Below are 115,343 nucleotides of genomic sequence, written 5' to 3' on the forward strand. Positions count from 1 at the left end.
ATCGACTCGCCGGCGCGCATGGCGACCGGCATCCGCCACGGCTTCCGGCCGTATGGCCCGCCCACGATGGTCACCCGCGCCGAGGGCACGGTCCTCGCCGAGCTCGAGTACGAGGGCGCCTTCTCGGTCTACCAGCGCACCGCGCGGGCGAGGGGGCATCAGGTGAACATCGACGGCTTCGCCACGTTCGCCATGACCCACCCGCTCGGCATCCCGCAGGCCGACGGCGAGCACGTCATCCGCGATCCGCTGCGCGTCGTCTCGCCGGGGGGGCTCTACTGCGTCGGCGAGGTCCCGGACGGGTGCCTCGTCCGCGTCATGGAGGGCGATCCCATCGGCCTCGTCGGCGCCGCGCGCGAGGCCGCGAGCACGGCGCGCGAGGCGGTGGCCGGGCCCATCGCCGGCGCGTTCGTGTTCGACTGCATCTCGCGGTGCATGATGCTCGGCGACACGGTGCGCGACGAGCTGACCACCTTCGAGAGCGAGCTCGGCGAGAGCGTCCCGGTGATGGGATGTCTGACCTTTGGAGAAGTCGGTACGCTGGGCCGAGGAGTACCGCAGTTTCACAACAAGACCGCTGTCGTGCTCGCCCTGGGGGCCTGAGCGCGGGAGCGGTTGGAGCCCTGTCATGGCGAGCGGCGAAGAGCACGAGATCCAGGAGGAACGGCTGGCGCTCCTCAGCGTCCTCCAGGAGCTCACGGTCGCGGCGCTCGACCTCTTCGATCCGCACCAGTCGATGGCGGTCTTCCTGGAGCGGCTCGCCGAGCGCCTGAGCTGCATCGCGGTGCTCGTGCTCGTCGAGCCCGCCCCGCGGGCCCCGCGGCTCCTCGACGCCGCCGGCCTGTCGGCGAGCTCGCGCGCGCTGCCCATCCCGCCGGGCTCGCCCGCCTCGACGGGCGAGCCCAACGGCGGGGGCGCGGGCCTCTCCTTGCCATACCCCGAGTTGCCGTACCCCGAGCTCGCGCGGCCCGGGCTCGTGACGTGGCACTTCTCGCTGGAGGGGCAGGGCGACAGCGGCGCGTCCAGCCTCCTCCTCTGCTTCGAGAGCGAGCCCCCGTTCGCGCCGAGGTACCGGGGCATGATGCGCCGGCTCACGGCGACCTTCCGCACGGCGCTCGTGCACCGCCTGCTCTACGCCCGCATGATCGAGAACGAGCGCGAGCGCGCGCGGAACCTCGCCGCCGCGGAGGCGGGGCGCGCGGCGGCGGAGGCGGCGCAGCGGCGCGCGGCCTTCCTCTCGGAGGCGAGCCGGCTGCTCTCGAGCTCGCTCAATTACGAGGCGACGCTGGTGCGCGTCGCGCGCCTGCCGGTCCCGTTCGTCGCGGACTGGTGCATGGTCGACATCATCGAGCGCGAGGCGATGCTCCGGCGCGCGGTCGTCGTCCACGCCGATCCGCAGAAGAGCGAGCTCGCGCGCCTCCTGCAGGGCCAGACGCCGATGGACTCGGTCCTCCCGTCCGGCGTCGCCCGCGTGCTGGAGACGGGCGAGGCGGCGCTCTGCGAGGTCGCGGGCGCGCACCTCGCCCCGGTGAGCGAGCGCGGATCGTACGACAGCGAGCCGCCGGTGTCGGCCAGCGAGGCGCTCCTCATGGAGCTCGGCCTCCGGCGTTACATCTCCGTGCCGCTCGTCACGCGCGGCACGATGCTCGGCGTGCTCACCATCGCCTCCGGCCGCGACGATCTGCTGTACGGCGTGGAGGACCGGGCGCTCGCCGAGGATCTCGGGCGCAGGGCCGCGCTGGCGATCGACAACGCGCGCCTGTACGAGAGCGCGCAGCGGGCGATCCGGGCCCGGGAGGAGCTCGTCGCGGTGGTGTCGCACGATCTCAAGAGCCCGCTCGCCACCATCGTCATGAACACGAGCCTCCTGCGCCGGAAGCTGCCGGGCGCGGACGAGGCGGTCGAGGTGCGGCGCCCTGTCGAGCGCATCCAGAAGGCGGCTGATCGCATGAACCGCCTCATCCGCGATCTGCTCGACCTGGCCAAGCTCGACGGCGGCCACATCTCGATCCAGCCGGTGCCCCACGACGTCGCTGGCCTGCTCGGCGACGCCATCGAGCTCCTGCGGGAGGAGGCGGCGGAGAAGTCGCTGCGCCTCGAGCAGAGCGTCGAGCTCGGCGTCGATCGGGCGCTCTGCGATCGCGAGCGGATCCTGCAGGTGATCGCCAACCTCGTCGGCAATGCGATCAAGTTCACGTCGGCCGGCGGCGAGGTCGCGATCCGGGCCGAGCCGTGGGGCCGGGAGGTGCGCCTCTCGGTGCGGGACACCGGCCCGGGCATCCCGGAGGACCAGCGGGCGCGGATCTTCGAGCGCTACTGGCAGGCGAAGGAGACGGCCCACAAGGGCACCGGGCTCGGCCTCTCGATCGCGAAGGCGCTCGTCGAGGTGCACGGCGGCCGGATCTGGGTCGAGAGCAAGGTGGGCGAGGGCAGCACGTTCTTCTTCACGCTGCCGATGGTGGAGGCCACGAGCGCGACCTCGGGAGTCGCCGCAGGCACGCGCCTCGGGGCCTGACAGCGGCATTCGGGGTTTGCCGTACAGCGGTGTAATCACATCACCGAGGCATGAGGGGCTCTTCGCCTTGCGCGTTGGCGGTCCGATCCGTTCATCGCTATACCTTGCCACGATGAAGGACGTCGGGAATGACAGGGGCGATGCGGCGCCGGCCGAGGCTCGATGGAGCGATGAAGAGCGGGGGCTCGTCGAGGCCGCGCTCGGGCTGCTGGGCATCCGCAACCTCGTGCTCGCGATCCACGATCCGAGCTTTCCCTCGGACGACGCCGAGGACATCGGGCGCGGCTCCCCGAACACCGAGGGGGGGCGCCGATTCCTCCGGTTCGCGCGGGATCTCGGCTTCAACGGCGTCCAGCTGGGGCCGCAGGGGGAGACCTCTGCCGACAATGCGTCTCCGTATGACGGCACCATCTTCTCGCGGAGCACGCTCTCGATCGCGCTCGCCCGGCTGGTCGAGGACGGCCCCTCCGGCGCGCTCCTCCGCCCCGAGTCGCTCCGGGAGATCGTCGCCGGGCGGCCTCCTGGCAGCGAGGCTCGCGCGCAGCACGGCCATGCCCACCGCGCGCAGCGCGCCGCGCTCCGGGAGGCGTACGCGTCGTTCGAGGGCCGGCGGAGGTGCGGCGATGCCGGCGATCTCGAGCGCCGCCTCGACGCCTTTACACGGCGGAACGCCGTGTGGCTCGAGAGGGACGGGCTCTACGGCCCGCTCTGCGCCGAGCACCGGAGCGGCTGGTTTCACGGCTGGTCTGGCGAGCCCGATCTCGACCGGCGCCTCTACGCGCCTGGCCCTGGCGAGGTGGTCGCGTGCGGGGAGCGCAGGAGAGCGCTCCTCGACAGGTACCGCGACGAGCTCCGCTTCCACGCGTTCTGCCAGCTCCTCGCGCACGAGCAGCACGCGGCGCTCCGGACGGTGACGGCCGATCTCGGGCTCAAGCTCTACGGCGATCTGCAGATAGGCTACTCGCCTCAGGATGCCTGGGCCTATCAATCGGTCTTCCTCAGGGGGTATCTCATGGGCGCGCCGCCGAGCCGGACCAACCCGGAGGGCCAGGTGTGGAGCTACCCTGTCCTGGATCCCGCGCAGTACGCGGATGCGTCGTCCGGCGGGCTCGCGCTCGTCCGGGCGCGGATGGACAAGATGTTCGACGAGTTCGACGGGGTGCGCCTCGATCACCCGCACGGGCTCGTCTGCCCCTGGGTCTATGCGGCCGACGCCCCTGATCCGCTCCGCGCCGTCCAGGGCGGGGCGCGGCTCTTCTCGTCGCCCGACCTGCCGGAGCACCCGTTGCTCGCGCGGTACGCCATCGTCTCTCCCGGGCAGCTGAACCGCGCCGTGCCCCGGTATGCCGACGACTGGGTCACCTCGCTGTCTCCGGAGCAGGTCGGGCGCTACAGCGTCATTTTCGACACGATCGCGCGCTGCGCGGAGGCCCGTGGCCGCGCCATCTCCGACGTCGTGTGCGAGGTCCTGAGCACGCTCCCGTTCCCGCTCGGGGCCGTCCTCGATCGGCACGGGCTGGGGCGCTTCCGGGTCACGCAGAAGGCCGATCTCGACAACCCGAAGGACGTCTATCGCAGCGAGAACGCCGCGCCCGCCGACTGGATCATGGTGGGGACCCACGACACGCCGCCGCTCTGGAGGCTCCTCGACACCTGGGAGCGCGCCTCCGCGCTGGGGCGGCAGGCGGCGTACCTGGCGACGCGCCTCGCGCCCTCGCCGGCCGAGGAGGGCGCGATGGCGCGCGCGCTCGCGTCCGACCCTCGCGCGCTGGCGCAGGCCAAGCTCGCCGACCTCTTCGCCAGCCCGGCGTCGAACGTGATGGTCTTCTTCGCCGATCTGCTCGGGATGAAGGAGATCTACAACACGCCCGGGACGGTGGGCGACCACAACTGGTCGTTGAGGGTCCCTCGCGATTACGAGCGGTCCTATCTGGAGATGCGCGCGCGCGGCGCGGCCCTCGACCTCCCGCGCGCGCTCGCGCTCGCGCTGCGCGCGCGGGGGGGCGCGGAGTCGGTGGAGCGCGGGAACCTCGCCCGGCGGCTCGAGCGCTGCCCGCGCTAGAGCGGCGGTCACCCGCTTCGGATACGGGCCCATCTCGACGTTTTCGGTGCTCAGCGCACAGGAGTGCGCTTCCGCGCCGAAAACGCCGATCTGGACCCGTCTCCTGTGCGGGTGACCGCCGCTCTGCGACGCTCGTACTTCAGTTCGGGCTCCACACGGCCCACTTCCCCGAGGTGGCCCATGTGTCGCTCGCATCCTTGAACGCCCCGATGAACGCGGCGCTCGCGTCGAAGAACCCGTCCGGCGGCACGAGCGCGTCCTTGGTCAGGGACGTCGCGGGACCGAAGACCGGCGCGGAGGGGTCGAAGCAGCCCTGGATACCCGGGTCCTCCGCACGATTCTTCCGATCGGGCTCGCTCAGGAACGCGATCTCATCGAAGCCGCCGTCGTCGTCCTGGAGGATGCCTGTCCCGTCGCTCGTCTCGGCGTAGGCGAGGTCATTCACCAGATTGAAGAAGATCGAGCTCGCTATGTTCTGCTCGGGATCCGGGTCGCGCACGTCGAGGCCCGACTCGAAGCCCGTGACGATCGTGTTGGCGATGTTCACCTTCGTCGACCGGCGGAGCAGGATGCCGTATTGCTCCTTGTCCACGTCCACGCCCTTCCCGCAGAGCGTCGCGTTGTAGATCGTCGGCTCGCTCCGAGGCTCGAGCGCAGGCGTGAGCGCGAGCGGGTCGTTGTCCCCCTCGAACCCGTTCGTCTCCTCCGCGACGTTCGGGTCCTGCTGCGCCACGAGGAACTGGAGCTTTCCGCGATAACCCTGGTCCCAGTCGAAGGCGTCGTCGCCGCTGTACTGGCAGGCGAGGTGCTTTGCGTTCACCGTGCCCCCGAAGAACTCGAAGCAGTCGTCGGACACGTGCCTCACCTGGACGAAATCGATGATCGTGCCCCTGCCGACCCCGCCGAGGGTGAGCCCGTTGATCTCGTTGTTCGGCGCGAGTTTCACGCCGGAGTACTCGATGCGCACGTATTTGAGCGTGCCGCTCGAGTCGTTCTCGTCGATGCCCCCGTATCGCCCGTTGTTCGTCAACCCCTCGATCTGGCCCGGGGTGCGTGCGCCGTTCGCGTCCACGTGGTTGGTCGGCGCGTTGCCGAGGAGGATGACGCCGCCCCAATCGCCGGCCATGCGATCCTCCTGGGCCTTGCTGCTCGTGAACACGATGGGCTCATCCCGGGTGCCCACGGCGATGAGCTTGGATCCTGGGTGCACGACGAGCGTCGCGGGGACCTGCGGGTTCGTCTCGCCGAGCACGGTCGTGCCCTTCTCGATGGTCAGCGTCGCCCCGGCCGAGACGTTCACCTGCCCCTTGAGGATGTAGTTCTTGTCACATCTGAGCGTGAAATCCTCCGTGATATCCCCGGTGATCTCGACGGTCGGCTTGTCGGCCGCCGCGCACCCGATTGGCGTGCTGCCTCCCTCGCCGCCGGCTGAGCCGCTCGACGAGGGGACGCAGATGCTCGCCGCGCGATTGCAGACGGCGCCGTCGAACTGCGCGCAGTCCGCGTCGGAGGTGCATTGCACGTCCCGCTGCTCGATGATGAGCGAGCACGCGAGGGCGCTCGTGGCGAGCGCGCCCATGGCCAGCGCGAGGGCGGCGGCAGGTGGTGAATCGACGGGGCTGCGCTTGTGGTTCATTGCAATCACCCGATGGCAGGAGGATCGTTTCTGTCAAGCAGGACCGCGCTGTCCGGCCGACCGGGACGTGGCGAAACCGTCGCTGACAGGCCATCGCATTCGCGAGAACGTCACATGACGGCCGCTTCGAGGTAACAGGTCGAGGGCATTCTCCGGGCCGGGCTGGCCTCCCTCTGGGGATCGATCCGGCACAGGTCGAATGAGCGTTCCCAGCGATCCCAATGGTTGGCGGAAATATCGCCCGATTGCCGAGATCGGCAGGGGAGGTATGGCCGACGTCTGCCTCGCGGTCGCGCAGGGCCCCGTGGGATTCAACAAGCTCGTCGTGCTGAAGCGGGTGCGGCCCGAGCTCGTCGAGGACGCCGACATCCTGGCCATGTTCCTCGACGAGGCGCGGCTCGCGGCCCGATTGAATCATCCGAACGTCGTTCAGACGTACGAGGTCGGCGACGAGGGAGCGCGCTTCTTCATCGCCATGGAGTACCTCGACGGCCAGCCGCTCGGCAGCATTCGCTCCCGCATGGGGCACGACAAGGTGCCGCTCCCGCTCCAGGTTCGCGTCCTGTGCGACGCGCTGGCCGGGCTCCATTACGCGCACAACCTGCGCGATTTCGACGGAACACCCATCCACGTCGTCCACCGCGACGTGAGCCCGCAGAACATCTTCGTCACCTATGACGGCGTGATCAAGGTTGTCGACTTCGGTATCGCCAAGGCGGCCGACTCGCTGACGGAGACGCGCACCGGAACGCTCAAGGGCAAGGTCTCGTACATGTCGCCGGAGCAAGCGCGCGGAGAGCGCGTCGACCGGCGCTCCGACGTCTTCTCGGTGGGGGTGATCCTCTGGGAGGCGATCGCCCGGAGGCGCATGTGGAAGGGCTTCAACGACCTCGCGATCCTCGGGCGGCTCGCCATCGGAGAGGTCCCGAGGCTCGCGGAAGAGGCGTCCAGGGTCGAGCTCGACCCCGAGATCGAGCGGATCTGCCAGAAGGCGCTCGCGCCCGCGCTCGAGGACCGTCATGCCTCCGCGGCCGAGCTGCAGGCGGATCTCGAGCGCTGGCTCGGCGAGCGCCACCGGGGCATGTCCGCGCGGGAGGCCGGCGAGATCGTGGCCGGCCAGTTCGCCGACGACCGGGCGCGGATCAAGCAAGTCGTGGAGGAGCAGCTGCGCGGCGTGCGCTGGACCGGGAGCTATCCGAGGGTCACGCTGGCGCCCGACCTGCCGAAGCTGAGCGCCGGCCCGATGTCGATGACGCCGACCTTGACCGCGCCTGCGGCGGTCAGCGCCTCCTCGGACGGGAGCTCGATGCTGCCCTCGGTCAGCATGACCGGCGCGAAGGAGCGCCCCGCGCGCCCGAACCGCGCGATACTCATGATCGCGGCCACCTTCGTCGCCATCGGCGGAAGCGTGAGCGTCGGGGTCTTGCGCGCGCAGCCATGGAGGATCGCCGCGAGCGATCACCACGAGGCGCAGGTCGCCCAGCCTGCGGCGGAGCCCTCTCCGAAGCAGGAAGAGGCCATCCGCCTCGTCGTCCGCGTCTCGCCGGTCGACGCGAAGGTCTCCATCGACGGCTCGCCGATGTCGACCGGCGCCTACGAGGGCCGCCTCGCCAGGGATGGCCGCGTGCACGTCATCCGCGCGGAGGCGCCGGGTTTCCTCGCGCAGGAAGAGAAGGTCACGGCGAGCAACGATCTCTTCTTGAGCCTCGCGTTGAAGAGCGCACCGGAAGCGCAGCCGGGGAGGCTCGCCCCCATCGGCCGGAGCGCCCCAACGAGCATCGCCGCGGCGCCGCCTGCGCCCGCCGCGCCGCCGTCGAGCGCGCCCGCGCCGCCGCCTGCCGAGCAGAAGCCGAAGCGGGGGATCGATCTGGAGAGCCCGTACGCCCGATGAAGACCCCGAGAGCGCTCGCCCTCTGCTCCGCGATCGTGCTCAGCGCCCCGCTCGGCGCGTTCGCCCAGCCTGCCGGTAACAAGACCGAGGAGGCCGACGCCCGCTTCCGGCGAGGCGTCGAGCTCTACAACGAGGTGGATTATGGCGCTGCGCTCACCGAGTTTCGCCGCGCCTACGAGCTCGCGCCCGCATATCAGGTGCTCTACAACATCGCGGGTACGTGTTATCAGCTCAAGGACTACGCCTGCGCGCTGCGCGCCTTCGAGAAGTACCTCGCCGACGGTGGCGAGCAGATCCCGGGCGGCCGGCGGGCCGAGGTGGAGCGGGACGTCGCCGTCCTGCGGAGCCGCGTGGCGACGGTGGAGATCTCGACCTCGGCGCCGGATGTCGAGATCTCCGTGGACGGCGTGCCGGCGGGCAAGACGCCGCTCGCTGAGCCCCTTCTGATGAGCGCCGGGCGCCGCCGCATCGTCGCCGAGGCGCCGGGCCGTCCGGCCGTGTTGAGGGTCGTCGACGTGGCCGGCGGCGATCACGTTCAGCTCGAGATCCCCGAAGCGCGCGCCCCGCAGGGCCCTGCCGAGGGCGCGGGCGGCGCGCCGGCTCCGACGCCGGCGGCGCCGGGCGCGCTGCGGATGGACCGCGCGCCTCGCCAGCAGCGGAGCGTGCCCATCTTCCCCTGGCTCGCGACCGGCGCGCTCGCCGTGGGCGCGGCCGCCACGGGCGTCCTCGCGCTCGGCGCTTCCGGGGACCTCGGCGCGGAGCTCGATCGGTATCCCGGCGACGCCCGCGCCGTCGAGCGAGCGCGGGCGAGGAGCGAGGCGCTCGCGCTCACCACCGACCTGCTCGCGGGCGCCGCCGTGCTCGCCGGCGGCATCTCGATCTACCTCACTGTCGCTGGCGCAGGCCCGGAGCGCGGCGATGGAGAGCGCGCGTCATCTCCTCCGGTGAGGCTCACGATCACGCCGGCGTCTCTCGAGCTCGCGGGCTCTTTCTAGGACCGACGCAGAGCGTCGCAGGGTCGCGACGGTCAAAACGCTTGCATCCAGCGCGCTGGAGCTGCATTGATCCGGGCGATCGCCGCGGTCATGGGGGTCTCTCCCGTGCGACGCCGCGGCGACGGTGCGACAAGGTGGTCAATCGCCCGCGCTGCCCGCGAGTCGAGAACAAGATCGGAGACACCAGGTGAGCACGACCAAAGCGTCTCTTGGGACCCTGTTCCTCATGCTCTCCCTGGCCGCGCCTGCGCTCGCGCAAGAGGCGGCGCCGCGGCAGCCCGTCACCGACAAGACGAAGGAGCGTTGGGCGAAGAGCCAGGGAGGCCGGTTCGGCTTCGAGATCGACGTCCTCAGCTCGTCTTATCAGCGGGAGATCGCGGCGGCTGCCGGCGAAGAGGCCTCCGTCGAGGAGTCGTCGCGGCTCGGCGTCGCCATCACCGCCGCCACCCAGTACAAGCTCTTCGCGGGGCTCCACCTCGACGCGGAGATCCCGTTCGCCTACGGCGACGTCTCGGGCCCCCAGTCGACAGACCTGTTCGGCAAGCGGTTCACGAGCGGCGCAGGATACAGCCAGTTCTTCATCGGCAATCCCACGTTCGGCCTCCACTACGCTGCCAACGCCCTGCCCATCCTCGCGCTCTTCGGCGGCATGAGCTTGACGATCCCGCTCCACCCGCACCCGGGGACGGAGCTCCAGGTCGCGTCGGTGGCGAACTTCCCCGCGCGGGCTTACTTCGATGCGCAGCGCGTGCTGCTCGCGCACTGGGCCTTCCGGGCGCGCGTCGGGACCGAGATCAACGTCGGCAAGGTCCTGTTCTTCACCCACGACCTCGCGAGTCAGGTCTTCTTGCCGACCCGGGACGGGGAGGACACGAAGACGGTGATCGAGCAGGGAAACGAGATCGAGTTCCGCCCGTTCGGGAACTTTGGCATCGGCATGCGCCTTCAGGCGGCGTTCCCTCTCTCCTCGAGCAACTCAGCCCAGCTCGCGGCGGAGCCGTTCGTCGGCTGGGAGCCGCTCGTGAAGGGCTCTTTCACCCGCGTCGGCGCGCTGGTCGCGCTCGACGACGACCTCGGCTTCGGCCTCGATCAGGGGAAGGTCGCCACCATCCGCGTCGCCCTGGGCAGCAAATGGTAGGGAGCGAGCGCCGCGGGGGCGAGCTACGCTGAGCGCCCCGTGATGACGACCCCCAGCCCGAGCCGCGACCCCTGGGTCGGCGTGCCGAGGGCGAACCCTGCTGCCCGGCTTCGACTCTTCTGTGCGCCCTATGCGGGCGGCGGCTCGTCGATCTACAGCGCCTGGTGGCGCGAGCTCCCCGCGCACACGGAGCTCTGCGCGCTCAAGCTCCCCGGGCGGGAGGCGCGCATGAGCGAGCCGCCGTTCGAGCGCCTCACGCCGCTCGTCCAGGCCCTCGCCACTGCGCTCGAGCCATGGCTCACGAAGCCGTTCGCGCTGTATGGCCACAGCCTCGGCGCGCTCGTCTGCTTCGAGCTCGCGCGCGAGCTCCGCCGCCGGGGAGCGCCGCTGCCGCGCCACCTCTTCGTGTCGAGCCGGCGCCCGCCTCACGTTCGCGGCTCGGATCCGCTCCACGGCCTGCCCGAGCCCGAGTTTCTGGAGCGGATCCGCCGCATGGGGGGCACGCCCGACGAGGTGCTGCGCGACCCGGAGCTCCTCGCGCTCTTCCTGCCCGTCCTGCGCGCGGATTTCGCGGTCAACGAGGTCGAGCCGTTCGTCCCGGGGGCCCCGCTCGAGTGTCCGATCTCCGCGTTCGGGGGCCTCGACGACGAGCGCGCGGACCGCGCCGATCTCGAAGGCTGGCGCCATCACACGCGCGGGGCCTTCCGGGTCGAGATGTTCCCCGGCGGACACTTCTTCCTGCGGAGCGCCCGGGAGCCGCTCCTGCGGTCGATCTCGGCCGTCCTCGGCGACGTCGAGCGCGCGCTCCCCGCGTGACGGCCGGCGCTGGGTGGGTGTTGAGCCCGGGGCGGGAGCCATGCAAAGAAGAGGGACCCGCAGCCGCTCTGCCCCTCTTCCTCTCATCCTCTCTGCTTCCCCGGAGACCCGAACGATGACCGATTTCCAGTACCAGGACATGCTCCCCCTCGGCCATGACGAGACCCCGTACCGCCTCGTCAGCCGCGACCATGTCTCGACCTTCGAGGCCGCCGGCTCGACGTTCCTCAAGGTCGAGCCGGAGGGGCTCACCCTGCTCGCGCGCGAGGCGATGCGCGACATCGCCCACCTCCTCCGGCCCGGTCACCTCGCGCAGCTCGCGCGGATCCTCGGCGATCCCGAGGCCTCCTCGAACGATCGCTTCGTCGCCCTCGAGCTCCTCAAGAACGCGAGCATCGCCGCGGGGGGCGTGCTCCCGTCGTGCCAGGACACCGGCACGGCCGTCGTCATGGGCAAGAAGGGCCAGCTCGTCTTCACCGGCGGCGGCGACGAGGCGGCGATCGCGCGCGGCGTCTTCGAGACCTACCGCGCCCAGAACCTGCGCTATTCGCAGCTCGCGCCGCTCGACATGTACCGGGAGGTCAACACGAACGACAACCTGCCGGCGCAGATCGAGATCTTCGCGACGGACGGCGACGCCTACAAGCTCCTGTTCATGGCGAAGGGCGGGGGCTCCGCGAACAAGAGCTATCTTTACCAGGAGACCAAGGCGCTCCTGAACCCGGAGAGCCTGCTCTCCTTCGTCGAGGCGAAGATCCGCGCGCTCGGCACCGCGGCGTGTCCGCCATACCACCTCGCCATCGTCGTCGGCGGCACGTCGGCCGAGTACACGCTCAAGGTCGCGAAGCTCGCCTCCGCGCGCTACCTCGACACGCTCCCGGCCGACGGCAACGCGCGCGGGCGCGGCTTCCGCGACCGCGAGCTCGAGCAGAAGGTGCTCGAGCTCGCGCAGCGGACGGGGATCGGGGCGCAGTTCGGGGGCAAGTACTTCTGCCACGACGTCCGGGTCATCCGCTTGCCGCGCCACGGCGCCTCGTGCCCTGTCGGCATCGCCGTCTCGTGCTCTGCGGATCGTCAGGCGCTCGGCAAGATCACGCGCGAGGGCATCTTCCTCGAGCAGCTCGAGGCCGATCCCGCGAAGTACCTGCCCGACACCACGGACGCGGATCTCGAGGGCGAGGTCGTGAAGCTCGACCTCCGCCGTCCCATGAGCGAGATCCGCGCGGAGCTCTCGAAGTACCCCATCCGCACGCGGCTCTCGCTGAGCGGCCCGATGATCGTCGCGCGAGACATCGCGCACGCGAAGATCAAGGAGCGCCTCGATCGCGGCGACGGCATGCCGAGCTACCTTCAGGAGTTCATGGTCTACTACGCCGGGCCCGCGAAGACGCCCGCGGGCTACGCCTCCGGCTCGTTCGGCCCCACCACGGCTGGCCGGATGGACGCGTACGTCGACCTCTTCCAGGCGAACGGCGGCAGCTACGTCATGCTCGCGAAGGGCAACCGCTCGCCCGCCGTCACCGCGGCGTGCAAGAAGCACGGCGGCTTCTACCTGGGCTCGATCGGCGGTCCGGCCGCGCGCCTCGCGAAGGACTGCATCAAGAAGGTCGAGGTGCTCGAGTACCCCGAGCTCGGCATGGAAGCGGTCTGGAAGATCGAGGTCGAGGATTTCCCCGCCTTCATCGTGGTGGACGACAAGGGCAACGACTTCTTCGCCGACATCAACAAGCCGGCTGGGCGGAAGCTAGAAGTCGCCGGCTGACGTCCGGAGCCCGGGAATCGCGGCCGGGAAGCTCTCCTCCGCCTCCAGCGCCGGCGCGGCGGCGCCGGCCACCCTCTCCATCCATGCCAGACCTTCCAGGACTCGCGCAAACTCCGCGTCGGCGGCGGAGCGACAGCGAGGTTGACCGGCGACGATGTCCCCTCCGGATCGGCGTCGAGGACCCGGTTCCATCCGTTCGTGATACGGCTCGACACCAGCTTTCCCTGCTGTCGTCACCCGGATCGACGAGCGTGACCGAGGCAAATGGTCACATTCGAGGCGTCTTGGCGCCTGTTCAGCCCGGTGTCGCCTCGACGAGCGCTGCTGGGGCCGCGGCCCGCGGGGGCACGGTCCGTGCTTTGACCTCGTGCGGAAGGAGCTGAGCATGACAGTTCGACCTGATCGCACGGTGTCTCATGGCCGCGCTGACGCTGGGCACCACCGTTTCGAGGATCGGCACGGTGGTCCCCATGGATCTCGCCATCAGCTGGAGGTGGATCGTTTGGACCGACTGGTGCGCGCAGCGCAGGAGATCGCTGGTCAAGCAGAGCGTCGAGAGCGCGAGCAGCGCAGCGACGCGGCCCAGGAGGCGAGGTCCGGCGACGGCGGCGTCAAGTCGCGTCCGGCGCCGAGGAACCCGAGCATCGCCGACCTCGAACGCGCGGACAACGAGGGGATGCTGCCGCCGGGGGAGACGTGATGAGCGCACGCGCGATGAGCCTCGATGGGCTCGTCGATCGGCTCGTGCCGAGCGCGCTCCGCCCCGCGGAGCGCGCGCCCCTGGCCCCTGCGCTCGACGCGGAGGTGCGGCACGTCGACACGTGGAGCGCGGGGCGCCTCGCCTATTACGTGGACGCCCGCGCTGCGGGGCGCCCCGTGGTGCTCGTGCACGGCGTCGACGCGGCCGCCTCGTCCAGGGAGATGGCGCCCCTGTTCGATGCGCTCCGCGGCGAGCGACCGGTCTACGCGCTCGATCTTCCCGGCTTCGGCCTCTCGGAGCGGGCGGACCGCGTGTACGACCGCGAGCTCTACCGCGCCGCGCTGCGCCGCTTCCTCACGGACGTGGTCCGCGCGCCGGGCGGCGCCGACGTCATCGCGCTCTCCCTCTCCTCGGAGTTCGCCGCCGCCGTCGCCTGCGAGGAGATGAGCATTGTTCACAGCCTCGTGCTCATCTCCCCGACGGGGCTCGGCCGTGAACCTCCCGGCGCGAGCGCCCTCCTCCGGGCTGTCTCGCGTGTCCCCTACGCCGCGGAGGCGCTCTATCGCGTGCTGGCTACGCCGCCCAGCATTCGCTGGTTCCTGCAGAAGAGCTTCGTCGGCGAGCCGGATCCAGGCCTCGTCGACTATGCCGTCCGCGCGTCGAAGGAGCCTTTTGCCCACCGGGCCCCCCTCGCGTTCATCGCCGGTGCCCTGTTCACGGACGACGCCCTCCAGCGCATCTATGCGCGTCTGCCCGTCGCCACGCTGATCGTCCACGACCGTGACCCGTATTCGCGCTTCGACCGCCTCGACGAGCTCACGCAGCAGAACGCCCGCGTGGAGGCCGCCCGTATCGCGCCCACGCTGGGTCTCCCGCACTTCGAGCAGCTCGACGCCACGCTCGATGTCGTGCGCAGGTTCTGGGCGCAGGACCCTTGGTAGCTCTCCTCCACAGAACGAGCAGGACAGCCTGGTAGGGAGCTCCGCGCAGGGCGGACGTCGATTTCCTGCGGAGCCTCCCCCCCCGGCTCCGCAGGGAAGCCGGGGTCGTCCGGTCCGCTCAGGAGCCGTCGCCCTCGACGTCGAACATGTATGCGCCATTACTGGTTGCCCCTTCTCGTGCCAGCGGGCCTGTGCTCCGCTGGTCTCGTGCGACCCCGAGGGGGGTCTCGGGGATCGACCTGCGACACGCATCCAGTTTCACCGCTCCTGAAGCACCTGGTGTACAATGGAGCGGTGGCGGAACACCGGGTGTGCCGACAGGAGCACCCGGTGGGGTGGGGTCACGTGCGTACCGGTCCGATCGGGGCCATTTCGTTAGGACCATGACATCTGCGGCGCGGGAGGGGGTGTCCTTGCGCAGCAATCCGGCGATGGAGCGCTGCGCCAGGACATCACGATGCATGGTCAGGCGATGGAGCAACGCGGCACGCGTCTACAGGGGGCGCGGATTGTTTCCAGGCGTAAAAGTCTTTGCAAACTTCAGGTCAACGGGCTAATTAAGCTCTTATAGCGGGGGATGTCGTGAATTCAGGCGGCCAAACCATCTCTTCGACCCAGCAAGCGAGCAACAGCTTGCTTGGTCGATACCGCCTGATTGCAAAATTGGGTCGTGGTGGGATGGCGGATGTGTTTCTGGCCGTCTCCCGCGGGCCCGGGTCGTTCAACAAGCTCGTTGTTGTGAAGTGTCTCCGCGTCGGGATGGCGGATGACCCGCGCTACGTCCTGATGTTCCTGGACGAGGCCAAGCTCTCGGCCCGGCTCAATCACCCCAACGTCGTTCAGACCTACGAGATCGGGGGCGAGAGCGGCGGGTACTTCATCGTGATGGAGTACCTCGAGGGCCAGCCGCTCAAGGACGTCGTGAGGGCGGTGGTGAGCGGCTGTCCTGGCGCCGCGAGCTTCACGCGGGGGGCGTGGGTCAGGACGATCGTCGAGGCGCTGCGTGGGTTGCACTACGCGCATGAGCTCGCGGACTTCGATGGCGGTCTGCTCGGCGTCGTGCACCGCGACGTCTCGCCGCACAACATCTTCATCACGTACGATGGCGCTGTGAAGATCGTCGATTTCGGCGTCGCGAAGGCAGCCCTCAACGATGCGCACACCGAGAGCGGAACCTTCAAGGGCAAGATGGCCTACGCCGCGCCCGAGCAGGCGATGGCGAGCGCCGACGTCGATCGGCGGGCCGATATCTTCGCCATCGGCATCGTGCTCTGGGAGCTCCTGGCGATGCGGCGGCTGTTCGATGGCGACCACGTCGCCGTGATGCACCAGCTGCTCACGCGGGACATCCCGCGGCTCTCCACCGTCGTGCCGGACATCGACCCGGCGCTCGATGAGATCGTGGCGAGGGCCCTCCAGCGGGATCCCGATCGACGGTTCGCCACCGCGCAGGAGATGGGCGACGCGCTGGAGAGTTACCTGCGGGGCTCGGGCGAGGACGTCCGCACGGAGCAGCTCGGCGCGCACGTGCTCGAGATGTTCGCGGAGAGCCGGGCGCTCGTTCGCCAGCAGGTCACCGCGCAGTTCGAGTACCTGAGCTCGCTGGATGTCGCGGGCGACATCCAGCGCGCCTCGATGGTCGGAGAGTTCCCCCGCGCCTCGATGGTCATGGGGATGAACCGCTCGATGTGGCCCTCCGCGAGCGCGGCCGGTCTACCCCTCCTCAGCGATCAAAGCCACAGCTTCCCCGCCCACCATCATCACGAGCCCCCGGCCGTCGATCCCGGCAGCCTGGGCGCGACGGTGGGGCGCGCCTCGACCTGGCGGCAGCGTGGGTATCTCGCCTCTGTGCTCGGGGTGGTCGCGCTGCTCGCCGCGGGGGCCTTTGTGATGTTCCGCGAGCGCTCGGTGGAGCCCGTCGCGTCGGAGCAGCCTGTCGCCGTGTCCACGGCTGCGACGGCGCTCGAACCGGGCCTGATGAAGGCCAAGGTCACGATCAAGAGCGAGCCCGCGGACGCGAACGTGAGCTGGAACGGGACCATGCTCGGCAAGACGCCCCTCAGCGTCGAGCTGCCTCAAGGCATGCAGGTCGTCGTGGTGTCCAGGGCCGGTTGGGTCGACGTGTCGATCTTCCTGCAGCTCTCCGCCTCGGACGTCGTCGAGCGCACCGTCGCGCTCCGGCGTCAGGACATCAGCACGATACCCTCCAACTAGATCTCCCCGTCTCCCTGTGAATTCTCCCGAGAAATTCGGGGGGATACTTCAGGTGCCGGTCCTGAGGAGCCGCATGGAGGAACCTGCTCTGGCGGCGAGGCGGCGGACTTCTCGACCGAGCCAGTCGAGGAAATCGAGGTTCCACGGAGGCCCGTCGGGCCAGCGCTCGCGGATGCGGTCGGCGAGCTCGAGATCCCAGCTCCCGTAGAGATCCACGAGCGCGTCATGCGCCTTGCGGCCGGCCAGCGCTTCAGGGGCCCCGCGAGGCTCGCCTCCGTGCGCGAAGGCGTCATCGCAAACATAGTAGTTGCACGTCGCCGCGCGCCGCTCGGGGGGGATGGTGCAGCCCTCATGACCGTGGAAAGCGCACCTCTTGGGGAGCGCTCCGCCATCGCTGCCCCGGGGCTCGACCCGCAGGATGAGCAGGCCGCGCTGGCCCGGGCGTAGGTTGCCCGCGGCCATCTGCTCGAGCAGCCAGCCAGCGCCGCCGAGCGAGACGATCCGCCCGAGGTCCGACCACTCGACCCCCGGCGGGCTGGCGCAGCAACCCGTCGGGCCCTGCGGGCACGAGCCGCACAACGTCGAGTGCAACCGCGTATGCATGCCCGCGAGCTCCAGCCGGATCATCGCGCCACCAGCGCTCCTATGCTCTGGGCGTGATCAGACGCTCCAGCCCGCGCAGCGGGATGTCCAGCCAGTCAGGCCGGTTGTTGAGCTCGTAGCCGACCTCGTAAATGCACTTCTCGAGCATGTAGAAGTCGATCAGGAGCACCGTGTCCGCGTCGCCCGCGGGCACGTACGGCGCCGTCTCGTCGGTCCCCGGCTCCGCGGTCGCCTGAGCGCGCGCGACCGTCTCCATGTATCCCGCGAGGTAGCTCGCGGAGATCCACGCCACCCAGGCGTCGGTCCACGGCTTGAGGACGGCGACGTCCTCCGGCCGGAGGCGAGCGTCCCGGAGCGCCGAGGCGCCGGCGTAGTCGAACGAGCGCAGCATCCCGCCCACGTCCCGGAGCGGGCCGCGCTTGTAGCGGCGCTCGTTCAGCGGTCTCGCCGGCTCCCCCTCGAAATCGATCAGGATGAAGTCGTCGCCCGTCGAGAGCACCTGGCCGAGGTGGAAGTCGCCGTGCGTCCGGATGCGGGGGATGTCGAACTTCCTCGACACGATCTGCTGGAGCTTCGCGTTGATCTCGGCCTCCCGCGGCAGCATCGCCGACACCTGCTCCCGCACGTTCTCGGGGAGCGAGCGCTCGCGCTTCCTCAGCAGCGCGAAGGTGCGCGAGAGCATGCCGTGCGCCGACTGGAAGATCGACTGCTGGTGCAGCGTCGAGAACGACTGCTGTCCGAACGCGGGGTCCTTGCTGGGCTTGCCGAGCGTGAGGTGGAGCTGCGCGGTGCGCTCGCCGAGCAGCCGCATCCTCACGACCTCGGTCCCCATGAGCTGGTTCACGAGCGGCGGCGGCGTCGCGCGCGATGCGTCGACCAGCGTGCCGGCCGGCATCGGCGGCGCGCCCCCCTTCGCCGTCTCCTCGTCGGCGAGCACCCGCTCGAAGAAGCGGTTCAGCGCCTCGAGCGTGCTCGTCCACGCGTCGCTCTGGCTCTGCACGTACTCCTGGAGCATCGCCACCGTGGTCGCCTCGCGACCGCGGGCCTGGTACTCGATCGCCCCGGCGAGCCGCGCCGTGGAAGGGAACTGGTGCTCCGTCAGGTACCGGCCGATCTCGAGCTCGGGGTTGATGCCCTCCTCGACCTGCCGGAAGATCTTGAGGAGGAGCTTGTCGCCGTAGATGATGGTCGTGTTGCTCTGCTCGCTCTCGGAGATGCGCGCCGGGAGCTCTCCCTCGGCGCCGAGCGTCTCGAGCGTCGTCCCGAGCGGCAGCGCGTGGAGCTCGCCGGCGGAGCCCGTCGCGACCCCCTGCGCCCGGATCGCGGCGAGGACGAGCGCGGCGAACTCCGGTGTCGTCAGCGCGTCGTAGAGGACGCCCTCCGGCGCCGCCGCGCTCTCCGGCTCGGGATCGCGGATCGTGACGTCCGCGATCACCGCGTGGCGCGCGCGCGTCGCGAGCGTCCGCGCGTGGTCGCCCGTGGCGAAGCCGATCGGCACGACATACGTCTCCGGCGAGCCGTCCGTGTACTCGACGCGCGCGAGCAGGAGGTAGTGCTCCGCCGCGGTCTGCTCGCCGCGCAGGATCGGGATGACGTCCGCGAGGGTCGTGGCGCGCCGCGTGCGCGCCTTGCCGCGGAACCAGCGCCGCGCCGCGATGAACTTGCCGAGCGCCGGCTCGAGCACCTTGCGCCCCTCGGGGGAGAGGAGCGTCCGCCACGAGCCCTTCGTCGCGATCGCGGGCGCCGCCTCGGCGTCGCCCGCGGAGATCGCCGGCGTCGCCGGCTCGAGCGCGAACCAGAAGAAGTCGTGCGGACCGAGCGACAGGGAGTAACCGCGGCTCGTGATCTCCGGGAAGCGGCTCCTGCCGAACAGCTCGACAGGCACCATGCCCTCGAAGCGCGCGAGATCGAGCTCGACGTGCTGCGCGTACCGAGAGAGGTTCGCGACGATCAGCAGCCGCTCGTCCGCGTGCGCGCGGATGAACGCGAGCACCTTGCTGTTGTCCGGGTGCAAAAACTCGATCGTCCCGCGGCCGAGCACCTTGTTCTGCTTGCGCAGGGTGATCAGCCGCTTCATCCACCAGAGGAGCGAAGCCGGGTTCTGCTGCTGCGCCTCGACGTTGATCGCCTCGTAGTGGTACTCGGGGTCGATGATGATCGGCAGATAGAGCTTCTGCGGGTTCGCCCTGGAGAATCCGGCGTTCCGATCGGCGCTCCACTGCATGGGCGTGCGCACCCCGTCGCGATCGCCGAGATAGATGTTGTCGCCCATCCCGATCTCGTCGCCGTAGTAGAGGACGGGGGTCCCCGGCAGCGAGAAGAGCAGCGCGTTCATCAGCTCGATCCTGCGCCGCGTCTTCATGAGCGGGGCGAGCCGCCGGCGGATGCCCAGGTTGATCCGCGCCGTGTGCTCCTGCGCGTAGACGCGGTACATGTAGTCTCGGTCCTCGTCGGTCACCATCTCGAGCGTCAGCTCGTCGTGGTTCCGGAGGAACGTCGCCCACTGACACGTCTCGTGGACCACGGGCGTCTGCTTCAGGATGTTGACGATCGGGAAGCTGTCCTCCAGCTCGACCGCCATGAACATCCTGGGCATGAGCGGGAAGTGGAAGTTCATGTGGCACTCGTCGCCGCTCCCGAAGTACGCCGCGGCGTCGGCGGGCCACTGGTTGGCCTCTGCGAGGAGCATGCGATCGGCGAAATTCGCGTCGATGTGGCGCCGGAGCTTCCGCAAGAACTCGTGCGTCTCCGGCAGGTTCTCGCAGTTCGTCCCTTCGCGCTCGTAGAGGTACGGCACGGCGTCGAGCCGGAGCCCGTCGACGCCCATCTCCAGCCAGAAGTCGACCACCTTGAAGACGGCGGCGTGGACGTCCGGGTTCTCGAAGTTGAGGTCAGGCTGGTGGGAGTAGAAGCGGTGCCAGTAATAGGCGTTGGCGACCGGATCCCAGGCCCAGTTCGATGTCTCGAAGTCCTTGAAGATGATCCGGGCGTCCTTGTAGCGGTGCGGCGTGTCGCTCCACACGTAGAAATCGCGCCAGCGCGAGCCCTTGGGCGAGGTCCGCGCCCGCTGGAACCACTCATGCTCGTTCGAGGTGTGGTTCAGGACGAGCTCGGTGATGACACGGATGTCGCGGCGGTGCGCCTCGCGCAGGAGGCGGGCGAACTCGCGCCGGGTCCCGTAAGACGGGTTGATGTTGGCGTAGTCCGCGATGTCGTATCCGCCGTCGCGCAGCGGCGAGGGGTAGAAGGGCAGGAGCCAGATCGCGGTGACGCCGAGATCTTGGAGGTAATCGAGCTTGTCGACGAGCCCCTCGAAGTCGCCGATGCCGTCCGCGTTCGAGTCGCTGAACGCGCGGACATGGACCTCGTAGATGATAGCGTCCTTGTACCAGAGGGCGCTGCCTTCGGCGGGAGGGGGCTTTTGATCCTGGCTCATGGCTGCTCCGGCGATGCGCGTTGTCCGCGCGACGACGCCGGGCGCACAGGATACAGCGGCTCGGGCCCTGTGCAGCGTGAGCACGCCGCCCGGGCCAGAGGTGGCCAGGAGGCAAGGCACGCTGCGGAGTCCGCCACTGGGCGCGCACTGCCGTCCCCACGCAGATGACGCGGATCACGTGTATAGTTTAACTACTCGGGATTGCAAGACCACGCGTGCCCGACTTCGGTAGCACGCCACGCGCGGGGCGCAAAGCGGCGCGGTTGCGTTCGGCTTGCGTTCGGCTTGCGTTCGGCTTGCGTTCGGCTTGCGTTCGGCTTGCGTTCGGCTTGCGTCCGGTTGCATCCGGTTGCGCTCGTTTGCGCTCGGGTTGCACCCCGCGCACTGTCGAGATCGCTGCTTCGTGAGCTCGGCCCACACGTCGAACCGCAGCCGGTGTAAGAAGCGCTGGCACTCGTTCTGCGATCGGGCGAGCTCATGCCCATCGAAGGAGCATTCTCATGATGCGTGTCTTCCACGTACTCCCGCTCTCCCTCGCCGCGCTCGGAGCGCTCGCGTGCTCGTCGACCCCCGAGCCGACGATCGACCCGAACAACCCGTGCCCTCCGGGCCAGTGGTGCGCCTCGGCCGTGCCGACCACGCCGGCGACGGCGGTGCCCACGCCCACCACCACCGCCGCGCCCGCGGGCTCCGCCGCCACGCCGATCCCGCCGGTCGCCGCGGTGGCCGCGACGCCGATCCTGCAGGGCATGGGCACGACGGAGGCCCCGGGGATGAAGCCGGACGGCGGGCCGTTCGCGGGCCAGTTCCAGGAGGGCCAGGCGCTCGAGCAGCAGATCAACATCTCGCCCGGCAAGTGCTACACGGTCGTCGGCATCGGCCTCGGAGTCCAAGAGCTCGACATCCAGCTCGTCTCGCAGCCCGCGCCCGCGCTGCCGCCCGTCGTGCTCGCGCAGGACAGCACCACCGGCGCCGCGGCGACGCTCGGCGGCAAGGCCTCCGGCTGCTGGAAGAACCCCCTGCCGATCGGCGGTCCGGGCAAGGTGATCCTCAAGGCGACGAAGGGCGCGGGGATCGCGGCCGCGCAGGTCTTCATCAAGTAACGCGAGTATCACTCTCCCGCGCGGGCTGGCCGAGTCCGCCCGCACGCGAAGACGCCCGGCCGTGCGTGTGCCGAGAGGCGCGCGCCTCGCGCGCGACTCTTCTATTCCCGCCGCCTTCCTCCTCCCCTAGAGCAGACCGACGCGGCCGTGGGCCGCGCGCGCGACTCCATGAGCGAGACCATCTTCCTCGGCCCCGACGCCAGCAAGACCTGCGCGAGGCCGCGCTGGGAGTGGCTTTCGCCGCGCCTCCCGCCGGACCTCGAGCAGGAGGCGACGAGGCGCGTCGCGTGGATGGCGCTCTGCACGATCGTGGCGGGCTCCCTCGGCTTCCTCGTGTCGGAGATCTTCCCGGGCCTCGAGCTCGGCCCGTACCCGATCCGCGTCGCGGTCTTCCTGCCGTTCATGCTGGTCTCGGCCGCGCTCTTCGTCATCGCGCGGAAGGGGCTCCTGTCGCCGCCGCGGATCGTCGATCTCTCGTTCGCCTACAAGATCCTGGGCGCCGCGCTGCTCTCGGTCATCTCCAACGCGCAGCCGTGGCCGGCGGGGCCTGTGTTGCCTGGATGGCCGCCGGTGGCCGTCTGGGTGCTCATGTTTCCCATCATCGTGCCCGCCCCGAGCGTGCGCACGCTGTTCACCTCGACGCTGGCGATCCTCACCGATCCGGCCTGCCTCTGGGTGCTCGTCCGCTCGGGCTTCATGGAGCCGCCCTCGCACGAGGCGATGCTCCGCCGCTTCTTCCCGAGCGTCATCGCGCTCGCGCTCTCCGTCCTCGTGTCCCGCGTCGTCTTCGGGCTCGGGCGCAAGCTCGACGCGGCGCGGGAGCTCGGCAGCTACCGGCTCGTCGAGCGGCTCGGCGGCGGCGGCATGGGCGAGGTGTGGCGGGCGAAGCACCGGATGCTCGCCCGCCCCGCGGCCGTGAAGCTGATCCGGCCCGAGGCGTTCCAGGGTGAGCCGTCGAGCAACGGCAACGCGAAGGCGCGGTTCGAGCGCGAGGCGCAGGCGACCGCCGCGCTCCGATCGCCTCACACGATCGGGATCTTCGACTTCGGCGTCGCCCGCGACGGGTCGTTCTACTACGTGATGGAGCTGCTCGACGGCATGGACCTCGAGACCCTCGTCAAGCTGGACGGCCCGCAGCCGCCCGCGCGCGTGGTCCACCTGCTCCGGCAGGCCTGCCACTCGCTCCACGAGGCGCACAAAGCCTTCTTCGTGCACCGCGATATCAAGCCCGCCAACCTCTTCCTGTGCCGCTACGGCGCAGATCTCGACTTCTTGAAGGTGCTCGACTTCGGGCTGGTGGCCCAGCGCAGGAAGGACGCGGATCCCTCCAAGCTGACGGCGGACAACGCGCTCACCGGCACGCCCGCGTTCATGGCCCCGGAGGCGGTGCTGGGCGACCGCCCGATCGACGGCCGGACGGACATCTACGCGCTCGGGTGCGTCGCCTACTGGCTGCTCACGGGCGCCCTCGTGTTCGACGCCGAGACGGCGATGAAGACGATGTTGCTCCACGCGACGGAGGCGCCCGTCGCGCCTTCGAAGCGCGCGGCGCGCGCGATCCCGCCCGCGCTCGACCGCCTCGTGCTCGACTGCCTCGAGAAGGATCCCGCGCGGCGGCCGCAGTCGGCGCGCGAGCTGTCCGAGCGGCTCGCCGCGCTCCGCATGGACGCCGACTGGACCGAGCAGCACGCGGCGGCGTGGTGGGAGGCGGTCGCGCCGCCGTCGCTCTCGGGCCAGGCGGCCAGGGCGGCCGTCGACGCCTTCGGCTGAGCTCCGCGCGCGCCCGGCCCGGGTCCTCAGCGGATGTTGAAGTCGACCGTCATCAGCTGTCCGCCGCGCTCGAGCGCGACGGACAGGCGGTTCGCGGTCCGGAGCCGCGCGTAGGCCTCCAGCGCCTTCTGGGGATCGGTGACGTCGAAGCCGTTGATCGACCTCAGGGTGTCTCCGCTCTCCAGCCCGAGCGTCTCCAGCAGCGAGCCCCGCCTGATCCTGAGCTTCAGCCCGACGACCTGGTCTCCTCGTCGCTCCGGGGTCACCCGGGCGGAGCGCATGAGGAGCGCCTGCTGCTCGAGGATCTGATCGACCGCCGCGCGGTCGACGTTGAACTCCGTGGCGCTCACCCGCCGGATGCGCGCGGCGATCTCCGGCGGGATCGAGTTCAGGTTGTTGTCGCTCCCGACCGGCCTCGCCTGAGGCCGGGGCTGCGGCGCGGGCGCCGCCTCGCGCGCGCTCTTCCCGAGCTTCCCGGCCTTCCCGAGCTGCATCTGACAGCGGGCGCCCCCCGCGGTGATCCAGACGCGGTCCCATGCGATGCGCGTGAGCGTGCCTCCCGCCGCGTCGCCGCCGAGCCGGCGGAGCTGCGTCTGCCCGTCGGGGCCCTCGATGGCCGCGAACGACCACGCGGCGTCCTGCGACGCCGCGATGAGCACCACGCGTCCGGCGTCGCATGCCGGATCGCTCCACGGATCGCCCTGCGCCGCGGGCGCGCGCTCCTCGGGCGCGCCGCCCGGGGGCGGGAGGAGCGACCCCGTCGCCGAGTCGAACGGGTTGCGCTGCAGGATCGCTCCAGCGCTCGTCGCGTGGAGGCCGTCGCGCAGCGCGCGGTGAGACGCCGGGGGCGTGGAAGAGAGCCTCGTGGCTCTGTCCGGGATGATCGTCTTCCCGATCAAGTGAGACACCCCCGACGCCTGAAAGTAGGCGGCGGACGCGATCATCGTGCCCGCGATCCACAGGAAGTGGTGCTTCACCGCCGCATCCAGGTCCACGGGTCCTGCTCTTTCTGGGGCACGACCGCTGCCTGCGATCGAGGCGAGCGCAGCGCGCACGCCGGCGTGGAGGCGACCGTGCACAATGTCGCCACCGACCCTCCCTCTCGGGACGCGCAGCACCGCGCGTGCCGGTCCGTCGCGCCGGAGCGCCCGCGCGAGCGCCTGTCAGAGCGCGCGCCTTGACCCGAACGGATCGGCGCGCGTCCACGAGCCGCGCGAGCGTCCACGAGCCGCGCGAGCGTCCACGAGCCGCGCGCGCGTCCACGAGCCGCGCGCGCGCCGGGGCGGCGCTCATCGAGAGGGGGATCGAGAGGAGGAGAGGGTGGGGCAGCGAGCGCCGGCGGGCGGCTCGCTCAGGGCTTCTTGTCGGTCGCCTTGGCGGCGACCGTCGTCCCGGGCTCACCGCGGCCGCGGCGGTACACCCAGGCGGCGAGGACCTTCCGGTCGTTCGCGGAGAGCTTCTCCTCGAACGCCGGCATGTGGCCTTCCAGGTCCTTCGCCATCGCGGCCGGCGGGTAGGCCTTGCCGCTGCCGGGGTTCGTGATCTGCGCCTCGATCCACGCGACCGAGGCCCAGCCGCGGAGCTCGGGGGCGGCCGACTCCTCGTCGTCGGTCTTGCCATCGAGCCGGTGGCAGCTCGTGCACCGCTGCCGGACCATCTTCTCTCCGGGCGTCCCGGCGCCGGGCTCCCCGCGCGCCTGCCCCTCGAGGAACGCGGCGATCGTCTCCTGGTCGGCCGCGCTCATCGGCGTGAACACCTTCGCCGCCTCGGGATCCGCGGGCGGCTTCACCGCCGACGGCATCATCTCCTTGAACGCCGTCTTGCCGAAGAGGTGGTCGGCGTCGGGATCCCTCAGCACCTCGAGCGCCCAGGCCTTCGTCCCGAACCCGGTGAGGTCCGGCGCCGTCTGCTTGTCCTTGGGCGGGCCGAGATCGTTCAGCCGGTGGCAGCTCGCGCACTCCTTCTTGTAGAGGTCCTCGCCGCGCGTCTCCGGGTCGTTCCGGAGCATCGCGAGCGCTCCCTCGGGCGGGACGCCTTGCTTGAACAGCGCCACCGCGCGCGCGGTCCGCGCGGCGCTCTGCGCCTCCGAGCGCTGGAAGCCCTCGTCCTTCGCGTCCTTCACGAACGACTTCCCCAGCAGGCCGACGGCCCCGAGCCCGATCAAGAACAGCGGCGCGAGCGCCGGCAGCCGCGCCCGGAGCGGGCCGGGCTTCCTGTCGATGAACGGCAGCAGGGCAAGGTACAGCCCGACCACCCCGGGCAGGCCGACGGTCGCGATGAGCTCCAGCGAGCCAGGGAAGTACTTGCGCAGCTCGAAGAGCGGGCGGAAGTACCAGGCGGGGCGGGCGTTGTAGTCGCTGACGGGATCCGCGGGCGCCTCGAGCGGGGCGCCGTGCTCCATGGCCGCGAGATCGAACACGACGACCAGCACGAGCGCCACGGCCAGCAGGATCAGGCCGAGCTGCTTCGGGTAGAACCGATCCGCCTTGCCGAGGTCGGCGCCGTGCGGCGTGCCGAAGCCGTGCCTGCGGAACTGCGCGAAGCTCGCGGCGAGCAGCAAGGCCATGACCGCCGGCAGCACGAAGACGTGCAGGCTGTAGAGCCGCGTCAGCGTCAGGTGGCCGAGCGAGCTCCCGCCGATGACGAGCTGCTGCGTGAACGACCCGACCACCGGGACCGAGCCCATGATGCCCGTCTCGACGCGCGCGCCCCAGTAGCCGTCCTGGTCCCACGGGAGCGGGTTGCCCGTGAAGGTGAAGCCGAGGATCACGCCGAGCAGGCCGAGGGTCAAAAACCAGCCGATCTCGCGCGGCGCGCGGTACGCCCCGTGGAGCGCGATCCGCGCCACGTGGATCGCGACCAGGATGACCAGCGCCTGCGCTCCGAAGTAGTGGAGGCCTCGGATGAGCCACCCGGCGCGCAGGGTGAAGTTGATATGCGCGACGCTCGCCCACGCCGTGGTCGCGCTCGGGGCGTACGCCGACATGAGCAGCGCGCCCGTGACGACCTCGATGATCAGCAGCAGCGCGAGCGCGCCTCCCCACACGTAACCGATGCGCGCGCCGCCGGGGATCGGCGCGTCGAGGAGCCGGCGCAGCGGCTCGCGGTGCCCTATGCGCTCGTTCAGCCAGTCGCCGAGGCTCATCCTGCGATCTCCTGGAGCTCGGCGACCCCGTCACGGTAGCGCCGGAAATCCACCTCGAGCCAGCCGTCGACGACCCGCGTCGCGAGCGGATCCATCGCGCGAGGGGACGGCCCCGTCTCAGGCGCACCCGACAGGCCGAAGCGCGACGCGTGGCACGGGCAGTTGAAGCTCTTCTTGTCGTCGTTGAGCTCGATCCCGCAGCCGAGGTGGGGGCACGTGGCGCTCATCGCGCGGATCTTCTCGCCCTCCCGGATGACCCAGATCGCGCCGAGCATCTGGTCCTTCGCGACCGTGAACGCGTCGCGCTCCTCCCCGATCACCTTGAGCCGCCGCGGCTCGCCCGGCGGGAGGTCCGCGAGGCGCCCGACCCGGACCCAGCGCTCGCGCCCGCCAGCGGCGCCGGCGCTGCCTGCGGCGGGGGCCGCGATGAAGCTCGCCGCCGGTACGGCGATCGCGCCGGCGCAGGCCAGACCGCCGATCGCCACGAGCGCCTTCAGGGCGCCACGCCGCTCCTCGGGGGCCGGGCCCGCGGACGGCGCGCCGGCGCTCGCGGGCACCCCGTGAGGCCCAGGTTCGTGCGGCAATCCATGTCCCAGGTACCCACCGGCACCAGGTTCCTTTTGCGTCGGCTCTGCCATCTCGTAGGCTCTCCCTCGCTCGCGCCGCTCTCCGAAGGCCGCCCAGACTGGAGCGGGCTCGTCGGCGGTCGAAGCGGACGCAGCATATCGAAAATACAGGCGTAACGTTGAATCCTCGCCATCGCGCACATCGGGGCGATTGCGTTTCGGCCGGCACAGCCGAAAGTTCTCTTTCAGTTGTCCAGGTCCCGATGCCTCGTCCCGTCGCCGCAGCGCTCGTGATGTTCGCCGTGCTCGGGGCCTCCGCGTGTGCTGCTTCGCGTCAACCTCCGGCGTGTACGCGTCCCGACCTCAGCGGGTGCGCCATCGAGGACGTCTCGTTCGACGGCGACGACGTGATCAGCGGCGACGAGCTCGCCGCGCGGATCGCGACGGCCGAGAGCTCGCGCCTCCTCGGCGGCGCGTTCGAGCCCGTGCCGATCCTGAGCGTCTGGGACGCGCTCACGGTCGAGTACGAGCGCTTCGACCGGTTCGTCCTCGAGCGTGACCTGGCCCGCATCGAGCGGTACTACCGCGCGCGCGGGTTCTACGGGGCACGGGTGCGGGCGGCGCGGGTGCAGCGCTTCGGCGGCCCCGGCAAGGAGGGGCGCGTGCGGGTGCGCATCGTCGTCTCCGAGGGCGCGCCGGTGAAGATCGCGTCGGTGGATCTCGCGTGGCGCGACTGGACCCTGGAGAAGGGCAGGGACATCGGCCGGCCGGTGACCGAGGCGAAGGACGAGCTCAAGATCGGCGAGCGCCTGGACGAGGCTCGGTACGAGGAGCTCAAGAAGAGCCTGCTCCGCGTCCTCACGGATCGCGGCTTCGCCTACGCGAGCGTGGAGGGGCACGTCGACGTCGATCTCGTGAAGAACGAGGCGCGGATCCGCTACACGATCGAGCTCGGCCCCGAGTGCAGGTTCGGCAAGGTCAAGCTCGAGGGGCTCGGCGAGCTGCCCGAGGGGCCCGTCAGGACGGCGATCGGCATCGAGGAGGGCGAGCGCTTCTCGACCGCGGAGCTGGCGGACGCAGAGCAGGCGCTCGCCGACTTCGGCGTGTTCGGCTCCGTCGCCGTGAAGCCCGAGCTCGCGCCGCCCGGACAGCCCAGGAACCCGGTCGTCCCCGTGACCTTCTCCGTGCAACCGTCCGCGCTCCGCGCCGTGAAGCTCGGCGGAGGCGCCGAGGTCGGCTCGCGCGTCGAGGCGCACCTCGTCGCCGGGTGGGAAGATCGCAACTTCCTCGGGGGGCTGCGCCGCTTCAGCGTCGAGGCCCGGCCGGGGCTCGTCTTTTACCCGGTGGAGTTCTCGAACCTGCTCGGCAAGGAGCTCGGGGACACGTTCCGCCTCCTGCCGGAGATCCAGCTCCGGTCCGAGCTCCGCCAGCCCGGGGCGATCGAGCGGCGCACGGCCGCGGTGCTGCGCGGCTCGTTCAAGCTCTACTGCCCCCAGACAGGTGAGTTTTGCACCAAGCCGGACAAGCAGGGCGCCGGCGAGGGGGAGTCAGGAGCTGCACCAGATGCTGCCCAGGAGGCTCCGGAGCACGCGATCGTCGGCTACCGCGAGTACGTCGGTTCCATCGGAATCGAGCGGCCCTTCCTGAAATCGGACCTGAACGCGGCCCTCCTCTACAACGTCCAGCTGAACAGCCCGTTCACCTACAATTCGGCGCCGCTGCCCTCCGGGTTCGGGACCCTCTTCATCCCGTACCTCCAGGCCCTCGTGTCCTATGACCGCCGGCTGAACGAGGCGGGGAAGCCCGATAGGGTCACCCCCCATCACGGCTATTACATCGCGCTGGACACGCAGCTGGCCGGCTACCTGGCGTTCGACACAGCGATCGCGGAGGCCCTGGTCGGCGAGAAGGCGCGGGACCCGCGGGACAGGCGGTTTCACTCCGCGCACGACATCCGCCTTCAGCCCGAGTTTCGCGCCTACTTCCCTGTTTCAAGGAGATGGACGCTGGGTTTCCGCCTGATGACCGGGTGGCTGTTCACGGGCGACTACGGTGACGCCTCCGTGGATCCTGCCCAGTGCGACGTCCTCGCCGGCGTGGACAGGGACCGTTGCCGGAGAGACGTGGGGGCCGACCTTCAGCTGATGCAGTTCCGCGGGTTCTTCAGCGGAGGCGCGACCAGCAACCGCGGATACGGGTACAACGAGGTCGGCCCGCACGCCCGCGTGCCGAGCCTGACAGCCGGCGACGGCGCCGACGAGGAGGACGCCCCGCTGGTCCCCATCGGAGGCCGTCTGCTGTGGGAGACGAGCCTGGAGCTGCGGATACCGCTCGGCGAGAGCTTCGGTACCGTGATCTTCGCCGACGCCGGCGACGTCACCCGGGAGCACCGGCTGTTCCGCTCGGGAGCGCAGCGCCTGCACCTCTCGGCGGGCTTCGGGCTGCGCTACGTCACGCCGGTCGGACCGCTGCGCTTCGACGTCGGCTACCGCATCCCCTGCATGCAGGTGCTCGGCGTCTGCAACGAGACAAAAGCTGCAGGCTGGCCCGAGGACGAGCGGCCCCCGGGCAAGCTGTTCGATGTGCTGCCCATCGCCGTGAACCTGGCGATCGGCGAGGCGTTCTGATGTGGGGTGATCCTTCCGGCGGGCGCCGGAGGGCGGTGGGGCCCGCGCCTTCGGGGCAGGCCGCGGGCGATCAGCCCTCTTCTTCTTCGACGTTCCAGGCGGACAGCGCGGTCATCCCGATGGCGACCGAGCAGAGGCAGCAGAGGGCAGGCTCCTCGAACCGGAGCTCGTCGCCGCGCGACCACACATAGAGGCCGCGCCCGTGGGGCTCCCCCGTGATGGCCACGTCGCACACGTCGCAGCGGAGCTCGGTTGCGCCTGAGGCTGCTTGACGCGCGCGCAGCGCATGGTCGGCGATCGCGTCGACCGAGACGCAAATCGGATGGGCCAGTATCCCTGTGAGCCGGTAATCCGCACTTGCGGTCCCCTCCGGCGTAGGGCAGGGGTCCAGGTTCGCGGTCCCCTTCAGAGCGCCTTCAATCACATCCACCTCCGGCGGCAGGGCCGAATCTAGCTCAGGCCGAGACGGGACGCACGAGAAGGCTGTGCCTGAACACCATCAGGCCTGCTCCAGGGCGCGCATGTAGGCGAACACGCTGGAGCGGCGCGTCATGGCCTGCATGACATACCGCTCCAGCGTTCAATAGCGGCGGAATTTGACGGATCAGGCGCTGGCGGACGCGGCCGTCTCGGCGGCTTCCTGGGCGGCGGCCGAGCGGCTACCGGCCGAGCGGTCGAGAGCGCAGCTCTCTTCGAGCAGCTCGACAACGTCGAGCTGGCGGATCGACTCCTCCTTGGACTGATCCTTGAGGCCGTCGGTGATCATCGTCTGGCAGAACGGGCAGGCGGTCGCGATGGTCTTCGCCTCCGTCTGGAGGAGCTGCAGAGTCCGCTTGACGTTCACGCGGTCCTTGTTCTGCTCCTCCATCCACATCTGCGCGCCGCCTGCGCCGCAGCAGAGCCCCTTTTGCCGGTTCCACCCCTCGGCCTCGACGAGCTGCAAGCCGGGGATGCGCTTCAGGATGTCGCGCGGCTGCTCGTACACGTCGTTGTAGCGGCCGAGGTAGCAGGAGTCGTGGAAGACGACCTTCCCCTCGACCGGCTTGCTGGGGACGAGCTTCTTCTCGGCGACGAGGCCGAGCAGGAAGTCGGTGTGGTGCACGACCTCGAACTTCGCGCCGAAGTCGGGGTACTCGTTCGCGAGCGTGTTGAAGCAGTGGGGGCAGGTCGTGACGATCTTCCGGACGCCGCCCTGCTCCTTGTAGCCGTTCAGGGTCGCCGCGTTCTGCTCTGCGAGCATCGCGAAGAGGTACTCGTTGCCCGCGCGGCGCGCCGGATCGCCGGTGCAGGTCTCCTCCTGGCCGAGGATGGCGAAATCGACGCCTGCGGCCTTCAGGAGCCTCGCGGTCGCGCGGGCGATCTTCTTCGCGCGGTCGTCGTAGCTCGCCGCGCAGCCGACCCAGTAGAGCACCGGGGCCTGCGGCTTCTCGGCCATGGTCGGGATCTCGAGCCCCTCGGCCCAGTTGCCGCGGTCGATGCGCGCGAGGTTCCAGGGGTTGCCGTTGACCTCCATCGCGTTGAACGGATTCCCGAGCTCCGCCGGGAACTCGCCCTTCACGAGGACCAGGTGGCGGCGCATGGAGACGATCTTGTCGACGTAGCTGATCATCACCGGGCACTGCTCCTCGCAGGCCCGGCACGTCGTGCAGGCCCAGAGCACGTCCGGATGGACGACGTTCGCCACGAGGTCGACCGGCTTGTACGCGACCTCGGGGACCGGCACCGGGTTCTCCGGCGCCGCCTGCTCCGCGCGCTCCTGCGTCTCCGCCGTCTCCGCGGCCTGGCCGTCCTGCGCCGCCGCCCCGTCGGTGGCCTGCCCGTTCGCCTGGGCCGCGTGGCCCTCGCCCCGCGGGCCGCCCGGCCTGTTGATGAACTCCCCCTCTCGGCCGTACAGGTGATCGCGCAGGTCCAGGGTGAGCTGCTTGGGGCTCAGGATCTTGCCCGTCTTGTGGGCCGGGCAGTTGTCGCTGCAGCGGCCGCACTCGGTGCACGTGTAGAAGTCGAGGATCGCCTTCCAGGTGAAGTCCTCGATGCGCGCGACGCCGACCGGGGCGGCCTTCTCGGGCTCCTCGGCCGCCTTCATGACCATCTCGCCGATCGCCTCGGCGCTGCCCGCGACGAGCGGCAGCCGGCCGCGCGCCTCGATGTTGCGCGTGAAGACGTTCGGGATCGACGTGATGATGTGGAAGTGCTTCGAGTGCGGGAGCAGGTTCAGGAACACGAGCACCAGCGTGACGTGCGTCCAGAACCCGATGTGCGCGAGCACCACGAGCGTCCCCGGGCTGGCGCCGCTCAGGAGCACGGCGAACAGCGAGCCCGCCGGGGCCGGGAACAGGTGCCAGCGGAGCGCCGCCGGGTCCGCGGGGACGCCCGCGAACGGGGCCGTCACGGTGGCGACGCGCTCGCAGAGCGCCGGGTCCGTGGGGCCGCACGCCGCCGTGGACCAGCGGTGGTGGAGCACCAGCGCGGCGCCGTCATAGAGCATGTCGCTCACCATCATCGTGACGATGATGCCGAGGATGAGGAGCCCCTCGCCGGACAGGGTCATGCGCCGCTCGCGCTTGATCGCCCGGTAGTAGATGAACACGAGCGCGCCGGTCACGACCAGCGTGGCCATGACGTCCTTCACGAACTCGTAGATTCCGCCGAGCGGCACCGCGCCGACGCCCGGGAGCCGCACCGGCTCGTGCCCCAGGATCCACAGGTCGAACGACGGGTCGATGCCGCGCCCCCACAGCATCAGCGTCCGGAGCAGGAGAACCAGGAATCCGAAGAAGATGAGCTTATGCGCCAGCCCGGCGAGCGGGTAGTAACCCATCTTCCGCTGGCGGAAGGCGTACTCCCAGGTGCCTTTGAGGCGCTCTGCGATCCGGTCGAGCCGGTCTTCCCCGCGCCCGACCTTGAGGAGCTGCCAACGCCGGTTGGCGCTCCACGCAAAGGCGGCGAAGAGGCCGACGAGCAATGTGAGCATCCACGTGGGATTCATTCGCGGGGCGTCTCCAGGTGTAAAATGGCCACATCTTTTAAGGTGGGCGGCTGCCGGACGTCAACCGCGCGGCGGCGAGGAGCGCACGGTGCTCCTTCGCCGGATTTCTATTCTTGCAAGGGCGGATACGTCGGTGCGCGCTGGGGGCTCCTCGCGCGTCGGGGGCACGGGCGGCGCATCAGCGGCGCGGGCGGCGCGCCGCGCGAGCGGCTCAGAGCGTGAACTCGACGCTCTTCTCTTCGGTCGCGGCGGAGGGGGACAGGTCGAGCGCCATGCTGTACGAGCGCTGGCCGACCCGCGCGCTCAGGCGGACGCGGATGGGGGCCGTCGCGTCGTTCAGCTTGTCGAGCCGCACGACGACGCGGTAGCGGCCACGCGCCGGCTCGCCCTCGGTGAGGAAGACGTTCTCCACGTTCTGCTCCTGGCATTCGCCGCTCACGCGCGGGCAGTCGCGGTCCTTCATGAGGCCGCTCGCCGTCGGCTCCCCGACGCGCGCGAGCTCTCCCGCCGGGTCATAGACGTTGAGATCGACGTCGGCCTCGGGCTCCTCCCACGCGATCGTGAACTGGAGGATCCCGGTGTGGAGCCCGCAGCCCTCGTCGATCACGCCGTTGCAGTTGTTGTCGCGGGCGTCGAAGCAGAGCTCGACCCCCGTCGGTGTGCAGGCGATCTCGAGCCCGACGCCCTCGGATGCCTTGATGTCCTTCGGCTGGAGGGGCGGCTTCGGCGGGGGCGGCGGCACCTCGATGCAGCCCGCGAGGAGCAGGGCGAGGGCGGCGGCGCGCGCGACGTCGATCGCTGCGCCGGCGAGGCGCGCGCGGAGGCCGTGAGGCGCCGGCAGGCGCGGCGCGGCGCGACGGGCGCGCGGCTCGCGTCGCGGGGGACCGGGGCTTCGCATGGGGGGCTGCATGTTATCCGCCTTCAGGCTCCGGCGGGGCGCCGGCGCTGCGCGTCTCGAGCGCGGGCGGCGCGGGCGGCTTCCGCGGCTTGGGGCCGCGCGGCTTCGGGGGAGGGGGCGGCGTCCCTCCGAGGGGCAGGGGCAGGTGCATGCCCCGCGCGGCCAGGATCTCCGCCGCGTGGGGGACGGTGAGCACCAGCGCGCGCGCATAGAGCGTGATCTGGTAGGGCTCCGGCAGGTCGCCGGGCCGGCCGTTCGTCGCGTGCTCGAGCAGGATCGCCGCGGTGACGCTCACGTTGAGGCTCTCCGCGAAGCCGCGCATGGGGACGCGCACGGCGCGGGCGCAGGCGGCGGCCAGGTCGGGGCGGATGCCGTCGCGCTCGTTGCCGAGCACCAGCGCGAGGCGGGGGATGCTCGAGAGGTCTCGCGGGGTGAGCTCGCCTTCGGGGTGGGTCGCAACGAGCTCGTGCCCCGAGGCGCGAAGCGCGGCGATCGCGGCCTCGGTGGTCGCGTGCGTGCGCACGTCGACCCAGCGCTCCGAGCCGCGCGAGACCGTGTTCGAGACCAGGAACTGCTCGGCCCGCTCGATGATGTGCAGCCGCTGCAAGCCGAACGCGTCGCAGGAGCGGAGCACGGCGGCCCCGTTGTGCGGATCGTGCGGCGCATCCATGGCCACGGTGACGGCGTCGAGCCGCGCCGCGATGACGCCGCGCAGCCGGGCCCTGCGCTCGTCCGTGACGAACTCCTCGAGGATGCGGGCGACGTCGGCGACGTCGAGGGAGTCGAGCGCGGCGAGCAGCCTTCGCTGCTCCTGCGCGACGAACGAGCAATTGGGGGTCGAGCGGCGCATGGCGGCGGGCGCCTCTATAGCAGGTCGATCGCGACCGCGATCCGCTCGCTCTCTGCGTACTCGACAACGGCGCAGTCGCCGGGAGAGCCGTCCTCCCAGGACAGGCAGACGAAGTCGGCCTCGGCGTCGAGCGCGATCATGGGGTGGTGCCACACGCCGGGGCGATAGGTGATGCCCTGGGCGCCGTGGGCGATGAAGGCGCCGAGCGTCGTGAGCTCGGGCCTGTCGCCGCCGAGGGCCACGACGACGAGGTAGCGCCGCGCGCTCATCGGCACGAACGCCTGGGTCGAGCCGGGGTGCTTCTCGAGCAGGGCGATCGGGAGCGGGAAGCTCGAGCGCGGGGCGCAGCGGAACACCGAGACGTTCAGCGAGGCGTGCCCGGGGCGGAGGTTCTCGATCGCGGCGAGGTGATCGAAGCGCCGCGCCGTCCCCTGGTTGGCAGGCCTGCCGGGCTCGCCGTGCGGCGAGGCCATGAGGATGTCGCCATACGGCGCATAAGCTGCGGGGCTGAGCGAATGGGCTGCGATGCGCGGGCGGTGGCTCATCGTCATGGGCGACTGTGGCGGCGTGCCACGCGTGGGACTTCCCTGAGGCTCTCCTGCGTGGTGCACGGAGCGCGCCGGCCGAGGGCACGACAGGGAAAGGGTATCACGTCGCGTGCGCGCCGCAGCACGCCAGCCCGCCGCGAGCGCCATGGGGCGGGTTTTGCAAGGCGCCTCGCGACGCAACCCCGACGGGTAATGCAAGCGACCCTGGAGCCAGTCATGCGGATTGTTCACAAATCGACATTTCGGAAGCGCCTCGCGGTGGCCGCCCTGTTCCTGGCGGTGCTCGCCGTCATGACGTCCGTCGTCGGCTGCCAGCGCTACGACGTGCTGGTCGAGAAAGATCAGATCGCGGCCCAGAAATGGTCCGATCTCGAGGCGGATCTCCAGCGGCGCTACGACCTGGTCCCGAACCTGGTGGCGGTCGTGAAGGGGTCGGCCAAGCACGAAGAGCAGACGCTGGCGAGCGTCGCCGAGGCGCGCGCCCGCGCGACCAGCGTCCAGCTCAAGGCCGACGATCTGACGGATCCGGAGAAGGTGCAGGCCTTCCAGAAGGCGCAGGAGCAGCTCAGCGGCTCGCTCTCGCGGCTCCTCGTGGTGCAGGAGCAATACCCTGATCTCAAGGCGAACCAGGGCTTCCACAGCCTCCAGGTCCAGCTGGAGGGGATCGAGAACCGGATCCTCCGAGCGCGCCAGGAGTACAACCAGGCGGCGCGCGAGTACAACGCGGAGCTCCTGAAGATCCGGGGCCAGGTGGTGAACAAGGCGACGGGCCAGCCGTTCAAGCCGCGCGTCTATTTCACCGCCTCTCCCGAGGTCCAGTCGGCGCCGAAGGTCTCGTTCTGATGAGGGTCGCGGCGATGCGCCGGATCGGCACGAGCGGGGCGCGGCTGCGCGCCGTGGCCGGGGCCGTCGCGGCTGCGTTCGCGCTGGTATGCGCGCTCGTCGCGCGGCCGGCCCTGGCCGACTTCACGCCGCCGGCGCTCACGGGGCACGTCGTCGACACCGCCGGGCGGCTCGATCCGCCCGACATCCGCGCTCTCGACGCGAAGCTCGATCGCATCCGCCGCGAGACAGGGTTCGAGATCGTCGCCTTCGTGGCCGGATCCCTCGAAGGCGAGACGATCGAGGACGTCGCCTACGAGGCCTTCAACACCTGGCAGCTCGGCCAGCGCGGGGCCGACAACGGCGTTCTCCTCGTGATCGCCCCGAACGAGCGGCGCGTCCGGATCGAGACGGGCAAGGGCGTGGGGGGAGCGCTCACGGATCTCCAGTCGAACGACATCATCCGGCAGACCATCAACCCGCTGCTCAGGCAGGATCGATTCCGCGACGCCATCGACCAGGGAACGGCGGAGATCGCCAGGACGCTCATCGCCGGGACACCCGAGGGGGAACGGCGCCCTGCGCCCGACGCCCGGCCGGCGCCCGCTCCGGTCTCGCCGATCAAGGTCGGCGTGACGGTCGTCGCCATCGTGGCGGCGCTCGTGCTCGCGCTGATATCGCCCTCCTTCCGCTGGTTCCTGTGGCTCGTCCTCCAGGCGATCCTCTTCCGAGGCGGCGGCGGCGGCCGCAGCGGCGGCGGGTCCGGGTTCGGTGGCGGCGGCGGCGGTCGCTCCGGCGGGGGCGGATCCAGCGATAGCTACTGAGCCGCTGCGCGCCGCCTCTACACCCTGTGCAGGACGGATCGGGCCGAGCGGTCGGCGTCCACTCCGGCCTTTTGATCGGCCGCTGGGCTCACCCCGGGCGTGACCGGGCGGGCACACGCGACATCGACGCCGGCGCGGCGCGCGTCGAACCGAGCGGAGATTCCAGGGCGCGCGCGATCTCCCGCTGCGCGCTGACCAGGCGACGCTACGCTCTCGTCATGGCTGCTGCCCTGCGCCCTGTCTTCGTCGTCGACGCTGTCCGGACCCCGATCGCTCGTTACGCCGGCGCTCTCGCGACGGTCCGCCCCGACGACCTCGCGGCGCACGTCCTCGACGCGCTCGTGCGTCGCAATGCTTCGCTTGCGCCGCGCCTCGATCACGTCGTCCTCGGCGCGACGAACCAGGCCGGAGAGGACAACCGCAACGTCGCGCGCATGGCCGCGCTGCTCGCCGGCCTCCCTTACGAGGTCCCGGGCGTCACGGTGAATCGCCTCTGCGGCTCGGGGCTCGAGGCGGTGGCCGACGCCGCGCGGATGATCGCCACCGGCGAGGCCGACTGCGCGATCGCGGGGGGCGTCGAGAGCATGACGCGCGCGCCGTTCACGATGCCCAAGCAGGCCGAGCGCTTCGAGCGGAGCGCGCCGACCCTCTACGATACGACCCTCGGCTGGCGCTATCCGAACGCGCGGATGGCCGCGCGGTTCGAGCTCCAGTCGATGGGGGAGACGGCCGAGAACGTGGCCAAGAAGCACGGCATCAGCCGCGACGACCAGGATCGGTTCGCGCTCCTCTCCCACGAGCGCGCCACGCTCGCCTGGGAGTCCGGGGGGTTCGCCGCCGAGGTGGTCCCCGTGCTCGTCCCCCAGAAGAAGGGCGAGTCCGTCCTGTTCGAGCGCGACGAGGGCGTGCGGGCCGATGCCTCGCTCGAGGCGCTGTCGAAGCTGAAGCCCGCCTTCCGCGAGGGCGGGAGCGTCACGGCGGGCAACTCGTCGCCCCTCAACGACGGCGCCGCTGCCCTCCTGCTCGCCTCGGGCGACGCCGTGCAGGCCGCCGGCGCGACGCCGCGCGCGCGGGTGATCGCGACGGCGACCGCCGGGGTGGATCCCAACCTCATGGGGGAGGGGCCGATCCCGGCCGTGAAGAAGCTCCTCCAGCGGACCGGGCTGCGCGTCCCCAACGTGGACCTCTTCGAGCTCAACGAGGCGTTCGCGGCGCAGGCGCTCGCGTGCTCGCGCGCGCTCGAGCTCGACCCGGCGCGCGTCAACGTCCGCGGCGGAGCGATCGCGCTCGGGCACCCGATCGGCTGCTCGGGCGCGCGCATCGCGTGCACCCTCGTGCATGCGATGCGCGCGCGCGGCGCCAAGGTCGGGGTCGCCTCGCTGTGCATCGGCGTCGGCCAGGGCATCGCGACGCTCTTCGAGCGCGCGTGAGGTCATTTCACCGCTCGTTCGCGGCGCCAGATGAGATAAGACCGCCGCAGCAGGACGCAGGAAGGGGGGCCCGCGGCTCACCTCCCTCGGCTGACTGCGCCGCCTCGGCGGCCAAGAACTGACTGCGCCGCCTCGGCGGCCAAGAAAAGGAGAAGGCCTGATGGAATTCCCCCCGATCAACGTGCCCGGCACCGGCAAGCTTCACGCTCGGCTCAAGACCTCGCTCGGTGACATCACGGTCCGGCTCGAGGAGGAGGGCGCCCCCAACACGGTCAAGAACTTCGTCGGCCTCGCCACGGGCGCCATCAACTGGACCGATCCGAAGACCGGCCAGGGGATGCAGGGGACGCCCTGTTACGACGGCGTCCGCTTTCACCGCGTGATCTCGGGGTTCATGATCCAGTGCGGCGACCCGCTCTCGCGCTACCCGGACAAGGCGCAGCTCTGGGGCACGGGCGGCCCCGGGTACAAGTTCGCCGACGAGTTCAACCCCTCGCTGAGGCACGAGGGCGCCGGCGTGCTCTCCATGGCCAACGCCGGCAAGAACACGAACGGCGCGCAGTGGTTCATCACCGACGGGCCGACGCCGCACCTCGACAACCGCCACACGGTGTTTGGCAAGGTCGTGAGCGGGCAGGACATCGTGAACCGCATCGCCAACGTGGCGACCACGCGCGATCGGCCCAACCAGGACGTCGTCCTCGAGCGCGTCGAGATCTTCCGGCAGTAGGCGCGCTGCGCGCCGCGCGGCGCCGTTCAGCGCCGCGCGGCCAGCGCGATGCCTCGCTCGTTCAGCGGGCGCAGCAGACGGTGATCCTGTCGTCGCCCTCCTCGACCTCGCCTGTGGGGTTGCCGCCGCGCGGCTGGCAGCTGCCGCTTCCGGTCACCTCGATCGACACCGAGGCAGCGGGGGGCGGGTCGTCGAAGCAGGCCCCGTTGAACGGCACGGTCTCACCGGGCCCCCGGCAGCGGGTCTGCTCGAAGAGCGTCAGCGTCGCCGCGCAGCGCACGCCGTCCGTGTCGCACGTGCACCGCGTGCAGCCGCGGTTGTCGACCATCGAGCTCGCGAACACGTGTCGCTCGCCGAACCCCTCGGGGCAGCTCCGCTCCCCGTCGCGCCAGACGCAGGCGCCCTGCTCGAACGGCGCGTCGATTTCTCGCGGGGCGCAGGCCTCGCCGGCCTCACATCCGCCGGCGCCCGGCCCGGGGGCGCACACGAGCCCCTCGATACCGAAGCGCGGCGGCGGCAGCGTCGCCTCGCCGCCCGACGGAGGGCACGTCGCCGAATCCACGTCGGGCGCTTCGCCGCTGTAGCTGCCGATCTGGACGTCGCCGCCGATGTTGATGCAGTCCTCGGTCTGCACCGGCAGCGTCGCGCTCCCCCCGCCACACGCGCCACGCGTGTACACCGTGACCGCGGGCGTCTCGCACGCCACGGCCGGCGCGCCGCACGCGCACGCGCTGCAGGTCGCGGGCGTGTCGAGGGGATCGCGGCCGCCCACGTCCACCCGCTCGGAGAAGCCCTCGGGGCAGGCGACGTCCGCGGCCTCGGGGCCCTGGTACAGGAGGCCGGGCCCTTGCCAGTCCTCGGGCACGGCGACGCAGGCGAACCCTACGCAGTCGCCGTCGGCGCAGTCGACGGCGCCATCGCCGTCGTCATCCTCGCCGTTGGTGCACCGCTCCCCGCCGCCGGAGCCGCCGCTGCTGCTGCTGCTCGTCGTGCTCCCAGCCGACGTCTGGCCTCCTCCAGCTCCGCCGGAGCTGCTGGCCCCGCCGGAGCCGCTCCCGGACGGCCCCGGGAAGAGCTCGGGCTCGAACTGGTCGAAGTCCTGGGTGCAGGCGCTCGCCGCGAGGAGAGCGACGAGCGCGGTGACGCTTTGGAACGCAGAGCGGCGCAACACGACCTCCGGGATCGGCGGGCTTCGCCTCGGTTCGAAGGAGCCCGACCGACGGTACCACGAAGCGCCCGCCCGCACGGCGAGCTCCGCAGCCGGCAATCCCGGTGACCGTTCGCCCGTCCGAAGCGCGCCTGCTGCGGCGCTCCTTGCCGCACCGCGCCCCGTGCGCTGCGTCATCCGCCCGGGAGCGCGCGGGGATCGCCCGACCAGAGCGATGTGAGCGTCTCGAGCTCCCGCGCGAGCTCCTCGGTCGCCTTGTGAGCGAGCCGCGCCCGCTCTGCGACGAGCGCCTCGATGACGGCCGCGCGCGCGTCGGGCGGCAGCTCCTCGGCGCTCCTCATCTGCGCGAGCGCCTCGTCGGCGTCGTGCAGCTGGCCGAGGCGGCGCTGCATCCGTGACGCGGATTTCGCGGTGCGCTCGGCGCGCTCTCCGAAGAGCGGCGAGAACGTCTCCGCGGAGTAGCGCAGCCGTTTGAAGCGGATCCGGAGCGCGTGCATGGCCGCGCCGTCGCCCGGGTCGCTCGCGGCGAGGGCGCGCACGTCGTCCAGGGCATCACCGATCGCTCGCCTCGCGAGCGCCTCGGCGCCGCGCTTCCTCGCTTTCCGGCGCGAGATGCGCCGCTCGAGGCGCGCGAGGTGAGGCTCCAGCCGGAGCCGCTCGCCCGCGGCCGGCGCGTCGGCCTGGGTCGCGCCCGCGTCGGCCGCTGGCGGATCGGCCTGGGTCGCGCCCGCGTCGCTCGCGGCAGGCGCGTCGGCCTGGGTCGCGCCCGCGTCGTCCGGGCGATCCTGCCGGAGCAACTCGACGATGTGGGCCCTCGCCTCGCGCTCGCGGCGCGCGCGCTGCGCGACCCATCCTGCGACCGCTGCCCGGGCCGCCTCGTCCAGATCGAGCGCGGTGAGCGTCTCGCGCAGCACCTCCTCGTCGCGCAGCGCGCCGGTCGCCCGCGCGAACTCACGGAGCCCATCGGCCACGGGGCGGAGCCGCCTCCTGCCGTAGATGCGTCGCGCCGGCTTGAGCAGCGTCCGGAGCCGGCGAAGCGAGACCCGGAAGTCGTGCACGGCTTCCGCGTCCGGCTCCGCGCTCTCGCCCTGCTCGCTCGCGGCGACGACGCGCCGCGCATCGGCGCGGACGCGCTCGATGTGGGAGAGCAGCACTGGACCCAGGAAATCTCGCGCGGAGAGCCTCGCGCCGCCGCCGTCGCCGGTTCCGGCTCCACCGTCGCCCGAGGGCGGGGGGCTCTCCTCGCGCGGCGTCACAGGCGCGTGAGCGCCACCGTCACCAGCGGGCGCCTCCCGAGCTTCGCCTCGAGCGTCCGGCGCGCCGCGAGCCGGGCGATCTCGATGATGTCGTTGTCGCGGCGCCGCGCGCGCGGCTCGCAGTCGTTCACCGCCTGCGCGACCGCGCGCGCCGCGGCCCTGAGCGCGCCGCCCTCGAGCTCCCCGGTGACCCCGCGGGCGAGGACCTGCGGCGGCGCCGCGAGGGCGCCGTGCACATCGACGACCAGCGACACGAAGGCCACCCCGGAGCGACCGAGGTTCGCTCGCTCCCGGAGGACCTCCTCCCCGAGCTCCTCGCCGCCCGCCGTCGCCACCCGGCCGGTGACGGCCCGGCCGCTCCGGCCGAGCGGCTGCGTCGTGCCGATCTCGACGACGTGGCCGTTCTCGGCGACGAGCACCTCGGCCACGCCGCGCTCCCGCGCGAGCTCAGCGTGCCGCGTCAGGTGGTGCAGCGCGCCGTGCACGGGGAGGAAGCTGCGCGGCTGGGTGAGGTCGATCATGCGCGCCTGCTCCGTCCGGTGCGCGTGCCCGCTCGCGTGGACGCGCCGATCCGTCGACCACGTCACGAGCTCCACGCCGAGGCGGAGCAGCCCGGCCATCATATCGACGACCGGGCGGTCGTTGCCCGGAATGACGCGGCTCGAGAGCACGACCCGATCCCCCTCTTCGAGGCGCAGGAGCGGGTGCGTCCCCGAGGCGAACCGCGTCAGCGTGGAGGCCCGCTCGGCCTGCGTGCCGCTCGCGATGACGAGGAGCCGCTCGCGCGGCATCGAGGAGGCGACCTCGGGCGGGACGAGCAGGTCGCTCGGCCACGGGAGCCTCCCCACGGTCTGCGCGGCCCGCACGTGCGTCTGCACGCTGCGGCCGAGCAGGCAGATCTTGCGGCGCGCGCGGACCGCGGCCTGGCCGAGGGCGAGGAGGCGCTGGACGTTCGAGGCGAAGACGCCGACCACGACGCGCGCCGGCGCGGTCTCGACGAGCTCCGCCAGCGCGTGGGCGACGGCGCGCTCGCTCCCCGCCTCGCCGGGCGAGTCCACGTTGGTGCTGTCGGACAGGAGCAGCCGGACGCCGGCGTCGCCGAGCGCGCGGAAGCGGGCCTCGTCGGTCGGCTCGCCGTCGAGCGGCGTCGGGTCCAGCTTGAAGTCCCCTGTATGGACGACGAGCCCCGCGGCCGTGTGGATCGCGAGCGCCGTCGCGTCGACGATCGAGTGCGTCACCCGGAGCGGCTCCACGACGAAGCCGCCGATGGCGACCTCGCGCCCGACCTGCGTGGGCAGCAGGCGCACCTTGTCCTCGAGCCCGTGCTCCGCGAGCCGGTAGCGCACAAGCTCCAGCGCGTGCGGCGGGCCCCAGACGGGGACGTCGAGGTGACGCAGGAGGAACGGCAGCCCGCCGATGTGATCCTCGTGGCCGTGCGTCAGCACGATGCCGCGCACCTGATCACGGAGCGCGAGCACGTGATCGAAGCGCGGGTGATACACGTCGACGCCGAGGTCCGTGCTCGGGAACGTGACCCCGCAGTCGATGAGCAGCAGCCCATCGGCCTGCTGGAGCGCGAGGCAGTTCATCCCCACCTCGCCGAGCCCTCCGAGGGGCACGAGCCGCAGGGTGGACGGCGGTGGCAGGGGGAGCTGGCTCGGGGCGGGGGCGCTCTGCTCGGGATGCACGTTCGGTGGAGGGGGTCTGCCACCCAGGGCGCCGGGGGCCTACGGCCCGCGGCTTGCTGAGCTGGTCTGAAAGAGAGAGGACGACTTCTTCAAGACGTAACCCACATCGGCTCGCCGTCCCCTTCGAAACTTGGAGCGACAGTGTAGCCACAGGGTGGCCCCTTGCGTCACGCTCTCTCTTTCCAGTTCCAGCGCCGGGGCCAGGCGGCGCCGACCTCACCACCGGATCTGGTGCCGCGCGGACCGGTTCCTGCACACGCTGTCTCCCCCCACCCCAGTCTCCCCCCACCCCATCGTGACCGCCGGCGGACGCCGAGCCGCCTTTCCGTCGCCCATCCCCTGATTCCGAGGAGCCTCCGGTGATCGCTGCCCTGCTCGTCAATCTCCTCCGCCTGCTGCTGCTCCCCGTCAGCGCGCTCCGCTGGGCGTTTGCTGCACCCCGGGGCGGGTATGTCGTCCTCGAAATCGATGGCCGCGTGGTCGACCTGCAGCCCCCCCGGGTCCGCCTCGCGCTCCCGTGGCGTCGGAGGAAGAGGGCTCCGCTCTCGGTGGAGCGTGTCCGCGAGCTCGGCAAGCACCTGATGAGGGATCCGCGCCCGGCGGGGCTGCTCCTCCGGATGCGGTCGGTGCACGCGGGGCCGGCGGTGGCGGCCTCGCTGCGGGACGCGCTCCTCGAGATCCGGGCGGGGGGCAAGGACATCGTCGCCTACCTGCCGATGGGCGCCGACACCACGACGCTCCTGCTCGCCTCGGCCGCGCGGGCCATCGTCGTCGGGCCCGAGACGATGGTGTCGCCGCTCGGGTTCGCGGTGGAGGGCCGCTACGTGCGCCGCGCGCTGGAGCAGGTCGGCGTCGAGCCCGAGGTGTTCGCGAAGGGGATGTACAAGAACGCCGGCGAGGTGCTCGTGCGGGACACGATGAGCGCCGCGCAGCGCGAGCAGGTGGGCGCCCTGCTCGACGGGCGCCTCGGGGACCTGACCGCGGCGCTCGCCCAGGGGCGCCGCGTCGATCGCGAGACGGCCGCGCTGTGGATCGACGAGGCCCCCTTCGGCGCGGAGCAGGCCGTCGCGCGAGGCATCGTCGACGCGGTCGCGTACGAGGACGAGCTCGAGCACATGCTCGCGGCGGGGTCGCTCCCCTGCGCGACCGCGGCGCCGCGCCGCGCCGAGATCGGCGCGGGAGACGCGGACCGCGCATCGGGTGGAGGAGGCGCAGGAGCTCGCGCCGCCGCGCGGCATTCGAAGAGCCGCCTCGTGTCGGCGGGCCGCTACCTGGGCGCGCGGCGCGCCCTCTCGATGACGCCGGTGTGGCCTCGGCCCGTCCTCGGCGTCATCGAGGTGCACGGCGCGATCGTCAGCCGCGCCCGCTTCCGGGGCGCCTCCCTGGCCAGCGAGGAGCGGCTCGTCGCGAGCCTGCGCGCGGCGCGGCAGAACCCGCGCGTCCAGGGGGTCATCCTCCACGTCGACTCGCCGGGCGGCTCCGCGCTCGCGTCCGACAGGATCCACCACGAGGTCACCCGCCTCGCGGAGGTGAAGCCCGTCGTCGCGTGCCTGTCGAACGTGGCGGCGAGCGGCGGCTACTACGTGGCGGCGGCCGCGCACGCGATCGTCGCGCAGCCGCAGACGATCACGGGGAGCATCGGCGTGGTCTCGGCGCGCTTCGCGCTCGGGCCGCTGCTCGAGCGCCTCGGCGTCTCGACCGACGTCGTGAAGCGCGGCGCGCGGGCCGACCTGTTCTCTCCGTCGCGCAGGCTCGACGCGGGGGAGCGGGCGGTGGTGGAGCGCGAGCTCGACGCGATCTACGCGGCGTTCCTCCGCGTCGTCGCCCGCGGCCGCCGCCGCCCGGTCGAGGAGATCGAGCCGCTCGCGCAGGGGCGCGTCTACAGCGGCGCCGACGCGCAGGCGCGCGGCCTCGTCGACATGCTCGGCGGGTTCGAGCGGGCGCTCCACGAGCTGCGCCAGATGATCGGGCCCAAGGCGGCCGCCATCGAGCCGGCCATCGTGCGCGCGTCGCGGTACATCCCACCTCCACCGCTGCTGCCGGCGCCGGTGCCCACGCTGCTCGAGCTCGTCGGGCTTCGCGGGATCGCCCAGGAGGTGGCGCTCGCCATTCACTGCGAGGGGGAGCGGGTGCTCGCGTACTGCGCCGAGGCCGACGATCTGGACTAGATGGCGGCGGCCGGGCGGGGCCCCAGCGCGCGCCCCGCACGCGCCCGCGCCCCCTGGCTCCATGGAAGAGCTGGTGGTTGGTTAGGCGCATTCCAGGGAAGAGGCGGATTTTCTCTCGGGAGAAGCTGTGCGTAATCTGTGCGCCCGGTGGGTAGCACCTGTTCAGAACTGATCAGGGATCGCTAGGAATCCCGTACCGGACAGAGAGGCCCTATATGTGGGCCCTGTTCGGAGGGAGATCCCAACATGTAGCGGTTCTCCTTGACGCACGGACCGTTCGCGAGTTTGGATAGCAAGCGGTCAGGCGCTCCCGCATGTCGGCGCACGCCTTTCAGGCATGGCACCTGAAACTATGCTCACTGTTCCGAAGCCGGAACGTTTGAGCAGGTAGTAGGGGAGAAGCTACGAGACCTGTGGAGATCGAGGCGATGAGGCGCCGTCGTTCTCCAGGGAACTCTTTGTGCTTTCGGTAGGACCCGGGTCACCGCCAGGTGCGGTGGTTCACAGGAGGACTTGGAAATGGCCCAGTCGGCAGTTGTGGGTGACGGCGGTAAGCTCCCCGCCGGGAACGGCAAGATGACGGCACGGACGAAGGAAGAGGGGGGGGCTCGTCCGGTGACCGGGGGGGCCGCCAAGGCGCAGGTCGACGGCGCAGCCTCGAAGAAGGGCGTGAAGAAAGGGGCCTCGCGCCCCCGCGGGCTCGGGTTCGACCGGCGGTTCACGCACCGGGCCGCGGATCCGCTCGATGAGGTCACCTGGGAGCGCCGATCGAGCGTCATCACCAACCCCGACGGCTCGGTCGTCTTCAAGATGGAAGGGGCCGAGATCCCCGCCGGCTGGTCGCAACTAGCGACCGACATCGTCGTCTCCAAGTACTTCCGCAAGGCGGGGATCCACGGGAAGAAGGAGCTAGGCGAGACGAGCGTCCGCCAGGTCGTCCACCGGCTGGCGCGCACCATCCGCGAGGCGGGTGAGCACTTCGGTGGCTACTTCGCCTCGGCGAAGGACGCGGACACCTTCGAGGCGGAGCTCGCCTACCTGCTCGTCCACCAGTACGGCGCGTTCAACTCGCCCGTCTGGTTCAACTGCGGGCTCTACCACCGGTACGGCATCGAGGGATCGGGCGGCAACTTCGCCTGGAACGAGGCCTCGGCCGACGCGGGGAACGGGAGCGCCAACGGGAAGGCGTCGGCGCCTCGAACCAACGGGGCGGGCGCGGTCGACGACATCGTCGAGACCCGGAACGCCTACGAGCGGCCGCAGTGCTCCGCGTGCTTCATCCAGGCGGTCCAGGACGACCTGATGAGCATCTACGACCTCGTGAAGAGCGAGGCCCGGCTGTTCAAGTACGGGTCCGGGACGGGGACGAACTTCAGCGCGATCCGCGGGAAGCAGGAGAAGCTCTCGGGCGGCGGGACGAGCTCGGGGCTCATGAGCTTCCTCGAGGTGTTCGACCGCGCCGCCGGCGCGACCAAGAGCGGCGGCACGACGCGGCGCGCCGCGAAGATGGTCTGCCTCGACATGGACCACCCGGAGATCGTCGACTTCATCCAGTGGAAGGTCCGCGAGGAGAAGAAGGCGATGGCGCTCATCGGCGCGGGGTACCCCTCCGACTTCAACGGCGAGGCGTACCACACGGTGAGCGGGCAGAACTCGAACAACTCCGTGCGCGTGAGCGACGAGTTCATGCGCGCGGCGGCGACGGGCGCGGCGTGGGAGACGCGCTCCCGGACGACCGGCGAGGTCGTCGACACGCTGAGCGCCAAGGATCTCTGGCGCCAGATCGCCGAGGCGGCGTGGGGCTGCGCCGATCCGGGCGTGCAGTACGACACGACCATCAACCGCTGGCACACCTGCCCGAACACGGCGCGCATCAACGCCTCGAACCCGTGCTCGGAGTACATGTTCCTCGACGACTCGGCCTGCAACCTGGCGAGCCTGAACCTCACCAAGTTCCTCCGCGAGGACGGCTCGTTCGACATCGAGGGCTACCGCCACGCGGTGAGGGTGTTCTTCGTCGCCCAGGAGATCCTCGTCGACTTCTCGGCGTACCCGACCCGCGGCATCGCGAAGAACTCGCACGACTACCGCCCGCTCGGGCTCGGCTACGCCAACCTCGGCACCCTGCTCATGCTGCAGGGCATCCCGTATGACTCCGATCAGGGGCGCTCGGTCGCGGGCGCGCTCACCGCGATCCTCTGCGGCCACGCCTACCGGGTCTCGGCGGAGATGGCCGCCGCGAAGGGGCCGTTCGCCGGCTTCGCCAGGAACCGCGAGCCGATGCTCCGGGTGATGGGCATGCACCGGGACGCCGCCTACGCGATCGACCGCGACCGCTGCCCGGAGTCGCTCTGGCGGGCCGCGTGCGCCGACTGGGACGAGGCGGTCCGGATCGGGCAGGAGCACGGCTACCGCAACGCCCAGGCGACGGTGCTCGCCCCGACCGGCACCATCGGCCTCCTGATGGACTGCGACACGACGGGCATCGAGCCCGACTTCTCGCTCGTGAAATTCAAGAAGCTCGCCGGCGGCGGCTACTTCAAGATCGTGAACCAGTCCGTGCCCGAGGCGCTCCGGCGGCTCGGCTACCCCGAGGCCGAGGTGCAGGAGATCGTCGCCTACGTCTCCGGCACGAACACGCTCCTGGCGGCGCCGCACGTGAACCGGGCGTCGCTCAAGGCGCGGGGGCTCACGAGCGACGACCTCGCGAAGGTCGAGGCCGCGATCCCCGGCGTCTTCGATCTGGATCTCGCCTTCGGCCCCTGGATCCTCGGCGAGGAGGCCTATGACAGGCTCGGCGTCTCCAAGGAGTCGCGGGCGCGCTTCGGCTTCTCGCTGCTCCAGCACCTCGGCTTCTCGGCCGCGGAGATCGAGGAGGCGAACGAGACGATCATCGGCCGCATGACGGTGGAGGGGGCGCCGCACCTGCGCGAGGAGCACTACGCGGTGTTCGACTGCGCCAACCGCTGCGGCAAGAAGGGCCGGCGGTACCTCGCGCCGATGGCGCACGTCCGCATGATGGCGGCCGCGCAGCCGTTCCTGTCCGGCGCCATCTCGAAGACGGTGAACCTGCCGAACGACGCGACGGTCGAGGAGGTGCAGCGGATCTACGAGGAGGGGTGGCGCCTCGGGCTCAAGGCGGTCGCGCTCTACCGCGACGGCTGCAAGGCGTCGCAGCCGCTCTCGTCGACCTCGAGCTCGAGCGACAGCAAGGAGAGCAAGGGCAAGGCCGAGAAGGCCGAGGTCCCCGCGCCCATCGTCCAGGCAGCGACCGCGCTGGCGCGCCCGCGCTCGCCCTCGGCGGCGGCGCCCGAGCGGTTCCGCCTGCCCAGGAAGCGCAAGGGCTTCACGCAGGAGGCGCGCGTCGGCGGGCACAAGATCTACGTCCGAACGGGCGAGTACGACGACGGGACGCTCGGCGAGATCTTCATCGACCTCCACAAGGAGGGCGCCGCGTTCCGCTCGATCATGAACTGCTTCGCGATGGCGGTGTCGATCGGGCTCCAGTACGGCGTGCCGCTCGAGACCTTCGTCGAGCAGTACACCTTCACCCGCTTCGAGCCGCAGGGCATCGTCGAGGGGCACGACTACGTGAAGATGTCGACGTCGATCGTGGACTACCTCTTCCGCGTGCTCGGGGTCGAGTACCTGAACCGCTACGACCTCGCCCACGTCCAGCCGGTCAGCTCGGCCATGGAGGACCCTGTCGAGTCGCGGGCGCAGGAGAGCGGCGCGGCGTCGTTCTCGCAAACCGCGCCGGCCGCGGCGGCGCTGGTCGAGGGCGGGGGCCGGACGGCGAGCGCGCTCGACGCGCAGCTCGAGGACATGATGGGCGACGCGCCGGTCTGCGACGGCTGCGGGCACATCACCGTGAGGAACGGGGCCTGCTACAAGTGCCTCAACTGCGGCAACAGCATGGGATGCAGCTGAGCTGCGACGGGCGGGGGTGGGGGTGATGAGGGAGGGGCCGGCGGGGGGCCCTCCCACGAACTCGCGCCTTTTGGTGGCTGTTGCCTCGTGAACGGGGGAGACGGGTCTGAGAGGGGTCGCTGCGATGCGGGCCGGCGCTCGGATTCGTGGGGCCCTCCCCCGCCGGCCCCTCCCTCATCACCCCCACCCCCGCCGACTCGGGGGGAAGGGGGAGGGTGGGGGCGATCGCGGAGCGGTCGGGGGGAGGCGGGCGCGGGAGGGCGGCGGGTGGGGCCGTACGGGCTTGTACTCGGGGAGCCGTATGGATGCGCTCGGAGAAGCTCTGTAGAAGACAGGCATGATCCGGTCGCGTTCGTCCATCGCCTTCGCCGTTCTTGTCTGCAGCATCCTGTCGAGCTCCTGCCGGAAAGAAGAAGCAGAGCCGGAGACGATCCCCGCGCCCACGCCGACGGTCGCGCCCGTGGCGGCCGATCCGGTGCCGACGGCGACACCGACGCCCGCTGCGACACCGACGGCGGCGGCGACGCAGGAGCCGGCGGCGGGGCAAGAGCCCGCGGGGGCGGCTTCCGCCGAGCCTGCGGCGACAGCCGATGCAGGGGCGGCGACGGCCGAGGGGGCGACGGGGACGACGTCACGGGGGGGAGGCGCCTCCATCCAGGCGTGCTGCACGGCGCTCCACGCGGTCGCCACCAAGTCGGGCAAGTCGCCGGAAGCCAAGTCGAAGGCGGCGACGGCATCGCATCTCTGCGCAGGGATCGAGAAGCTCGTGAAGAGCGGGAAGACCCCGCGCGCCAAGGCGCTGACCCAGATCCGAGCGAGCCTCGCCGGGACCACGCCGCCCGCCGAGTGCAACTGAGCCGGGTGGCCCGGGCGACGTCTCGTCCCGGGTTGCGGCGCCACATCCCGATCCGGCGATCTCGAGCGCCGCAAACCTGCCCGGCCATGGAGGGAGCGCGGCCGGACCCTATCCTGCGCGGTTGCGCGGCGTTCGTCCGCGCCGCGACGGCGCCCGCCGTCGCGCATCGACCCTCACGGGAAGGAGCTTTCATGCCCTCGAAGCTGGTCACCGATCGTCAGAAGAGCGCCAACTCCGTCGTCGCGTCCGGCGAGGCCCACGCTGGCCGGATCGCCGCGGAGCTCGAGGCGCTGCTCTCTCCGCACCTGCGCAAGGGAGAGAAGATGCCGGACGTCTCGCTCTTCACGCACATCGTCGCTCGCGCCCTCGCCGAAGCGCGCGATCGCATGGTGGCGGCCGACGAGGCGCACCAGGCGGAGCTCGCCGACGACGCAGCCCCGCGGGAGGCCCGCGACGAGGCCGCCGCCGCGCTCTACACCGAGCTGACCGAGCTCCGCGAGTGGCTCACCGGCCTGTACGGCGCCGCGGCGCTGACGCGCCTCGGCTTCACGGACGTGACGCCGCGCGACCCGGCGCAGCTGGAGCGCTTCGCCGGCGAGGTGGCGCGCGCGCTCGGCGCCAAGGACCTGCCGAAGCCGCGCCGCAAGGGGATCCGCTGGGACGCCGAGGAGACGGTGCTCCGGATCGAGGGCCTGCGCGGCGCGCTCCGCGGTCACCTCAAGGACGTGGCCCGCGAGGCGCGCGAGGCCGAGGCGACGCTGCTCGCCAAGACCACCGCGATCGCGGCGTACGACGATCGGTTCAGCCGCGCCGCGACGTTCCTCGTGGGGCTGTTCCGGCTCGCCGGTCACCCGGAGCTGGCCGCGCGGGTGCGCCCGTCCTCGCGGCGGCCCGGCCAGATCGAGGCCGACGCGCCGCCGGCAGAGCCGGGGGGCGAGGCCCCGGTGGCACCCGAGGAGGCCGCGCCGCTCGGCGGGTGAGCGCTGTCGCCGTCGTCGCGGCGCCGGGCGCGAGCACGAGCGCCGCGGACGCGGTTGAGAGAACGCCGGGCGCGATCGCGAGGTCGGCTGACACGGACCCGCGCGCGTCACGCCGACCTCCGCATTGAGGACGGGGCACCTCCCGTGAGACGCTCGAGAGCGCCATGGCCAAGGTCACCGCCCTTCACATGGACACGATCACGGAGAAGTCGGGCCACCAGATGACCGGCATGGCCGTCAGCGTGTGCCTGACGCCCGCGGCGCCGAGTCCGCTGCCGATCCCCTATCCGACGATGGGCACCGTGGCCGAGGGGATCATCGATCCGTGCATGCGGACCAAGATCGAAGGGGCGAAGATCCTCACGGTCGGCGGCTGCATGAAGGCCTGTCACGGCAACGAGCCAGGCACGCTCAAAGAGGTCGTCAGCCTCAACACGGGAGGACCGTGCTTCCCCTGGCTGGGCGCGCCCAACGTCCTCATCGAGCTCGGCATGGCCGGCATCACGGGCAGCATGGGCCAGATGAACAAGAGCATCACTGTCGGCGCAGGCGCGAGTGCGAGCAACGCCGCGGGCGGGGGCGGCGGGGGCGGCGGGGGCGGCGGGGGCGGCGGCGGTCCGGGCGGCGGCGGCCCTCAGGGCTCAAGCAACGGCGGCGGGGGCGGCGGGGGCAGCAGTCAGGGCGCGGGGCCGCCGAGCCCACCCGCGCCGCCGGCTGCGGACGGCCAGGCGTCTGCGGGGCACCCGGTCGACGTCGTGACAGGGGCCATGTACACGAACCCGGTCGCGGACGTCGAGCTGCCGGGGCCCCTGGTCGTGACGTTGGAGCGAAGCTATTCGACCGCGGCGGTGCGGCACCGCTGCGGCATGGGGTGGGGGTGGTCGCACGATCTCGCCTGGAGCGCCCGGCGCCGCGGCGACGCGCTCGAGCTGACGTCGCCGAGCGGTCGCACCCAGGTGCTCTCCTGGCCCGCGCAGGATCAGGTCCTGCTCCTGCCGTTCGGTGTTCGCGTCGCCGCCGTCGGAGAGGATCTCCTCGTCGAAGACGATGACGGCCTCGTGCGGGTGCTGCGCCGCGCCGGCCCGGAGGAGCGCTTCGCGCTCGTCGAGCTCCGCGACGCGTTCGGCAACAAGGCCACCCTGGAATGGCGAGGCGACGAGCTCACGGGCATCGTCGATGCCGTCGGGCGGCACGCCCGGCTCGAGCGCCAGGGACCCTTCGCCTGGTGGGAGGTGACCGCGACCGACGAGCATGGCACCCCGCACACCCGCCGCGCCGTGACCTACGAGCTCGACGGCGCGGGCGATCTCGTGCGGGTCATCGACGCGGGCGGCGCCGAGATCCGGTACGAGTACGACGAGGAGCACTACCTCATCCGGGAGATCTTGCCCGACGGGCTCGCTTTCCGCTTCAGGTACGAGGCGATCGACGGCGTCAGGCGGTGCGTCGAGACGTGGGGCGAGATCGCCGGCCGCGACGTGCTCGCGGAGCTCGGCGCGCCCTCCCTCCCGGGCGCCCGGGGCATCCACCACGCCCGGCTCTCGTACGACACCGCTCTGCGCAGGACCGTGGTCATCGACGGCGAGGGCGCGACCCACACATACACGGGCAACGCGCTCGGCCTCGTGACCTCCTATGTCGATCCGCGAGGCCACGCGCGCACCTACACGTACGACGCGGTCGGCAGGCTGCTCTCGATCCGCGACGGCGGCGGGCGGACGACGCGGCTGTCGTACAACGCCGCGGGGCACCTCGCGAGCGTCACCGAGCCCGGCGGCGCGACCTGGCGAGACGCGGTCGACGAAGAGGCGCAGGCCATCGTCCGCACGCGGCCCGACGGGAAGAAGACCCGCACCACGTACCGGAGGGGCGTCCCGACCGGGAGCGTCGACTGGCGCGGCCGCGAGCACGCCCTCGAGTGGGACGCGCACGGCCTCGTGCGGGCGTCCACCGGGCCGGACGGCGCCGAGCTCACGTACGACTACGACGCGCACGGCAACCCGCTGCGGGTCGAGACGCCGGCCGGTGACGTCTACGAGTACGTCTTCGATCTGTTCGGGTGCCCCGTCGAGGCGCGCACCCCGAAGGGCGGCGTCTATCGATTCGCGTACGACTCGCGCTTCGGGCTGGTGCGCCTGGAGGAGCCGAACGGCAACGTCCAGGAGCTGGAGATCGACGCCAGCCGCCGCGTCACCGCGCGCTCCGACGCGAGCGGGATCACCAGGTACCGCTATGTCGCCGGCGCGCTCGTCGAGGTGGTGCGCCCGGACGGCAGGCGATTCCGGCTCGGCTACGACGTGCTCCTCCGGCTCCGCTGGATCGAGAACGCCGCGGGCGAGCGCCATGCGCGCGACTACGACGGTTGCGGCAACCTCTCCCGCGAGACCTCGTTCGGCGGCTCGAGCACGGCGTACGAGTACGACGGATCGAACCACCTCGTCCGGACGACCCACGCCGACGGAACGTGGGTGCGCTACGAGCGCGACGGCGCCGGTCGCGTGACGAAGCTCGAGACCTCGGGCGGGCTCGTGGAGGAGCTCCAGTACGACGCGCTCGGCCACCTCACGCGCGCGCGGAACGCGGACGTGATGGTCACGTTCGAGCGCGACGAGGACGGCCGGGTCGTCCGGGAGGTCCAGGAGGCCGCCGGGTTCGCGTTCGCCGTCGCACGCCGCTTCGACGACGCGGGCCGCGTGCTGGAGCGTCGCTATGCGACGGGGTGGTCGGTCGAGGTGCATCGGCGCGAGGAAGATGGCGCGCCGGCGTCGCTCGAGGTCGCCGCCGCCGAGGCGGACGGGCTCGCCTTCGAACGGGACGCGCGCGGCGAGTCGCGGCGGAGGCGGCTCGACGGGACGCGCGCGCTCGTCTGGTCGCGCGACGTCCAGGGCATGCCGGAGAGCGTCGCCATCCTGGATGGGCGGGGTGAGCCCGTCCGGACGCGCGCGTGGACCTGGAGCCGGGTGGGCCCGGTCGCGGCGGTCGAGGACAGCGAGCGCGGCGCGCGCCGGTACGACCTCGACGTCGAGGGCAGGCCGCTCCGCCTCCACGGCCTCGGCGCCGACGAGCAGTTCGCGTACGCGCCCCAGGGGACCCCGGTCCCGTCGCGCGGCCCCGCGTGGTCGATCGGCGGGGACGGCCGTCCCCTGCGCGCGGGCGGCGCCGAGATCCAGTGGGACGCCCGCGGCCGCCTCGCGGGCCGCGCCGGCCAGGGGCCGCTGCAGACCTGGCGCTACCAGTACGACGAGCGCGACCGCCTCGTCGCAGCGGTCCGTGGCGACGGCCTCGCCGTCCGTTACCTCTACGACCCCCTCGGCCGCTGCGTCGCGCAGGCGCACGGCAATGGCGAGAGCACCTGGTTTGGCTGGGATGGCGAGAGCCTCGTCGAGGAGCGCCCGACGAGCGGCCCGTCGATCCAGCGCGTGTTCGACGACGACGGCTTCACGCCGCTCCTCGAGGCGCGCGACGGCAAGGACTGGCGGATGGTCGTGACGGACGCCGCCTCCACGCCGTGGCTTTACCTGCACCGCGACGGGCGCGCGTCGGAGATCGATCTCGGCGCCTTCGGCCGCGTCGCGCGCGCGACGGGCGATCCGGGCGCCCTCCGGTTCGCCGGGCAGCGCGCCGACGCGGTGACCGGCCTGCACTACAACCGCCACCGCTTCTACGACCCGGCGACGCACGTCTTCCTGACCCCCGACCCGCTCGGCCTGCTGGGCGCGCTGCAGGAGATCGGGTTCGTCCCCAACGTCACGATCTTCATCGACCCTTCCGGGCTCACGACGATCGTCGTGGGCGCGCCGGCCGACGCGACCATCCAGCAGCACGTCGCCCTTCTTCAGGCACAGCACCCGGGCGCGCGCGTGCTTCGATACGATCAGCTCACGGCGGGCAGCCTGGCGCGAGAGGATCACGTCATCGTATCGACGCACGGCGCGCCCAACCTGGTGGAGTGGGGCAACGGCTACATCGACGGCCGCCAGCTCGGGCAGCGGCTCACGGCGGCGGGGTTCCGCGGCCAGAAGCGGGGGCGAAAGCGGCGCGTCGAGCTGTCCGCGTGCAACAGCGCGACCCCAGCGGCTGGCAACGGGCCGAGCGTGCTCCAAGCGGTCGCGGACGAGACCCGGGCGATCGCGAGCGGCGCGCGCTCGGCGAACCCGGCCGCGACCTACGCGGGCACCACGTCCGCGGGGCCGGGTGGCCACGCATGGGGACCGGGCATGATGGCGCCGAACTGGACGGGCGGAACGACGCCGTACGTGCATCAGGGCACCTGGGTCGAGGCGCGCCCCGGCCGGCAAGGGGGCCGCGGCCGGCGCCGGCGCTGATCAGCCCGGAGCAAGGAGCGAGACGAGCTCGTGCGTTTCATCAATCCCTATCCTTACGGCCGCCCTCCCCGGAACGAGGACCTCCAGCGCGCGCTCGCGGCGGCGTCCCGGGGCCAGGTGGTCGATGGGGGCGATCGCGTCCTCGTCGAGCTCGACCGGACGGCGCTGCAGGCCCTCGGAGGGGCGCTCGAGATCGACGAGCACAAGGCTTCCTTCGACGAGCGCGGCCGCGCGTCGCACGGGCTGCCGCAACTCGGAATCGTGCTTGCGGCGGAGGGCGGGCCGGTGGGCCGGGTGGACCTGTACCCGGAGAACCGTTCGATCTACTGGCGGGGCCTCGACTGGAAGCAGTGGTGCGGCTGGGCCGAGCTGCGTGACGACCGCGCGCTGCTCGAGTGGCTCGCCGCGCATGGCGTACCGGAGCCGCTCGAGGACGTGACGCGCTGGAGCGGCGAGGAGGGCGAGCGCGCGCGGTGCGAATGGCGCAAGGCGATCCCGCCGAACCTCAAGGGCCCCTGGTGCGCTCCGATCGAGCGCCTCCTGGATCCCTGGCACACCCTGGAGGCGGCAGCGTGGATCGAGCAGGCCGGCGCGAACATGCGCAAGGCCCGAGGGCTCCTGGAATGGTACGGCGCCGGGTCGGGGCCGTTCACGCGCCGGCCCGATTACGAGCTGCTCCCGCGGCGCCTGCTCGGCCGTTTCCTCGGCGAGGATCTCCAGCGCGCGCTCCAGTCCCGTCCGAGCGACCAGGCGCTCGCGGGCGCCGGGCGCCATCTCCTGGACCTCGGGCCGCTCTCCCCAGCCGCCCGCGCCCAGCTCGCGCCGCTCGACAGGAGGCTCCGCGAGGCGATCATCGACGCGGTGCACCGGCTCGCGTCCAGCGAGGACGCGGATCTGCTCCGCGAGCGGCTCTTCCCGGCGCCGTTCGCCCTGCCGGAGCCCACCTCGCTGGTCGGCGCATCGAGCACGCTGCACCTGCGCCGCCCGGTGGCCGCTGGCGACGCGGCGGTATGCGCGGTGGATTTCCAGGACATCGTGCGCCTCGAGAGCGGCGCGCGCACCGTCCTCGGCAAGCTCCTTGGCGATGCCGTCCTTGCGGTCCGGGAGGGCCGGCTGCTCGTGGGCAAGGGCGGCGGCGTGCAGGAGCTCGACGCGCGAGGGAACGTCGTGGCCGTGCACCCCGCCGCGACCCCAGAGCAGGCGGCCGCGGCGCGTGCGATCACCGCAGCCTGGTCCGCGCCGGCCTCGGCGCCGCCCCTGGGCGAGCCGCTCGGCCCCACGCCCGAGGAGCGCGAAGTGTTCGAGGCGCTCGTGCACCTCGGGCTCGGCGCGCCGCCCTCGGCGCGGGTCGTGGGGCGCGATCACCTTGAGGCGGGCGGGCGCGCGATCGTCCGCTGCGGCGTGGCCGGCGCGCCGCCCCGGCGGATCCCGCTGCCCGGGCGCGCCGTGCTGCACGCCTTTTCGGCGTCGCACCTCACGCTCGCGCTCGACGTCGGCGACGCCTGCCGGATCGCGTGGGTAGACGAGGGGAGCGACGCGCTGCGCCTGTCGCCGCCGCTCCGGATCGCCCCGCACGCGCTGCGCTTCCTGCTCGCCATGGGCGACGCTGCGCTGCTCGGCGTCGACCTGGGCGCCGGCGAGGTCGTGCTGCGCATCGGCATCGAGCGCGCCGGCGGCGGACAGCCCGAGCGACCATGAGCGCTCACCTGCCGCAATTAGCTCGCCGCCTGCCCCCGCCGGCCCGGTACCTGATCGCCCGCTGCTGCTGGCTGTGCCCTGCTCCGGGAAGAACTCCAGGCGCGAGCGCTGCGGACGCGGCTGGGCGAATGCCAGGCGCGAGCGCGAGCGCCGCGGACGCGGCTGGGAGAACCCCAGGCGCGAGCGCGAGCGCCGCGGACGCGGCTGGGAGAACGCCAGGCGCGCTCGCGAGCGCCGCGGACGCGGCTGGGAGAACGCCAGGCGCGCTCGCGAGCGCCGCCGATGGAACAGGCGGCGCAGCGCCAGGAGCGAGGCTCGCAAGAAGTCAGAACAGCCGGTCCACCCGGAGCAGCCGCTCCGAGCGGAGCACATGGACGAGGAGGACCGCCGCCGAGCGCCCGTGCTCCGTGATCAGCACCGGCACGTGATCCGCTTGAAGCGGCGCGATGATCTCCGTCGCGTGGCGCTTGATCTCGGTCACCGGCTTGACGGTGGGCGCCTTCATGTATCGCAAAAGTGTCACTTTGCGCGCGCGCGGCAAGTTTGCGCGCGCGCCAAGCGGCGTCACGCGAAGTGGTCGTACCCCCGCGCCACGAGGCTCGTGAGCTGCCCGCCCGGGCCGAGCAACGCCACGTCGCTCGCGCCCTCCTCGCGCGGCACGCAACGGCCGATCACCACGAAACCGGCGAGCTCCCCGACGTCGGGGCCCGCGACCACGACCGCGTAGTCCTCGCCGCCGTAGAGCGCTAGATCCAGCGCGTCCAGGCCGAGCTGCGCGGCGGCGTCGCGGAGGTCGGCGCTCACGAGCGCCGCGGGATCGAGCAGCGCGCGCACGCCGCTCGCGCGCGCGAGGTGCGCCACGTCCGCCGCGAGGCCGTCGGAGACGTCGATCGCCGCGCGGGCGCGCGCCGCCGCGCGGAGGCCCGCGTCGATGCGCGCCACGGGGCGGCGGAACGCGCGGATCGCCTGCTCGGCGGCGGCGCTGGCCGGCGCGATGCCGCGATCGAGCAGCGCAAGACCGGCCGCGGCGAGGCCGACCGGACCCGCCAGCGCGAGCGCGTCGCCGGGCCGCGCGCCGTCGCGCCTGAGCGGCAGAGCCGCGACGCCGAGCGCCGTCGTGGTGATCGAGATCTCGCCGCCCCGCGAGAGATTCCCGCCGATGACCGCCGTGCCGATCTCGTCGCACGCGGCGCGCTGACCCCTCGCCAGCGCGCCGAGCTCGTCGTCGCTCACGCTCGGAGGAAGCACCAGCGCGGCCAGCAGGCCGACAGGGCGCGCCCCCATCGCCGCGAGATCGCTCGCCGCGGCCATCGTCGCGCGGTAGCCGAGATCCTCGAAGCCCAGGAGATCGCGCCGGAAATGGACGCCCTCGACGGCGCTGTCGACCGTCCAGACGAGCGGCTCCGGGGCGCCCGGGAGGGCATCGCCCCGCGGGGCCACGGGCGCGAGGATCGCGGCGTCATCGCCGATGCCGCACAGAACATGATCGCCCGCCGCGCCCCCGAGCACGGCGCGCAGCATGTCGATGCGCTTCCACTCGGAGCGCCCGCTCATTGGAAGATGGGCGGCAGGACGCTGTTCGCCGGCGAGCCGGCGACCGTGGGCAGCTTGACCACGAACACGGTGCCGCGCGGCTCGTTCGGCTCGATGCGCACCGTGCCGCTGTGCGCCTCGACCAGGCGCTTGACGATCGAGAGACCGAGCCCCGTGCCGCCGTGCTCCCGCGTCGAGCTCTGATCGATCTGGTAGAACGGGTCGAATACCTTCAGCCGCTCGGCGGCAGGGATGCCGATGCCCGTGTCCACGACGCGGATCTCGACCGCCTGCTGGAGAGGCGCGACGAGCACCAGCCCGGGGAGGTCGTCCATGTCCTCGCTCACGGCGCGCGCGACGAGCAGCACCTCGCCCCCCGCCTCGGTGAACTTCACCGCGTTCTCGACGAGGTTGATGAACACCTGGCGCAGCCGGTCGCCGTCCCCCAGCACCGGCGGGAGATCGTCCTCGGCCTGGATCCGGAGCTCGACGCCCTTCTTCGAGGCGGCTGGCGCGATGGTCGACGCCGCCTCGACGAGCACCGGGCCGACGGCCACCTCGGTGCGATGCACGATCAACGTGCCGCTCTCCAGCTTCGAGAGGTCCAGGAGGCTCATGATGAGCCCGAGCAGCTGCTCGCTCTTCGACCGGATCGTATCGATGAACTCGCGCTGCTCATCGGTCAGAGGCCCGCCGATGCCCTCGGCGAGCATCTCGCTGTACCCCATGATCGACGTGAGCGGGGTCCGGAGCTCGTGCGACACCGTGGCCAAAAAGTTCGACTTGAGCCGGTCGAGCTCCTTCAGCCGCTCGTACGCCTGCTCCAGCTCGGCGTTCTTCTGCGACAGTTCACGGAAGCTCTCGCGGATCGACGCGACGTGCATCGTCGAGGTGAGGAGCGATTTGTGACCGCTGAACAGGATCAGATCGAGGACCGAGCGGAGGTGGTCCGCGATCGCGCCGAGCCGCTCCGGCCGGAGCCGGGGCATCCGCAGCCACCCCTCCGCCGCAGGCGCGAGATCGAGCTGGGACGCCGCCTCGCTCTGCGCTGCAGAGGGCTGGTCGAGGCCGTCGGGGAGGTAGGGGCCCAGGATCGACCGGCCGATCGCACGCCCGTCATACTCGATCGGGAACACCTGGTAGAGCGCGCCCTCGAAGCAGGGATCCGCGACCTCGCTGCCGGCCGACGCGCCTTGTTTTGCCGTCCGATCCGCGGGCGCCACGCTCGCCCGCCGGCCTTCCTGCTCGCCGGTCAGGCCGCTGAGCGGCGGGAGCGGCGCGAGCGCGCCCGACTCCGCGAGCGTGGCGCCGTTGATCGACTGGATCCGGATCGGCAGGCCAAACAGCTTGTGAAATGACGCCGCCATCTCCCCGAGAGCCTGGCGATCCACGAGATCCTCGAGCGAGAGGGGGCCGATGCCGACCAGGTCGACCACCGGCGCCGCCGCGGGGGGAGGCAGCGTCGAGGGCTCAGGCGCGCTGGACGCGCCGTCGCGCTTCGAGGAGCTGGGCCCGTCCGCGACGCGCGCCGACGGCATCGGCGCGGAGCCCGGCATGCCGAGGAGATCCTCGTCGTCGAGGCCGAAGTCCGCCGGCGTCCCCTTGTGGGCGTCGGGCCTCATGGAACGATCCGGGAGCTCTTCTCGAGGCTGCCGCCCATTCGTCTCGCCAGGAGGTCGTTCACCGAGCTCGTCACCCCGAGCTGGCGCGCCGCGCTGTTCAGGAGCTCCTCGCCGCTGATCGACAGCCGCTTCGAGAGCTGATGCGTCTGATCGAGCGTCTCCCACGTGAGGTGGAGAAGACCCATGAGCGTCTCCACCGTGCCCACCCCGCGGGTCGCGACGGCCTTGTACACCGGCTCCTTGCCCCGCGCGGCGAGGCGCGCCAGCTCCTCGTCGCTCCGGATGTCGGGCAGGTCGCGCTTGTTGAACTGGATGACGAGCGGCATCCTCGCGAGATCGAGGCCGTTCTCTCGCAGGTTCTGGCGGAGGTCGAAGAACGCCTCGGCGTTGCGCTGCGTCTCGGAGATCTGCGAGTCGGCGATCAGCGCGACCCCGTCCGCGCCCTGGAGCACGAGCCTCCGCGTGGCGGCGTGCATGGGCTGGCCGGGCACGGTGAACAGCTTGATGCGGAGCGAGACGTCGCCGTCCTTCGCGCGGAAGGTGAGCGGCAGGAGATCGAAGAACAGCGTGCGATCGTCCTGCGTCTCGAGCGTCATCAGCCGTCCGCGAGCGTCTGACCCGGCGAGGCCATGCAGCGAGACGAGGTTCGTCGTCTTGCCGCTGAGCGCCGGGCCGTAATAGACGAGCTTGATCGTCACTTCACGGGCTGCGAAGTCGAGCTGCACGGCCGCATTCTCGCATGAGCGCCCGACGATTGGATATGGCCACGGCGCAGGGCGGAGGAGGCCGGGCTGAGCCGGACCTCCTCCCTTGTCAGGAGGCGTGCGCCCCGCTCAGGCCGAGCCGCCCGGCGCGTTGGGCACGCTGGACACGGGCGGAGGGATCGGCCTGCTCTCGCCGTTTTCGACGGTCCAGAGCGCGCTCCGCAGCCCCTCCAGGCGCGACGTCAGCGCCTGGAGCGCCTCGGCCTGGGCGTCGCACGCCTTGAGCTGGCTCTCGCTGCTCGGCTCGGCCTGGACCCGCTCCTCGCGCGCCGCCTTGAGGACCTCGATGACCTCCCGGTGCAGCTCCTGGCCGGCCGTGACCACCCACGCGTCGAGCCGGCTCGCGAACTCCTGGATCATCTCGTCGAGCTTCGGCCCGATCCGGGTGGCGGCCTCGCGCAGCGCGGTCGGCGCCATCTCCTTCGCCTTCTTGCGGGTCTCGGCCTCGACCTTCTCCTTCACGTACACGGCCAGGACAGGCGCCGCGAGCGCCAGGATCCCGCCGAGCAGGGCGTTCGTGAACATCACGCCGAGGCCAATGGTGAAGAGCGCGAAGACGCCCACATCGTAGCCGAACGTGTCGACCTCGACGTTCGGCGGCTTCACGTCGCCGCCGAGCGCCTCGCTGACCCGCTTCGCCACGTCGTGCGCGTCCTCGCGCACGAGCGCGATCGTCTTCTCGGCGAGCACCTCCAGCGCCGTGGCGATCTCCTTCGTCTCGGCCTGCGCCCACTCGGCGAACGTGCGCTCCAGGAACGCCCCGAGGTAGACCTTGATCTCGTCGGTGTGGGCCTCGTCGATGATGGCCGGGAGCTGCCGGAGCACGTCGTCGACGAAGCGATCCAGGTCGCGGTGCACCCACGCCCGGATGGCGCTCACCTCCTCGCGGATGCCGGCGCGCCGCTCCTCGATGGTGCGCGACTGGCCGGCCAGATCCTTCTCGATCATCTCGATGCGGCGGCTGAGCTCCTCGCGCGACATCGCGGTCGCCCGCCGCCGCGCGTCCACGCCCTTGCCGAGCAGGCGCGCGGACTCGAGGCCCTCGCCGAGGGCGTTGTCGAGCAGGATGCGCCCGCGCTCCTCGGCGAGGAACCGGGTCAGGTGATCGAGCAGCTCCGGCATCCCGCTGCCGGGCCGATCGCCCTCCAGCGCCCGCTCGCTCGAGATCGGGAAGACCACGGGCGATTTCACGAGCTTCCCGAGCTCGCTCCGGATGTAGGCGAGCGCCTCGACCTCCTCGTCCTGGCTCCAGATGTCGCGCTTCGTCACGACGAACAGGATCTTGTCCCGCGACTGCCCGAGCAGCTTCTCCTGGAGGAAGACCCGCTCGCTCTCCTTGAGCGGCTGGCCTGCGTCGATGAGGAACAACACGGCGTCCGACCGCGGGATGTAGCTGTAGGTGATGTCCGCCCGCTGGAGCGAGAGGTCGTTCACCCCGGGGGTGTCGACGAGGACCACGCGCTCGCGCAGGAGCTCGGCCGGGTACCCCACCTCGAGGAACTTCACCTCGCCGGCGCTCGACGAGCGCTCGCCGCCGACGGTGAAGGCCCGCACGTCCTCGAACGGCAGGCCGGTGCGCTCGCCCGACGCGTAGACCACCTCGGCGCGCGGGTCGGCCGCGTACTCGAGGTGGTGGATCACCGCCGTCGTCGGCGTCACGCCGACCGGGAGGATCGAGGCGCCGAGCAGCGCGTTCACGAACGTCGTCTTGCCGTGGTTGAACTCGCCGACCACGACGAGGTGGAAGCGATCGGCGTCGAGCTTCTTCACGAGATCGTTCGTGATGCGCGTCGCGACGCTCTTGGCGCCGAGGGCCTCGGCGAACGTCACGAGATCCCTGAGCGCCCCGGTCACGTCGTCTTTGCGGCTGTGGAAGGATTCGAGCATGTGCGTCTACCTCGGCCTTGCGGCTTGCCAGGAGCGGGAGCCCCTCAGCCCCAGATCTTGATGACTTCGTGCACCTTCTCGTCGACCTCCTCCATGGAGAGGCCGCCCGCGCCGAGCCCGGCGTGGCGCTTGTAGAGCTCGCTCTCGGCGAAGGCCCGGAGCGCGAGGACGCGCTTCGGCAGCCACGGGTGGCTGGCCGTGAACTCGGCGAACCTGCCGACACCGCCCTTGCCCTCTTCGTGCTGGGCGATGAACGCCTCGAGGTTGAGCTCCTCGTACAGCTTGGTCGAGCCGAGCGCGAGCTTGGTGAGCGCGCGCGTCGAGACGTCGAGGCTCTTCGCGCAGAGCAGGCCGGCGCGGTCGCAGGTGACCTCGGCCCGGCGCGACCAGCCGGAGAGCGCGAGCATCGCCGGGCCGACGATCCACTTCACGAAGACCGACGCCATCCGCGTCAGGTAGTGCATGGCGGTCAGGTAGACCACGTGGCTGTTGTGGATGTGGCCGCACTCATGGCCGATGACGCTGAGCAGCTCGTCGTCGGTGAAATGATCGACCAGCGCCGAGTGCACCATGATGAACGAGTCGTCGTTCGTCCCGTAGGTGGCCGCGTTGAGGGTGGGGCTGTTGACGATGTAGATCGTCGGGGTCGCGATCCCGAGCGTCTCGGCGCAGTGGACCGCGAGGTTGTGGACACGCGGGAACTGCGCGGGGCCGACCTTGACGGCGTGGCCGAGCAGCTCGTTCTTGCCGACCGTCTTGAACAGCCTGACGGCGGCGGTCACGGCGAGCTCGACCGGACGCATCTTCTCGAAGGCGAGCCGCGTGTTCTTGTCGGACACGTAGGCATACGCGTTGCCCGCGCCGTCCCCGCCGCCCGCGCGCTGGCCCTTCCGTCTCTCGATGAAGCCCTTGAAATCGAGCGTTCCGACCTGTGCCATTCGGCGAAGGTAACGGCCTAGCCGTGACCGCGCAACGCCGCCATCGCCAGGCGCAGCGAAGTTAACGCAAAATCACAGACGACCTCCGCTCACATCTGAATCGGACCTGAATCAGACCTGAATCAGACGGTGAAGACGACGAAGGCGCCGAGCAGACGGCAAGCAGACGGTGATCAGACAGCGGAAGACGTCAGGCGCGGGCCCGATGTGGACCGGGCGCGAGTCGACGCGGATCAGACGCCGAGCAGCGCGAGGAGCCCCTCCGGGCCGAGGCGCTCGAGCGTCCGCTGCCGCGCAAGGAAGCGCCGGAAGTCCTTGTAGACACCGCTGCCCTTCGGGCGGAGCTCGAAATCGGTGATGCGCGTGATGGAGAACCTCAGCGCCGCGATCACGCTCTCGTGGAACAAACGGTCGCGCTCCTCGGTTGAGAGCGGCCGCACCGCCGTGTAGCCGGCGGCGAGCGCGGACACGAGATCCGGGTCGAGATCGTCGCCGAAGCACCACGCGAGCATCGTGACGGCGAGGTCGAACGCGGCGCTCCCGCGCGAGGCGCTCTCGAAGTCGAGCAGCGCCGAGATCTCGCCGGCCTCCCAGAGCACGTTGTCGCGGAAGAGGTCGCCATGGATCAGCGTCTGGGGGCCGGGTGTCCGCGGCGCCGCGGCGCGGATCCGTTCGAGCCGACCGGTGAGCTCGTCGACGGCGGCGGCCACGTCGGGCGGGAGGGCCGGCGCGGGAGCCGTCGACCTCGCGCCCGCAGGGGAACGGAGCCCCCGGAGCCGCTGGTCGAGGCCGTCGAGGTCGAACCGGCTGGCGTTCGCCCCCTCGAACGAGGCGCCGACGAGGTGCACCCGCGCCAGGGCCGCGCCGACGCGGCGGGTCGCGTCCGGCGTGACGCGCGCCTGGCAGAGCGACGCTCCCCCGACCCACGGGAACAGCGCGACAGGCTTTCCAGCGTGCTCCGCGATGAACGCCGCGCCCTCCGACGCGGCGCCCTCCGACACGGACGCCGCGTCGGAGGGCGCCGCGTCGCGGCGCCGGAGCGGCTGCGGGGTGGCGACGCCCCCGGCCGCGAGGTGCTCGAGCATGCGCGCTTCGCGTGACGCCGCGCCCAGCTGCTGCTCCTCGTAGACCCGCAGGAACACCTGTCCGCGGCCGTCGGCGAGCGTCAACGCGAAGTTGGAGTTGACGCTCCCGGCGAGCAGGCCGCGCACGTCGGCGATCTCCAGGCCGTAGAGCGCGCCGATGCGGCGGGCATCCGCGAGCGAGAGGGGGGTCAGGATGGCCATCGCGGCGCAGGGTAGCCTCGTCTCGCGCGCGGCCTCCACAGGAACCTGGAGGAGCGCGCCGAGCGGGAGGCGAGGAGGGACGGGGAGGCAACGGAAGGGGGACGAGCGATGAGAAAATGCGCGCTCCGCACGAAGATCCGCGGTGCCCCCGGTCGCGGACCGGCCCTGCGTGCGTTATGAAATCGAGTGAGCGGGAGCGACATCCCCCTTCGACTATCGAATGCCCACCCTCTACGGAAACACCACCGGACTCAGCCCCCAGGCCACCAAGACCCTCGAGCGCATCTACCGCCGCAAGGTCCCGCTCGCCAGCATCGCCACGCCCGAGCTCATCAAGGCGCTCGCCGAGGCGTCGCATGAGACGGGGCGCCAGGTCGGCGCGCTGGTGCACCGCTCGGGCGAGATCGACTACGTCATCGTCGGCGACGCGACCCGGCTGATGCTGCCGGACATCGGGCGCCTCCGCGCCGCGCAGGGCCGCTTCAGGGCGCTCCGGCTCGTCCACACGCACCTCTTCAACGAGCCGCTCACCCGGGACGATCTCGTGGATCTCGTCCGTCTCCGGCTCGACCTTGTCGCGGCCGTGCAGCTCACCCCGCAGGGCGAGCCGCGGACCCTCCAGTACGCGTACAACGTCCCGGTCCACGGGAAGGAAGCGGTCACGGTGACCGTGGACGAGGCCGAGGGGCGCGGCGACAGCCGCGGGGAGGCGGCGCTGCCGTATCGGACCGTGGGCCCGGTCGCGATCGGCCGCGCCGACGTCGATTTCGGCGCGCTCATCCAGGCGCTCGAGGACGAGTTCACGAAGCGGTCGCGCACGCGGTCGGTCGCGGCGAAGGACGGCCGCGCGATCCTCGTCCACGTCGCCGAGAAATCCAAGGTGGGGGCGCTCGCCCGGGCCGAGGAGAGCCTGCGCGAGCTGACCGAGCTCGCCGGCACCGCGGGCGTCGATGTCGCGGACACGGTCCTCCAGCTGCGCGATCGGCTCGACCCGCGGCTCGTGCTCGGCAAGGGCAAGCTGGACGAGGTCGTGCTGCGCGCCTCCGAGCTCGACGCGGAGACGCTGGTCTTCGACCGGGATCTGACCCCCTCCCAGGCCTCGGCGATCGCGAAGCATACGGATCTCAAGGTGCTCGACCGGACGCAGCTCATCCTCGACATCTTCGCCCAGCGGGCCGAGTCGTCGGACGGCAAGCTCCAGGTCGAGCTGGCCCAGCTGAAGTACACGCTCCCTCGCCTCGGGCAGAAGGACGACTCCCTGTCTCGCCTGACGGGCGGCATCGGCGGGCGCGGTCCGGGCGAGACGAAGCTCGAGATCGGGCGCCGCCGCGCGAAGGAGCGCGTCAGCTTCCTGGAGGCGCAGCTGAAGCGGCTCTCCCGCCAGCGCGAGCAGCGCCGCCGCCGCCGCGCCCGGCTCGGCGTGCCGGTGGTCTCGATCGTCGGCTACACGAACGCCGGCAAGAGCACGCTGCTGAACACGCTGACCGGCGCCGACGTGCTCGCCGAGAACAAGCTGTTCGCGACCCTCGACACCCGCTCGAGGCGGCTCCGCTTCCCCGAGGAGCGCGAGGTGGTGATCACCGACACCGTCGGCTTCATCCGGGAGCTGCCGAAGGACCTGTTCGCCGCCTTCCGGGCGACGTTCGAGGAGGCCGCCGACGCCGACCTCCTGCTCCACGTCGTGGACGTGAGCGATCCCGCGCGCGACCAGCACATCGAGACGACCGAGGCGCTGCTGACCGAGCTCGATCTCATCGGCATCCCCCGCATCGTGGTGTTCAACAAGGCGGACCTGATCGCCCCGGCGGAGGGGCGTCGGCTGCTCCTCGGGCACCCGGATGCGGTGGTCCTGTCCGCCACGGACCGGGAGACGACGCGGGAGCTGCTCGCGAAGCTCGCGGAGCGGCTCAAGAGCCGCTGGGAAGAGGCCGCGATGGTGCCTTCCTACGAGGCGGAAGCCGCGGAGGACGAGCTCGGGGACGGCGGGCTGTTCGAGGGGGAAGCCGAGTCGATGACGGTGCTGGGCCCGCCTTCGAGCTCCGGGGCGGGAGAGCTCAGCGCGCGTGTGAGAGGGACGTTCGAGGCGTGAGCTCCGCCGGGCTCCCTCTGGGGAGCCCGGCGGACGCCGGGGAGAGCTCACGGCATCGGGATCTCGCCGCACGTGAAGACGACGGGGGCGCACTTGTCGCTCGCGCACTGCTCGTTCGTCGTGCAGTCCTCGCCAGCGGCCAGCTTGCAAGCGCCCTTGCCGTCGCAGACGTTGGCCTCGCTGCAATCCGCCCCGTCCTCGGTGCCGAGCGGGACGTTCGAGCACGTGCCCTCCAGATCCTTCACATTGCAGGCCATGCACGCCGTGTCGCAGGCGGTGTCGCAGCAGACGCCGTCGACACAGAGCCCGGTGGCGCACTCGCTCTCGGCGTCGCACTCCACGCCGTTCGCCGGCTTGCACTCGCCCGCGGCGTCGCACGCCTGGCCCTCGTCGCAGCCCAGGCCCTCCGCGCCGGCCGCGGCCAGCACGCAGGCGCCGTCCGCGCACTCGTGGCACTTCGCGCAATGCGTGTCCTCCATGCACTCGGTGAAGCAGGCGTCGGTCGCCTCATTGCAGGCGAACTCCTCGCACGCTTTCTCCTCGCCGGGCCCGCACTCCTCGTTCTCCCCGTCGCAGGTGCCGCGGCTCGTCGCGACGCCCTCGGAGCACGTCGGCTCGCCGCACTCGGTCTCGGCCTTCGAGGGGCCGCACTCGCCGTCGTCGCCCGACGCCTTGAGCGCGGCCGTGCAGGCGTCGCACTCCGCGTCGCAGGCCTTGTCGCAGCAGACGGCGTCGGCGCAGAAGCCGCTCGCGCAGTCCGTGGCTGCGGTGCACGCCTTGGCGGCGTCGCACTTCGGACAGATGGAACCGCCGCAGTCGACGTCGGTCTCTTCGTTGTTCTTCGTTTTGTCAGAACATCCGTCGTCGAGGACTTCCTCGTCCCCCGGGATGCGCGAGCGATCGACCGAGGCGATGAGCTCGCAGCCCATCCCGAGAGTCGAGAGCGCGCCAGCGCAGAGCGCCATCGCGAGAAGATGCTGTTTCTTCCACATAGTAGTCCCCTTAGAAGGTAAACCGCGCGGCGGCGCCGCCGCCTGTCGGGCTGACGAACGGAGTGACGAACGCCTTCTTCGTCACGCTCGACGCAGCGGCCTTCGCCTGGGCCGGGTCGTCGCTGAGGAGCAGGACCGCGCCGGTGACGCCGAACGTGAGCGCCACCGCGAAGGACATGTCCGCGATGAGCGCGAAGCGATCGACCTTGTCCGCGGTCTTGGTCGTCGGGGCGTCATCGAAGTCGCTCTTCGCGCCGAGCGCCTGGATGCCGAAGATCGTCCCGACCACCACACCGGCGCCGGCGAGCCCGAGGGTGACGTAGGCCGGCACCGGAGAGCGCGGCTCGATCGGCGCTGCCGGCGGCGGCGGCTGCGCGGGCGGCACGTCGGCGGGCGGCGGCTGCGCGGGGGGCTGGGCCGGCGTCGCAGCGACCGGCGCCGGCGCCTGCGGCGTCAGCGTGACGTTGACCTCGCGCGCCTCGGCGAAGGTGACCTCGAGCTCCTGGCTCGCGTCGGCGAACCCCTCGGCGGAGACGGTGAGGGTGTGCTTGCCGGGCGGGACCGAGAGCTCCTTGCCGGTCTGGCCCACGCCGTCGACCGCGACCTTGAGGCCAGGCGGCGCCTCCGGGACGGTCGCGACCTTCACCTTCGCCGGCGTCTTCTTCAGGGCCTCGACGCGCGCCTGACCCTCGGCGATCTTCTCCTTGAACTTCTCGGCGTCCGGCTTCGAATCGAGGAACGCCTGCCAGGCCGCGACGGCCTCGGTGACGAGGCCCTGCTTGTCGAGCGAGAGGGCGAGCTTGTACTTCGGTGCGGCGCCGGGCACGTACTCGTCCGCCTGGCGGTACAGGTCGGCCGCGACGGTGTACTCGCCCTTGTCGAACCTGGCCTCGGCCTCCTTGTAGAGCTTCTTCGCCTCGTCCTTCTTCTGCTTCTCGGTCAGCGCCTTCTTCGGCTTGGTGGTGGTCACCTTCGTCGCGGGCTCACCGGCCTTCGCGGGAGCCGCGGCGGGCGTCCCGGCCGCGGGCGGCGTCGCGCCGGCCGCGGGAGGCGTCGCGCCGGCCGCGTGCGGCGTCGCAGCGGGGGTGGGCGCCTGCGCCGCGGATGCGGCTGGCTTTGCAGGAGCCGCCGCGGCGGCCGGCTTGCCTGCCGGGGGCGCAGCCGGCTTGGCATCCGTCTGCGCAGATGCCGGACTGACGCTCGTCAGCGTCAGGAGCCCAGAGACCATCGCCGCCGAGGTCAACATCGTCAGCCGGCCCGATCGTGAACGCATACCGTAAGCCCTCCTCCGCGGATAGTGTCGCGTGGGCGCCCACTTAAGCCTTGAAGGCCGCTCTACACAAGGGGTTTCGCGTTCATCCGGGGGTGCGCGCGCTCTGCCGACGGCCGCGCCGAGGCTCGCGCCCCCGCCGCGCCCCCGCCGCTCCGGCGCGGCCTCTTCGGACATCAAGGCTCGTCGCCGCGCTCCAGCCATTCAGGGAACCGAAGCCTCGCCTCCAGCCCGAAGCCCAGGGTCGCCCGGCGCATGCGCGCGGCCCGCTCGGGGCCCCGAGGGAGGCTCTCGCGGAGCCTGCGCAGCGCCTCGATGTAGCGGGCGAACCGAGGATCCGAGAAGAGGGCGCTGAGGTCCTCCCGGATGCGCCGTATCGTTCCAGGGCTGACGCCATGGCTGCTGAAGCTCATCGTCAGTCCGGAGGCAGAGACCACCGAAGGATTGGCGAAGTTCGACGCCTCCGGGCGATCCAGCGTGCAGACGAGGCGTCCGGCGCCCGCGAGCTCCCGGTGGAGGCGCCGGGAGAGCGCCTCGTCGCCCGGCACGAGGAACACGATCGCCGCCCCGGCGAGGTCGCCCTCCAGGAATGCTCGCCGGTGCAGATCGAGCCGCCCCTCCCGGCTGGCTTGCTCGATGGACCCGTCGACCTGCCCTGGAGCGACGACGGAGACGCGAGCGCCCGCCGAGAGGAGGCGCTCGACCGTGTACGGCGCGTCGCCGTCCGCGCCGATGACGAGCGCCCGCTGGCCGTTGAGATCGAGCGCGATGGGAAAGAGACGCATGGGAATGGAGCCGACACGAACAGCGCGTCCGCGCGACGAGTGTAGACCGATGCGCCGCCCGGCGGGCGAGGGGCGTGACGTCGGGCGAGGCCCGCCGTGAGTGTGGCTCAGCGGCCGGGAGACCTCTGGGGAGGAGGAGGCGGGCTGGGCGGTGGCACCGGCGGTAAAAAGGGCTGCGTGCGGAAGGCGAGCATCCGGTCGGCGTTGCCGATGCGCGTCACGAACAGGCCGACGAAGGAGCCGAACAGCGAGTCGCCCGGCCCGATCGCCGTCGAGCCGGGCGGCCGGGTCACCCACCGTTTGATGCGATCGAGCATCTCGGCGCTCATGGGGTTCACCTCGACCAGCACGGCGACGAAGTAGCGGCTGCCGTCGCGGACGAGCGATCGCTCCACGAGCGGCAGCCGCCGGGCCTCGGCGCAGTTGCGGAGCACGCCCTCGACGTTGATCGCGACCGTGCTCGACTGACCTCCGGCCTGGATCAGCTGGATCCGGAACACCTCATCCCAGAGGTCATAGACGATCCGGCAGCTCTTGGCGGCGAGCGCGACAGGGTTGCCTCCGCTCTCGTGGAAGAGGTAGCCGCGCATCGTGATGACGGTGGGGAGCCCGCTGAGCAGCTTCTTCGAGATCTCGCCGTCGACGACGTCGCGGAAGCTCACGGTCAGCTGCACGATCGTCTTGTCGAGCGTCAAGCTCGCCACCCGGGTGGGCAGCGCGGCCGGCGCGCTGAGCGCCTGCTGCGCGTCCGCGTCGGCGATCTCCTTGGGCCCCGTCCCCTCCTGGGCCATCGACCAGCTCGCTCGGAGGGCGAACGTCGCGAGCAGCGCGATCCCGAGCCAGCGCGCCGCTCCGCGGCCGAGCGCCACGAGCGCTCGCCGCGCCTCTCGGAGGTGCCAGGCACGGCGGCCACCGCCCGCGCGCCGCGCATCGCGCGTCGCGCGCTTCGGTCCGCGATGTGCGTGGAAGCAGATCATTTCCGCTCACCGCGCCGCGCCGGGATCAGCCCGAGCAGGTTCGAGAACGCGAGCGTCACCCCGCCGACCGCCGTGTCGACCCGCAGACCGAGGTTGTAGGTGACGTCCACGGGCACGCGGGCGAAGCCCTCGTATCCGGTCGGCGCATCGGTGAACTCGCGGCGCGTCGCGAGGCCGTACAGGCCCGCGGCGCCGAAGAGATCGACGCCGTAGATCGAGCCGCGGCCGGCGTAGACCGGGATCCGGTACTCCGCCTCCAGCTTCGCGGCGAAGTCTCCGTACCGGACCTCGATGATGTCCGTGCTGAGGAAGTTCGGCGGTTGCCTCCGATCGGGCGCGAGATCGAGCAGCCGATCGGGCAGGAGGTCGGTGAGATCGCCGACGTAGAATTTCTCGAAGAAAGGCGCGTCCCCGGCTATCGCGCCGGCGAACGCCTCGACGCGGAGCACGTGCCGCAGCGGCAGGCGGAACCAGCGCTGCGCGCCGAACTCGAACTTCTGGTAGCCGTAGTCGCTGCCGAACGGCGGTACGCCCACCGTGACCGAGACAGACGCGAGCGTGCCCTGCGTCGCAAGGAAGGGCGCGTCGCGCGTGTCGTGATCGATCGCGGCGTGCAGCGACGAGAGCACCGTCTTGCCGCCCAGGATGTCGAATTCGATGGGCTCGCGGCTGTTGCCGCGCATGTGCGAGGCGACCGTGGGCACGGTCGCGTCGATCTGCTCCAGGTGGTAGTCGAGCGACAGCCGCGAGGAGGAGGAGACGTCGTGACCTGTGCCGAGCGTCGCGCCGAACCGCTTGTAGGCGACGACGGCGTAGCCCGTGACCTCGCGCTGCTCGAGCAACGGGGACTCGAAGACGACGTCCCGGTTGCCGAAGAAGTCACGGGCGTCGTTGTAGAGCACCGTCACCGTGGCCGACCAGCGGGTCCCCACGAACGCGGGGTCGACGAAGCGGGTCCTCAGCGCGAGCTGGTCGGCCGCGAGCCCGACGCCGGCGCCGAGCGTGATCCCCGTGCCGGCGAGGTTGGTCTCGGCGACCTGCACGCCGGTGAACGCGGAGAGCGGCCTCGCGTTGCCCGCGGTGTCCTCGTCGGCCGCGATGCCGAGCCAGAGGTCCTGCACGACGAACGTGTTGCGCTCGACGACGTCGATCACGAGCGTCGCGCTCCCGCGCTCGACCCCCTTGCGGAGCGAGAACCCGACCGAGGCGAAGAACCCGGTCCCGAGGAGGCGGTAGCGCGTGAGCTCGATCTCCGGATCCTCGACGTCGAGCAGGTCCCCCGCGCGGAACCTGACGTAGCGGAGGATCACGCGCGCGGCGGTCCGCACGTTGCCTCGGATCTCGATGCCGTCGAGGGTGTAGCGGACGCGATGCCTCTCCTGGAGCGCCGCGCCGGGCGACAGCGCTGCCGCGTGGGAGGGCGCAGCAGCGTGCGGCGCTCGCTCCTGTGCCGTCGCCTCTGCGTCGGCGGCGGCCACCGCGCCTTGCCCGAGCGCGCGCCTCGGGCACGTCCCCAGGAGCAACGCGCACCAGAGCGCGAGGTGGGCGCGGCCGAGCGCAGGGGGCAGGGGGATGGCCCGGGAGCGTGAAGAGCTCCGGAATCGAGGTGGATTCACGGGATTCCTGCAACGCCGCCGAAGCCTACCGAGGCGTCGGCGACGCGCCCTTCAGCAGCGCACCCTAGCACGATCGATCGCCTCGCCGGAGGAATCGGCCGCGTCGAGATCGACCCCCGCCGCGGCGTCCTCGGCGACGGCGTCGGAGGGGACAGGGGGCGACGGCGCCCTGCATCGGATCTGCGTCGCGGCGTTCACGCGCTGTGGCCAACGTGCATCGCGGGGCGTCGGGGCGGGCTCGGTGTGCTCTGCCAGCACGAGCAGGTCCAGCCGGGCGGGCGTCGGCTCGATCAGGTGATCGGCCGCGGCGAGCAGCAGCGCCCGGACCTCGGTCCGGACGCTGGCCTCGCGCGCCCAGCGCGCGCCGACGCTCGCGGCGATGGCGCGGGCGAGGAGGAGCTCCGCGCGGCCGCGCACGTCCGCGGGGATCCAGTCGGCGACGAGCGGATCCGCGAGCATGGATAGCGTCTTGCGCAGCGCGGTGACGCGGCGAGGGCCGAACCTATCCGGCGCGCGCTCCGCGTGGCGCGCGAGGCGCCCTGCCCTGCGGAGCGCGCGCCTCGCCGCCCTGCCGACCACTGCGCCGTGCACGGTGAGCCGTTCGCGAGGCGCGTCGATGGCGCGCAGCACCGCGGCCAGCGAGACCCCGCCCGCGATCACGAGCGCGACCGTCACCGCCGTGGCCTCGAGGCCGTGCAGCTGAAAGCCGCCGGTCGCCGCGACGAAGGCGCAGGCCGACGCCAGCAAGAGCCCCAGGGAGCCCAGCGCGCCTGCGGTGTGCGAGCGGCCGCGCCAGGAGCCGCCTTCGCCGTGGAGGGTCCGCGCGTAGCCGTCCGGCGCGATGAGCCGTCCTCCGCTCGGGATGAGGCCCACCATCGCTCGCCGTGCCGCGCGCCCGAGGCCGACCTCCAGCGGGCCGAGCTCGATGCCGGGCGGCTCACGGAACGGGCTCACCCATCCAGAATAGCCCATCCGCCGCCCTCACGGAGGGCGGGGGCCGGCGCGCAGCTGCGGCGGCGAAGCCTCGCCGCCTGCCGCCTCGCTCTTGCGGGCGCCGCCGCCATCGGGGTGATCCTGATCGGCAGCCCCGGTTGCGGTGACGGGGCTTCGTCCGTCTACAACGGGCTCCGTGGTTGCTGACAGCGCAGCGCCGCGCGGCGCATCACGAAGAGTGAGCCGCCGCCACATCGAGGCAGCGGCGCGCGGCGCATCACGGCTTCCCCGGGCTGACCTTCTGTGCCCGCGATGCCTTCTCGACGAGGCCGCTCGTGCCCATGCGTGACGCGAGCGCCGAGAGCACCGCGCGCAGCGGGACGCCGCGCGACACGAGGCCGACCAGCAGGTGGTAGATGACGTCCGCCGCTTCGGACGCGACGCGCTCGTCGCTCTCCCCGGCGATCGCCTGGGCCAGCTCGCCGGCCTCCTCGCGGAGCTTTGCGCCGATGAGCGGCGCGCCTCCGTCGAGCAGCTTCCGGGTGTAGCTCTTCGTCGCCGGCGACGCCTTGCGCGCCTCGAGCTCGCGCTCGAGGGACTCGAGCAGCGCGGACGCGTCCTGCCCCTCGTCGGCGGCCTCGGGCTCTCCGTCCCCGCGTGCATCGACCTGCCGGAAGAAGCAGCTCGCGCTCCCCGTGTGGCACGTCGGGCCGCGGGGCTCCGCGAGGATCAGGAGCGCATCCCCGTCGCAGTCGGCGTGAACGCTCGTCACCGCGAGCGTGTTGCCGCTCGTCGCCCCCTTCTCCCAGAGCTCGCCGCGCGATCGGCTGAAGAAGGTGGCGCGCCCCGTCTCGAGCGTCCTGGCGAGCGACTCCCGCGTCATGTACGCGAGCATCCGGACCTGCCCGGTCAGCCGATCCTGCACGACGGCCGGTACGAGCTTGCCCTCTCCGAATGCGATCTTCACGGTCTATGCCTCTCCGGTGGTGTCGGGCGCCTCGGCGGCGCCGGTTTCGCGGGCGGTCGCCCGGCCTTCGTCCTTTGCGCTGCCGCGCCTGGCCCGCGACGGCGCGTCGCCGGCCTTCACCGGCGCGCTCCGCTTCTTTCTCGGCGTGTCGTCCTCGTCCTCGTCCTCGTCGTCTTGGTCCTCGTCGTCGTCACCATCTGCTTGCTTGTCGGCGGCCGCGGCGGAGCTCTCCGGGAGGCTGAGCGCCATCGCCTGCTCCGGGTGGTCCAGGGCGGCCTTGTGATAGACCGCGAACGCGATCGACGCGGCGAGCCCGGTCGCCAGCGCGACGGCCTGGGAAGTCGAGTACTGGAGGGTCGCGGAGGCGGCGAACGTCTCGGGCCTGAGGGCCAGGTACAGGGCGACCGCGGGGACGAAGGAGAGCACCTGCGTCACCTTGCGCACCACGTTGTCGCGGAGGAGATGGGAGAACCCGATCGTGTACCCCACGGCGAAGATCACGAGGCCGGCCGGGAGCAACACGTGCTCCGGGAGCGACGGCGGGATCGAGCCGCGCTCGGCGTCGTCGCGGAGGAGCTCGAGCAGGTAGCGGCAGACGCCGTAGGAGAACGTGAAGATGAGGAAGATCTCGCCACGGAACTTCTGCCGGCGGCGCGCGAGGAGGAGGAGCGTGAGCAGCCCTGCGCCGACGAGCGCCTCGTAGATCTGCGTCGGGTGCACGGCGAGCGACGCCTCGGAGCTCGGATCCAGCCCGCGCTCCTTGACGTGCTGCACCCACGCCGGGGACCCGCTGCCGTGGTCCAGCGTGCCCTCGGCCCAGCGCGGGAACGAGCCGAGCTTCTTCAGCCAGGCGGGCGCCGTCTCGCCGAGCGGCCGGCCGAAGTCGCAGCCGAAGAGGTAACACCCGATCCGCGTGATCATCAGGCCCGAGGCGAGGCTCGGGACGGCGACGTCGGCCCAGGGGAGCAGCGGGATGCGGTGGGAGCGCAGGAACAGGTACGAGCCCAGGAAGCCGCCCAGGAAGCCGCCGTACGCCACCAGCCCGCCGCGGCGGATGTCGAACATCGCGCCGAACGAGTCGAACTCGTCGAGGTTCGTGAGGATGTAGAGCACGCGCGACCCGACGACCGCGGCGAGCGCGGTGACGACGTAGCAGTTGGCCATCGTCTCCTTCGGCAGGCCGTCGCGCTCCGCGAGCCCGAGCGTCAGGTACCAGCCGACCACGAGCGAGAGCCCGAGCATGACACCGTAGCTGTAGATGGGCAGCGGACCCAGGGTGTAGGTCTGCTCCTTGACCTGGGAGGCGATCGCCGCGAGCGCGACGCCTGCGATGCCCGCGGCCGTTGCGCCTGGCTTGTTCTTCGCGATGAGCAGCCCGATCGCGCCCGCGAAAGCGATGCCCGCAGCGATCAGGAAGACCCAGAGCAGGGGCACGGTCCAGGCGGGCAGCGGGACGCGGAACAGGATGGGATGCATGGCGCCTCTCCTTACGCCTGGGCTTGGGGACCATCAAGCATCGTCTCTCGCGCATGACGCAGCGAGCCAAGGCGTTCGCTGACGCTGGTCCAACCGCGCCGGGCGATCTCGATGTGCCCGGGCCGTCAGCGCAGCGCGAGGTTCTCCCCATCCTGTCGACGGCGCCCGCGAAGCGGCTCTCGAAGTCCGCGCGCGCCGCTGCTAGCATCGATTCCGTGCTCTCTGGCCGTGCCACCGTCGGGGTCTTCGCAGTGCCTGGACTGCTCGTGAGCGCGGCGTGTGTTCCCGAAGGGCCGGCCACGGGGGATGTGAGCGCGCGGCCAGCCGGGACGGTCGCGCCGTCGGTCTCCTCGCCGACCGCGGGCGCCGCTTCGGGAGCGCAGGGGACGGGCGTGTTCGAGGACGACTTCAACCGGCCGGCGCTCGGCCCCGACTGGAACGCCTTGAGCTCCAAGTGGGCCATCGACGAGGGGCAGCTCTGCGTGCGCGCCGCGAGGAACCGCGGCGTGTGGCTGAAGCGGCCGCTGCCGGAGAACGCCCGGATCGAGTTCGACGCCATCGCCGAGGCCCCAGACGGCGATCTCAAGGCCGAGCTCTGGGGAGACGGCCGGAGCGGGGCGACGGCGGCGAGCTACACGAACGCGACGAGCTACCTCGTGATCCTCGGAGGATGGAAGAACACGAAGCACGTGCTCGCGCGCCTCGACGAGCACAGCGCCGGACGGCTGGAGATCGACGTGGATCCGGACAGCGACGACGACCGCGCGCGGCCGGTCGCGCCGGGGCAACCGTATCGCTTCCGGATAGAGCGTCGTGACGGCAGGACCCTCTCCTGGTCGGTGAACGACGTCGAGTATCTGGAGCTCAGCGACCCTGCTCCGCTCTCCGGTCCAGGGCACGAGCACATGGGCTTCAACGCATGGGATGCGCCGGTCTGCTTCGACAACCTGCGCATCACGCCCCTCTAGCCGCGATGGAATCGGGTGAGGTCGAACGGGAGCTCGAGGAGCTGGAGACGCGCATCGAGCGGCTGCGCGCGCTCTACGAGCAGTACTTCATGGGGATCGAACGGCTGGAGCCGCTCATCCCGCGCAAGGACGTCGAGCGTCGCATCTGGGTGATGCGGCGGGAGCAGATCAGGAACACCGGGCTCCGGTTCAAGTTCCAGATGCTGATCCAGCGCTACAACACGTTCCAGCAGTACTGGGGCCGCATCTCGCGCGAGATCGAGAACGGCACGTACCGTCGCGACGTCATCCGCGCAGCGAAGCGGGTCGGAGCGAAGGAAGCGCTCACGATCGTCGGCCGCAAGCGGGCAGAGCGCTATGCGGAGCTCGCCGAGCAGCAGGACACAGAGCACGGGCCGGTCCACCGCGCCGAGGACCGCGGCGATCACGAGGAGATCGACGTCGACGACGAGGCGGTCACGCTGGCGCCCCCGCCTTTGCCCGCCGCGTCGCTTTTGGGAAAGCGATCGCTGGCCGCGCTGGCCGCCGAGGAGGCCGCGCCCCGCGCCGCGGTCGCGCCGCTGACCGCGCCGGAGGCGTCGAGCGCGGCGCCCGCCAGCTCGCCGGCGCGCCCCGCGCTCGCGCCGCCTGCCATGCCGCAGGCCACACCGGCCGTGAAGCCCGCTCCGCTGGGAGGGCTGCCCCGGGGGCTCGGCCTGACCAGGCCTCAGCAGAAGCCGGCGGAGAGCAAGCCGGCAGAGGCGAAGCCGGCCGAGGCCTCGCCAGCAGGCGCGAAGTCGCCGGCGCGCCCTGCCGTCGACAAGGCTCAGCCTGCGGCGGGCGCGAACAGCCGTCAGCGGCTCGCCGAGCTCGCGGCGGAGATGCGCGCTCAGCGCACCAAGACCGGCGACGCGGCGAAGGCCGCGGCCGGGCCTCCAGACGCGTTGACGGACGTCGCGTCCGAGCCTCCGCCTGCTCCGAAGCGCCCGCCGCCACCGAGCCCCGTCAAGCCTTCTCCTGGCGCTCCGGCCGAAGCCCCGGCGGTCGCTGCCGCCGCCGCGGCGGGCGAAGCGAAGGGCACCGGAGCGAGGCGGCAGGAGCGCGTCCACTCGGAGCGCCCGCCGTCGGCCCGGCGCCGTCGCTCCACCGCGCCGCCTGCCGCGGAGACCGGCCCGGCCAGCGGCGCTCGGCATTCGGCGCCGCGGACGCCGTCGCGCCCCCCGGAGGCCGCGCGCGCCGGCGTCGACGCCGCGGTGCGCGCGCGACCCGCGCCCCCGCAGCGATCTGCTGCGCGCGACGACGAGCTCCCGGAGCAGCGGCTGCGTCAGATCTACGCGAAGTACGTCGAGACGAAGCGCGCCGCGCGTGAGTCGACGGCCGGCGTCACCTACGAGCGCCTGGCCGAGAGCCTCCGCGCGCAGGCCGCGAAGCTTCGTGCGACGAACCCGGCCAAGTCCGTCGACTACGATGTCGTCGTCAAGGACGGCAAGACCCTGCTCAAGCCGATCCTCAAGTAGCCGAAGATTGGCTGGCGGCAGGACGGACGCGACGTCCCAAGGCAGGGATCGACGCAGGACCGACGTTCGGCGGTGAACGCCAGGGGCGTGAGCTCGCCGAGCCAGGCTCGGCGAGCTGAGACGCTCCCGAGGGCGCTCCCGTCGTCAGACGGTCGGACTGGGCAGATGAGGATGTGCCGGCGGATCAGTGATGCGCGACGCGGCGCCAAAGCTGCGGCAGTCGCTGGACCCGCGCAGGTACTCCGGCGTCGTCCTCGACGAAGAGGATCGCACACGCCGTGCGGTCGGCCTCGCGCATCCTCGCGCATAAGTCGGCCAGGTCATCGTCGGCGTCCACAACGTCGGCCTCGGCCGGCTGGGAACAGCCTTGAACGTATTTGACATTGTCAAGGGCGATCCATCGCCCAGCGAACTCTTTAGATCGACATATGTCGCGCCAGCTCATTCGAGGCGCGACCAAACGAATCTTACTGCCCATTTCCCGTGAGCGACCTTCTCCCCCGTGTTCCAAAGTCAAGCGCCGACCAAACAAAGCCAGGGCGCGGCGTGCAATGAACTTTCAGAACTGTCGGGGCAGGATCTAGCACCGGTCAAAATCGGGCGTCAAGGCAAGCCTGGAACAGTCCGGACCCGCTGAGCGTTGTGCCCGATCCGGCCCACCTCCCTCATCGACATTGCGCTGGCAGCTGGGACATCGCCTCGCCCGCCCCGATCCGCGCGGCAGCCAAGGCGTGGGACTTCGCCGCGCACCCCTTGGACGCGACCGCCCGCTTGGCGCTCGCGCTGATGGCGGCCCTCGCCTCGGCCTTCTTGGGGCCATCGCACGACGCGAAGCGCTTCACTGCGAGATCCGTGTTGCCGCCGTTCGCCAGGTTGATCGCGGCCCTGCACTCCTGCTCCGCCTTCTCGTTGCCAGGCGGCGGGGCCTTGGGCCCGGTGGTCGCGGTCGGAGTCGTCGGGGTCGACGTGGTCTTCGGGGTGTCCGGAGCCGTCTTGTCCGGGCCGGTGGGCTCGGGCGGGAGAGGCTCCGGGGTGGTGGTGGGCGTGCTCGTGGGCGTGCCCACTGGATCCGACGCCACGGTGACCGACGGCGCGCCCGTGGGCAGCGGGATCGCGGTCGACGTGCTCTCCTCCGTCGTGCTCCCGCCGCCCCCCTTCGTCATCATGACGACGCCGACGACGCCGAGCACCGCGACGGCCGCGACGGCGGCGAGGATCGGAGCTGCCTTGCTCTTCTGCGGCGCCGGTGGCGGCGCGGGGAACACCTGGCCGCTGCCCGTGGGCACGGCCGGGTGCGCCGGCACGACAGCCTGATCCATGACCGTGGCGGCCTGATGGGCCTGATGGGCCTGATGGTTGACGACGGTCCTCACCGGTCCCGGTCCCGTGGGCGGCCCCGCGACGAACAGCGGCTCCCCGAGCTGCGTCTGACCCGAGCGCGACGGCATCAGCGCCGTCCCGCTGGTCGGCGCGTCGCTCCCGACGAGGGTGCGCGGCGCCGCCGCGAGCACCGAGAGGCGGGCGCCCGCGCCGATCGTGAGATCTTCGTAGAACTCCCGCGCCGACTGCTGCCGGTCCTCGCGCCTCTTGCTGAGGGCCCTCATGACGGCCGCCTTCATCTTCGGCGGGGCCGCGGCGCCCATCGGCACCGCCTCGAACGGGAATGGCTGCGCCGTCATGTGCTGCGTCGCCCATGCCCACGGCGTGTCGGCGTCGAACGGCAGGCGCCCGGTGAGCATCTCGTAGGTCAGCACGCCGAGCGAGTAGATGTCGCTCCGCGCGTCCAGCTCGGTCCCCGTGAACTGCTCGGGGCTCATGTACGGCGGGGTGCCGAGCACCGTCCCCTGCTGGGTGAGCTTCTGCTCGGCCTTGGCGCTGCGCTCGTCGCGCTTCGCGATGCCGAAGTCGAGGACCTTGACGTAGTCCTCCTCGCCGGCGCGCTTGGTCAAGAAGATGTTGGCGGGCTTCAGGTCGCGATGGACGATCCCCTTCTCATGGGCCTCCTGGAGCGACCCGCACGTCTGCGCGATGATGCGATCGACGCGCTCGGGAGAGAGCGCGCCGCCCCGCTCGAGCGCCGTCTCCAGCGACTGCCCGTTGAGGAGCTCCATCGCGATGTAGAGCTCCCCGGTGTTCGTCTGCCCGAAGTCGTAGACCTTGATGGTGTTCGGGTGCTCGAGCTCGCTGACCGTGCCGCACTCCCGCATGAAGCGCGCGACCACCTGCGGATCCTTCGCGTGCTGCGAGAGGAGCGTCTTGATGGCGACCTTCCGCACCGACGTCCCCATCGGCTGCTCGCCGTTGTAGACGCGGCCCATCCCGCCCTCGCCGAGCACGCCCATGATGCGGAACCGGCCGCCGACGATGGCGCCGATGAGCGGGTCTGCTTCCACCGGCGCGACAGGGAGGAGCGCGCCGCACGTGGCGCAGAAGCGCGCCCCATCGATGTTTGGCTGATGGCAAGCGGGACATTCCATGCGATCGAACCCTCTACCCCCGAAGCATGACGGAACGCGATCGTCGCCTCGGGCCGCTCCGCGGCGCGCCCGGGCGAGCGTGCGCCGGGCAGGATCGCAGCAGCCGCGAGCGGAGCGCAAGGGACCTCTCGCTCGCCCGAGGCGCCGCCGACGCGCGTCCTCGTCGTCCCCGTCTTCGCCCCTCGTTCAGGGTCGCTTGCGTTCGCGCTCACGCAGCTGCTCGCCCGAGTCGCGCCGTAGCTGAGCGCGGTGTTCGGCGCGGGCCACGTGCCCCGCGCCGAACACCGCGCGCGCCGCGGGGTCGTTCTATTCGACGTCCGCCGACGTCCGCACTTGAAAACCGGAAGCGCTCGAGCGAGATCGGCGCCGTCGGAGGACGCCGGTGCTCTGGACCGCCCAGCTTGACCACGCGGCCAGACCGCGCTCTCGCAGCCGATTGCAGCGAAACGGACGAAAACGATGCACACCGCTTGACACGTCTCTTGCAGGGGGCTAAGAGCCTCCTCCCTTCGCGGGACTCGTCTACCTTCGGAGCGACGTGAGCGGCACCAAGAGCTTCACCTCGCTGCGGTCCAGCCCGGTCGGCACACTCCGAACCGCGCAGGCAGGCGGTCCAGCAGGGCCGGGAGTTGATTGCTCGCACAGAAGTGATCGGTCTTGGGACATTTCGCTAGGTCAGCACGCACGTTTCCCGGAGCCCGGGGACGGGCAGCGGGTGGATGCCGCTGGCGTAGCTCAATCGGTAGAGCACCTGCCTTGTAAGCAGGGGGTTAGGGGTTCAAGTCCCCTCGTCAGCTCCGATGCAAGGCAACAGATCGGCGGTTCGGGAGGTCAGGGCAGAGACAAAGTCCGTAAGATCCGATAAATAGAGAAAATCTGGAGGGTTGCCCGAGCGGCCAAAGGGAGCAGACTGTAAATCTGCCGGCAATGCCTACGATGGTTCGAATCCATCACCCTCCACCGGGGCGTGCTTTCGCTCCGAAAACGGTTCGACCAGGATACAGATCCGCCGGGATCGCTCTCGACGGAAGCCCGCGGGCGTAGCTCAGTTGGTAGAGCGTCAGCCTTCCAAGCTGAACGTCGCCGGTTCGAACCCGGTCGCCCGCTCCGTGGTCGGTCGTTTGCCCACCTAGCTCAGTTGGCAGAGCACGTCCTTGGTAAGGACGAGGTCGTCGGTTCAATCCCGATGGTGGGCTCCAGCGAGGACAGCGAAACGCAGTCGCGAACTTCATTTCGGCAGGAGACATCTCGATGGCCAAGGAGAAATTCACTCGTACGAAGCCGCACGTGAACGTGGGCACCATCGGCCACATCGACCACGGCAAGACCACGCTCACGGCGGCGCTCGTCAAGGTGCAGTCGAAGCGCAACCTGGCGAAGGCGATCTCGTACGCCGACATCGCGAAGGGCGGGACGGTCCGTGACGAGACCAAGACGGTGACCATCGCGGCGGCGCACGTCGAGTACGAGTCGGCGAACCGCCACTACGCGCACGTCGACTGCCCCGGGCACGCCGACTACATCAAGAACATGATCACCGGCGCGGCGCAGATGGACGGGGCGATCCTCGTCGTGTCGTCGCTCGACAGCGTGATGCCGCAGACGCGCGAGCACGTGCTGCTCGCCCGCCAGGTCGGCCTGAACCACATCGTCGTGTTCCTCAACAAGTGCGACGCGGTGGACGACCCGGAGATGCTCGACCTGGTCGAGATGGAGGTCCGCGAGCTCCTGTCGAAGTACAAGTTCGACGGCGACAACGCGCCGGTGGTCCGTGGCGCGTCGCTGCCCGCGCTCCAGGGCGACCCGAAGTGGGAGGAGTCGATCCAGCAGCTGCTCGGCGCGCTGGACAGCTACATCCCCGAGCCGGTGCGCGACATCGACAAGCCGTTCCTGATGGCGATCGAGGACGTGTTCTCGATCAAGGGCCGCGGCACGGTGGCCACGGGCCGCATCGAGCGCGGCGTGATCAAGGTCGGCGACGAGGTGCAGATCATCGGCTTCAAGGACACGAAGAAGTCGGTCGTGACCGGCGTCGAGATGTTCCGCAAGCTGCTCGATCAGGGGCAGGCGGGCGACAACGTCGGGTGTCTGCTCCGCGGCGTGGAGAAGGAAGAGATCGAGCGCGGCCAGGTGCTCGCGAAGCCCGGGTCGATCACGCCGCACACCAAGTTCACCGGTGAGGTGTACGTCCTCAAGAAGGAGGAGGGCGGGCGCCACACGCCGTTCTTCACCAACTACCGGCCGCAGTTCTACATCCGGACGACGGACGTGACCGGCACGGTGAACCTCCCCGAGGGGGTGAAGATGGTGATGCCGGGCGACAACATCACGATGACGATCGAACTCATCGCCCCGGTCGCGCTGGAGGAGCAGATGCGCTTCGCCATCCGCGAGGGCGGCAAGACGGTGGGCGCCGGCGTCGTCACCAAGATCCTCGCGTAGGAGGCCGACGTGGGCGAGCAGGCCGGTGGGTGGCGTGCGGCGCGCATCGCCGTCTCACTGGCCTGCAGCGAGTGCAAGTCGCGGAACTACAAGACCACGAAGGCACCGGATCAGGTGGTGTCGCTCAAGAAGTTCTGCAAGCAGTGCAAGAAGCACACGGTTCACGACGAGACGAAGTGAACGAGTGCTCAGGAAGGCGCAGCGATTCTAGGGGTATAGCTCAGTTGGTAGAGCAGCGGATTCCAAATCCGCAGGTCGGGAGTTCGAGCCTCTCTGCCCCTGCCGGGGGATGTGGGCGCCTCAGGGCCGCCCCTGGATCCTCACCGAGCAGGCCTTTGTCTGCCGCGGTTCGGCGCGTTTGGTGTTGTTATGGCGAAGGGTCAAAAAGACAAGCCGCCGACGAAGGTCGCGGAGGACGAGGAGCCGGAGGAATCCGGACCGAGCTCGCCTGCCGAGGACTCGTCCCTCGTGAAGCAGAGCGAGGGGACGGGGGCTGCTGACGCGAAGGACGCCGAGGCGCCGCGTGCCGATGAATCGAACGACGCCGATGAGGCCGAGGACGAGGAGGTCGCGGCCACTCAGCTTGGCTCGGAGCGCTATGTGCTCGCCGGCTTCTTCGCCGCGGGGATGCTGCTCGCCTACCTGCTCGGCAAGGTCGTCCATGGCGTCTGGGCGACACTCGCCAACAAGGACTGGTTCAGCCGGGCGCTGCCGGTGCTCTCCGCGGTGGGTGACGACGACAAGACGACGTACGGCATGATCGTCGGCGGCGTCGTCGCGCTGGTCGTCGTGTTGCGCGCGTTTCGCAACCCCGAGCTTCGCGCCTGGAGCGACGAGGTCGCCGCCGAGCTGGCGAAGGTGAAGTGGCCCACCAAGAAAGAGGTGACGAATGCGACGTTCATCGTCATCGCGACGACCACCGTGGCGACCCTCTACCTGGCGCTGCTCGACCGCTTCTGGGCATTCGTGACCAACATCGTTTACGGCGATGGAAGCTGAAGCAGGGAGACCCTGAGGGAATCAAGCGCCATGGCCAAGAAGTGGTACGTCATCCATACCTACTCGGGATACGAGGCGAAGGTGCGCGACGCGCTCCAGCAGCGCGTGAAGCAGTACAGCCTGGAAGATCGGTTCGGTGAGATCCTCATCCCGAGCGAGACGGTCACGGAGAACCGTCCCGGCGGAAAGACCCGCGTTCGTCAGAAGCTCAGCCTGCCCGGCTACATCTTCGTGGAGATGGAGATGAACGAGCAGGTCTGGCACCTGGTCAAGGACACGCCCAAGGTAACCGGCTTCATCGGCAACCAGACGCCGCAGGAGGTCCCGATCGTTCAGATCGACAATCTCCGGCGGGGGATCGTCGAAGGGGCGGTCAAGCCGAAGCCGCGGCTCACGTTCGAGGTGGGTGAGGAGGTGCGGGTCCTCGACGGCGCCTTCGCGAACTTCACCGGCACGGTCGATGACGTGAAGATGGACAAGCAGAAGCTCAAGGTGAAGGTCAGCATCTTCGGCCGACCCACCAGCGTTGAGCTCGACTTCTCAGCCGTGGAGAAGCGCTAGCCAGGAACGGACGGCTGCAAACCTGCGGGCGAGCACCGCGCCTCCGCGGTGCTTCGCTGTTTCTCTGAATAGTAGACCGCCCGTCGGGCGGCGGTTCGATAGGGTGCGAGATTCATCATGGCGAAGAAAGTCACAGGGTACGTGAAGCTGCAGCTTCCGGCGGGCAAGGCCAACCCGTCGCCCCCCGTCGGTCCGGCGCTCGGCCAGCACGGCGTCAACATCATGGCGTTCTGCAAGGACTTCAACTCGCGGACGGCGGCGCAGGGGGACATGATCATCCCGGTGGTGATCACGGTCTACTCGGACCGCTCGTTCACGTTCATCATGAAGACGCCGCCGGCCTCCGTGCTCCTCAAGAAGGCGGCGGGGCTCGAGACGAAGAAGAAGCCGGGCGCGGGCTCCAAGGAGCCCAACAAGGTCAAGGTGGGCAAGGTCACGCAGAAGCAGCTGCAGGAGCTTGCCCAGCTCAAGATGCAGGACATGAACACGACGAACCTCGAGTCCGCGATGCGCAGCATGGCGGGCACGGCGCGCTCGATGGGCATCGACGTCGTCGACTGAGGTGGTCGTGGCGCTCCCCGCCGTCGGGGATGCGCCCCGCCGCGCCGGGCGCCCGAGAGGGGCGCCCAGCGGGGCCAGAAGCAAGACTTACCACGGTAGTTTTAGGCGCACCGTGGGAGGCGAGAGCCGTTAAGAAGGAGGGCATGTGCCGAAAGTCGCCAAGAAGAAAGTCGCAGCGCGGGCAGTCGTCGACCGCGCTCGAAAGTACACATTGCAGGAGGCGTGCGCGCTCGTGAAACAAGCGGCGCCCGCCAAGTTCGACGAGACGGTGGACCTCGCGGTCCGGCTGGGTGTCAACCCGCGGCACGCGGACCAGATGGTCCGTGGCGCCGTCGTGCTCCCGCATGGGACGGGGCAGTCGCTTCGGGTCCTGGTGTTCGCCAAGGGCGAGAAGGCCAAGGAGGCCGAGGCGGCCGGCGCCGACTTCGTCGGCGAGGCGGATCTCGTGAACAAGGTCCAGGAAGGCTTCATGGACTTCGATCGCGTGATCGCCACGCCCGACATGATGGGTCTGGTGGGCAAGCTCGGCCGTATCCTCGGTCCGCGCGGCCTGATGCCGAACCCGAAGGTCGGGACCGTGACGTTCGACGTGAAGACGGCCGTCTCGGAGGCGAAGGCCGGCAAGGTGGAGTACCGTGTCGAGAAGGCGGGCATCGTGCACGCGCGGATCGGCAAGGTCTCCTTCGCGGAGAACGCGCTCCATGTGAACGCGGACGCGCTGATCCAGGCGCTCGTCCGGGCCAAGCCGGCGACGGCCAAGGGCATCTACCTCCGGAGCATCACGCTGTCTTCGACGATGGGCCCCGGGGTTCGTATCGACCCGGTCCACTTCATCGGCAAGACGGAGGAGGCGTAGCCCATGGAACGGTCCCAGAAGGAAGTGCTGATCGGCTCCGTCCGGCAGAAGTTCGAGCGGATGTCTTCCGCGGTGTTCCTGGATTTCAAGGGGATGAACGTCGAGGCGGTCACCAAGCTTCGCGATGAGTTCCGGAAGTCCGGCGTGGAGTACCGGGTCGTGAAGAACACGCTCGTCCGCCACGCCATCAAGGAGCACCCCTGGGCGAAGACCCTCGCGAAGAGCCTGACCGGCATGACCGGCGTGGCCTGGAGCTACGAGGATCCGAGCGCGGCAGCCAAGGTCGTCAAGGCGTTCCGCAAGGACAACCAGAAGCTGCAGGTCAAGGCGGGGCTCATCGAGGGGCAGATCCTCTCGGGGGATGCCGTCGAGACGCAGCTCGCGACGATGCCCGGCAAGGATGAGCTTCGTGCCACGCTGCTCGCGACGCTGCAGGCGCCGCTCCAGCAGTTCGTGCAGCAGCTCAACGCGCCTCTCCAGAATTTCGCCTATCTCCTGAAGGCGAAGGAAGAGGAAGCGGGCAAGCAGGCCTGAGAGGGTGCTTTCGTATCAATTGGGCCTTGCGCCCGTCTGGTTTTGGTTTACATGGCCCCCTCCCCGGGGCGCGTAGAAGAGTTTGAAGGAGTCTTGCAATGGCTGAGATCACGCGCGAGCAGGTCGTCGATTACCTCTCCAACCTCCCTGTCATCCAGATCGCCGAGCTCATCAAGGACCTCGAGAACAAGTGGGGCGTCAAGGCTGCCCCCGCGGCCGTCGCTGTCGCTGCCGGCCCCGCGGCCGCCGCTCCGGCCGAGAAGGCCCCGGAGCAGACCGAGTTCGACGTCATCCTCGCGAACGCGGGCAGCAACAAGATCGGCGTCATCAAGGCGATCCGCGAGATCACCGGTCTGGGCCTGAAGGAGGCGAAGGACCTGGTCGAGGCCGCGCCGAAGACCGTCAAGGAGCAGGTTTCCAAGGCGGACGCGGAGGAGATGAAGAAGAAGCTCGTCGAGGCAGGTGCTACCGTCGAGCTCAAGTAACGATCACCGCTCCCTGCAAGGGAAATCGGGATCCGCCGGCGGACGGCGGCAGGGGCGGTCGTCCCTGCCGCACGTCCCGCTTTTGTCTGATGAACGGGACCGCGTTTGCGGGCCCTCGCGCAACGCTGAAGAGGGCCGCGAGTACGGGTCCTCGGTCAATCCTGAAGAGGACCGCGGGTGCGGGTCCTCGGCCAACGTCGGAGCTCAATGGGTCGCCACGCGGTCCGCTCTGCCCCCACAACCAAGATGTTTTGGGTCCTCATTCCCTGGGGACGCTCGCTCGCCATTCGTGCGTAGCTTCGTGTTCGTTGCTCGGTTCGAGCCGTGCGCCCGCCCCGCACTGCTCGTGTGAGCCGGAGGAAATCGATGCCGTCGGTCGTCCAATCCAACTTCCGCGTCCGTAAGAACCTGGGTCGCGTTCGTCGCATCATCGACGTCCCCAACCTGATCGACATCCAGAAGTCGAGCTACGACAAATTCCTCCAGATGAGCGTTCCGCCGAACGAGCGGGAGGAGGTCGGGCTGCAGGCGGTGTTCCGCTCGGTCTTCCCGATCAAAGACTTCAACGGCACGAGCGAGCTCGTCTTCGTCTCGTACAACCTCGAGCCGCCGAAGTACGACGTCGATGAGTGCCGCCAGCGCGGTATGACCTACTCGGCGCCGATCAAGGTCACGAACCAGCTGATGATCTACGACACCCGCGACGGCGGGGAGCGGATCGTGCGCGACATCAAGGAGCAGGAGGTCTACTTCGGCGAGCTCCCGCTGATGACCGAGACGGGCACGTTCATCATCAACGGCACCGAGCGCGTCGTCGTCAGCCAGCTGCACCGTAGCCCCGGCGTCTTCTTCGATCACGACAAGGGCAAGACGCACTCGAGCGGCAAGCTGCTCTACTCCGCGCGCGTGATCCCGTACCGCGGCTCGTGGCTCGACTTCGAGTTCGACCCGAAGGACATCATCTATGTTCGCATCGATCGCCGGCGGAAGATGCATGCGACGGTGCTCCTGCGCGCGCTCGGCTACTCGACGCAGGACCTGCTGAACTACTTCTACTCGACCGAGACCGTGTACCTCGAGAAGGGTGGCAAGTACGCGAAGAGCATCGAGTACGACCTCCTGGCCGGTCAGCGGACGACGCGCGACATCAAGATCGGCAACGACGTCATCGTCAAGAAGAACACCAAGTTCACCCGCGCCGCCATCCGGAAGATGAAGGAGGCGAAGCTCGAGCGGCTCAGCCTCGAGCCGGAGGAGCTCGTCGGTAAGGTCGCGGCGCACGACATCGTCGACCCGGAGACCGGCGAGGTCGTGGTCGAGGTGAACGAGGAGCTCACCGAGGCGAAGCTCGAGCGGCTGCGCGACGCGAACATCGAGCAGTTCCGCATCCTCTTCATCGACGGCCTGAACGTCGGCTCGTACCTCCGCGACACGCTGCTCACCGACAAGGTGAAGACGATGGAGGACTCGATCCTGGAGATCTACCGGCGGCTGCGGCCGGGCGATCCGCCGACGCTCGAGACCGCCAAGACCCTGTTCCACAACCTGTTCTTCAACGCCGAGCGTTATGACCTGTCGAAGGTCGGCCGGCTGAAGCTGAACTACAAGTTCTACCGGGATGTCCCCGAGGACGAGCGGCCGGGGCTCGATCTCACGGTGCTCACGCCGCAGGACATCCTGGAGACCGTGCGTCACCTGATCGAGCTCAAGAACGGGCGCGGCTCGGTCGACGACATCGATCACCTCGGCAACCGCCGCGTGCGCGCGGTCGGCGAGCTGATGGAGAACCAGTACCGCATCGGCCTCGTCCGCATGGAGCGCGCGATCAAGGAGCGCATGAGCATGTCGCAGGAGATCGACACGCTCATGCCGCACGATCTGATCAACGCGAAGCCGGTCAGCGCGGTCGTGAAGGAGTACTTCGGGAGCTCCCAGCTCTCGCAGTTCATGGACCAGACCAACCCGCTCTCGGAGGTCACCCACAAGCGCCGCCTCTCGGCGCTCGGCCCGGGCGGCCTGACCCGCGAGCGCGCCGGGTTCGAGGTGCGCGACGTCCACGCGACCCACTACGGCCGTATCTGCCCCATCGAGACGCCGGAAGGTCCGAACATCGGCCTCATCGCCTCGCTGTCGACGTTCGCCCGCGTGAACGAGTTCGGGTTCGTCGAGACGCCGTACCGGAAGGTCGAGAACGGCCGGGTGACGGAGGACGTGATCTGGCTCTCCGCGCTCGAAGAGGAGGGCAAGTACATCGCGCAGGCGACCGTGAACCTCGACGAGGGCGGTCGCTTCAAGGAGTCGCTGGTCTCGGCCCGCTACAACGGCGAGTTCAAGATCGTCACGCCCGAGATGGTCGAGCTGATGGACGTCGCGCCGAACCAGATGGTGTCGGTCGCCGCCGCGCTCGTGCCCTTCCTCGAGCACGACGACGCGAACCGCGCGCTCATGGGCGCCAACATGCAGCGTCAGGCCGTGCCGCTCGTCCAGTCGCACGCGCCCCTCGTCGGCACCGGCATGGAGGAGCGGCTCGCCCGCGACTCCGGCGTCTGCGTCATCGCGCGGCGCCCCGGGGTCGTCGAGAGCGTCGACGCGACGCGCATCGTCGTCCGCGCCGAGGGCGAGGGCGCCGAGGTGCCCGATATCTACCACCTCATGAAGTTCCAGCGCTCGAACCAGTCGACCTGCTACACGCAGAAGCCGGTCGTCAGGACGGGCGAGGTGGTGAAGAAGGGCGACGTGCTCGCCGACGGCCCGTCGACGGACATGGGCGAGCTCGCGCTCGGCCAGAACGTGCTCGTCGCGTTCATGCCGTGGCAGGGCTACAACTTCGAGGACTCGATCCTGGTCTCGGAGCGCATCGCCAAGGACGACGTGTTCACCTCGATCCACATCGAGGAGTTCGAGTGCGTCGCCCGCGACACGAAGCTCGGCAAGGAGGAGATCACCCGCGACATCCCGAACGTCGGCGAGGAGGCGCTCAAGGACCTCGACGACTCCGGCATCGTGCGCATCGGGGCCGAGGTGCGGCCGGGCGACATCCTGGTCGGCAAGATCACGCCGAAGGGCGAGACCCAGCTCTCGCCCGAGGAGAAGCTGCTCCGGGCGATCTTCGGCGAGAAGGCCGGCGACGTCCGCGACAGCTCGCTCAAGGTGCCGCCCGGCGTCGGCGGGATCGTCATCAACGCCCGGGTGTTCTCGCGCAAGGGGACCGAGAAGGACGACCGCGCGCGGGACATCGAGGATCAGGAGCGGGCCAGGATCGAGCGGACGCGCGACGAGGAGATCAAGATCCTCCGCGACTCGTTCTTCCGCCGCATCCGCGAGCTCCTCCTCGGCAAGGAGGCGACAGGCAAGCTCGTCGACGACAAGGGCAAGGTGCTCTTCCAGAAGGGCGCCATCATCGACGAGCCCTCGCTCGCCGAGATCCCCCGCAAGTACTGGGGGGAGATCCCCGTCGACGACGCCGAGCGGGTCCAGCAGATCCTGCGCGACCTCGAGGAGCTCGTCCGCACGCGCGAGGAGCACTTCCGCGACAAGATCGATCGCCTCTCCAAGGGCGACGAGCTGCCGCCGGGCGTCATCAAGATGGTGAAGGTCTATATCGCCATCAAGCGCAAGCTCCAGGTCGGCGACAAGATGGCGGGCCGCCACGGCAACAAGGGTGTCATCAGCCGCATCCTCCCCGAGGAGGACATGCCGTATCTGCAGGACGGCAGGCCGGTCGATCTCGTGCTGAACCCGCTCGGCGTGCCGAGCCGCATGAACGTCGGCCAGATCCTCGAGATCCACCTCGGGTGGGGCGCCTTCGAGCTCGGCAACCAGCTGCAGCGGATGATCGAGCAGCAGCGGGCGAGCGCCGAGATCAAGGAGCACCTGAAGGCCATCTACGCAGGCGACGAGACGATGAACGGCTTCTTCGACAACCTCGATGACGGCGACGTCAAGCGCTTCGTCAAGACGGTCGATGAGGGCGTCTTCATGGGATCGCCGGTGTTCGACGGCGCTCATGAGTCGGACATCAAGGGCGCTCTCGCCCTCGCGGATCTCCCGACCTCGGGTCAGGCGATCCTCTTCGACGGGCGCACGGGCGACGCGTTCGATCAGAACGTCACGGTGGGCATCATGTACATGCTGAAGCTCCACCACCTGGTCGACGACAAGATCCACGCTCGCTCGATCGGGCCCTATTCGCTCGTCACGCAGCAGCCCCTCGGCGGCAAGGCGCAGTTCGGCGGGCAGCGGCTCGGCGAGATGGAGGTCTGGGCGATGGAGGCCTACGGCGCGGCCTACGCGCTGCAGGAGTTCCTCACCGTGAAGAGCGACGACGTGATGGGCCGCACCCGGATGTACGAGGCCATCGTGAAGGGGGACTACACCCTGGAGGCGGGGCTGCCGGAGAGCTTCAACGTGCTCATCAAGGAGCTCCAGTCGCTGTGCCTGAACGTCGAGCTGGTCGAGACGAGCGCAGGCGTGGAGGCGTCGGCCGCGGAGGAAGAGGAGTGATGCAGTTCGTCACGTCACGAGCGCCGCGCGCCTTCTCGGTGACGGCAGGGGAGGCGCGCCGCGCGGGCGGCGCGCTCCCGAACGCTCAAGCAGTGGGCGCGGACAGGTTCATCGGTTTCGTTTCTGTCTCCGGAGGTCTCCATGCGTGACATCTTCAGCTTCTTCGAGAAGCCCAAGGACCCGCTGTCGTTCAGCGCCATCCGCATCTCGCTCGCGAGCCCGGAGAAGATCCGCGAGTGGTCGCACGGCGAGGTGAAGAAGCCGGAGACCATCAACTACCGGACGTTCAAGCCGGAGCGCGATGGTCTGTTCTGCGCCAAGATCTTCGGGCCCGTGAAGGACTACGAGTGCAACTGCGGCAAGTACAAGCGCATGAAGCACCGTGGCATCGTGTGCGAGAAGTGCGGCGTCGAGGTCATCCAGTCGAAGGTCCGGCGCGAGCGGCTCGGACACATCTCGCTGGCGACGCCGGTCGCCCACATCTGGTTCCTGAAGAGCCTGCCGTCGCGCATTGGCAACATGCTCGACATCACGCTCAAGGACCTGGAGAAGGTGCTCTATTGCGAGGCGTACATCGTCATCGATCCCAAGGAGACTGGCCTCATGCGGGGCGATCTCCTGAGCGAGGAGCGGTATCTGCAGCTCCTCGACGAGTACGGTGACGACAAGTTCAGCGCCGGCATGGGCGGCGAGGCGATCCTCGAGATGCTCAAGCAGGTCGACGTCCACGGCCTGGCCGAGCTGCTCAGGACGGAGATGCGCGCCGCGACCAGCGAGGCCAAGCGGAAGAAGCTCGCGAAGCGGCTCAAGGTCGTCGAGGCGTTCCGTGAGAGCGGCAACCGGCCCGAGTGGATGATGCTGACCGTGATCCCGGTGCTCCCGCCGGATCTGCGCCCGCTCGTCCCCCTGGACGGCGGCCGCTTCGCGACCAGCGATCTCAACGACCTCTACCGCCGCGTCATCAACCGCAACAACCGCCTGAAGCGGCTCCTCGAGCTGAACGCGCCGGAGATCATCATCCGGAACGAGCGCCGCATGCTGCAGGAGGCGGTCGACGCGCTGTTCGACAACGGCCGCCGCGGCAAGACGATCACCGGCCCGAACAAGCGCCCGCTCAAGTCGCTCTCCGACATGCTGAAGGGCAAGCAGGGCCGGTTCCGCCAGAACCTGCTCGGCAAGCGCGTCGACTACTCGGGCCGCTCCGTCATCGTCGTGGGCCCGACGCTGCGCCTGCACCAGTGCGGCCTGCCCAAGAAGATGGCGCTCGAGCTCTTCAAGCCGTTCATCTACAACAAGCTGGAAGAGCGCGGCTACGTCAACACCATCAAGAGCGCCAAGAAGATGGTGGAGAAGGAGCGCCCGGAGGTCTGGGACATCCTCGAGGAGGTCATCAGCGAGCACCCGGTGCTCCTGAACCGCGCCCCGACGCTCCACCGCCTCGGCATCCAGGCGTTCGAGCCCGTCCTCATCGAGGGCAAGGCGATCCAGCTGCACCCCCTGGTCTGCGCGGCGTTCAACGCCGACTTCGACGGCGACCAGATGGCGGTCCACGTGCCGCTGTCGGTCGAGGCGCAGATGGAGGCGCGCGTGCTCATGATGAGCACGAACAACATCCTCTCGCCCGCGAGCGGCAAGCCGATCATCAACCCGACGCAGGACATCGTGCTCGGGCTCTACTACGCGACCCGCGAGCGGAAGTTCGAGAAGGGGTCGTACCGCGCGGACACCCTCGCCTTCGGCGAGGACGGCGTGGCGCAGGGCTACCTGCGCGGCGTCTACGCCTCCCTCGAGGAGGTGCGGATGGCGTACGACAACGGCGAGGTCGCGCTGCACGCCGGCATCCGCGTCCGCGTCCCGATCATCGACGACGAGGGCAACCCGCAGCTCGACGAGTTCGGCCACGTGAAGCGCCGCGTCGTCGAGACCACGGTGGGCCGCGTCATCATCTCCGAGGTCCTCCCGAAGGGGGTCGCGTTCGAGTACGCGAACAAGACCCTCGACAAGAAGGCGCTCTCGGCGCTCATCGACGTCTGCTACCGCATCCACCGCAACAAGGAGACCGTCCTCCTCGCGGACCGGCTCCGCACGCTCGGCTTCGACCACGCGATGCGGGCGGGTATCTCGATCTGCATGGATCACATGGTGATCCCGCCGGCCAAGAAGGTCCTTCTGGGCGAGGCGCAGAAGGAGGTCGAGCGCGTCGTCGAGCAGTACCAGGAGGGGCTCATCACCGACGGCGAGCGGTACAACAAGATCGTCGATATCTGGGCGAGCATCGCCGACCAGGTCACGACCGAGATGATGGCCGGCATCGGCAAGGAGACGATCGTCGACCACGAGACGGGCAAGGAGTCGATCGAGCCGAGCTTCAACCCGATCTACATCATGGCCGACTCCGGCGCGCGCGGCTCCACGCAGCAGATCCGGCAGCTGGCCGCGATGCGCGGCCTGATGGCCAAGCCGTCCGGCGAGATCATCGAGACGCCGATCACCGCGAACTTCCGCGAGGGTCTCAGCGTGCTCCAGTACTTCATCTCGACGCACGGCGCCCGGAAGGGTCTCGCCGACACGGCGCTCAAGACGGCGAACTCGGGGTACCTCACCCGGCGGCTCGTCGACGTGGCGCAGGACGCGGTCATCTCCGAGTTCGACTGCGGCACGCTCGACGGCATCCGCGTGGCGAAGCTCGAGGAGGCCGGCGAGGTCATCCAGCCGCTCGGCGACCGCATCCTCGGCCGCGTCGCGCTGGAGGACGTCGTCGACCCGCTCACCGGCGAGGTGCTCATCACGGCGAACACCGAGCTCGACGAGCAGGCGGTGCGGTCCATCGAGGACGCCGGCATCGAGGAGGTCGTCATCCGCTCGGTGCTCACGTGCCAGCTCCGCCGCGGGGTCTGCGCGCTGTGCTACGGGCGCGACCTCGCGCGCGGCTACCGGGTCAACATCGGCGAGGCGGTGGGCATCATCGCCGCCCAGTCGATCGGCGAGCCGGGCACGCAGCTCACGATGCGCACCTTCCACATCGGCGGCACCGCGGCGCGCGGCAAGATCGAGGCGAGCTACCTCGAGGCCCGCACCGAGGGCACCGTCCGCCTCCGCCGCGCGGTCGTCCAGAAGAAGAAGGACGGCACCATGGTGGTCATGAACCGCCACGGCGAGATCGTGGTCGTCGACGAGACGGGGCGCGAGCGCGAGCACAACCGCCTCGTCTACGGCGCCATCCTCAAGAAGGCCGACGGCGAGCGCACCAAGCCCGGCGAGCTGCTCGCCGAGTGGGACCAGTTCGCGACGCCGATCCTCACCGAGGTCTCCGGCGTGGTGAAGTTCGGCGACCTCATCGAGGGCGTCAGCGTGCAGGATCGCCTCGACGAGGTGACGGGCCTCTCGCGAAAGGTCGTCATCGAGTCGAAGGCGGCCGACGTCCGCCCGCGCATCTCGCTGAAGGACCCGGAGTCGGGCAAGACGCTGAAGCTCCCGAACAGCGAGCTCGAGGCGCGCTACCTGCTCCCTGTCGGCGCCCACATCGTCGCGCAGGAGGGGGATCTCATCGAGGCCGGCGAGGTCATCGCCAAGATCCCGCGCGACACGACGAAGGTGCAGGACATCACCGGCGGTCTGCCCCGCGTCGCCGAGCTGTTCGAGGCCCGAAAGCCGAAGGATCACGCGATCATCAGCGAGATCGACGGCGAGGTCACGTTCGGCAAGGACACGAAGGGCAAGCGGAAGGTCATCATCACGCCGTACTCGCCGGACGGGCATGCGCTCGGCGATCAGGCGCGCGAGTACCTGATCCCGAAGGGCAAGCACATCCAGGTGCAGCCGGGTGACCGGGTGCGCGCGGGCGACCCCCTCCAGGACGGCCCGCCGAACCCGCACGACATCCTCCGGGTGAAGGGCGAGAAGGAGCTGTCGGCCTGGCTCGTGAACGAGATCCAGCAGGTGTACCGGCTCCAGGGCGTCGGCATCAACGACAAGCACATCGAGGTCATCGTCCGGCAGATGCTCCGGCGGGTCCGGGTGCGCGAGGTCGGCGATACGAACTTCCTGGTGGACGAGCAGGTCGAGAAGCACATCTTCGAGAAGGAGAACGAGACCGTGCTCGAGCGCGGCGGCAAGCCCGCCATCGCCGAGGCGCTCCTCCTCGGCATCACCAAGGCCAGCCTGTCGACCGAGTCGTTCATCAGCGCCTCGTCGTTCCAGGAGACGACCAAGGTGCTCACCGAGGCCGCGATCAACGGCAAGACGGACGATCTCCGCGGTCTCAAGGAGAACGTCATCATGGGCCGCCTGATCCCGGCCGGGACGGGGCTGCCCGCCTACAAGCGCCTCCAGGTCGTGGTCGAGGGCGAGCCGGTGGCGCAAGCGCCGTACGTCGCCCCCCGGCCGCGTCCCGAGGAGACGCTCACGGCCGTGAACGAGGAGTAGTCGGCCTGCCGGCGCGCCCAGGGCGGGATCCAACCCCGATCCCGGGCGCGCCGCCCCTCTCCCGGAGCGCGCTCGCTGCGGCTCGGGAGGCGTTTTGCCTTTCGCCCCAGGCTCATCGGCCTCACGAGTCGCGCCGGACGTGGCGCGCGCGCCTACCCGGAGCCAGTCTTCACTTCCACGTCGCAGCGTATCGGGTCGAGCGGGCCTCGCCAGCCAACCGGCGTCGGCTGGAATGCTCACGGGGCTCGCGCGCCGCGCCGAGCTCTGCTCTCATTCCTCGAGCGCACCCCATGGCTGCATACGCCGCGAGCGGCTGGCCAGCTCTCCCCGCGTGCTCCCGTTCCGCGAGGGTTCTTGGGCGCGCCACCTCCAATTTCTGGGTAGAATCAGGGTTTCGATGGCTTCCGTTCAAGGATTGAACCAGCGGATTGCCGATCGCCTCGTCCTCGAGGGGCGCATCACCCCGGACGATCACCGTCGTGCGGTGGAGTACGCGATGCGTACGCGCGGCCGTATCGAGGACGCCATCATCGAGCTCGACATCGTCAACGAGGCCGAGCTCCTGAAGTTCATCGCGACCGTCCACAACACCCGCTTCGTCTCGACCGAGAAGCTCTCGAAGGCGATCATCGAGCCCCGCGTGCTCGCCAAGGTCTCGGCGATCACCGCGACGTTGCACGGCGTCTTCCCGGTGCTGCTCGACGATCGGAACACGACGCTCTCGGTCGCGACGGCGGATCCCGACAACGACGTCGCGCTGCACGAGATCCGGCTCGCCGCGGGCGTGCGGGACGTACGCGCCATCGTCGCCAGGCCGGCCGCGGTCCGCGCGGCCATCGCGTACCACTACCGGGGCGACACGACCGCGTTCAACTCGCTGCTGCGCCCGGTCAACTCGTTCGACGAGATCCTCTACACCAACAGCAATAACCCCTTCGAGCGCGCGTCGATGACGCACGAGCGTGCGTCGATCACGCACGAACGCGCGTCGATGACGCACGTGCCGGCGGTCCCGCAGCCGGCGCACGGGCAGACGATGCACGGGCAGACGATGCACGGGCTGCCGGCGCACGCGGCGCCCACGCAGGCCGCGCCGATGCACCCGCAGGCGATGCACGTGCAGCCGGCGCACGCGGCGCCCACGCAGGCGGCGCCGGTGCCCGCGGCGCTCGTCACGGCGCCGCAGGTGCCCGCGGTGATGCGGGCGCCCTCCGCGCCGCCCCGAGTGGCCCCGGCCGGGCCGCCGCCCACGCCGGTGCCCCCATCGCCGCCCCCCCAGCAGCACGTCGCTCCCGCGCCGATCTCCGCGCCGGTCGCCGCGGCGCCGCCCCCGCCGCCGCCGCACCCGACGACGACCCACGCGTACGTCGAGACGCTCAACGTCCTCGTGAGCCTGCTCGAGAACGCGCGGCAGGACCTCCGAGGCCACTCCTCCACGGTCGCCCGCATCGTGCGCAAGCTCTGCGAGCGCATCGGCCTGCCGCCGACGACGGTCGCGAGCTACGTGGCCTCGGCCTACCTGCACGACCTCGGCAAGAACGGCCCGTACCACCTCACCGCGCTCAACGTCGCCGAGTACGAGGGGCACCGGCTCGCGGCGACGAAGAGCGTCGATCTTCCGGCGCACCTCATGGAGTCGGTGGGGCTGCCGCAGGAGGTCGTCTCGGCGATCAGCATGATGTACGAGCGCTACGACGGCAGCGGCTTCCCCGATGGCCTGTCCGGCAAGGAGATCCCGCTCGGCGCGCGCATCCTCGCGGTCGCGGACACCTACGCCGATCTCACGCAGAACCCGCGCAACCCGTACCGCAAGGCGCTCCGCCCGCCGGAGGCCTGCGACGTGCTCGCGCAGTACCGCGCCACCATCTTCGATCCGAACATCGTCGATCTCTTCCGCCAGGTCATGACCGGCGACGACATGCGCGCGAAGCTGCTCTCCGATCGGCACCAGGCGCTCATCGTCGATCCGGATCCCGAGGAGACGACGGTGCTCGAGCTGCGCCTGCTCGAGCAGGGCTTCGAGGTCTCGATCGCGCGCAACGTGGCGCAGGCGCGCCGCGAGCTCGAGACGAAGGACATCGAGGTGGTCGTGAGCGAGATCGACCTCGAGGAGCCCGACGCCGGCCTCGCGCTCCGCGCCGACGCGCTGAAGCTCGGCTTCGGCCGCGACAAGACGTGGGTCATCCTCACCACGAAGACGGACCGGCAGACCGCCCAGCGCGCCTTCGATCTCGGCGTCGACGACTTCGTCTCCAAGCCGGCGTCGACCGACGTCATGGCCGCCAAGCTCCGCCAGCTCATCGAGCGGCGCTCCACGACCGCCGTCCCCCGCGGCGTGTCCGGCTCGCTCGCCGAGATGGGCCTGCCGGACATGATCCAGATCCTCTGGCACGGCCGGAAGACGTGCGCGCTCAAGATCCAGGCGAACTCCATGGCCGGCGAGATCCACTTCGCCGACGGGCAGGTCGTCCATGCGCTCTGGGCCGGCGCGCAGGGCGAGGACGCGTTCTACCGGATGCTCTCGCTCACGGAGGGCGACTTCCGCCTCGACCCGAGCTTCTCGCCCAGCACCCGCAGCATCACCGCGTCACCCGAGGCGCTGCTCCTCGAAGGGATGCGCCGCCTCGACGAAGGGACCTTGTCCTAGGCGCGTGGCGCTGGAGGCCCCTTGAAGAGCCCCGTCTGCATCGAGACCCCGCGGCTGCGCCTCTTCGTCCCTCCCGTCGAGCTCGCTGGCCGCTACCTCGCCTATTTCGAGCGCAACCGCGATCACCTGGCGCGGTGGGATCCGCCGCGCCCCGAGGGCTTCTACACCGAGGCGTTCTGGCGCGAGCGCCTCCTCCGCGACCACGAGGACTTCGCCGCGGATCGCGCGCTCCGGCTCGCGCTGCAGTTGCGCAGCGCCCCAGGCGGCGAGGTGATCGGGGTCTGCAACTTCACGCAGTTCGTCCGCGGCGCCTTCCAGGCCGCGACCCTCGGCTACTCGCTCGACCAGCGCGCCGTGGGCTCGGGCCTGATGTTCGAGGCGATCGAGGCGGCGAACGCGTACATGTTCGACACGCTCGGCTTCCACCGGGTGATGGCGAACTACCTGCCGCACAACGAGCGCAGCGGCCGGCTGCTCCGGCGCCTCGGCTTCGTCGTCGAGGGGTACGCGCGCGATTACCTGTTCATCGATGGTGCGTGGCGCGATCACGTCCTGACCGCGCTCACCAACCCGAGGCCCGCGCCTCCGGGCGGCTCGCGAACGACGGGGGCAGCGCACCCCGTCCGCGGCGCCGGCCCGCGCCACGGTTGATCCGGCCGCTGCTGTGAGCGCGCCGCCGCGCGGCGTCCCGGCCGCACGCCCCTGCCGGCCGGCGACCGGCCGGCGACCGGCCGGCAACCTGGCGAGAACGCTGAAGATTGGGGCTCAACCGCCCGCGACCACCGCGCGCCGCGTCTTGCCCCGCAGCGGGCGCCGCCCTAGCTTGTCCCGAGGCGTGGACCGCGAGTGCGGCCGCGACCCGGAGGCACATGTACGGTCCGCAAGGCAACGGTGGCGGCAGCGCACGCAGGCCAGCGCAGCGCTCGACGAAGGTCACGGTCCCCGAGATCCGCTCCCGCAAAGGGGTCTCGCCGATCGCGATGGTGACGGCGTACGACTTCACGATGGCGCGGCTGCTCGACGAGGGGGGCGCCGATCTGCTTCTCGTCGGCGACTCGCTGGGGATGGTCGTGCAGGGGCACACGACGACGCTCCCCGTGACGGTCGAGGAGATCTGTTACCACGGGCGCGCGGTGGCGCGCGGCGCGCGCCGCGCCCACGTCGTGGGCGACATGCCGTTCATGAGCTTCCAGCTCTCTCCGATGCACGCGCTCGAGAACGCCGGGCGCATGATGAAGGAGGGCAGCTTCGAGAGCATCAAGCTCGAGGGGGGCGAGGAGATCGCCGAGCACGTGCGCCGGATCGTCGCCGCGGGCATCCCGGTGATGGGTCACCTCGGGCTCACGCCGCAGTCGGTGCACGCGATGGGCGGGTTCAAGGTGCAGGGCAAGGGCGACGAGGCGGCCGAGCGCCTCATCGCCGACGCGCGCGTCCTCGACGAGGCGGGCGCCTACGCGATCGTGCTCGAGGCCATCCCGCCGGACCTCGCGCAGGAGGTGACGGCCGCGGTCTCCGTCCCGACGATCGGGATCGGCGCCGGGGCCGGCTGCGACGGGCAGGTGCTCGTCTGTTACGATCTGCTCGGGATGTTCCGCGAGCTGACGCCGAAGTTCGCGAAGCGCTTCGCCGAGGTCGGCGATCAGATCGTGGAGGCGACGCGCGCCTACGTGGACGAGGTGCAGTCGCGCACGTTCCCCGCTGCAGAGCACAGCTTCAAGCCGAACGGGCCTCGCCGGGCCGCCACCGTGCCCGCGGCGCCGGCCAAGCCCGAGTTCGCGCCGGCCGACGAGATCCCCCCGCACTGGCAGACGCACTGAGCGCGGCTGCGCGGCGCGGCGCGGTGTGGTCGGTTGACTCGACTCGACGCCGGCTGCTCCGTGCCGGCAAGCGCGCCGGAGGGAGCCGGCCTCAGCTCGCCTGGCCTTCCGCCGGCTCCTGCCGCGCTCCGATGGAGCGCAGCAAGAGCTCGACCGCGAGCAACAGGAGCAGCAGGAGCGCGACGTAGGGCGACCCGTCGATGGATGCGGCCATGCCGCCCAGCTCCGCCGCGCGGGCGCTCTCGGCGACGCGCCTCGGGCGGAGGTCGATCTCGCGCTCGGGGACCGACACGACGCGCGTCGAGCGCTCGCCGTCCAGGGTGAGCTCGTAGAGGCCGGCGAGCGGCGGAGACACGCGCAGGCGCCGCTCGACCTCGGCGACGGGGAGCGCCTCGCGCGACCGCGAGCCCTGCGAGGCCCCGTCGCGATCGACCCGCACGCGCTCGACCTTCACGTCGTGGTAGCCGTCGAACGTCCACAGCTCGCCCGCGGCGAGGCGCCGCGCGCCGCCGCGGGCGCGCGCGGCGCCGACGAAGCCGTCGAGCAACGACAGGAACGCGGGCCGCAGCGCGACGTCGCTCTCGTCCGTGCCGAGGGGCAGCGTCATGAACAGCACCACGCCGCGCCCGAGCGGGCGGCGCACGAGGAAGGGGGCGCCGTCCGCCCACCGGGCGAGCACCTCGGCGCCCTCCGAGGCCTCCGCGCCCAGCGTCGCCCGGCCGCGCGGGGCGACGTCGGCGAGGCCGGGCGCGGACGGGCCGAGCCAGCCCGCCGTCGCCGGGTCCACGCCGGGCACCGGGGAGGCCGACCAGCGGACGACGCCCGGGACGAGCGGCTCGAACCCGGCGCCGAGCGGCGCCGCGGCCGCGCGCTGGCCGAGCGTCAGCAGCGCGACGCCGCCGCGCTCGACCCACGCGGCGAGCGAGCGGCGCACCTCCGGCGTGAAGCCGGGCGCGTCGTCGACGATGAGCCCCGCGTGCGCGGCCAGCTCGTCCGCGTGCTCCGGGACCGAGGGCAGCGGCCTGATCTGCGCGTCCAGGTCGAGCGCCGAGAGGGCCTGCTCGAGCGGCGGCGGGCCGCCCGTCTCGACGTGCGTGGTCGCGGGGTCGACCACGACCGCGATCGAGAGCGGGCCGCCGGCGGAGATGATCGGGGCGCGGTCGTCCTCGGCGATCGCGTCGCCGCCGGTGAGCGCGGCGATCAGGATCTCGGGCGTCCCGGCCGGGAGGTCGATCGAGAGCTCCTCGGTGCGCAGGGCCGGATCGAGCGCGACCTTGCCGAGCACGGCGTCGCCGGCGCGCACCTCGAGGGATCGCCCCGCCGCGGCGGAGGCGCCTGTCGTCGAGGCGCCCGCGGCGGCCGAGCCCGCGGCGGGCGCAGCGGCCGCGCCGCCGTCTCGCTGCGCGACGGCGATGTCGGGCCCGCGCGCCGCGGTCGACGCGGCGGTGCAGACGACGCGGACGCGCGCCTTCTGGCCGGATCGATCGGCGCGGACGATCCCGCAGTCCTCGCCCGTCGCCTCGAGCTCCTGGAGCGGCACCCACGTGGCGATGTCGGGTGTGCCCGAGATGGGCGGGGCGCCGGGCGTGCCGTCCGCGAGGTCGCTGAGGAGCACGATGCGCTTGTCGCTCTGGGGCAGCCCACGGAGCAGATCGCGGGCGAGCGCGAGGGCGCCGTCGATGTCGGTGGCGCGGTCCGACGGCGCCACCGCGTCGAGCGCCTCGCCGACGGCGGCGAGGTTGGTTGTCGACGCGAGGGCGACGCGGGCCGGGGCGCCCGCGAGGACGAGCGCCGCGGCGTCGCCGGGAGCGAGGCCGCTGGCGAGCTCGCGCGCGGCCGTGAGCGCGCGCTCGAACCGCGAGGGCGCCTGCGAGGAAGCGTTGATCGACCGCCCGTCGCGCGCGGCGCCCCCGGCGCCGTCCGGGCGCGCCCGCATGCTGAGCGAGTCGTCGACGACGATGGCGAGCGCGACCGACGCGCCGGCCCTGCGGCTGAGCGACAGGTGCGAGCAGCGCAGGAGCGGGGTGGCGCCGAGCACCGCGAGCGCGATCACCGAGACGGCCCGGGTGGCGAAGAGGGCGCGGTCCTCGAGGAGGCTCCGGCGCCGCGCCGTCGGCGGCGTGGGCGGGACCAGGCGCGCCGGCGGGAACGGCCGCTCCTCGGCGCGGCGACGGCGCAGGAGGTGCGCGGCGACGGGCGCGCCGACGAGCAGCGCGACCAGCAGCGCGCCGAGCGTGACGAAGCTCATCGGCGCACCTCGGCGATCGCCTGCACGAGCGAGCGGACGACGTCGGTCGGAGGATCGGCGCTCGTCGCGCGGAGCAGGCGGCCGCCGCGCGACGCGAGCGCCCGCGACCAGGCCTCGGCCAGGGCGGCGAGGCGCGCCTGGTACTGCGCGCGGACCGCGCCCGCGTCGGCCTCCACGACCGCGCCGCCCTCCAGGGCGCGGAGGCGCACGTTGCCCTCGAAGTCGAGCGTCGCCTCGCTGGGATCGAGGACCTGGAGGGCGATCAGCGTGCGGCCGCCGGTGCTCAGCGACGTGAACGCCGAGAGCGCGCGATCGGCGCCCGGCGGGGCCGCGCCGGATTCATGAGCGAGATCGATGAGATCCGAGATGAGCAGGACGACGGCGCCGCGGCGGGCCTTCTTCGCGATGGGCGCGAGCGCGCGCTCGACGGCGCCGGCGTCGCCGCTCCAGTCCTGGGCGGCGGAGGTGGCCTCGAGGGCGCCGACGATGCGCTCGAACGCCTCGCGCCCCGCCATCGCGGGCAGGCCGTGGGTGCCGGCGCCGCCGAGCCAGGCGAGCCCCACAGGGTCGCCGGTGGCGAGCGCGACGCGGGCCATGGCCGCGGCGATGAGCGCCGCGTAGGCCAGCTTGGCGCCGGGCGCGCGCCGGCCCCGGTAGGACATCGAGGCGGTCGCGTCGACGCACAGCCAGAGGGCGCGATCGGTCTCGGTCTCGAACTCGCGCACCATGAGGCGATCGTGGCGGAGCAGGGCGCGGCGATCGAAGAAGCGGAGATCGTCGCCGGGCACATAGGGCCGCTGGCCGCCGAACTCGACGCCCGCGCCCTTGCGGACGCTCCGGTGCATCCCGGCGTAGACGCCCTCGGCGACGGCGCGCGACTTGAGGCGGAGCGGGGCGAGCCCGCCCCAGTCGATGGGGAACGCGGCGAGCGAGGCGCGGTCGGAGGCGAGCGGCACGGTGCCCGCTTCTTAGCCTGGATCCACCGGGCGATCACCTCGCGGCAGCGGCGCGTCGGCGCTGCGGGGGAACGCGCGGCCGCCGTGCGTCGGCGCTGCGGGAGGACGCGCCGCAGCCGTGCGTCGGACGCGCGGCGGCCGTGCGCCGGCGGCGCGCCGAGCCGCGCTCGGCGACGCTCCTGGGCTCCCTCCCTCGCGCGGCTTTCTCGTGGGCTTTCCCGTTCTTCCGGGGGCGAGGGCTTGCCGAGGCGGCGCTCGCCGCACATCAGCTCCGTGGAATGGCTGACGAGAAGAGGCCGGCGTCGCGCGCGTGGCTCGGGTACCTGCTGATCGCGGTCGGGATCCTGGTCCTTTCCGGGGTCGTCAGGTCACGAGGGCGCCCGCTCGTGCCGTACGACGAGGCGGTCGCCGAGGTGCGGCGCGGGGAGATCGCCGCGGCGATCGTGAAGCCCGACGAGATCGAGCTGAGCCGCCGCGAGAGCCCGCAACGACCGGAGGAGCGCGTCCGCGTGACGCGGCTGCCCGGCGTCCAGGACGAGCCGCTCGTGAGGGCGCTGCTCGACAAGCAGGTCCGCATCGAGGCGAAGAGCCCCCAGACGTCGGTGTGGATGCAGGTGGCGATCTGGACGTTGCCGCTCCTCCTCATCAACGCGGCGTTCTTCATGATGGTGCGGCGGGCGGGGCAGGGGGCCGGCGGGCCGCTCGGGTTCCTGCGCAGCAAGGCGAAGATCTACGATCGATCCAGGCAGGACCCGGTGCGCTTCTCGGACGTCGCCGGCGTCGATGAGGCCAAGGACGAGCTCGTCGAGGTCATCGACTTCCTCAAGGAGCCCTCGAGGTACCGCTCGCTGGGCGGGCGGATCCCGCGCGGCCTCCTGCTCATCGGGCCGCCAGGCACCGGCAAGACGCTGCTCGCGCGGGCGGTGGCGGGCGAGGCGAACGTGCCGTTCTTCTCGCTGAACGCGAGCGAGTTCGTCGAGATGTTCGTGGGGCTCGGGGCCGCGCGGGTCCGCGAGCTCTTCGAGGAGGCGCGCAAGAGCGCGCCCAGCATCGTGTTCATCGACGAGATCGACGCCGTGGGCAGGACCCGGGGCGGCCTCGGCGCCCTCGCGACCCACGACGAGCGAGAGCAGACGCTCCACCAGCTCCTCGCCGAGCTCGACGGCTTCGACGCGCGCACCACCGTGATCCTGATGGCCGCCACCAACCGCCCCGAGGTGCTCGATCCGGCGCTCCTGCGGCCCGGGCGCTTCGATCGCCAGGTCATCGTGGATCGGCCCGATCTGCGGGGCCGCGAGGCGATCCTCGCCGTCCACGCGCGGCGGGTGCCGCTCGCGGGCGACGTCGAGCTCGGGCTCGTGGCGCGCCGCACGCCGGGCATGGTCGGCGCCGATCTCGCGAAGATCGTCAACGAGGCCGCGCTGGCCGGGGCGCGGCGCGGCGCAAGGGAGATCGGACAGGCCGATTTCGACGAGGCGCTCGATCGCTCGCAGCTCGGGCTCCGGCGCCGCGGGCAGATCATGACCGCGGAGGAGCGGCGGCGCGTGGCCTACCACGAGGCCGGGCACGCCCTCGTCGCGCTCGCGCTGCCGGCCGCCGATCCGGTGGAGCGGGTGTCCATCGTGGCCCGCACGATCGGCGCGCTCGGCGTCACGATCCAGGTGCCCCGCGACGAGCGCCAGCTGGTCACCGAGCAGGAGATCGAGTCGCGCGTCACGGTGATGCTCGGCGGCAGGGCGGCGGAGGAGATCGCGCTGGGGCAGGTATCGAGCGGCGCGCACGACGATCTCGGGCGCGCCACGGCGCTCGTCCGCGAGATGGTGACCCGCCTCGGGATGAGCCGGCGCCTCGGGCTGGCCGCGCTCGCGCGCACCGTCGGCGCGCCGATGCTCGGCGTGCTCCAGGAGGAGCGCACGTGCAGCGAGGAGACCGCCCGCGAGGTCGACGAGGAGGTGAGGGAGCGGCTCGGCGAGATGTACCTGAAGGCCAAGCAGCTGCTCGTCGATCGCCGCGAGGGCCTCGAGGCGGTCGCGGAGGCGCTCGTGCTCAAGGAGACGCTGCGCGGCGAGGAGCTGGAGGAGATCGCGGCCGTGTCGACGCGGCGGAAGATCGCCGTGGGCCCGCCGAGCGCGGCGTGAGCCTCAGGCCGCGCGCCGCCGGCGCCTGAGGCCGCCCGCGAGCGCGGCGAGCGACAGGCCGGCGACCGCCCACGCCCGGCCGCCGGCGCTCCCGCGCGGCGCGCCCCCGGCCGCGCGGCAGGCGCAGCCGCCGTCCTCCTCCGCGAGCTCGCCGCCTGGCGGGGCCTCCGGATCGCCGACGCCGATCCCTCGCACCGCGATCCTCTGCACGGGCCCGTCGGGGTCGTTGGACTCGACGAGGACGGTCGCCGCGAACTCGCCGCTCGCCTTCGGCGCGAAGCGGATCGCGAAGTCGACCTCCGTCTCCGGGTCGATCCCGAGCGCCGCGTCCGCGAGCTCGAAGCTCTCCGGGTCGTCGGTCGTCACGACGGCGTCGAGCAGCGCCTCCCCCGTGTTCGACAGCCGGACGAGCTCCACGTTGGCCTGCCCCACACCCACGGCGCCGAAATCGATCTCCTGCTTGTCCAGCGCGAGGTCCGGGAGCGGCACATGGACGCGCTCGCTCTCGAAGACCCATTCGTGCTCGGTGTGCGGGAAGGCGAGCTGGATGTCGGCGAGCGGGATCGACCACGAGCGGCCCAGCAGGCTGACGCCGAACGCGGGGACCAGGTGGAGCGTGCCGTCGTACCGCACCGAGCCCTCCGGACGAACGTTGAGCTCGACCGACGGGCCCCCCAGGTAGTCCACGGAGGAGGCTCCGCTCTCGAGGGTGATGTCGCCTCCGCTCACCGTCGCCTGATCGAGCGTCTCGATGGCCACGCGATGGGTCGTGTAGCGGGCCGCGACGTCCATCGCGATGTCGAGCTCGAAGCTCCCGTCGATTCCGGGGATCGAGCCGCCGATGAGGTCGCCGAGCGATACGGAAGCAACGCGCTGCAGCGCGGTGGAGCTCTCCAGCGTGATGCCCGGCTCCCAGCCCCAGGCGTCGAACTGCTCTCGGGCGTGCACCTGGAAATCGATCTGGGGCACATAGGGGATATCACCCGTCCAGTCGACGTCCTGGCCCAGGACGGAAATGCTGATGCGTCCCTGTGCGCTGACATCGAGTCCGACATCGCAGCTGAACGCGCCTCCGTCCGGGGCGCCTGGCGCCTTGAGCGCGAGCGCCTCTGGCCACGACGCCTCGAGCGCTCCGCTCAACGAGACCTGGGTGTCGGCGTAGACCGCCGCCCCGAGGCTGACCTGGAGCGGTGAGCCCGGCGGGACCCAGCCTGTATCGAAGTCGAGCTCGAGCGGGATGGCGACTTTGCGCTGAAACGTGAGCGGTCCCCGCGCGCACTGGAGCGGGTCGTCCGCGCACGGCACGGCGAGCGAGTCGTAGGCCGAAGCGACCGCGGGGGCGAAGAGGGCGAGCGCGGCGGCGACGCAGGGGAGAGCGTGCCGCCGCCGGGGCCGAGCAGAGCGGAAGGCCGCGAGGGCAGCGCCGCCGGACAGCAAGGAACGCATGAGAACGATTACCACGATCCTCGCGCTCGACGCCATAGCCGCAGCCCCCCGATGGCGGCGCGCCAGGCGCGTCCCAGCTGCGTTCCAGCGCGTCCTAGCGCGCCCCGAACAGCGTGCCGACCACGATGCCCGCGGCCGCGCAGAGAATGGCCACCACGGTCCAGAGGATGAGCTCACGCGAGGCGCCGCCCGCCGTCGGAGCAGGGATTGCGGGCGTCTCGCTGACCACCGCGGCCGCGCGTTCGGGCAGCGCCTTGCGCGCCGCGCTCTCCGGACGCGTGACCGGATGGCCGACGTGGCCGATGCCCGAGGCGGAAGCACCGTCCTGGAGGGGCGCGGCGTAATCCAGGCCGGTCCGCTCGAGCGCGAGATCGGTGATCGAGACGGCGTCCGCGAGGCTCGCGGGGGTGTGGTGCACGACGCGCCGTTCTTCGCGGCAGGCGCGCAGGGCGTCGGCGAATGCCCTGGCGCTCGGGTGCCGCTCGGAAGGGCTCTTGGCGAGGGCCCTCAGGATGACGGCTTCCAGGCCGGCCGAGATGAGCCCGGAGCGGTCGCTGGCGCGCGGCGGCAGCGGCTGCTCGGCGATCTGCGCCGTCATCACGGCGATGGGCGTCCGCTTGCTGAACGGCACGGCGCCGACCGCCATCTCGTAGAGAATGCAGCCGAGCGCGTAGATGTCGCTGCGCGGGTCGACGTCCTCCCCGCGCACCTGCTCCGGCGCCATGTACTCCGGCGTCCCGAAGATCATGTCCTTCTCGGTGAGCCCGGTCGTCTGCTGCTCGCCGTGCACCACCTTCGCGAGCCCGAAATCGACCACGCGGACGCGGCCCGCGAAGGGCGACGGCGAGGCGCCCGCGCGCCCGTCCGGGCGCTCGATGAGCACGTTGGCCGGCTTGAGATCGCGGTGCACCACGCCCGCCGCGTGCGCGGTCTCCAGCGCGGCGCAGATCTGCAGGGCGATCTCGATCGCCAGGTCGATCTCGATCGGCGCGTGGTCCCGCAGGAGCTCCTCGAGCGAGCTGCCGTCGATGTGCTCCAGCGCGATCACGAGGAGCCCGCCCTCCTCGACGAAGTCGAGCATCCGGACGACGTCCGGGCCCTCGACGCGCTCCAGGATGGCGGCCTCCCGGTGATAGCGCCTGAAGATCTGGGGCGTGCCCGAGAGGTGCCTGTGGATCACCTTCAGCGCGACGGGCTGGCCGTCCTCGTCGCGGGTGGCGCGGTAGACGACGCCGGAGGCCCCCTCGCCGATGACGGACTCGACGGTGTACCGCGACGCGACGCCGTGCCCGGCGGGCAGGCGATCGGGCGCGGGCTGCTGCGAGGTCACCGCCCACCGCCCGCGTCCGCCGGGATCGGCGGCGCGGGGTCCGGCGAAGGCGCCCTGAGGTGCAGCTCCGTCGACGAGGTGCAGGCGCGCACGATCTTCGGGCTGAGCTCGATGGGATCGAGCCGCGCGGCGGGGTCGGCCTCGCGCCACGCGGCGCACGCCGTCTCGGCGAGCCCTGTGGCGTCGAGCGCGACGTAGGCCTCGAGCAGGTGCCGCTGCACCGTGGCGATCTGCACCCGGGCGAGATCGCCGTAGCCGAGCAGGCGGCTCGCCCGCGCCACGGCGTCGATGTAGCGGCCGCTCCGCACGTCGCCGGCGAGCTGCGGCAGCTCGGCGTCGACCCGGCGCTGGGCGTCGCGCGCGCGGCCGGCCCCCTCGGAGCGCACAAGCGCGCCGGAGCTCGCGGCCTCGGCCTTGCCCTGGGCCGTGAGCGGCAGATCCGTGAGCGGGACGAGGATCACCATGCCGCGGCGCAGCGGGTCCTGCTTGAGGTGGTTGTACTTGTCGAGCATCCACGCGTGGTCCCGCTTGCCCAGGAAGCGATAGGCGATGGTGAGCAGGGTGTCGTGCTGGCCGACGACGTACCGCAGGTTGTACGGCACGATGATCTCCTGCCCGTCGGTCGGCTCGAGCCAGGGCCACGTGTCGTTCGAGAGCGCGAGGACGTCGCTCCGGTCGGCGGTGCCGAGCAGCCGCTCGGCGAGGATCGCCCAGGTCTCGCCCGCGGTGACGCGGTGGTGGCCCAGCGCGGGCACCTCCAGCCGCAGGCCGGGCATGATCGGCACGCCGGCGCCCGCGTCGAGCGCGTTGGCGGCGACGAGCACCTGCTCCATCTGCACGCGCCCGTAGGTGCGCTCCGCGATCTGCGCGAGCGTCTCGCCCTCGCGGACGACGTGCGGGAACGCCGCCGCGGCGCTGCCGACCAGCGTCGTCGCCGCGAGGGCGCCCACGGAAAACCAAGCTCGCCGAGGCATCACGCCGCCGAGGGTACCAGGGGATGGCGCGCCGTGGGACGGCTCGCGCGGCGGCGCGCGGGGAACGTTTGCCACGATTTCGTCGCGCCCAGGGTTTCGTGCCAGAGTGCGCGCGACGCATGAAAGACACGACGACGTCCGGCAGGATCCCGACGTGGCTCTCGCGGCGCTCGCCTGCGGCGGCGCGGCTCCTCACGGCCGGCCTGCTCGGGCTGGCGACGCCGGGCTGCCTCGTCCGGCAGGGGCTGTACGACGAGGCGCGCGCGGAGATCCGGAGAGAGCGCGACGCGGGTGAGAAGGCGCGGGCCGAGGCCCAGAGCGCCCGCGCCGAGGCCACACAGCGGTCCGCGCAAATCGCCGCCATCGAGGAGGAGCTGGCGCGCCTCTCGGACGACCTCCGGGCGCGCGATCTCAGGCTGTCCGAGGCGACGACGGCCGAGGCGGGGATCGCGCGGCGGCTCGACGAGCTCATCGCCATGAACGAGGAGCTGTCGGCGCGACTCCGGAGCGCCGGGCAGAGCGTGGGGCAGCTCGCCGGCGAGCGGGGCAGCCTGTCGGCGGAGCTCGCGGAGACGCGGGCCAAGCTCGACGATCTGCGCCGGAAGCAGGCGGCGGCGGAGGCGCGGTCGGCCGGGATCCGCGACGCCGTGGAGCGGCTGAAGGGCGCGGCCTTCGCGGGGAAGGTCCGTGTCGGGCTCCGCGCCGGGCAGCTCGTGATCGAGGTGCCGAGCGACGCGCTCTTCGCCGCGGGGAAAACCGAAATCCAGCGCGAGGGGCGCGCGGTGCTGGCCGAGATCGCCGCGGTGCTCCGGACGATGCCGGAGCACAGGTTCCAGGTCGCCGGGCACACCGACGACGGCGGCGACGCGAAGAGCAAGAAGGTGAAGGGCGCGCGCTTCCCGTCGAGCTGGGAGCTCTCGTCGGCCCGCGCGGTGGCGGTGGTCCAGGCGCTGATCGCGGAGGGCATGGCGCCCGGGAGCCTGTCCGCGGCTGGATACGGGGAGTTCGCGCCAGCGGCGACGAACGTCACGGCGGAGGGGCGGGCGAAGAACCGCCGGATCGAGATCGGCCTGGTGATGGACCAGGAAGCGCTGGAGAAGGAGAAAGCAGGCGGCCCGAGCGTGGCGGCGCCAAAGCCCTGACGGCTCGCCTGCAGCGCCTCCGGGCGCCGCCTGCGTCACGTCATCGATCGCCCGCCGGCTCCCCGGCCGCCTCCTCTCGCCGCAGCGCGCACGCCGCGAGGATGCACAGGGCCGGCGTCACGACCATGTGATACCGGTCCTCGCCGAAGAACACGGCGTGCGTCAGCGCCACCGACGCGACCACGAACGCGAGGTAGCCGACGACGCCCCCGTTCGTGGGCCGGCCCGGCAGCGGCAGCGCGGCCATCAGCGGGATCGCCGCCGCGAGCGGCCAGAACGCGTGCGTGTCGCCGAGCACCCCCCACGCGACGAGCCCGAGCACCGCCGCGAGCGCGAGGAGCTGCGCGACGAGCTCCCGCCGCGGCGCCCGCCGCGGCATCGCCACGACCCCGAGCGCCGCGGCGGACAGCAGGCCGAGGTGCGACGCCGTGAGCACCCGGCGCCCCGCCGCGCGCCGCTCCTCGGGCCACGCCGCAGGGTTCGCCTCGCCGAGATAGCCGATCGGGAACGACTCGTGATCGAAGGTGAAGCCCAGCTTCCTCGGGATCAGGGCCAACCAGCGACCTGGATCATCCTTGATCCACTGAAGCCCCGCGGCCATCCAGCAGCGGTCCTGCGCCACCTGGCCGCGCGCGATCGGGCAGCCGTCGCCCGCGCGCAGCGTCTCGAAGCGGCCCGTCGCGCGCGGGAACGCGCCGATGGCGAGGTTCCAGCCGCCGTTCGTCGAGACGAGCGCGCAGCCGTCCATCACGCGGCAGTTGCGGATCGTCCACGGCGCCACCACGGCGAGGGCCGTCGCGGCCGAGAGCGCCGCCGCGAGCGCGCCGCGTTTCCACGCGGCCGCCCGTCCAGACGCTGTCGCCGCCGTGCCTCCGGACGCGGACGCCTCCGGGCCGCGCATGGCCAGCAGCGCCAGGGCCGGCGCGCAGAGCAGGCTCTGGGGCCGCACCAGCGCCGAGAGCCCGAGCGCCACGCCCGCGAGGATCGCGCCGCGGGCCGGGCGACCGCGCGCGGCGTCGCGCGCGAGCAGCCAGGGCGCCGTCACCAGGCCGAGCGCCGCGAGCGGCTCCGTCATGAGGAGCGCCGCATAGACGATGAGCCCCGGCGAGAGCGCCGCGAGGAGCGCCGCCACGCGGGCGCGCGCCGGCGTTGTCGCGTGCCGGGCGAGGCGGTGGACCACGACGACGAGCAGCGCGCCGGTCACCGCGTTCGCGACGGTCGCCGCGTGCGGCCCGGCGCCGAACAGCCGGTAGACGAGGGCGAGGAACCCGCTGTAGCCGACCGGGTAATGGCACCACGGGTGCCATACCGCCTGGCCCCCGACGATGAGATCGTCCGAGTAGCCGAGCCCGGCGGCGATGCGGCGCGCGCCGAAATCGTAGTAATGGCCGTCCCACACGGGCTCGCGCGCCCACGCGATCGCCACGTAGAGCCGCGGCAGCAGCGCGAGCGCGAACGCGAGCGCCGAGAACGCGAGATCCCCGCCCGCGCGTTCTGACGTGCCGTTCGCGCCGCGCCCGCTCCGCGCCGCCCCGTCGCTTCCGCGCGACGCCTCAGCCATGCGGCTTGGCGCGCGAGCCGGCAGAGATCTCGCGCAGGCGACGCATGTAGGTCTTCGCCACCTGCGCCGGATCGAGCCGCAGGTACTTGGCAATTTCCTGAACGAATCCCTGTACGTAGACGGTCGCGGGCAGGTCGCCTATCGCCTCGTTCTCGATCGCCTGGAGGTGCGCCAGCGAGATCTTGGTGCGCTGCGAGATGTCGGTGAGCTCGACCCCCTGCGACTCGCGCACCTTGCGGAGCAGCGCGCCGCTGAACTGCGTCTCGGCGTTGATCTCGCGCGCGAGCTCGGCCTGGAGCATGGCCAGCTCGGCCACGGCGGCGGCGTTCTCGGCGCGCACCGGGCCGAGCTGCGTGCGCGGATCGTCCGGGTAGGTCGAGAGATCGTACGCGCGGCGGCGCACCGGATCGAGGAGGGTGTCGTGCGCCTCCTCGATGCGCGCCTGCTCCTTCTGGAGCACCGCGGGGCTCAGCACGCTGACCACGGGCAGGCTCCCCTCCCGGTAGGTGTCGCGCTGGCGCTTGTAGGCGCGCCGGATCTCGTCGTCGGCGGCGGTCCGCGCGAGGCCGAGCGCCTCGTAGAGCGTCGGCGGCGCGGCGCTCTTCGAGGCGGCGGCGAGGGCGCGGGCGTGCGCCTCGGCCGGGCGGGAGTCGCGCGCGGCGAGCAGCGCGAGGATGCGCCGCGCCACGCGCTCGAGGTTGCGCGCGCTCTTCGACGTCGGGCTGTCGATGAGGAGCGGCTGGCGCCGGCGCGCGGTCAGCCACACGGCGTCGTCGTGCTCGATGTGGCCGAGGTAGTCGAGGGAAATGCCGAGGAAGCGCTCCGAGACGGCGCTCATCGCGGGGCCGAGCTCCAGGTCGGAGCGGTGCCGGGTCTGGCTGACCACGAGGTGCGGCTTCACCCGCGGCAGCTGCGCGGCCGCGAGCGACGCGACCCCCTCGTCGAACCGCTTCACCTCCATGATGAAGTCGCGCGGCGTCGCGAGCGCCGGGAGCGACGCGGCCACCTTCTCCACGAGCCGGATCTTGAAGCGCTCCTTCATGAGCGCCCGGCGCAAGGTGCGCTGGTAGAGCGCGCGGCAGAAGCGGTAGGAGTGCTCGACCGCGAGCGGCTCGGGCGTGGTGGCGCAGATGCCGACGTCGGCGTGCAGGAAGAGGTCGAGCGTCGAGGAGCCGGTCGCCGCGCCGAGGCTGACGATCACGTAATCGACGTCGAGCTCCTGGATCATCTTCATCCAGTAGGCGGCGCGGCTCGGCCGGTGCGGCGTGGCCGTCATCGGGTCGTACGCGGTCGGGACGAGCCGGAGCCCGGGCACCGTTGTCGCGATCGGCTCGGCCTTGCCCTCCTCGATGTCCTCGCGCGTGACGAGCGGCGGCGCCTCGATCCCCAGCGCGGCGTGCAGCCCCGGGCTGTAAGCGTCGGTGTCGATGATGATCACGTCGCGCCCGAGCTGCGCGAAGTACACCCCCAGGTTGACCGCGAGCGTCGCCTTGCCGACGCCCCCGCGGCCGCCCCCCACGGCGATCACGCGGCGGGATCGCGAGCTGGAGAACGAGGTGATCTCGCCCGGCAGGGGGAGATCGTCGTCCGCCGAGCCGGGCGGGAGGGTCGAATAGCGCGGCGGAGGGTAGGACTCACCGGAGCTGGACAAGGTTCCTCTTCGTGCGGCGCGCGGCTGCGCGGGCGGGATGGTGCGTCGGCGAGCGGATGCGAGCGGCTCGCGGCGCGAGTCCCTCCTAGCACGCGCCGCGCGCGGCCATGAGCGCCGCCGTCGCCGGGGCTCCGCGCCGGTTTGCCCGCCCCGCCGCCGCGGCTCCCGCCGCGCGAGCCGCCTCGACGCGCCCAGGCCGCTGGGCTAGTCGCTCCGCGTGGCTACCGTCCGACCTTTCCGCGCTTACCGACCCCCCCAGGCCCAGGCGGCTCGCGTCGCGAGCCCGCCGTACGACGTCATCTCGACCGCCGAGGCGCGCGTCCTCGCGGCGGGAGGCCTGCACAGCTTCCTCCGCGTCTCCCGCCCCGAGATCGACCTGCCCGAGGGGACGGACGAGCACGACGACGCCGTCTACGCCCGCGGCGCGCAGAACCTCGCCGATCTCATCGCGAGCGGCGACCTCGCGCAGGACCCGGAGCCGCACCTCTACCTCTACGCCCAGAGGATGGGTGATCACCGGCAGATCGGCGTCGTCGGCTGCGCCGCGGTCGCCGAGTACGAGCAGGACGTCATCAAGAAGCACGAGAAGACGCGCCCCGACAAGGAGGACGACCGCACCCGCCACATCGAGGAGCTCGGCGCCCACGACGAGCCGGTGTTCCTCACGTACCGCGCCGACGCGGGCATCGACCACGCCGTCGCGGAGGCCTTGCGGTCGCCGCCCATCTACGATTTCACGACCGCCGACGGCGTCGAGCACAAGCTCTGGGTCCTCGGCCGCGCGGCGACCGCCGACCTCGAGGAGCGCTTCCAGGCGATCCCGACGCTCTACGTCGCCGATGGCCACCACCGCAGCGCCGCGGCGGCGCGCGTCCACAGGAAGCTGCGCGGCGACGGCGGCGAGCACGACGTCT

Annotated in this window: 81 protein-coding genes and 5 tRNA genes (2 of these 86 cut by a window edge); 48 read left to right on the forward strand and 38 right to left on the reverse strand. The window is 71.2% G+C overall.

What is annotated here, in order from left to right; all coding sequences use genetic code 11:
* The 3 genes from WMF45_RS01960 to WMF45_RS01970 form a co-directional block, all read left to right on the forward strand.
* Positions 1-603, forward strand: partial view of an FIST signal transduction protein gene (locus WMF45_RS01960; RefSeq protein WP_437715282.1) — the 3' portion only. The gene continues 591 nt to the left of window position 1, outside the view; 603 of the gene's 1,194 nt are visible here — the last part of the coding sequence; the start codon falls outside the window, past its left edge; it ends in the stop codon at positions 601-603.
* A 25-nt stretch (positions 604-628) separates the two neighbouring features.
* Entirely contained in the window at positions 629-2,515 is a 1,887-nt protein-coding gene (locus WMF45_RS01965) for an ATP-binding protein (protein ID WP_437715283.1), read from the forward strand.
* Between the two features lie 112 nt (positions 2,516-2,627).
* Positions 2,628-4,577, forward strand: a complete 1,950-nt coding sequence (locus WMF45_RS01970; protein WP_437715284.1) for a 4-alpha-glucanotransferase — start codon at positions 2,628-2,630, stop codon at positions 4,575-4,577.
* 139 nt (positions 4,578-4,716) lie between these two features.
* Here the strand turns inward: WMF45_RS01970 and WMF45_RS01975 are convergent, their stop codons facing one another.
* A complete protein-coding gene (locus tag WMF45_RS01975; protein WP_437715285.1) occupies positions 4,717-6,213 on the reverse strand; it encodes a hypothetical protein in 1,497 nt (498 codons plus the stop codon).
* Positions 6,214-6,412: 199 nt separating this feature from the next.
* On the opposite strand from WMF45_RS01975, the gene WMF45_RS01980 reads away from it, so the two are divergent.
* The 8 genes from WMF45_RS01980 (at position 6,413) to WMF45_RS02015 (ending at position 16,670) form a co-directional block, all read left to right on the forward strand.
* Positions 6,413-8,104 (forward strand): serine/threonine protein kinase, encoded by a 1,692-nt coding sequence (locus WMF45_RS01980; protein ID WP_437715286.1) that lies wholly within the window; start codon positions 6,413-6,415, stop codon positions 8,102-8,104.
* Positions 8,101-9,099 (forward strand): hypothetical protein, encoded by a 999-nt coding sequence (locus tag WMF45_RS01985; protein WP_437715287.1) that lies wholly within the window; start codon positions 8,101-8,103, stop codon positions 9,097-9,099. The genes WMF45_RS01980 and WMF45_RS01985 overlap by 4 nt, the downstream gene beginning before the upstream one ends.
* A gap of 187 nt (positions 9,100-9,286) precedes the next feature.
* Positions 9,287-10,237: a hypothetical protein gene (locus tag WMF45_RS01990; protein WP_437715288.1), complete on the forward strand. Its 951-nt coding sequence runs from the start codon at positions 9,287-9,289 to the stop codon at positions 10,235-10,237.
* A gap of 42 nt (positions 10,238-10,279) precedes the next feature.
* Positions 10,280-11,053: a thioesterase II family protein gene (locus WMF45_RS01995; RefSeq protein WP_437715289.1), complete on the forward strand. Its 774-nt coding sequence runs from the start codon at positions 10,280-10,282 to the stop codon at positions 11,051-11,053.
* 115 nt (positions 11,054-11,168) lie between these two features.
* Positions 11,169-12,815 (forward strand): fumarate hydratase, encoded by a 1,647-nt coding sequence (locus WMF45_RS02000; RefSeq protein ID WP_012232992.1) that lies wholly within the window; start codon positions 11,169-11,171, stop codon positions 12,813-12,815.
* 502 nt (positions 12,816-13,317) lie between these two features.
* Positions 13,318-13,515, forward strand: coding sequence for a hypothetical protein (locus WMF45_RS02005; protein ID WP_437715290.1), 198 nt, complete (start codon positions 13,318-13,320; stop codon positions 13,513-13,515).
* Complete coding sequence (locus WMF45_RS02010; RefSeq protein ID WP_437715291.1) at positions 13,515-14,456, forward strand: alpha/beta fold hydrolase; 942 nt, start codon at positions 13,515-13,517, stop codon at positions 14,454-14,456. Before WMF45_RS02005 ends, WMF45_RS02010 begins: the two co-directional genes overlap by 1 nt.
* 582 nt (positions 14,457-15,038) lie before the next feature.
* Positions 15,039-16,670, forward strand: a complete 1,632-nt coding sequence (locus tag WMF45_RS02015) for a protein kinase domain-containing protein (RefSeq protein ID WP_437715292.1) — start codon at positions 15,039-15,041, stop codon at positions 16,668-16,670.
* A gap of 48 nt (positions 16,671-16,718) precedes the next feature.
* Here the strand turns inward: WMF45_RS02015 and WMF45_RS02020 are convergent, their stop codons facing one another.
* A complete protein-coding gene (locus WMF45_RS02020) occupies positions 16,719-17,297 on the reverse strand; it encodes a hypothetical protein (RefSeq protein WP_437715293.1) in 579 nt (192 codons plus the stop codon).
* A gap of 16 nt (positions 17,298-17,313) precedes the next feature.
* Complete coding sequence (treS, locus tag WMF45_RS02025; RefSeq protein ID WP_437715294.1) at positions 17,314-20,709, reverse strand: maltose alpha-D-glucosyltransferase; 3,396 nt, start codon at positions 20,707-20,709, stop codon at positions 17,314-17,316.
* Between the two features lie 500 nt (positions 20,710-21,209).
* Here treS and WMF45_RS02030 point away from each other — a divergent pair, with 500 nt between their 5' ends.
* Both WMF45_RS02030 and WMF45_RS02035 read left to right on the forward strand, forming a co-directional pair.
* Entirely contained in the window at positions 21,210-21,812 is a 603-nt protein-coding gene (locus tag WMF45_RS02030; RefSeq protein ID WP_012232997.1) for a hypothetical protein, read from the forward strand.
* A 168-nt stretch (positions 21,813-21,980) separates the two neighbouring features.
* Positions 21,981-23,582, forward strand: a complete 1,602-nt coding sequence (locus WMF45_RS02035; protein WP_437715295.1) for a serine/threonine-protein kinase — start codon at positions 21,981-21,983, stop codon at positions 23,580-23,582.
* Between the two features lie 26 nt (positions 23,583-23,608).
* On the opposite strand, the gene gspC is transcribed toward WMF45_RS02035, so the two are convergent.
* The 3 genes from gspC to WMF45_RS02050 all read right to left on the reverse strand — a co-directional run bounded on the left by gspC (position 23,609) and on the right by WMF45_RS02050 (position 27,311).
* Positions 23,609-24,577, reverse strand: coding sequence for a type II secretion system protein GspC (gspC, locus tag WMF45_RS02040; protein WP_437715296.1), 969 nt, complete (start codon positions 24,575-24,577; stop codon positions 23,609-23,611).
* A gap of 356 nt (positions 24,578-24,933) precedes the next feature.
* A complete protein-coding gene (locus WMF45_RS02045) occupies positions 24,934-26,727 on the reverse strand; it encodes a cytochrome b N-terminal domain-containing protein (protein ID WP_437715297.1) in 1,794 nt (597 codons plus the stop codon).
* On the reverse strand, positions 26,724-27,311 hold the full coding sequence (locus WMF45_RS02050; protein ID WP_437715298.1) for a ubiquinol-cytochrome c reductase iron-sulfur subunit: 588 nt from the start codon (positions 27,309-27,311) through the stop codon (positions 26,724-26,726). Before WMF45_RS02050 ends, WMF45_RS02045 begins: the two co-directional genes overlap by 4 nt.
* A gap of 245 nt (positions 27,312-27,556) precedes the next feature.
* Between WMF45_RS02050 and WMF45_RS02055 the strand changes: the two genes are divergently transcribed.
* On the forward strand, positions 27,557-29,920 hold the full coding sequence (locus WMF45_RS02055) for an autotransporter assembly complex protein TamA (RefSeq protein WP_437715299.1): 2,364 nt from the start codon (positions 27,557-27,559) through the stop codon (positions 29,918-29,920).
* Between the two features lie 70 nt (positions 29,921-29,990).
* Here the strand turns inward: WMF45_RS02055 and WMF45_RS02060 are convergent, their stop codons facing one another.
* The 5 genes from WMF45_RS02060 to WMF45_RS02080 all read right to left on the reverse strand — a co-directional run bounded on the left by WMF45_RS02060 (position 29,991) and on the right by WMF45_RS02080 (position 35,205).
* A complete protein-coding gene (locus WMF45_RS02060) occupies positions 29,991-30,146 on the reverse strand; it encodes a hypothetical protein (RefSeq protein ID WP_437531283.1) in 156 nt (51 codons plus the stop codon).
* Between the two features lie 378 nt (positions 30,147-30,524).
* A complete protein-coding gene (locus tag WMF45_RS02065; RefSeq protein ID WP_437715300.1) occupies positions 30,525-32,891 on the reverse strand; it encodes a (Fe-S)-binding protein in 2,367 nt (788 codons plus the stop codon).
* 226 nt (positions 32,892-33,117) lie between these two features.
* On the reverse strand, positions 33,118-33,804 hold the full coding sequence (locus WMF45_RS02070; RefSeq protein WP_437715301.1) for a hypothetical protein: 687 nt from the start codon (positions 33,802-33,804) through the stop codon (positions 33,118-33,120).
* 13 nt (positions 33,805-33,817) lie between these two features.
* A complete protein-coding gene (locus WMF45_RS02075; protein ID WP_437715302.1) occupies positions 33,818-34,654 on the reverse strand; it encodes a TrmH family RNA methyltransferase in 837 nt (278 codons plus the stop codon).
* 14 nt (positions 34,655-34,668) lie between these two features.
* A complete protein-coding gene (locus WMF45_RS02080) occupies positions 34,669-35,205 on the reverse strand; it encodes an ureidoglycolate lyase (protein WP_437549052.1) in 537 nt (178 codons plus the stop codon).
* A 213-nt stretch (positions 35,206-35,418) separates the two neighbouring features.
* On the opposite strand from WMF45_RS02080, the gene WMF45_RS02085 reads away from it, so the two are divergent.
* From WMF45_RS02085 to WMF45_RS02100, 4 genes are all read left to right on the forward strand, one after another.
* On the forward strand, positions 35,419-36,045 hold the full coding sequence (locus tag WMF45_RS02085) for a LemA family protein (protein ID WP_437715303.1): 627 nt from the start codon (positions 35,419-35,421) through the stop codon (positions 36,043-36,045).
* Entirely contained in the window at positions 36,045-36,848 is an 804-nt protein-coding gene (locus WMF45_RS02090; RefSeq protein WP_437715304.1) for a TPM domain-containing protein, read from the forward strand. The genes WMF45_RS02085 and WMF45_RS02090 overlap by 1 nt, the downstream gene beginning before the upstream one ends.
* Positions 36,849-37,066: 218 nt before the next feature.
* Entirely contained in the window at positions 37,067-38,278 is a 1,212-nt protein-coding gene (locus WMF45_RS02095) for a thiolase family protein (RefSeq protein WP_437715305.1), read from the forward strand.
* Positions 38,279-38,438: 160 nt separating this feature from the next.
* A complete protein-coding gene (locus WMF45_RS02100) occupies positions 38,439-39,008 on the forward strand; it encodes a peptidylprolyl isomerase (RefSeq protein WP_437549059.1) in 570 nt (189 codons plus the stop codon).
* 61 nt (positions 39,009-39,069) lie between these two features.
* On the opposite strand, the gene WMF45_RS02105 is transcribed toward WMF45_RS02100, so the two are convergent.
* The 3 genes from WMF45_RS02105 to WMF45_RS02115 all read right to left on the reverse strand — a co-directional run bounded on the left by WMF45_RS02105 (position 39,070) and on the right by WMF45_RS02115 (position 43,120).
* Positions 39,070-40,176, reverse strand: coding sequence for a hypothetical protein (locus WMF45_RS02105; RefSeq protein WP_437715306.1), 1,107 nt, complete (start codon positions 40,174-40,176; stop codon positions 39,070-39,072).
* 173 nt (positions 40,177-40,349) lie between these two features.
* Positions 40,350-41,330 (reverse strand): CHAD domain-containing protein, encoded by a 981-nt coding sequence (locus WMF45_RS02110; RefSeq protein ID WP_437715307.1) that lies wholly within the window; start codon positions 41,328-41,330, stop codon positions 40,350-40,352.
* 98 nt (positions 41,331-41,428) lie between these two features.
* Complete coding sequence (locus WMF45_RS02115; RefSeq protein ID WP_437715308.1) at positions 41,429-43,120, reverse strand: ribonuclease J; 1,692 nt, start codon at positions 43,118-43,120, stop codon at positions 41,429-41,431.
* 359 nt (positions 43,121-43,479) lie between these two features.
* On the opposite strand from WMF45_RS02115, the gene sppA reads away from it, so the two are divergent.
* The 6 genes from sppA (at position 43,480) to WMF45_RS02145 (ending at position 57,077) form a co-directional block, all read left to right on the forward strand.
* Complete coding sequence (gene sppA / locus WMF45_RS02120) at positions 43,480-45,288, forward strand: signal peptide peptidase SppA (RefSeq protein ID WP_437715309.1); 1,809 nt, start codon at positions 43,480-43,482, stop codon at positions 45,286-45,288.
* Between the two features lie 519 nt (positions 45,289-45,807).
* Positions 45,808-49,218 carry a vitamin B12-dependent ribonucleotide reductase gene (locus WMF45_RS02125; RefSeq protein WP_437715310.1) on the forward strand — a complete coding sequence of 1,137 codons (3,411 nt, stop codon included), beginning with the start codon at positions 45,808-45,810 and terminating at the stop codon, positions 49,216-49,218.
* A gap of 337 nt (positions 49,219-49,555) precedes the next feature.
* Entirely contained in the window at positions 49,556-50,074 is a 519-nt protein-coding gene (locus tag WMF45_RS02130; RefSeq protein WP_437715311.1) for a hypothetical protein, read from the forward strand.
* Between the two features lie 191 nt (positions 50,075-50,265).
* A complete protein-coding gene (locus WMF45_RS02135) occupies positions 50,266-51,054 on the forward strand; it encodes a hypothetical protein (RefSeq protein WP_437715312.1) in 789 nt (262 codons plus the stop codon).
* Between the two features lie 164 nt (positions 51,055-51,218).
* Positions 51,219-55,379: a PAAR-like domain-containing protein gene (locus tag WMF45_RS02140; protein ID WP_437715313.1), complete on the forward strand. Its 4,161-nt coding sequence runs from the start codon at positions 51,219-51,221 to the stop codon at positions 55,377-55,379.
* Positions 55,380-55,409: 30 nt separating this feature from the next.
* Positions 55,410-57,077: a hypothetical protein gene (locus WMF45_RS02145; RefSeq protein WP_437715314.1), complete on the forward strand. Its 1,668-nt coding sequence runs from the start codon at positions 55,410-55,412 to the stop codon at positions 57,075-57,077.
* Between the two features lie 325 nt (positions 57,078-57,402).
* Here the strand turns inward: WMF45_RS02145 and WMF45_RS02150 are convergent, their stop codons facing one another.
* The 7 genes from WMF45_RS02150 to WMF45_RS02180 form a co-directional block, all read right to left on the reverse strand.
* The gene (locus WMF45_RS02150) at positions 57,403-57,582 is read right to left on the reverse strand and encodes a type II toxin-antitoxin system prevent-host-death family antitoxin (protein ID WP_437715315.1); all 180 of its coding nucleotides are present in this window, start codon (positions 57,580-57,582) and stop codon (positions 57,403-57,405) included.
* A gap of 59 nt (positions 57,583-57,641) precedes the next feature.
* Positions 57,642-58,631, reverse strand: a complete 990-nt coding sequence (thiL, locus tag WMF45_RS02155) for a thiamine-phosphate kinase (protein WP_437715316.1) — start codon at positions 58,629-58,631, stop codon at positions 57,642-57,644.
* The gene (locus WMF45_RS02160; RefSeq protein WP_437715317.1) at positions 58,628-60,232 is read right to left on the reverse strand and encodes a sensor histidine kinase; all 1,605 of its coding nucleotides are present in this window, start codon (positions 60,230-60,232) and stop codon (positions 58,628-58,630) included. The genes thiL and WMF45_RS02160 overlap by 4 nt, the downstream gene beginning before the upstream one ends.
* Complete coding sequence (locus WMF45_RS02165) at positions 60,229-60,957, reverse strand: GTP-binding protein (protein WP_012233021.1); 729 nt, start codon at positions 60,955-60,957, stop codon at positions 60,229-60,231. Before WMF45_RS02165 ends, WMF45_RS02160 begins: the two co-directional genes overlap by 4 nt.
* Positions 60,958-61,065: 108 nt before the next feature.
* Positions 61,066-62,883 (reverse strand): dynamin family protein, encoded by a 1,818-nt coding sequence (locus tag WMF45_RS02170; protein ID WP_437715318.1) that lies wholly within the window; start codon positions 62,881-62,883, stop codon positions 61,066-61,068.
* Positions 62,884-62,927: 44 nt separating this feature from the next.
* Positions 62,928-63,821, reverse strand: coding sequence for a M48 family metallopeptidase (locus tag WMF45_RS02175; RefSeq protein WP_012233023.1), 894 nt, complete (start codon positions 63,819-63,821; stop codon positions 62,928-62,930).
* Positions 63,822-64,054: 233 nt separating this feature from the next.
* Positions 64,055-65,107 (reverse strand): homoserine kinase, encoded by a 1,053-nt coding sequence (locus WMF45_RS02180; RefSeq protein ID WP_437715319.1) that lies wholly within the window; start codon positions 65,105-65,107, stop codon positions 64,055-64,057.
* A 220-nt stretch (positions 65,108-65,327) separates the two neighbouring features.
* On the opposite strand from WMF45_RS02180, the gene hflX reads away from it, so the two are divergent.
* Complete coding sequence (gene hflX / locus WMF45_RS02185) at positions 65,328-67,196, forward strand: GTPase HflX (RefSeq protein ID WP_437715320.1); 1,869 nt, start codon at positions 65,328-65,330, stop codon at positions 67,194-67,196.
* A gap of 47 nt (positions 67,197-67,243) precedes the next feature.
* On the opposite strand, the gene WMF45_RS02190 is transcribed toward hflX, so the two are convergent.
* The 8 genes from WMF45_RS02190 to WMF45_RS02225 form a co-directional block, all read right to left on the reverse strand.
* Complete coding sequence (locus WMF45_RS02190) at positions 67,244-68,188, reverse strand: hypothetical protein (RefSeq protein WP_437715321.1); 945 nt, start codon at positions 68,186-68,188, stop codon at positions 67,244-67,246.
* A gap of 10 nt (positions 68,189-68,198) precedes the next feature.
* A complete protein-coding gene (locus WMF45_RS02195) occupies positions 68,199-69,461 on the reverse strand; it encodes a PEGA domain-containing protein (RefSeq protein WP_437715322.1) in 1,263 nt (420 codons plus the stop codon).
* Between the two features lie 173 nt (positions 69,462-69,634).
* Positions 69,635-70,243, reverse strand: a complete 609-nt coding sequence (locus tag WMF45_RS02200; RefSeq protein WP_437715323.1) for a precorrin-2 dehydrogenase/sirohydrochlorin ferrochelatase family protein — start codon at positions 70,241-70,243, stop codon at positions 69,635-69,637.
* A gap of 107 nt (positions 70,244-70,350) precedes the next feature.
* Positions 70,351-71,112: a hypothetical protein gene (locus tag WMF45_RS02205; RefSeq protein WP_437715324.1), complete on the reverse strand. Its 762-nt coding sequence runs from the start codon at positions 71,110-71,112 to the stop codon at positions 70,351-70,353.
* Between the two features lie 104 nt (positions 71,113-71,216).
* Complete coding sequence (locus tag WMF45_RS02210) at positions 71,217-72,836, reverse strand: BamA/TamA family outer membrane protein (protein ID WP_437715325.1); 1,620 nt, start codon at positions 72,834-72,836, stop codon at positions 71,217-71,219.
* Positions 72,837-72,887: 51 nt separating this feature from the next.
* Positions 72,888-73,790 carry a hypothetical protein gene (locus WMF45_RS02215; protein ID WP_437715326.1) on the reverse strand — a complete coding sequence of 301 codons (903 nt, stop codon included), beginning with the start codon at positions 73,788-73,790 and terminating at the stop codon, positions 72,888-72,890.
* A gap of 256 nt (positions 73,791-74,046) precedes the next feature.
* Positions 74,047-74,736 (reverse strand): bifunctional phosphoribosyl-AMP cyclohydrolase/phosphoribosyl-ATP diphosphatase HisIE, encoded by a 690-nt coding sequence (hisIE, locus tag WMF45_RS02220; protein ID WP_437715327.1) that lies wholly within the window; start codon positions 74,734-74,736, stop codon positions 74,047-74,049.
* A 3-nt stretch (positions 74,737-74,739) separates the two neighbouring features.
* The gene (locus WMF45_RS02225; protein ID WP_437715328.1) at positions 74,740-76,212 is read right to left on the reverse strand and encodes a prolipoprotein diacylglyceryl transferase; all 1,473 of its coding nucleotides are present in this window, start codon (positions 76,210-76,212) and stop codon (positions 74,740-74,742) included.
* A 53-nt stretch (positions 76,213-76,265) separates the two neighbouring features.
* Here WMF45_RS02225 and WMF45_RS02230 point away from each other — a divergent pair, with 53 nt between their 5' ends.
* Positions 76,266-77,180, forward strand: coding sequence for a hypothetical protein (locus WMF45_RS02230; RefSeq protein WP_437715329.1), 915 nt, complete (start codon positions 76,266-76,268; stop codon positions 77,178-77,180).
* Positions 77,181-77,185: 5 nt separating this feature from the next.
* Positions 77,186-78,676, forward strand: coding sequence for an MXAN_5187 C-terminal domain-containing protein (locus WMF45_RS02235; RefSeq protein ID WP_437715330.1), 1,491 nt, complete (start codon positions 77,186-77,188; stop codon positions 78,674-78,676).
* Positions 78,677-78,860: 184 nt separating this feature from the next.
* On the opposite strand, the gene WMF45_RS02240 is transcribed toward WMF45_RS02235, so the two are convergent.
* A complete protein-coding gene (locus tag WMF45_RS02240) occupies positions 78,861-79,154 on the reverse strand; it encodes a hypothetical protein (RefSeq protein ID WP_437715331.1) in 294 nt (97 codons plus the stop codon).
* 187 nt (positions 79,155-79,341) lie between these two features.
* Positions 79,342-81,153 (reverse strand): serine/threonine-protein kinase, encoded by a 1,812-nt coding sequence (locus WMF45_RS02245; RefSeq protein ID WP_437715332.1) that lies wholly within the window; start codon positions 81,151-81,153, stop codon positions 79,342-79,344.
* Between the two features lie 724 nt (positions 81,154-81,877).
* On the opposite strand from WMF45_RS02245, the gene WMF45_RS02250 reads away from it, so the two are divergent.
* The 18 genes from WMF45_RS02250 (at position 81,878) to panB (ending at position 100,983) form a co-directional block, all read left to right on the forward strand.
* Positions 81,878-81,950: transfer RNA gene (locus WMF45_RS02250), tRNA-Thr, on the forward strand.
* A gap of 81 nt (positions 81,951-82,031) precedes the next feature.
* Positions 82,032-82,113 (forward strand) — tRNA-Tyr (locus WMF45_RS02255).
* Positions 82,114-82,187: 74 nt separating this feature from the next.
* Positions 82,188-82,260: transfer RNA gene (locus tag WMF45_RS02260), tRNA-Gly, on the forward strand.
* Positions 82,261-82,276: 16 nt separating this feature from the next.
* Positions 82,277-82,352, forward strand: a tRNA-Thr gene (locus tag WMF45_RS02265).
* A gap of 52 nt (positions 82,353-82,404) precedes the next feature.
* Entirely contained in the window at positions 82,405-83,595 is a 1,191-nt protein-coding gene (gene tuf / locus WMF45_RS02270) for an elongation factor Tu (protein ID WP_437715333.1), read from the forward strand.
* A 9-nt stretch (positions 83,596-83,604) separates the two neighbouring features.
* The gene (gene rpmG / locus WMF45_RS02275) at positions 83,605-83,775 is read left to right on the forward strand and encodes a 50S ribosomal protein L33 (protein WP_437531315.1); all 171 of its coding nucleotides are present in this window, start codon (positions 83,605-83,607) and stop codon (positions 83,773-83,775) included.
* Positions 83,776-83,804: 29 nt separating this feature from the next.
* A tRNA-Trp gene (locus tag WMF45_RS02280) sits at positions 83,805-83,877 on the forward strand.
* An 87-nt stretch (positions 83,878-83,964) separates the two neighbouring features.
* On the forward strand, positions 83,965-84,594 hold the full coding sequence (gene secE, locus WMF45_RS02285; RefSeq protein ID WP_437715334.1) for a preprotein translocase subunit SecE: 630 nt from the start codon (positions 83,965-83,967) through the stop codon (positions 84,592-84,594).
* 30 nt (positions 84,595-84,624) lie between these two features.
* The gene (gene nusG, locus WMF45_RS02290) at positions 84,625-85,155 is read left to right on the forward strand and encodes a transcription termination/antitermination protein NusG (RefSeq protein WP_012233040.1); all 531 of its coding nucleotides are present in this window, start codon (positions 84,625-84,627) and stop codon (positions 85,153-85,155) included.
* Between the two features lie 117 nt (positions 85,156-85,272).
* A complete protein-coding gene (gene rplK, locus WMF45_RS02295) occupies positions 85,273-85,716 on the forward strand; it encodes a 50S ribosomal protein L11 (RefSeq protein WP_272097520.1) in 444 nt (147 codons plus the stop codon).
* Positions 85,717-85,861: 145 nt separating this feature from the next.
* Positions 85,862-86,572: a 50S ribosomal protein L1 gene (gene rplA, locus WMF45_RS02300; RefSeq protein WP_272097521.1), complete on the forward strand. Its 711-nt coding sequence runs from the start codon at positions 85,862-85,864 to the stop codon at positions 86,570-86,572.
* Between the two features lie 3 nt (positions 86,573-86,575).
* Positions 86,576-87,106, forward strand: coding sequence for a 50S ribosomal protein L10 (gene rplJ / locus WMF45_RS02305; RefSeq protein ID WP_437549104.1), 531 nt, complete (start codon positions 86,576-86,578; stop codon positions 87,104-87,106).
* Positions 87,107-87,204: 98 nt separating this feature from the next.
* Positions 87,205-87,591: a 50S ribosomal protein L7/L12 gene (gene rplL, locus WMF45_RS02310; RefSeq protein ID WP_437297491.1), complete on the forward strand. Its 387-nt coding sequence runs from the start codon at positions 87,205-87,207 to the stop codon at positions 87,589-87,591.
* A gap of 366 nt (positions 87,592-87,957) precedes the next feature.
* Positions 87,958-92,094: a DNA-directed RNA polymerase subunit beta gene (gene rpoB / locus WMF45_RS02315; RefSeq protein ID WP_437715335.1), complete on the forward strand. Its 4,137-nt coding sequence runs from the start codon at positions 87,958-87,960 to the stop codon at positions 92,092-92,094.
* A 141-nt stretch (positions 92,095-92,235) separates the two neighbouring features.
* Positions 92,236-96,519 (forward strand): DNA-directed RNA polymerase subunit beta', encoded by a 4,284-nt coding sequence (gene rpoC, locus WMF45_RS02320; RefSeq protein ID WP_437715336.1) that lies wholly within the window; start codon positions 92,236-92,238, stop codon positions 96,517-96,519.
* Between the two features lie 397 nt (positions 96,520-96,916).
* Complete coding sequence (locus WMF45_RS02325) at positions 96,917-99,166, forward strand: HD domain-containing phosphohydrolase (RefSeq protein WP_437715337.1); 2,250 nt, start codon at positions 96,917-96,919, stop codon at positions 99,164-99,166.
* Between the two features lie 21 nt (positions 99,167-99,187).
* Positions 99,188-99,817 (forward strand): GNAT family N-acetyltransferase, encoded by a 630-nt coding sequence (locus WMF45_RS02330; RefSeq protein WP_437715338.1) that lies wholly within the window; start codon positions 99,188-99,190, stop codon positions 99,815-99,817.
* Positions 99,818-100,035: 218 nt separating this feature from the next.
* Entirely contained in the window at positions 100,036-100,983 is a 948-nt protein-coding gene (panB, locus tag WMF45_RS02335) for a 3-methyl-2-oxobutanoate hydroxymethyltransferase (RefSeq protein ID WP_012233049.1), read from the forward strand.
* A 91-nt stretch (positions 100,984-101,074) separates the two neighbouring features.
* Here the strand turns inward: panB and WMF45_RS02340 are convergent, their stop codons facing one another.
* Positions 101,075-103,231 (reverse strand): VWA domain-containing protein, encoded by a 2,157-nt coding sequence (locus WMF45_RS02340; protein WP_437715339.1) that lies wholly within the window; start codon positions 103,229-103,231, stop codon positions 101,075-101,077.
* Complete coding sequence (locus WMF45_RS02345; protein ID WP_437715340.1) at positions 103,228-104,187, reverse strand: DUF58 domain-containing protein; 960 nt, start codon at positions 104,185-104,187, stop codon at positions 103,228-103,230. Before WMF45_RS02345 ends, WMF45_RS02340 begins: the two co-directional genes overlap by 4 nt.
* 278 nt (positions 104,188-104,465) lie before the next feature.
* On the opposite strand from WMF45_RS02345, the gene ftsH reads away from it, so the two are divergent.
* Positions 104,466-106,325: an ATP-dependent zinc metalloprotease FtsH gene (gene ftsH / locus WMF45_RS02350; protein WP_437715341.1), complete on the forward strand. Its 1,860-nt coding sequence runs from the start codon at positions 104,466-104,468 to the stop codon at positions 106,323-106,325.
* Between the two features lie 3 nt (positions 106,326-106,328).
* On the opposite strand, the gene WMF45_RS02355 is transcribed toward ftsH, so the two are convergent.
* The 3 genes from WMF45_RS02355 to WMF45_RS02365 form a co-directional block, all read right to left on the reverse strand.
* Positions 106,329-107,771 carry a choice-of-anchor D domain-containing protein gene (locus WMF45_RS02355; protein ID WP_437715342.1) on the reverse strand — a complete coding sequence of 481 codons (1,443 nt, stop codon included), beginning with the start codon at positions 107,769-107,771 and terminating at the stop codon, positions 106,329-106,331.
* 94 nt (positions 107,772-107,865) lie between these two features.
* Entirely contained in the window at positions 107,866-109,101 is a 1,236-nt protein-coding gene (locus WMF45_RS02360; RefSeq protein WP_437715343.1) for a serine/threonine-protein kinase, read from the reverse strand.
* Positions 109,098-110,051, reverse strand: a complete 954-nt coding sequence (locus WMF45_RS02365) for a LysM peptidoglycan-binding domain-containing protein (RefSeq protein ID WP_437715344.1) — start codon at positions 110,049-110,051, stop codon at positions 109,098-109,100. Before WMF45_RS02365 ends, WMF45_RS02360 begins: the two co-directional genes overlap by 4 nt.
* 143 nt (positions 110,052-110,194) lie before the next feature.
* On the opposite strand from WMF45_RS02365, the gene WMF45_RS02370 reads away from it, so the two are divergent.
* A complete protein-coding gene (locus tag WMF45_RS02370; protein ID WP_437715345.1) occupies positions 110,195-111,217 on the forward strand; it encodes an OmpA family protein in 1,023 nt (340 codons plus the stop codon).
* Between the two features lie 40 nt (positions 111,218-111,257).
* On the opposite strand, the gene WMF45_RS02375 is transcribed toward WMF45_RS02370, so the two are convergent.
* Both WMF45_RS02375 and WMF45_RS02380 read right to left on the reverse strand, forming a co-directional pair.
* A complete protein-coding gene (locus WMF45_RS02375) occupies positions 111,258-112,778 on the reverse strand; it encodes an ArnT family glycosyltransferase (protein WP_437715346.1) in 1,521 nt (506 codons plus the stop codon).
* The gene (locus tag WMF45_RS02380) at positions 112,771-114,429 is read right to left on the reverse strand and encodes a helix-turn-helix domain-containing protein (RefSeq protein ID WP_437549128.1); all 1,659 of its coding nucleotides are present in this window, start codon (positions 114,427-114,429) and stop codon (positions 112,771-112,773) included. The genes WMF45_RS02375 and WMF45_RS02380 overlap by 8 nt, the downstream gene beginning before the upstream one ends.
* Before the next feature lie 217 nt (positions 114,430-114,646).
* On the opposite strand from WMF45_RS02380, the gene WMF45_RS02385 reads away from it, so the two are divergent.
* Positions 114,647-115,343, forward strand: partial view of a DUF1015 domain-containing protein gene (locus WMF45_RS02385; RefSeq protein WP_437715347.1) — the 5' portion only. The gene runs 527 nt beyond the window's last position; 697 of the gene's 1,224 nt are visible here — the first part of the coding sequence; the start codon lies at positions 114,647-114,649; its stop codon lies beyond the right edge, outside the window.

Origin of the sequence: Sorangium sp. So ce448 (assembly GCF_051520915.1) — a bacterium.
Classification (GTDB): Bacteria; Myxococcota_A; Polyangia; order Polyangiales; family Polyangiaceae; genus Sorangium; species Sorangium cellulosum_B.

Bases quoted from the DNA above. Each gene is read 5' to 3' on its own strand.
- WMF45_RS02355 (WP_437715342.1), bottom strand. From the start codon at position 107,771: ATGCGTTCCTTGCTGTCCGGCGGCGCTGCCCTCGCGGCCTTCCGCTCT.
- WMF45_RS01975 (WP_437715285.1), bottom strand. From the start codon at position 6,213: ATGAACCACAAGCGCAGCCCCGTCGATTCACCACCTGCCGCCGCCCTC.
- WMF45_RS02010 (WP_437715291.1), top strand. From the start codon at position 13,515: ATGAGCGCACGCGCGATGAGCCTCGATGGGCTCGTCGATCGGCTCGTG.
- WMF45_RS02340 (WP_437715339.1), bottom strand. From the start codon at position 103,231: ATGAGCTTCGTCACGCTCGGCGCGCTGCTGGTCGCGCTGCTCGTCGGC.
- WMF45_RS02160 (WP_437715317.1), bottom strand. From the start codon at position 60,232: ATGAGGCCCGACGCCCACAAGGGGACGCCGGCGGACTTCGGCCTCGAC.
- WMF45_RS02070 (WP_437715301.1), bottom strand. From the start codon at position 33,804: ATGCGAAGCCCCGGTCCCCCGCGACGCGAGCCGCGCGCCCGTCGCGCC.
- rpoC (WP_437715336.1), top strand. From the start codon at position 92,236: ATGCGTGACATCTTCAGCTTCTTCGAGAAGCCCAAGGACCCGCTGTCG.
- WMF45_RS02180 (WP_437715319.1), bottom strand. From the start codon at position 65,107: ATGGCCATCCTGACCCCCCTCTCGCTCGCGGATGCCCGCCGCATCGGC.
- WMF45_RS02375 (WP_437715346.1), bottom strand. From the start codon at position 112,778: ATGGCTGAGGCGTCGCGCGGAAGCGACGGGGCGGCGCGGAGCGGGCGC.
- panB (WP_012233049.1), top strand. From the start codon at position 100,036: ATGTACGGTCCGCAAGGCAACGGTGGCGGCAGCGCACGCAGGCCAGCG.
- WMF45_RS02140 (WP_437715313.1), top strand. From the start codon at position 51,219: ATGGCCAAGGTCACCGCCCTTCACATGGACACGATCACGGAGAAGTCG.
- WMF45_RS02065 (WP_437715300.1), bottom strand. From the start codon at position 32,891: ATGCTCACATTGCTCGTCGGCCTCTTCGCCGCCTTTGCGTGGAGCGCC.
- WMF45_RS02135 (WP_437715312.1), top strand. From the start codon at position 50,266: ATGCCCTCGAAGCTGGTCACCGATCGTCAGAAGAGCGCCAACTCCGTC.
- WMF45_RS02055 (WP_437715299.1), top strand. From the start codon at position 27,557: ATGCCTCGTCCCGTCGCCGCAGCGCTCGTGATGTTCGCCGTGCTCGGG.
- WMF45_RS01980 (WP_437715286.1), top strand. From the start codon at position 6,413: ATGAGCGTTCCCAGCGATCCCAATGGTTGGCGGAAATATCGCCCGATT.
- rplJ (WP_437549104.1), top strand. From the start codon at position 86,576: ATGGAACGGTCCCAGAAGGAAGTGCTGATCGGCTCCGTCCGGCAGAAG.
- secE (WP_437715334.1), top strand. From the start codon at position 83,965: ATGGCGAAGGGTCAAAAAGACAAGCCGCCGACGAAGGTCGCGGAGGAC.
- tuf (WP_437715333.1), top strand. From the start codon at position 82,405: ATGGCCAAGGAGAAATTCACTCGTACGAAGCCGCACGTGAACGTGGGC.
- treS (WP_437715294.1), bottom strand. From the start codon at position 20,709: ATGAGCCAGGATCAAAAGCCCCCTCCCGCCGAAGGCAGCGCCCTCTGG.
- WMF45_RS02240 (WP_437715331.1), bottom strand. From the start codon at position 79,154: ATGGGCAGTAAGATTCGTTTGGTCGCGCCTCGAATGAGCTGGCGCGAC.
- hflX (WP_437715320.1), top strand. From the start codon at position 65,328: ATGCCCACCCTCTACGGAAACACCACCGGACTCAGCCCCCAGGCCACC.
- WMF45_RS02085 (WP_437715303.1), top strand. From the start codon at position 35,419: ATGCGGATTGTTCACAAATCGACATTTCGGAAGCGCCTCGCGGTGGCC.
- WMF45_RS02075 (WP_437715302.1), bottom strand. From the start codon at position 34,654: ATGCGCCGCTCGACCCCCAATTGCTCGTTCGTCGCGCAGGAGCAGCGA.
- WMF45_RS02195 (WP_437715322.1), bottom strand. From the start codon at position 69,461: ATGCGTTCACGATCGGGCCGGCTGACGATGTTGACCTCGGCGGCGATG.
- WMF45_RS01995 (WP_437715289.1), top strand. From the start codon at position 10,280: ATGACGACCCCCAGCCCGAGCCGCGACCCCTGGGTCGGCGTGCCGAGG.
- WMF45_RS02100 (WP_437549059.1), top strand. From the start codon at position 38,439: ATGGAATTCCCCCCGATCAACGTGCCCGGCACCGGCAAGCTTCACGCT.
- thiL (WP_437715316.1), bottom strand. From the start codon at position 58,631: ATGAGCGGGCGCTCCGAGTGGAAGCGCATCGACATGCTGCGCGCCGTG.
- WMF45_RS01965 (WP_437715283.1), top strand. From the start codon at position 629: ATGGCGAGCGGCGAAGAGCACGAGATCCAGGAGGAACGGCTGGCGCTC.
- WMF45_RS02170 (WP_437715318.1), bottom strand. From the start codon at position 62,883: ATGCTCGAATCCTTCCACAGCCGCAAAGACGACGTGACCGGGGCGCTC.
- WMF45_RS02200 (WP_437715323.1), bottom strand. From the start codon at position 70,243: ATGCGTCTCTTTCCCATCGCGCTCGATCTCAACGGCCAGCGGGCGCTC.
- rplK (WP_272097520.1), top strand. From the start codon at position 85,273: ATGGCGAAGAAAGTCACAGGGTACGTGAAGCTGCAGCTTCCGGCGGGC.
- rpoB (WP_437715335.1), top strand. From the start codon at position 87,958: ATGCCGTCGGTCGTCCAATCCAACTTCCGCGTCCGTAAGAACCTGGGT.
- WMF45_RS02020 (WP_437715293.1), bottom strand. From the start codon at position 17,297: ATGATCCGGCTGGAGCTCGCGGGCATGCATACGCGGTTGCACTCGACG.
- WMF45_RS02095 (WP_437715305.1), top strand. From the start codon at position 37,067: ATGGCTGCTGCCCTGCGCCCTGTCTTCGTCGTCGACGCTGTCCGGACC.
- WMF45_RS02370 (WP_437715345.1), top strand. From the start codon at position 110,195: ATGAAAGACACGACGACGTCCGGCAGGATCCCGACGTGGCTCTCGCGG.
- WMF45_RS01985 (WP_437715287.1), top strand. From the start codon at position 8,101: ATGAAGACCCCGAGAGCGCTCGCCCTCTGCTCCGCGATCGTGCTCAGC.
- WMF45_RS02245 (WP_437715332.1), bottom strand. From the start codon at position 81,153: ATGGAATGTCCCGCTTGCCATCAGCCAAACATCGATGGGGCGCGCTTC.
- ftsH (WP_437715341.1), top strand. From the start codon at position 104,466: ATGGCTGACGAGAAGAGGCCGGCGTCGCGCGCGTGGCTCGGGTACCTG.
- WMF45_RS02045 (WP_437715297.1), bottom strand. From the start codon at position 26,727: ATGAGCCTCGGCGACTGGCTGAACGAGCGCATAGGGCACCGCGAGCCG.
- WMF45_RS02230 (WP_437715329.1), top strand. From the start codon at position 76,266: ATGACGCAGCGAGCCAAGGCGTTCGCTGACGCTGGTCCAACCGCGCCG.
- WMF45_RS02125 (WP_437715310.1), top strand. From the start codon at position 45,808: ATGGCCCAGTCGGCAGTTGTGGGTGACGGCGGTAAGCTCCCCGCCGGG.
- WMF45_RS02000 (WP_012232992.1), top strand. From the start codon at position 11,169: ATGACCGATTTCCAGTACCAGGACATGCTCCCCCTCGGCCATGACGAG.
- WMF45_RS02235 (WP_437715330.1), top strand. From the start codon at position 77,186: ATGGAATCGGGTGAGGTCGAACGGGAGCTCGAGGAGCTGGAGACGCGC.
- rplL (WP_437297491.1), top strand. From the start codon at position 87,205: ATGGCTGAGATCACGCGCGAGCAGGTCGTCGATTACCTCTCCAACCTC.
- WMF45_RS01970 (WP_437715284.1), top strand. From the start codon at position 2,628: ATGAAGGACGTCGGGAATGACAGGGGCGATGCGGCGCCGGCCGAGGCT.
- WMF45_RS02190 (WP_437715321.1), bottom strand. From the start codon at position 68,188: ATGTGGAAGAAACAGCATCTTCTCGCGATGGCGCTCTGCGCTGGCGCG.
- WMF45_RS02175 (WP_012233023.1), bottom strand. From the start codon at position 63,821: ATGGCACAGGTCGGAACGCTCGATTTCAAGGGCTTCATCGAGAGACGG.
- WMF45_RS02035 (WP_437715295.1), top strand. From the start codon at position 21,981: ATGAGCGAGACCATCTTCCTCGGCCCCGACGCCAGCAAGACCTGCGCG.
- WMF45_RS02080 (WP_437549052.1), bottom strand. From the start codon at position 35,205: ATGACGATGAGCCACCGCCCGCGCATCGCAGCCCATTCGCTCAGCCCC.
- WMF45_RS02030 (WP_012232997.1), top strand. From the start codon at position 21,210: ATGATGCGTGTCTTCCACGTACTCCCGCTCTCCCTCGCCGCGCTCGGA.
- nusG (WP_012233040.1), top strand. From the start codon at position 84,625: ATGGCCAAGAAGTGGTACGTCATCCATACCTACTCGGGATACGAGGCG.
- WMF45_RS02130 (WP_437715311.1), top strand. From the start codon at position 49,556: ATGATCCGGTCGCGTTCGTCCATCGCCTTCGCCGTTCTTGTCTGCAGC.
- WMF45_RS02090 (WP_437715304.1), top strand. From the start codon at position 36,045: ATGAGGGTCGCGGCGATGCGCCGGATCGGCACGAGCGGGGCGCGGCTG.
- WMF45_RS02225 (WP_437715328.1), bottom strand. From the start codon at position 76,212: ATGCATCCCATCCTGTTCCGCGTCCCGCTGCCCGCCTGGACCGTGCCC.
- WMF45_RS02325 (WP_437715337.1), top strand. From the start codon at position 96,917: ATGGCTTCCGTTCAAGGATTGAACCAGCGGATTGCCGATCGCCTCGTC.
- WMF45_RS02150 (WP_437715315.1), bottom strand. From the start codon at position 57,582: ATGAAGGCGCCCACCGTCAAGCCGGTGACCGAGATCAAGCGCCACGCG.